Origin of the sequence: Vibrio fluvialis (assembly GCF_900460245.1) — a bacterium.
GTDB classification, from domain to species: Bacteria; Pseudomonadota; Gammaproteobacteria; order Enterobacterales; family Vibrionaceae; genus Vibrio; species Vibrio fluvialis.
Genome location: NZ_UHIP01000001.1, coordinates 288,357 through 403,699, shown reverse-complemented (window position 1 = coordinate 403,699; position 115,343 = coordinate 288,357). Strand labels below are relative to the sequence as shown.

At 50.7% G+C, this 115,343-nt stretch carries 99 protein-coding genes and 1 other RNA gene (2 of these 100 cut by a window edge); 39 read left to right on the top strand and 61 right to left on the bottom strand.

Annotated elements, in window-relative coordinates:
• The 10 genes from DYA43_RS01920 to hrpB form a co-directional block, all read right to left on the bottom strand.
• Nucleotides 1-971, bottom strand: the 5' portion of a protein-coding gene (locus DYA43_RS01920; RefSeq protein ID WP_020332013.1) for an ABC transporter ATP-binding protein. Its footprint begins 61 nt before the window's first position; the window shows 971 of its 1,032 coding nt (coding positions 1-971); it begins with the start codon at nt 969-971; the stop codon falls past the left edge of the window.
• Nucleotides 971-2,596 (bottom strand): ABC transporter permease, encoded by a 1,626-nt coding sequence (locus DYA43_RS01915; RefSeq protein ID WP_061056153.1) that lies wholly within the window; start codon nt 2,594-2,596, stop codon nt 971-973. The genes DYA43_RS01920 and DYA43_RS01915 overlap by 1 nt, the downstream gene beginning before the upstream one ends.
• Nucleotides 2,597-2,696: 100 nt before the next feature.
• Nucleotides 2,697-3,710, bottom strand: coding sequence for a Fe(3+) ABC transporter substrate-binding protein (locus DYA43_RS01910; protein WP_020430476.1), 1,014 nt, complete (start codon nt 3,708-3,710; stop codon nt 2,697-2,699).
• A 140-nt stretch (nt 3,711-3,850) separates the two neighbouring features.
• Nucleotides 3,851-5,080 (bottom strand): ammonium transporter, encoded by a 1,230-nt coding sequence (locus DYA43_RS01905; RefSeq protein WP_020332010.1) that lies wholly within the window; start codon nt 5,078-5,080, stop codon nt 3,851-3,853.
• Between the two features lie 26 nt (nt 5,081-5,106).
• On the bottom strand, nt 5,107-5,445 hold the full coding sequence (locus DYA43_RS01900) for a P-II family nitrogen regulator (RefSeq protein ID WP_004729026.1): 339 nt from the start codon (nt 5,443-5,445) through the stop codon (nt 5,107-5,109).
• 207 nt (nt 5,446-5,652) lie between these two features.
• Nucleotides 5,653-6,024: a YacL family protein gene (locus tag DYA43_RS01895; protein WP_061056152.1), complete on the bottom strand. Its 372-nt coding sequence runs from the start codon at nt 6,022-6,024 to the stop codon at nt 5,653-5,655.
• A 127-nt stretch (nt 6,025-6,151) separates the two neighbouring features.
• Nucleotides 6,152-8,749 carry a bifunctional aconitate hydratase 2/2-methylisocitrate dehydratase gene (gene acnB, locus DYA43_RS01890; protein ID WP_020332008.1) on the bottom strand — a complete coding sequence of 866 codons (2,598 nt, stop codon included), beginning with the start codon at nt 8,747-8,749 and terminating at the stop codon, nt 6,152-6,154.
• A 244-nt stretch (nt 8,750-8,993) separates the two neighbouring features.
• Nucleotides 8,994-11,321, bottom strand: coding sequence for a patatin-like phospholipase family protein (locus DYA43_RS01885; RefSeq protein WP_061056151.1), 2,328 nt, complete (start codon nt 11,319-11,321; stop codon nt 8,994-8,996).
• A 35-nt stretch (nt 11,322-11,356) separates the two neighbouring features.
• A complete protein-coding gene (mrcB, locus tag DYA43_RS01880; protein WP_061056150.1) occupies nt 11,357-13,705 on the bottom strand; it encodes a penicillin-binding protein 1B in 2,349 nt (782 codons plus the stop codon).
• Nucleotides 13,702-16,164 (bottom strand): ATP-dependent helicase HrpB, encoded by a 2,463-nt coding sequence (gene hrpB, locus DYA43_RS01875; protein ID WP_061056149.1) that lies wholly within the window; start codon nt 16,162-16,164, stop codon nt 13,702-13,704. Before hrpB ends, mrcB begins: the two co-directional genes overlap by 4 nt.
• A gap of 72 nt (nt 16,165-16,236) precedes the next feature.
• On the opposite strand from hrpB, the gene sfsA reads away from it, so the two are divergent.
• The 7 genes from sfsA (at nt 16,237) to panC (ending at nt 22,194) form a co-directional block, all read left to right on the top strand.
• On the top strand, nt 16,237-16,992 hold the full coding sequence (sfsA, locus tag DYA43_RS01870; RefSeq protein WP_047459077.1) for a DNA/RNA nuclease SfsA: 756 nt from the start codon (nt 16,237-16,239) through the stop codon (nt 16,990-16,992).
• Nucleotides 16,993-17,117: 125 nt separating this feature from the next.
• The gene (dksA, locus tag DYA43_RS01865) at nt 17,118-17,567 is read left to right on the top strand and encodes an RNA polymerase-binding protein DksA (RefSeq protein ID WP_020332003.1); all 450 of its coding nucleotides are present in this window, start codon (nt 17,118-17,120) and stop codon (nt 17,565-17,567) included.
• Nucleotides 17,568-17,661: 94 nt separating this feature from the next.
• A complete protein-coding gene (gene gluQRS / locus DYA43_RS01860; protein ID WP_061056148.1) occupies nt 17,662-18,552 on the top strand; it encodes a tRNA glutamyl-Q(34) synthetase GluQRS in 891 nt (296 codons plus the stop codon).
• Nucleotides 18,553-18,642: 90 nt separating this feature from the next.
• On the top strand, nt 18,643-20,004 hold the full coding sequence (gene pcnB / locus DYA43_RS01855; protein WP_100268295.1) for a polynucleotide adenylyltransferase PcnB: 1,362 nt from the start codon (nt 18,643-18,645) through the stop codon (nt 20,002-20,004).
• Nucleotides 20,001-20,510 carry a 2-amino-4-hydroxy-6-hydroxymethyldihydropteridine diphosphokinase gene (folK, locus tag DYA43_RS01850; protein WP_061056147.1) on the top strand — a complete coding sequence of 170 codons (510 nt, stop codon included), beginning with the start codon at nt 20,001-20,003 and terminating at the stop codon, nt 20,508-20,510. The genes pcnB and folK overlap by 4 nt, the downstream gene beginning before the upstream one ends.
• Nucleotides 20,507-21,301, top strand: coding sequence for a 3-methyl-2-oxobutanoate hydroxymethyltransferase (gene panB / locus DYA43_RS01845; RefSeq protein WP_020331997.1), 795 nt, complete (start codon nt 20,507-20,509; stop codon nt 21,299-21,301). The genes folK and panB overlap by 4 nt, the downstream gene beginning before the upstream one ends.
• An 11-nt stretch (nt 21,302-21,312) precedes the next feature.
• Nucleotides 21,313-22,194 carry a pantoate--beta-alanine ligase gene (gene panC, locus DYA43_RS01840; protein ID WP_020331996.1) on the top strand — a complete coding sequence of 294 codons (882 nt, stop codon included), beginning with the start codon at nt 21,313-21,315 and terminating at the stop codon, nt 22,192-22,194.
• Nucleotides 22,195-22,251: 57 nt separating this feature from the next.
• Here the strand turns inward: panC and DYA43_RS01835 are convergent, their stop codons facing one another.
• Entirely contained in the window at nt 22,252-23,022 is a 771-nt protein-coding gene (locus DYA43_RS01835; RefSeq protein WP_020331995.1) for an ABC transporter permease, read from the bottom strand.
• 4 nt (nt 23,023-23,026) lie between these two features.
• Nucleotides 23,027-23,944, bottom strand: a complete 918-nt coding sequence (locus DYA43_RS01830; protein WP_020331993.1) for an ABC transporter ATP-binding protein — start codon at nt 23,942-23,944, stop codon at nt 23,027-23,029.
• 343 nt (nt 23,945-24,287) lie between these two features.
• Between DYA43_RS01830 and can the strand changes: the two genes are divergently transcribed.
• Nucleotides 24,288-24,956, top strand: a complete 669-nt coding sequence (can, locus tag DYA43_RS01825; RefSeq protein WP_020331992.1) for a carbonate dehydratase — start codon at nt 24,288-24,290, stop codon at nt 24,954-24,956.
• A gap of 50 nt (nt 24,957-25,006) precedes the next feature.
• Here can and hpt read toward each other — a convergent pair whose 3' ends face one another.
• The gene (hpt, locus tag DYA43_RS01820) at nt 25,007-25,534 is read right to left on the bottom strand and encodes a hypoxanthine phosphoribosyltransferase (protein WP_020331991.1); all 528 of its coding nucleotides are present in this window, start codon (nt 25,532-25,534) and stop codon (nt 25,007-25,009) included.
• 320 nt (nt 25,535-25,854) lie between these two features.
• Between hpt and DYA43_RS01815 the strand changes: the two genes are divergently transcribed.
• Nucleotides 25,855-26,472 (top strand): LuxR/HapR/OpaR family quorum-sensing transcriptional regulator, encoded by a 618-nt coding sequence (locus DYA43_RS01815; RefSeq protein WP_024374317.1) that lies wholly within the window; start codon nt 25,855-25,857, stop codon nt 26,470-26,472.
• A gap of 121 nt (nt 26,473-26,593) precedes the next feature.
• Here the strand turns inward: DYA43_RS01815 and lpdA are convergent, their stop codons facing one another.
• The 7 genes from lpdA to xerD all read right to left on the bottom strand — a co-directional run bounded on the left by lpdA (nt 26,594) and on the right by xerD (nt 37,496).
• The gene (gene lpdA, locus DYA43_RS01810; protein WP_020331989.1) at nt 26,594-28,021 is read right to left on the bottom strand and encodes a dihydrolipoyl dehydrogenase; all 1,428 of its coding nucleotides are present in this window, start codon (nt 28,019-28,021) and stop codon (nt 26,594-26,596) included.
• 258 nt (nt 28,022-28,279) lie between these two features.
• Nucleotides 28,280-30,175: a pyruvate dehydrogenase complex dihydrolipoyllysine-residue acetyltransferase gene (aceF, locus tag DYA43_RS01805; protein WP_061056146.1), complete on the bottom strand. Its 1,896-nt coding sequence runs from the start codon at nt 30,173-30,175 to the stop codon at nt 28,280-28,282.
• A 17-nt stretch (nt 30,176-30,192) separates the two neighbouring features.
• On the bottom strand, nt 30,193-32,853 hold the full coding sequence (aceE, locus tag DYA43_RS01800) for a pyruvate dehydrogenase (acetyl-transferring), homodimeric type (protein WP_020331987.1): 2,661 nt from the start codon (nt 32,851-32,853) through the stop codon (nt 30,193-30,195).
• Nucleotides 32,854-32,904: 51 nt separating this feature from the next.
• The gene (gene pdhR / locus DYA43_RS01795; RefSeq protein WP_020331986.1) at nt 32,905-33,675 is read right to left on the bottom strand and encodes a pyruvate dehydrogenase complex transcriptional repressor PdhR; all 771 of its coding nucleotides are present in this window, start codon (nt 33,673-33,675) and stop codon (nt 32,905-32,907) included.
• Between the two features lie 342 nt (nt 33,676-34,017).
• Nucleotides 34,018-35,757, bottom strand: a complete 1,740-nt coding sequence (gene recJ / locus DYA43_RS01790; protein ID WP_020331985.1) for a single-stranded-DNA-specific exonuclease RecJ — start codon at nt 35,755-35,757, stop codon at nt 34,018-34,020.
• A gap of 49 nt (nt 35,758-35,806) precedes the next feature.
• Nucleotides 35,807-36,571 carry a bifunctional protein-disulfide isomerase/oxidoreductase DsbC gene (dsbC, locus tag DYA43_RS01785; RefSeq protein ID WP_061056145.1) on the bottom strand — a complete coding sequence of 255 codons (765 nt, stop codon included), beginning with the start codon at nt 36,569-36,571 and terminating at the stop codon, nt 35,807-35,809.
• Between the two features lie 16 nt (nt 36,572-36,587).
• A complete protein-coding gene (gene xerD / locus DYA43_RS01780; RefSeq protein ID WP_047459088.1) occupies nt 36,588-37,496 on the bottom strand; it encodes a site-specific tyrosine recombinase XerD in 909 nt (302 codons plus the stop codon).
• Between the two features lie 140 nt (nt 37,497-37,636).
• Between xerD and fldB the strand changes: the two genes are divergently transcribed.
• Nucleotides 37,637-38,158, top strand: coding sequence for a flavodoxin FldB (fldB, locus tag DYA43_RS01775; protein ID WP_020430452.1), 522 nt, complete (start codon nt 37,637-37,639; stop codon nt 38,156-38,158).
• Nucleotides 38,159-38,162: 4 nt separating this feature from the next.
• On the opposite strand, the gene ampD is transcribed toward fldB, so the two are convergent.
• A complete protein-coding gene (gene ampD, locus DYA43_RS01770; RefSeq protein WP_061056144.1) occupies nt 38,163-38,714 on the bottom strand; it encodes a 1,6-anhydro-N-acetylmuramyl-L-alanine amidase AmpD in 552 nt (183 codons plus the stop codon).
• Between the two features lie 152 nt (nt 38,715-38,866).
• On the opposite strand from ampD, the gene nadC reads away from it, so the two are divergent.
• The 8 genes from nadC to yacG all read left to right on the top strand — a co-directional run bounded on the left by nadC (nt 38,867) and on the right by yacG (nt 45,921).
• On the top strand, nt 38,867-39,754 hold the full coding sequence (nadC, locus tag DYA43_RS01765; protein WP_061056143.1) for a carboxylating nicotinate-nucleotide diphosphorylase: 888 nt from the start codon (nt 38,867-38,869) through the stop codon (nt 39,752-39,754).
• A 230-nt stretch (nt 39,755-39,984) separates the two neighbouring features.
• Nucleotides 39,985-40,404, top strand: coding sequence for a pilin (locus DYA43_RS01760; protein WP_047459095.1), 420 nt, complete (start codon nt 39,985-39,987; stop codon nt 40,402-40,404).
• Between the two features lie 9 nt (nt 40,405-40,413).
• Nucleotides 40,414-42,102: a type IV-A pilus assembly ATPase PilB gene (gene pilB / locus DYA43_RS01755; RefSeq protein WP_061056142.1), complete on the top strand. Its 1,689-nt coding sequence runs from the start codon at nt 40,414-40,416 to the stop codon at nt 42,100-42,102.
• A gap of 35 nt (nt 42,103-42,137) precedes the next feature.
• Entirely contained in the window at nt 42,138-43,364 is a 1,227-nt protein-coding gene (locus tag DYA43_RS01750) for a type II secretion system F family protein (protein ID WP_061056141.1), read from the top strand.
• 51 nt (nt 43,365-43,415) lie between these two features.
• Entirely contained in the window at nt 43,416-44,285 is an 870-nt protein-coding gene (locus tag DYA43_RS01745; protein ID WP_024374403.1) for a prepilin peptidase, read from the top strand.
• A gap of 2 nt (nt 44,286-44,287) precedes the next feature.
• Nucleotides 44,288-44,896 (top strand): dephospho-CoA kinase, encoded by a 609-nt coding sequence (coaE, locus tag DYA43_RS01740; RefSeq protein ID WP_061056140.1) that lies wholly within the window; start codon nt 44,288-44,290, stop codon nt 44,894-44,896.
• 32 nt (nt 44,897-44,928) lie between these two features.
• Nucleotides 44,929-45,669 (top strand): cell division protein ZapD, encoded by a 741-nt coding sequence (gene zapD / locus DYA43_RS01735; RefSeq protein ID WP_020332196.1) that lies wholly within the window; start codon nt 44,929-44,931, stop codon nt 45,667-45,669.
• Nucleotides 45,670-45,723: 54 nt separating this feature from the next.
• Entirely contained in the window at nt 45,724-45,921 is a 198-nt protein-coding gene (yacG, locus tag DYA43_RS01730; protein ID WP_020332195.1) for a DNA gyrase inhibitor YacG, read from the top strand.
• 50 nt (nt 45,922-45,971) lie between these two features.
• Here yacG and parC read toward each other — a convergent pair whose 3' ends face one another.
• The 6 genes from parC to nudF all read right to left on the bottom strand — a co-directional run bounded on the left by parC (nt 45,972) and on the right by nudF (nt 52,836).
• The gene (parC, locus tag DYA43_RS01725; RefSeq protein ID WP_047459105.1) at nt 45,972-48,245 is read right to left on the bottom strand and encodes a DNA topoisomerase IV subunit A; all 2,274 of its coding nucleotides are present in this window, start codon (nt 48,243-48,245) and stop codon (nt 45,972-45,974) included.
• 3 nt (nt 48,246-48,248) lie between these two features.
• Nucleotides 48,249-50,129, bottom strand: a complete 1,881-nt coding sequence (parE, locus tag DYA43_RS01720) for a DNA topoisomerase IV subunit B (protein WP_020332193.1) — start codon at nt 50,127-50,129, stop codon at nt 48,249-48,251.
• A 211-nt stretch (nt 50,130-50,340) separates the two neighbouring features.
• Entirely contained in the window at nt 50,341-50,928 is a 588-nt protein-coding gene (gene yqiA, locus DYA43_RS01715) for an esterase YqiA (RefSeq protein WP_020332192.1), read from the bottom strand.
• 2 nt (nt 50,929-50,930) lie between these two features.
• Nucleotides 50,931-51,752, bottom strand: coding sequence for a 3',5'-cyclic-AMP phosphodiesterase (gene cpdA, locus DYA43_RS01710; RefSeq protein ID WP_020432345.1), 822 nt, complete (start codon nt 51,750-51,752; stop codon nt 50,931-50,933).
• A 17-nt stretch (nt 51,753-51,769) separates the two neighbouring features.
• Nucleotides 51,770-52,219: a DUF1249 family protein gene (locus DYA43_RS01705; protein WP_024374517.1), complete on the bottom strand. Its 450-nt coding sequence runs from the start codon at nt 52,217-52,219 to the stop codon at nt 51,770-51,772.
• A complete protein-coding gene (nudF, locus tag DYA43_RS01700) occupies nt 52,207-52,836 on the bottom strand; it encodes an ADP-ribose diphosphatase (protein ID WP_024374518.1) in 630 nt (209 codons plus the stop codon). Before nudF ends, DYA43_RS01705 begins: the two co-directional genes overlap by 13 nt.
• 234 nt (nt 52,837-53,070) lie before the next feature.
• Here nudF and tolC point away from each other — a divergent pair, with 234 nt between their 5' ends.
• Nucleotides 53,071-54,387, top strand: a complete 1,317-nt coding sequence (tolC, locus tag DYA43_RS01695) for an outer membrane channel protein TolC (protein ID WP_020332188.1) — start codon at nt 53,071-53,073, stop codon at nt 54,385-54,387.
• A 91-nt stretch (nt 54,388-54,478) separates the two neighbouring features.
• Here the strand turns inward: tolC and hldE are convergent, their stop codons facing one another.
• From hldE to DYA43_RS01680, 3 genes are all read right to left on the bottom strand, one after another.
• On the bottom strand, nt 54,479-55,909 hold the full coding sequence (hldE, locus tag DYA43_RS01690; protein ID WP_038129831.1) for a bifunctional D-glycero-beta-D-manno-heptose-7-phosphate kinase/D-glycero-beta-D-manno-heptose 1-phosphate adenylyltransferase HldE: 1,431 nt from the start codon (nt 55,907-55,909) through the stop codon (nt 54,479-54,481).
• 63 nt (nt 55,910-55,972) lie between these two features.
• On the bottom strand, nt 55,973-58,819 hold the full coding sequence (gene glnE / locus DYA43_RS01685; RefSeq protein ID WP_061056139.1) for a bifunctional [glutamate--ammonia ligase]-adenylyl-L-tyrosine phosphorylase/[glutamate--ammonia-ligase] adenylyltransferase: 2,847 nt from the start codon (nt 58,817-58,819) through the stop codon (nt 55,973-55,975).
• A 109-nt stretch (nt 58,820-58,928) separates the two neighbouring features.
• Nucleotides 58,929-60,185, bottom strand: a complete 1,257-nt coding sequence (locus DYA43_RS01680) for a methyl-accepting chemotaxis protein (protein ID WP_024374521.1) — start codon at nt 60,183-60,185, stop codon at nt 58,929-58,931.
• A 94-nt stretch (nt 60,186-60,279) separates the two neighbouring features.
• On the opposite strand from DYA43_RS01680, the gene DYA43_RS01675 reads away from it, so the two are divergent.
• Nucleotides 60,280-61,065 carry a potassium channel family protein gene (locus DYA43_RS01675; RefSeq protein WP_061056138.1) on the top strand — a complete coding sequence of 262 codons (786 nt, stop codon included), beginning with the start codon at nt 60,280-60,282 and terminating at the stop codon, nt 61,063-61,065.
• 23 nt (nt 61,066-61,088) lie between these two features.
• Here DYA43_RS01675 and DYA43_RS01670 read toward each other — a convergent pair whose 3' ends face one another.
• On the bottom strand, nt 61,089-62,606 hold the full coding sequence (locus DYA43_RS01670; protein WP_020332184.1) for a CYTH and CHAD domain-containing protein: 1,518 nt from the start codon (nt 62,604-62,606) through the stop codon (nt 61,089-61,091).
• Between the two features lie 205 nt (nt 62,607-62,811).
• Here DYA43_RS01670 and DYA43_RS01665 point away from each other — a divergent pair, with 205 nt between their 5' ends.
• The 3 genes from DYA43_RS01665 (at nt 62,812) to DYA43_RS01655 (ending at nt 65,676) form a co-directional block, all read left to right on the top strand.
• A complete protein-coding gene (locus DYA43_RS01665; RefSeq protein WP_020332183.1) occupies nt 62,812-63,492 on the top strand; it encodes a TIGR00153 family protein in 681 nt (226 codons plus the stop codon).
• Between the two features lie 148 nt (nt 63,493-63,640).
• Nucleotides 63,641-64,900: an inorganic phosphate transporter gene (locus DYA43_RS01660; protein ID WP_020332182.1), complete on the top strand. Its 1,260-nt coding sequence runs from the start codon at nt 63,641-63,643 to the stop codon at nt 64,898-64,900.
• Nucleotides 64,901-65,067: 167 nt separating this feature from the next.
• Complete coding sequence (locus DYA43_RS01655; protein ID WP_020432350.1) at nt 65,068-65,676, top strand: TIGR04211 family SH3 domain-containing protein; 609 nt, start codon at nt 65,068-65,070, stop codon at nt 65,674-65,676.
• Nucleotides 65,677-65,719: 43 nt separating this feature from the next.
• Here DYA43_RS01655 and DYA43_RS01650 read toward each other — a convergent pair whose 3' ends face one another.
• On the bottom strand, nt 65,720-66,544 hold the full coding sequence (locus DYA43_RS01650; protein WP_061056137.1) for a general secretion pathway protein GspB: 825 nt from the start codon (nt 66,542-66,544) through the stop codon (nt 65,720-65,722).
• Entirely contained in the window at nt 66,544-68,136 is a 1,593-nt protein-coding gene (locus DYA43_RS01645) for an ExeA family protein (RefSeq protein ID WP_061056136.1), read from the bottom strand. The genes DYA43_RS01650 and DYA43_RS01645 overlap by 1 nt, the downstream gene beginning before the upstream one ends.
• 89 nt (nt 68,137-68,225) lie before the next feature.
• Between DYA43_RS01645 and DYA43_RS01640 the strand changes: the two genes are divergently transcribed.
• Nucleotides 68,226-69,440 carry a multifunctional CCA addition/repair protein gene (locus DYA43_RS01640; protein ID WP_061057180.1) on the top strand — a complete coding sequence of 405 codons (1,215 nt, stop codon included), beginning with the start codon at nt 68,226-68,228 and terminating at the stop codon, nt 69,438-69,440.
• Between the two features lie 100 nt (nt 69,441-69,540).
• Here the strand turns inward: DYA43_RS01640 and eno are convergent, their stop codons facing one another.
• The 5 genes from eno to rlmD form a co-directional block, all read right to left on the bottom strand.
• On the bottom strand, nt 69,541-70,842 hold the full coding sequence (gene eno, locus DYA43_RS01635) for a phosphopyruvate hydratase (protein ID WP_020332173.1): 1,302 nt from the start codon (nt 70,840-70,842) through the stop codon (nt 69,541-69,543).
• A 77-nt stretch (nt 70,843-70,919) separates the two neighbouring features.
• The gene (gene pyrG, locus DYA43_RS01630) at nt 70,920-72,557 is read right to left on the bottom strand and encodes a CTP synthase (protein ID WP_020332172.1); all 1,638 of its coding nucleotides are present in this window, start codon (nt 72,555-72,557) and stop codon (nt 70,920-70,922) included.
• A 205-nt stretch (nt 72,558-72,762) separates the two neighbouring features.
• Nucleotides 72,763-73,560, bottom strand: a complete 798-nt coding sequence (gene mazG, locus DYA43_RS01625; protein ID WP_055452846.1) for a nucleoside triphosphate pyrophosphohydrolase — start codon at nt 73,558-73,560, stop codon at nt 72,763-72,765.
• 79 nt (nt 73,561-73,639) lie between these two features.
• Nucleotides 73,640-75,865 (bottom strand): GTP diphosphokinase, encoded by a 2,226-nt coding sequence (gene relA / locus DYA43_RS01620; protein ID WP_024373468.1) that lies wholly within the window; start codon nt 75,863-75,865, stop codon nt 73,640-73,642.
• A 64-nt stretch (nt 75,866-75,929) separates the two neighbouring features.
• Nucleotides 75,930-77,252 (bottom strand): 23S rRNA (uracil(1939)-C(5))-methyltransferase RlmD, encoded by a 1,323-nt coding sequence (gene rlmD / locus DYA43_RS01615; protein WP_061056135.1) that lies wholly within the window; start codon nt 77,250-77,252, stop codon nt 75,930-75,932.
• 173 nt (nt 77,253-77,425) lie between these two features.
• Between rlmD and barA the strand changes: the two genes are divergently transcribed.
• Complete coding sequence (barA, locus tag DYA43_RS01610) at nt 77,426-80,227, top strand: two-component sensor histidine kinase BarA (RefSeq protein WP_061056134.1); 2,802 nt, start codon at nt 77,426-77,428, stop codon at nt 80,225-80,227.
• Nucleotides 80,228-80,295: 68 nt separating this feature from the next.
• Here barA and acpS read toward each other — a convergent pair whose 3' ends face one another.
• From acpS to rpoE, 11 genes are all read right to left on the bottom strand, one after another.
• On the bottom strand, nt 80,296-80,673 hold the full coding sequence (gene acpS, locus DYA43_RS01605; protein WP_024373471.1) for a holo-ACP synthase: 378 nt from the start codon (nt 80,671-80,673) through the stop codon (nt 80,296-80,298).
• Nucleotides 80,674-80,678: 5 nt separating this feature from the next.
• A complete protein-coding gene (pdxJ, locus tag DYA43_RS01600) occupies nt 80,679-81,410 on the bottom strand; it encodes a pyridoxine 5'-phosphate synthase (RefSeq protein WP_020332165.1) in 732 nt (243 codons plus the stop codon).
• Complete coding sequence (gene recO, locus DYA43_RS01595) at nt 81,407-82,132, bottom strand: DNA repair protein RecO (RefSeq protein ID WP_061056133.1); 726 nt, start codon at nt 82,130-82,132, stop codon at nt 81,407-81,409. The genes pdxJ and recO overlap by 4 nt, the downstream gene beginning before the upstream one ends.
• Nucleotides 82,133-82,209: 77 nt before the next feature.
• Entirely contained in the window at nt 82,210-83,175 is a 966-nt protein-coding gene (gene era, locus DYA43_RS01590; protein ID WP_061056132.1) for a GTPase Era, read from the bottom strand.
• Nucleotides 83,168-83,845, bottom strand: coding sequence for a ribonuclease III (rnc, locus tag DYA43_RS01585; protein ID WP_020332162.1), 678 nt, complete (start codon nt 83,843-83,845; stop codon nt 83,168-83,170). The genes era and rnc overlap by 8 nt, the downstream gene beginning before the upstream one ends.
• A gap of 35 nt (nt 83,846-83,880) precedes the next feature.
• Entirely contained in the window at nt 83,881-84,777 is an 897-nt protein-coding gene (gene lepB, locus DYA43_RS01580) for a signal peptidase I (protein ID WP_061056131.1), read from the bottom strand.
• Nucleotides 84,778-84,868: 91 nt separating this feature from the next.
• Nucleotides 84,869-86,662: a translation elongation factor 4 gene (lepA, locus tag DYA43_RS01575; RefSeq protein WP_020332160.1), complete on the bottom strand. Its 1,794-nt coding sequence runs from the start codon at nt 86,660-86,662 to the stop codon at nt 84,869-84,871.
• A gap of 114 nt (nt 86,663-86,776) precedes the next feature.
• The gene (locus DYA43_RS01570) at nt 86,777-87,247 is read right to left on the bottom strand and encodes a SoxR reducing system RseC family protein (protein ID WP_020332159.1); all 471 of its coding nucleotides are present in this window, start codon (nt 87,245-87,247) and stop codon (nt 86,777-86,779) included.
• A complete protein-coding gene (gene rseB, locus DYA43_RS01565) occupies nt 87,244-88,212 on the bottom strand; it encodes a sigma-E factor regulatory protein RseB (RefSeq protein ID WP_020332158.1) in 969 nt (322 codons plus the stop codon). The genes DYA43_RS01570 and rseB overlap by 4 nt, the downstream gene beginning before the upstream one ends.
• Nucleotides 88,209-88,838 (bottom strand): sigma-E factor negative regulatory protein, encoded by a 630-nt coding sequence (locus DYA43_RS01560; RefSeq protein WP_047459139.1) that lies wholly within the window; start codon nt 88,836-88,838, stop codon nt 88,209-88,211. Before DYA43_RS01560 ends, rseB begins: the two co-directional genes overlap by 4 nt.
• Nucleotides 88,839-88,868: 30 nt before the next feature.
• Nucleotides 88,869-89,441 (bottom strand): RNA polymerase sigma factor RpoE, encoded by a 573-nt coding sequence (gene rpoE / locus DYA43_RS01555; protein WP_020332156.1) that lies wholly within the window; start codon nt 89,439-89,441, stop codon nt 88,869-88,871.
• A gap of 469 nt (nt 89,442-89,910) precedes the next feature.
• Between rpoE and nadB the strand changes: the two genes are divergently transcribed.
• A complete protein-coding gene (gene nadB, locus DYA43_RS01550) occupies nt 89,911-91,521 on the top strand; it encodes an L-aspartate oxidase (protein WP_020332155.1) in 1,611 nt (536 codons plus the stop codon).
• A gap of 18 nt (nt 91,522-91,539) precedes the next feature.
• Here the strand turns inward: nadB and DYA43_RS01545 are convergent, their stop codons facing one another.
• The gene (locus tag DYA43_RS01545; protein WP_115241592.1) at nt 91,540-91,857 is read right to left on the bottom strand and encodes a protein YgfX; all 318 of its coding nucleotides are present in this window, start codon (nt 91,855-91,857) and stop codon (nt 91,540-91,542) included.
• Between the two features lie 43 nt (nt 91,858-91,900).
• Nucleotides 91,901-92,161 carry an FAD assembly factor SdhE gene (locus tag DYA43_RS01540; RefSeq protein ID WP_024373477.1) on the bottom strand — a complete coding sequence of 87 codons (261 nt, stop codon included), beginning with the start codon at nt 92,159-92,161 and terminating at the stop codon, nt 91,901-91,903.
• A 149-nt stretch (nt 92,162-92,310) separates the two neighbouring features.
• Here DYA43_RS01540 and ygfZ point away from each other — a divergent pair, with 149 nt between their 5' ends.
• From ygfZ to DYA43_RS01525, 3 genes are all read left to right on the top strand, one after another.
• A complete protein-coding gene (gene ygfZ / locus DYA43_RS01535) occupies nt 92,311-93,282 on the top strand; it encodes a tRNA-modifying protein YgfZ (protein ID WP_061056130.1) in 972 nt (323 codons plus the stop codon).
• Nucleotides 93,275-93,751 (top strand): aminoacyl-tRNA deacylase, encoded by a 477-nt coding sequence (locus DYA43_RS01530; protein ID WP_020332152.1) that lies wholly within the window; start codon nt 93,275-93,277, stop codon nt 93,749-93,751. Before ygfZ ends, DYA43_RS01530 begins: the two co-directional genes overlap by 8 nt.
• A 569-nt stretch (nt 93,752-94,320) precedes the next feature.
• A complete protein-coding gene (locus tag DYA43_RS01525) occupies nt 94,321-94,527 on the top strand; it encodes a DUF1107 domain-containing protein (protein WP_020332150.1) in 207 nt (68 codons plus the stop codon).
• Nucleotides 94,528-94,594: 67 nt separating this feature from the next.
• On the opposite strand, the gene DYA43_RS01520 is transcribed toward DYA43_RS01525, so the two are convergent.
• From DYA43_RS01520 to DYA43_RS01510, 3 genes are read right to left on the bottom strand one after another with little or no spacing between them, the layout of a single operon-like run.
• Nucleotides 94,595-95,824 carry an FAD-dependent 2-octaprenylphenol hydroxylase gene (locus DYA43_RS01520; protein ID WP_061056129.1) on the bottom strand — a complete coding sequence of 410 codons (1,230 nt, stop codon included), beginning with the start codon at nt 95,822-95,824 and terminating at the stop codon, nt 94,595-94,597.
• 13 nt (nt 95,825-95,837) lie between these two features.
• Nucleotides 95,838-97,022: a 2-octaprenyl-6-methoxyphenyl hydroxylase gene (ubiH, locus tag DYA43_RS01515; RefSeq protein WP_061056128.1), complete on the bottom strand. Its 1,185-nt coding sequence runs from the start codon at nt 97,020-97,022 to the stop codon at nt 95,838-95,840.
• An 11-nt stretch (nt 97,023-97,033) separates the two neighbouring features.
• Nucleotides 97,034-97,609 carry a YecA/YgfB family protein gene (locus DYA43_RS01510; RefSeq protein ID WP_061056127.1) on the bottom strand — a complete coding sequence of 192 codons (576 nt, stop codon included), beginning with the start codon at nt 97,607-97,609 and terminating at the stop codon, nt 97,034-97,036.
• 242 nt (nt 97,610-97,851) lie between these two features.
• On the opposite strand from DYA43_RS01510, the gene DYA43_RS01505 reads away from it, so the two are divergent.
• The 5 genes from DYA43_RS01505 to serA all read left to right on the top strand — a co-directional run bounded on the left by DYA43_RS01505 (nt 97,852) and on the right by serA (nt 101,213).
• Nucleotides 97,852-98,160 carry a cell division protein ZapA gene (locus DYA43_RS01505; RefSeq protein ID WP_024373483.1) on the top strand — a complete coding sequence of 103 codons (309 nt, stop codon included), beginning with the start codon at nt 97,852-97,854 and terminating at the stop codon, nt 98,158-98,160.
• Between the two features lie 17 nt (nt 98,161-98,177).
• A non-coding RNA gene (gene ssrS / locus DYA43_RS01500) (6S RNA) lies at nt 98,178-98,361 on the top strand.
• 2 nt (nt 98,362-98,363) lie between these two features.
• Complete coding sequence (locus DYA43_RS01495) at nt 98,364-98,954, top strand: 5-formyltetrahydrofolate cyclo-ligase (protein WP_061056126.1); 591 nt, start codon at nt 98,364-98,366, stop codon at nt 98,952-98,954.
• 119 nt (nt 98,955-99,073) lie between these two features.
• A complete protein-coding gene (gene rpiA / locus DYA43_RS01490; protein ID WP_020332144.1) occupies nt 99,074-99,730 on the top strand; it encodes a ribose-5-phosphate isomerase RpiA in 657 nt (218 codons plus the stop codon).
• 253 nt (nt 99,731-99,983) lie between these two features.
• The gene (gene serA / locus DYA43_RS01485; RefSeq protein ID WP_024373485.1) at nt 99,984-101,213 is read left to right on the top strand and encodes a phosphoglycerate dehydrogenase; all 1,230 of its coding nucleotides are present in this window, start codon (nt 99,984-99,986) and stop codon (nt 101,211-101,213) included.
• Between the two features lie 87 nt (nt 101,214-101,300).
• On the opposite strand, the gene ilvN is transcribed toward serA, so the two are convergent.
• The 7 genes from ilvN to DYA43_RS01450 form a co-directional block, all read right to left on the bottom strand.
• Nucleotides 101,301-101,795, bottom strand: a complete 495-nt coding sequence (gene ilvN, locus DYA43_RS01480) for an acetolactate synthase small subunit (protein ID WP_020332142.1) — start codon at nt 101,793-101,795, stop codon at nt 101,301-101,303.
• A gap of 1 nt (nt 101,796) precedes the next feature.
• Nucleotides 101,797-103,518 (bottom strand): acetolactate synthase 3 large subunit, encoded by a 1,722-nt coding sequence (locus DYA43_RS01475; RefSeq protein ID WP_061056125.1) that lies wholly within the window; start codon nt 103,516-103,518, stop codon nt 101,797-101,799.
• Between the two features lie 427 nt (nt 103,519-103,945).
• On the bottom strand, nt 103,946-105,760 hold the full coding sequence (locus DYA43_RS01470) for an AMP-dependent synthetase/ligase (RefSeq protein WP_020332140.1): 1,815 nt from the start codon (nt 105,758-105,760) through the stop codon (nt 103,946-103,948).
• A 176-nt stretch (nt 105,761-105,936) separates the two neighbouring features.
• Nucleotides 105,937-106,896: a transcriptional regulator LeuO gene (gene leuO, locus DYA43_RS01465; protein ID WP_020432370.1), complete on the bottom strand. Its 960-nt coding sequence runs from the start codon at nt 106,894-106,896 to the stop codon at nt 105,937-105,939.
• Between the two features lie 361 nt (nt 106,897-107,257).
• A complete protein-coding gene (locus tag DYA43_RS01460) occupies nt 107,258-108,304 on the bottom strand; it encodes an MJ1255/VC2487 family glycosyltransferase (RefSeq protein WP_020432372.1) in 1,047 nt (348 codons plus the stop codon).
• The gene (locus DYA43_RS01455; protein WP_032372252.1) at nt 108,301-108,834 is read right to left on the bottom strand and encodes a phosphatase PAP2 family protein; all 534 of its coding nucleotides are present in this window, start codon (nt 108,832-108,834) and stop codon (nt 108,301-108,303) included. Before DYA43_RS01455 ends, DYA43_RS01460 begins: the two co-directional genes overlap by 4 nt.
• A 107-nt stretch (nt 108,835-108,941) precedes the next feature.
• Nucleotides 108,942-109,574 (bottom strand): TetR/AcrR family transcriptional regulator, encoded by a 633-nt coding sequence (locus DYA43_RS01450; RefSeq protein WP_047457655.1) that lies wholly within the window; start codon nt 109,572-109,574, stop codon nt 108,942-108,944.
• 391 nt (nt 109,575-109,965) lie between these two features.
• Between DYA43_RS01450 and leuA the strand changes: the two genes are divergently transcribed.
• From leuA to DYA43_RS01425, 5 genes are all read left to right on the top strand, one after another.
• Nucleotides 109,966-111,516: a 2-isopropylmalate synthase gene (leuA, locus tag DYA43_RS01445; protein ID WP_061056124.1), complete on the top strand. Its 1,551-nt coding sequence runs from the start codon at nt 109,966-109,968 to the stop codon at nt 111,514-111,516.
• Nucleotides 111,517-111,577: 61 nt separating this feature from the next.
• Nucleotides 111,578-112,669 (top strand): 3-isopropylmalate dehydrogenase, encoded by a 1,092-nt coding sequence (leuB, locus tag DYA43_RS01440; RefSeq protein WP_044363851.1) that lies wholly within the window; start codon nt 111,578-111,580, stop codon nt 112,667-112,669.
• Between the two features lie 58 nt (nt 112,670-112,727).
• Entirely contained in the window at nt 112,728-114,134 is a 1,407-nt protein-coding gene (gene leuC, locus DYA43_RS01435; RefSeq protein WP_061056123.1) for a 3-isopropylmalate dehydratase large subunit, read from the top strand.
• 18 nt (nt 114,135-114,152) lie between these two features.
• Nucleotides 114,153-114,755 (top strand): 3-isopropylmalate dehydratase small subunit, encoded by a 603-nt coding sequence (gene leuD / locus DYA43_RS01430; protein WP_020332131.1) that lies wholly within the window; start codon nt 114,153-114,155, stop codon nt 114,753-114,755.
• 93 nt (nt 114,756-114,848) lie between these two features.
• A protein-coding gene (locus DYA43_RS01425; protein ID WP_061056122.1) for a DUF547 domain-containing protein crosses the window boundary here: on the top strand, nt 114,849-115,343 show its 5' portion. It continues 294 nt past the right edge of the window; 495 of the gene's 789 nt are visible here — the first part of the coding sequence; it begins with the start codon at nt 114,849-114,851; its stop codon lies beyond the right edge, outside the window.

Genomic DNA, 115,343 nt, shown 5'->3' with positions numbered 1-115,343 from the left:
AAGCCCTGTGAAGAGGTTGCCAGCAGCTTAGAGCCATGCGCATCGATCACGTAACGACAATGATCGCCCATAAACTGCTGCTCCAGCACCGTGACACTGCTCTCTTCATCCGCATAAATACTGATCTGCTGCGGACGCAGCAACAGCTCACATTGACTGCCCTGAGCAATACTTTGCTGCGCATACGCGTCCACAACGCCAAGCGGCGTTTGATACTGATGTTCTGCTAAACGCGTAGCTGGCAGGTAACTGCCACCGCCCAGAAAGTCAGCGACAAATTTGCTCGACGGACGATAGTAAAGCTCTGAGGCGGTGCCGTATTGCTCAATCACCCCGTGATTCATCACCGCCATTTTGTCGGCAAAGGCAAACGCTTCTTCACGTGAGTGGGTGACGAAAATCGCTGTCACCCCCTGCTTTTTGAAGATTTTACGAATTTCTCCAATCAGGTCATGACGCACCTGAGTATCAATATTGGAAAATGGCTCATCCAGCAATAGCAGATCCGGTTTGTAAGCCAGCGAGCGCGCGATAGCGACACGCTGTTGCTGACCACCCGACAACTGGTGCGGATAACGGTCACCGAAACCGCTCAAATGGACCAGTTCCAACATTTGCTGCACTTGCAGATGACGTTCCTCCGCCGCCATTTGACGCAGGCCAAAGGCGATATTTTCCGCGACCGTCAGATGAGGAAACAGCGCATAGTCCTGAAAGATCATGCCGATATTACGCTGCTCTGGCGCTAGCCAATGCTTGCCATCGTCGATGGTCATGCCGTTAAGGCTCATGATGCCGGATGAAAGCGGTAGCAAGCCGGCAATCGCTTTGAGTAACGTGGTTTTACCGCAACCGCTGGCACCAAGCAGACACACGATTTCGCCGTGTTCTACGTTCAGCGACAACGATTCCAGGACCGTTTGAGTATCATACTGACAAGTCAGATTTTGAATCGATAATGCACAGCTCATCAGTGGTTTTGCTCCAGAGAACGGTTTACAACAACAAGTGGGATCAAGCCAACCAACACCAACAGCACCGCAGGCAAGGCTGCCAGTTCCAAATGTTCGTCCGAGGCGTAGTTATACACGTAGGTCGCCAAGGTCTCGAAATTAAACGGGCGCAGTAACAATGCCGCATTCAACTCTTTCATCGATTCAATGAACACCAGCAGACCGGCAATCAGGGCGCCGCGACGCACCAGTGGCAGATGAATGCGCCACAACATCGCATTGGCCTGACACCCCATGGTACGCGCTGCCATATCCAGTGACGGCGAGATCTTATTCAGACTGCTTTCGATACTGCCGATTGCCACTGCGGAAAAGCGCACGATCAACGCAAAAATAATCGCAAACATGGTGCCGGAGAAAATCAGCCCCGGCCTGCCCCATTGCATCGCTTTTGCCACATCGTTGACCGCATGATCGAGCGTCAGCACGGGAACCATCACTCCAATCGCTAATACCGTACCCGGCACGGCATACCCCATTGAAGAGAGCCGCATCAGCGCCACACTGACGCGGTTGGATTTGAGACGGCTGTAAAAGTTCACGACCAACGCGACTGCCACGCCAATCACCGCAGCACTCAGAGAAACTTGCAGGCTGTTCAACGCGTATTCACGAAACTCTGCCGTCCAACTCTGCTCAAAGTAGGTATAAGCGTAGCTGAGCAGTTGCAGTAGCGGAAAGATAAAGGCCACGCACACCAGTCCCCAACACCACAGCAGTGCCAGCCATTTTTTCCAGCCACGCAAAGCGTAGCGAAAATCTTCATGGCTGTTGAACTGGCTCTGATATAACTTTTGCCGACGGCGACTGTAACGTTCGGCGCTCAGGAGCAGCAATACGATGACCAGCATCACAGCTGAAATTTTGGCTGCGGCGGTCAAATTAGAGTAGTTCATCCAGGTGTCATACACCGCGGTGGTCAGCGTGTTGACCGCAAAGTAGCTGACGGTGCCGAAATCACCGACGGTTTCCATCGCGACCAGCGACAAGGCTACCGCGATTGACGGACGGACCAACGGCAGCGAGATACGACGAAAACTTTCCCACGGCGAGCATTTCAACAAACGGGCCGACTGCAACAGCGAAACGTTCTGCTCCATAAACGCGGCGCGGCACATCAGATAGACATAGGGATAGAGCACCAAGGCCAGCACGATGCTGGCACCAGCCAATGAGCGAATATCCGGGAAATAATACTCCCCGGCCATCCAGCCAGTCTGTGCTCGCAGCCAGACCTGAATCGGCCCGGCATAATCAAACCAGCCCGTAAAGATGTAGCCGACAATATAACCGGGAATCGCCAGCGGCAGCACCAAAGCCCACTGCAGGACTTTCTCACCCGGCAGGCGGCACATGGCCATTAACCAGGCGCTCGGAATACCAAAGAGCAGCGCCAGCGCCATTACGCTCAGCGTCAGAACCACGGTATTGAAGGCATAGGTGGGCATCACGGTCGACATCAAATGCGCAAACACATCGTCCGTCTGACCAATGGCGGTAAAAAATATCGCTAAGATCGGCAAAACCAGCAGCGTCGCCAAAGCCACACTACTGGTTTTCCAAATAAGGTGTTTTTCTTTCATTGCCTAGAAACTGTCAGGCTGACTGAGCCATAAATGCATCTGCAAATACATCTCATATCCCTTTAATAAATCAGGGGTATAGTTATACCCCCAGACTCAATTAAAGGTCAAATTTGACTTCATCAAGTAGCTTGATGGCCGCCGCGTGGTTGTCGGCAATTTTTTCCAGTGGTAGAGAATCAGATTTGAATTCACCCCATGAAGCCACCAGTTTTGAACGCTCAACACCTGGTTTCACCGGGTATTCGTAGTTCACTTCTGCGTACATGTGCTGCGCGGTTTCACCAGTCAGGAACTCCATCAGCTTGACGGCATTGTCACGGTTTGGTGCGTATTTCGCCATTGCCATACCACTGACGTTGACGTGAGTGCCCTGAACATTCTGACCCGGGAAGTTGATATATACCGATTCCGCCCAGCTCTTTTGCTCTTTGTCTTCCAGCATTTTGCCTAGATAGTAGCTGTTGCCCAGAGACAGATCGCACAGGCCTTCTTTGATTGCACGAACCTGATCGCGATCGTTGCCTTGCGGTTTGCGCGCCAGGTTAGCTTTCAGACCTTCCAACCAGGTTTTGGTTTGAGCTTCGCCGTGGTTCGCGATCATCGCGGCAACCAGCGCAATGTTGTACGGGTGCTTACCGCTGCGTGTACAGATCTTACCTTTGTATTCTGGCTTGGCCAGATCGAGGTAATCGAAATCATCGCCCAGTTTGCCCACGCGATCGCGTGATGAGTAGACGCTACGAGTGCGCACGGTCAATGCAAACCACTCTTCGCTGCTGTCGCGGTACTGCGCCGGAATGTTCTCGTCAATGACACGACTGTTTACGGGTTGCGTTAAGCCTTTATCCGACAGTTCAAACAGACGGCTGAACTCTGAAGTCAGAATCACGTCGGCCGGGCTGTACTCGCCTTCTTGAGCCAATTTTTCTGCAATGCCCTCTTTGGCAAACTTCACGTTGACCTTGATTCCGGTCTCTTGAGTGAACTCTTTAAACATCGGTTCAATCAGGAAAGGTTGACGGTATGAGTAAACATTTACTTCTTCAGCCGCCATAACCGAAGGGGCCAATACGCTACATGCAATTGCCGATAGAGCCAGCAGTTTTTTCATGGTTCAAGTCCTTTATTATTGCTAATGATAACACTTATCAATTGCGCTAATTATATTGGCCACCCTTAATAAAACAATCAGTAAAAATGAAAAACCTGCCCCGAAGGGCAGGTTTTAGGCAAAGGTTTTGTAACCAATTATTACTTAACTGTCACGAACTCTGGGTAAGCGCCGACACCACAATCGTGCATGTCCATGCCTTCCATCTCTTCTTCTTCAGAAACACGGATACCCATGGTTGCTTTCAGAATGCCCCAAACCACCAGGCTAGCACCGAATACCCAAGCGAAGATGACTGCTGCACCCAGAAGCTGTGCACCGAAGGTGGCATCGCTGTTGCTTAGTGGCACAACCATCAGGCCGAAGAAACCACACACACCGTGTACAGAGATTGCACCCACTGGATCATCAATTTTCAGTTTATCCAGAGCAATGATGCTGAAGACAACAATCGCACCTGCAACGACACCGATTGCAACCGAGTACAGCGGTGATGGTGACAGCGGGTCAGCGGTGATAGCCACTAGGCCAGCCAGCGCGCCATTCAGAATCATGGTCAGGTCAGCTTTACCCCAGGTCGTTTTACAAACCAGTAGCGCTGCAATAGAACCCGCTGCCGCTGCTGCGTTAGTGTTGAGGAAGATTTGCCCCACCGCTGTCGCGTTTTCGAAATCAGACAGCATCAGTTGTGAGCCACCGTTGAAACCGAACCAACCGAACCACAGGATAAAGGTACCCAGTGTTGCCAGTGGCATATTTGAACCCGGAATCGGGAAGATTTCGCCGTTTTTACCGTATTTTCCTTTACGAGCACCCAGCAGTAAAACACCTGCCAGCGCTGCAGCTGCACCCGCCATGTGAACGATACCTGAACCCGCAAAGTCGCTGAAACCCGCTGCTGACAGGAAGCCGCCGCCCCAAGTCCAGTAACCTTCCATAGGATAGATAAAGGCAGTCAAAATGGCTGAGAAAATGAGGAATGCCCAAAGTTTCATACGTTCAGCAACTGCGCCTGAAACCACAGACATTGACGTTGCTACGAATACCACTTGGAAGAAGAAGTCGGATTCCAGAGAGTGATCAGCACCGTCAGCTTGTGAGCCAATCAGTGAACCAAACGATGGTAGCCAGCCTGCTTCTGCGTTATCAACATACATGATGTTGTAACCCACAATGAGGTACATGGTGCACGCAATTGCGTACAGCACAAAGTTTTTGGTCAGAATTTCGGTAGTGTTCTTAGAACGAACCAGACCAGCTTCCAGCATAGCGAAACCCGCCGCCATCCACATAACCAGTGCGCCCGAAATTAAGAAGAAGAATGTATCCAGTGCGTAACGTAACTCCGTTACTGTAGCTGACAGTTCCATAATAGTCGTCTCCAGTCCTTTGAATCTTAAAGTGCTTCCGCGTCCATTTCGCCGGTGCGAATTCGAACAGCGTGGCTCAAGTCATAAACAAAAATTTTGCCATCACCGATTTTGCCGGTATGTGCGGCTTTGATGATCGCTTCCAGAACGCGATCAACGTTATCCGCTTGTGTGGCAATTTCGATTTTTACCTTCGGCAGAAAATCCACCTGGTATTCCGCGCCACGGTAAAGTTCGGTATGACCTTTCTGACGGCCAAAGCCTTTGACTTCTGATACGGTCATCCCTTCGATGCCCACATCGGCCAAAGCTTCACGAACATCGTCAAGTTTGAATGGTTTGATGATTGCGTTAATGAGTTTCATCGCGTCCTCTCTGAAGCTGTAGTCCATTTACAGTTCTATTAATCCAAGGTACGTGCCAACTTTTTAACTCATTGATAAACAATAAAATAGTGAGATTTCGATTCAAAAACACAAAAGGGTTGCACGTTTTTTGTGCAACCCTTTCCCAAAAATAATGCGACTCTGGCTTTCTTCACCACATGAGTGCAGCCTGTTGATGAGACAAACTCAGTATCCGGTGAGGAAATCCTGCCATTGGATCAACAACGACTCGAAATCCTCCAAACCACACTGCGCCACACTCTCGCTTTCATAAAGTTCAAATTCACTTTCAAACTCAACATCATGGCCATAGTTCAGCGCATTGTCCTGCACCGTTACTTCGTCACCACAAATCATCACTGAGATTTCACGACCAGCGAATTGCCACTCTTGTGCAGGAAACTGGTGCGCTTTCTCCAGCAGAGCCAACACTTGCTCGATTTTTGTGCGATCCTGCGCCACCTCTTCCTGTAACCAGCGGGCCACAATATGATGCTCCATGCTGCAGGTAACGTAATACTCCCCCAGCAGGGTATTTTTGGTGAATTCAAATTCCATCGACGATGACCGGTTGATTAAGTTGGCGCGAGTATAGCGCCAGCGAAACCGAATGACGAGCCTGAATAAGACGCAAAAAGAAAGGCCGCTGCAAGCAGCGACCTTGAATCTTTGGGCTAATCCGCGATTATGCCGGTTCCTGGAAAATCACCGTATCCGCTTTCTTGGTGTAGTCACTCATGCGGTGGAAGTTCAGGTAACGGTAAGTATCGGCTGCGGTTGCGTCGATCTGTTTCGCGTATTCCAGATACTCTTGCAGAGTTGGAATGCGACCCAGAATAGCGCCTACCGCCGACAGCTCTGCTGAAGCCAGGTACACGTTCGCACCTGTACCCAGACGGTTCGGGAAGTTACGCGTCGAAGTTGACATCACGGTTGCTTTGTCCGCTACGCGAGCCTGGTTACCCATACACAGTGAACATCCCGGAGTTTCGATACGCACCCCAGCACGGCCAAAGATGCCGTAGTAACCTTCTTCAGTCAGTTGATCGCGGTCCATCTTGGTTGGCGGTGCCACCCACAGACGCGTTTCCAGTTGACCGTTGAATTTATCCAGCAGTTTACCTGCCGCACGGAAGTGGCCGATGTTGGTCATACAAGAACCGATGAACACTTCATCAATCGCTGTGCCTTGTACTTCAGACAGCGGACGCGCGTCATCCGGATCGTTTGGCGCACAAAGAATCGGTTCTTTGATGTCCGCCAGATCGATTTCAATCACGTGCGCGTATTCTGCGTCTTTATCTGCTTCCATCAGTTCTGGAGCAGCCAACCACTCTTCCATCGCTTTAATACGACGTTCGATGGTACGACGGTCACCGTAACCTTCTGCGATCATCCACTTCAGCATGGTGATGTTCGAGTTCAGGTATTCCGCGATAGACTCTTGCGACAGTTTGACGGTACAACCTGCTGCTGAACGCTCAGCAGAGGCGTCAGACAGTTCGAATGCCTGTTCAACCGTCAGGTGTTCAACACCTTCGATTTCCAGCACGCGGCCAGAGAATTCGTTAATCTTACCGGCTTTCTCAACCGTCAGCAGACCTTGTTTGATGCCGTAGTAAGGAATCGCATGAACCAGGTCGCGCAGCGTGATACCCGGCTGCATTTCACCTTTGAAACGCACCAGAATTGACTCAGGCATATCGAGAGGCATGACGCCAGTTGCTGCTGCGAAGGCTACCAGACCAGAACCTGCCGGGAATGAAATCCCCAGTGGGAAACGCGTATGCGAGTCACCACCGGTACCGACAGTATCCGGCAGCAGCATACGGTTTAGCCATGAGTGAATAACACCGTCGCCCGGGCGCAGTGACACACCGCCGCGGTTCATGATGAAATCCGGTAGCGTGTGGTGCGTTTGCACGTCAACGGGTTTTGGATACGCAGAGGTGTGGCAGAAAGACTGCATCACCAAATCTGCAGAGAAGCCAAGACACGCCAAATCTTTCAGTTCGTCACGAGTCATTGGACCGGTAGTGTCCTGAGAACCCACCGTGGTCATCTTCGGCTCACAGTAAGTGCCTGGGCGAATACCTTCTACGCCACACGCTTTACCGACCATTTTCTGTGCCAGAGTAAAGCCTTTGCCGCTGTCTGCCACAGGAACAGGGCGACGGAACACGGTCGATGCTTCCAGACCCAGTGCTTGACGCGCTTTGTCAGTCAGACCACGACCAACGATCAGAGGAATACGGCCACCCGCGCGGACTTCGTCGATCAGTACGTCGGTTTTCAGCTTGAATGTCGCCAGTACTTCGCCCGTTTCGTGGTTGCACACTTTGCCTTCGTATGGGTAAACGTCAATCACATCACCCATATTCAGTTTTGAAACGTCCACTTCGATTGGCAGTGCGCCCGCATCTTCCATGGTGTTGAAGAAGATCGGTGCAATCTTACCGCCCAGTACATAACCGCCAGCGCGTTTGTTCGGTACGTTTGGAATGTCATCGCCCATGAACCACAGTACGGAGTTGGTCGCCGACTTACGCGAAGAACCCGTACCGACAACGTCACCAACGTAAACCAGTTGATGACCTTTTTCTTTCAGTGCTTCAATTTGGTTGATTGGACCAATTTTTCCTGGTGCGTCCGGCACGATGCCATCACGTTCATTTTTCAGCATTGCCAGAGCATGCACAGGAATATCAGGGCGCGACCATGCATCCGGAGCTGGTGACAAATCGTCCGTGTTGGTTTCACCAGTTACTTTGAATACGGTCAGAGTGATTTTTTCAGCCAGAGCAGGTTTTGACAGGAACCATTCAGCTTCAGCCCAAGATTCCAGAACTTGTTTCGCCAGTGCGTTACCCGCTTTTGCTTTTTCTTCGACATCGTAAAACGCATCGAACATCAGCAGTGTGTGAGACAGAGCGGTCGCAGCGATTGGTGCCAAATCTGCGTCATCCAGCAGAGAAACCAGTGGTTCGATGTTGTAACCACCTTGCATGGTACCCAGCAGAGTGGCCGCTTTTTCACGGCTAACCAGTGGAGATGTCACTTCACCTTTGGTGATTGCAGTCAGAAAACCAGCTTTGACGTAGGCAGCTTCATCAACGCCCGGAGGAATACGGTTCTCAAGCAGATCGAGAATGAATTCTTCTTCTCCTTGAGGGGGATTTTTGAGTAGCTCAACAAGTCCAGCGACTTGCTCAGCGTCTAGGGGTTTAGGTACAACTCCTTCAGCAGCACGCTCTTCGACGTGTTTACGGTAGGCTTCAAGCACGACTTTTTCCTCTCATTGCGGTTCACCCAATTATTATAAAAATGTGAGTGAACATCCTTGGAAACTTGGCTCTCCGTTGCCCATGTTTTCATTCAAATTTGACTGAGAAACAGCGCCCTAGAGGCCAAACTGTGGGCGTCAGGATAGCAAAATTAACGATAAATTAAAATCTCATCATTTTGACCAACATAGCAACTTAAGACGAAAGTTATAGGAATTAACTTTTCAAATCTCGAATCTTGCGCTAGTTGAACGTGGTACCGATGATCAGATAAATCGAATCAAAATTCTGCTCTGTGCGTCCGTAACCGAACATTATGGGACCAATTGGGGAGTCCACGCCGGCAAATATCGATCCCGCGGCATACAGTGGTGCGGTATCAATAGATAGGTCTGGATCGGACCATACTCCACCATACTCGATGGATGCCCCAAGATAGACGGGCGATGTGAACAGGCCGAAATCATTGTCGAACCAACGATAGCGATAAATCATATTGGCATACGCTTTGTTTTGGCCAATCAGACTGTTGCGGGAAATCCCCGACAGATTGAGAAATCCGCCAATCGTTTTAGGATCGATAGGTTGAATTGAATTTTTACTCTTCACCACACCGTAATCAATATTGCCGACTAAAGTATGACGATTAAAGCTGTGTGCGGCGATGAATTTCGTTGACAACTCATACACCGTATCCGATGAATTTTCCGCCACGCCGCTTTCGGTCAGGTCAACATCATCATGCGACACCAGATACTCGAGATCGAGGTACACCCCCTCTCTTGGCATGCTGAAATCATCCAGCGAATCGATACGGTAGTTGAAGAAGATGCCCTGACGGGTAAAGTTCATGTCCGCGTAGTCCGGTAACGTGGAGTAGTTGGCAGAGCCATCCGAATAGCGCCCGCCAATTTTAAACTCTCGCCACAACGTTTCCTGATAACCAAGCGCCAGCTCAGCCCGCCAGGTTTTGTACGTGACCGGCAAGTAATTGCGGCTGGCCGCCAGCGAGGTGTCATCAAATCCGCTAACGGGCACGTTGCGGTTATCATCAGTAAAACGCAATGAAGCGGTATAGAAGGTTTTCTGTCCCGACATTACCGGCGAATAGAGCTCCACTTCGGCTAATTTATCGGTACCAATATTGAAGTTGGTTGCCAGCTCCGCACCGTGGGAGTTGATGTCGGTAAAATTGAATGATGCGCCAATGGAGTACTGGCTATCGGTATTAAAATCATCTTCAAGGAAAAAACGGAAGTTAAGATAATTCGGTCCCCAAGATTTCTCATCCACATCCACGACTAAGTTGTTCTCACCCTCTTTCTCTTCATACTGATAACGAACGAGTCTGAAACGATCGAGGGCATATAAATCCTGAATGCTCGATTCGATCTCTTCCGTGCTCAGTTTTTCGCCCGCATCGAGATTGAGTCGGTTTTGCAACAGCACATCGCTGTAATGGGAGTTATTCTGGATGATGACGTTGTCGATGGTGATGTCATCGCCATGCTTGAGCTGGCGGCGCAGATCTTCTTTGCGATCGACATACTGCTGATACTCAGCGCTGCTTAGCGCGAGCTTTTCCAGCTTCACTTGATTGTCCATCGCTGCCTCGTACCCTTTGGCAAAGGCATCTGGCATTTTATCGAATTCGGTGGTTTCCATCAGGCCGACCTGAGGACGCAGCAGTACATCATCGTCGGTCAGTGTCTCAGCCTGAAGTTCTGTACTGCGACGGACCAGATAATTGGACAGTTGATCCGCGACCGTCAGAAAGTTCGTAAACGCTTCCTGACTTTTGTAGTCGGTACTGATATCAACCGCGATGACGATATCGGCTCCCATCTGACGAGCCACGTCAACAGGCATATTGTTGGTCACGCCGCCATCCACCAGCCAGCGACCATCAATTTCATACGGAGGTAAAGCACCCGGCACCGACATACTCGCCATCATGGCATCGACCAAATAACCCTTATCAATCACCACAGGTTCCAGTTTGATGATGTCGGTAGCGACTGCGCGATACGGCACGACCAGATCATCAAAGGAGTTGAACGGCATCAGGTTACCGGAAGTTTCGCGCAGAATGCGCAGCATGTTCTGACCTTGCACCACACCGCGCGGCGCGTGCACCCCGTCAAGACGCACGCCTAAATCGGTGGTCAGTTGGTAGCGGTCTTCATACTCTTTATCACGCACTCGGCGCTGGCTGCGGTTCACGCGGTCGCGATAACCGGTATTCCAGTCGACGCTGTAAATAAAACTTTCGATCTCTTCCGCACTCATCCCGGTGGAATAGAGACCTGCGACGTACGCGCCCATGCTGGTACCGATGACAATATCCACCGGCACATGCATGTCTTCTAAGGCCTTAAGGACGCCCATGTGAGCGGCGCCTTTCGCACCACCGCCAGCCAGTACCAACGCAATTTTCGGGCGTGAATGTCCGAGTTCAGACGTTTGTGATGACGCCTGCGCCAGACTCAACGCAGGCCAAATCAAAGCCGGTAAACACACTATACTGAGCAGCCAACGGGTCACGGTCGTCCTCAAATCCTTGTTATCCATTTAGTTGAAAATCAAGCCACTATAAACGGGCTTAATCACCACTGAAAGAGTTTTTTCAACCACTCGGTGGGACGATTCTCACACTGTTTTTTCCAACTGCCGGAGGCATCCCAGACGGGCAGTTTGAAATCGTTGTTACAGTCTAGTTCAAGTCCGCCGGAGCGGGACTGAGAAAAACCGACCGTGCTGATCCCTTGCGGCCACGGCAGCACCAGTTTCTCAGGAATGCGATAACGCAGGTAATCGGCGTACACGCGCAGCGCACCACTCGAGCCAGTCAGTTTAGTTGGCTGGTTGTCATCTCGTCCCAGCCAGATAGTGGTGACTTCCCGGCCATCGACACCAACAAACCAGCTGTCGCGGCTGTCGCTGCTGGTTCCGGTTTTCCCAGCCAGCGCTGCCCAGCCAAACTGGCTATTAAGGTAACGTCCCGTGCCTTCCAGCACACCACGCTTCATCGCATACGTCGTCAACCAGGCCGCTTGCTGATCAACCGCCTGGGATACTTTAGGAATCGATTCGTACAGCACATTACCATCCAGATCGAGTACCGAACGCAGCGCGGAAAGCGGCGCTTTTTTGCCCGAGTTGGTGACCGTCTGGAACATCTGCGCGACCTGATACGGAGTCAGCGAAAACGAACCAAGGAACATCGACGGCACCGGACGAATTTCGTCGCGGCTCACACCCAGTTTTTCCAGCGTTTTGGTGACGTTTTCAATCCCCAACTGCATGCCCAGTTGCACCGTCGGTACGTTGAGCGATTTGGCCAGCGCCAGGTAGAGCGGGACTTCACCGCGGAACTGACGGTCAAAGTTGCGCGGCGTCCACACATTGCCTTCACTGCCTTGCAGTGTGATTGGCTTGTCCATCAAGGTCGTCGCCAGATTGTATTTCTCCGGCTGCGCCAGCGCCGTCAGATACACAGCGGGTTTCACCAGTGAACCAATCGGACGGCTGGCATTAAGCGCGCGGTTAAATCCGTCATAGCCCGTGCGTTTACCGCCCACCATGGCGCGAATCTCACCACTGTGGCGATCGACGGCAATCGCTGCCGCTTCAAGATCGTTACCCGCGGTACGAGCCAGAATCGGCACCTGATTTTCCACCGCTTCTTCCAGCTTGGCCTGCGACACCGGATCGAGTGACGTAAATACGCGCAGCCCGGTATCGGACTTAAACGCATCACCGAGTTTTTGTTTCAGTTCAATCGATAACTGCTGGAAATAAGCAGGCTGACGGCTGGCAATGCGGGCCTGTTTCTGTACATCCAGCGGACGGGTCACCGCCTGCTCATACTGCTTGGCTGTCAGAATATCCTGGTCCATCATCAGCTTAAGCACCAAATCACGACGCTCTTTGGCACGTTCAGGGAAACGCATCGGGTTGTAGTAGGATGGGCCTTTCACCATACCAACCAATAACGCGAGCTGGTCAATACGCAGCTCCTGCAGCGGCTGACCAAAGTAGAGGCGCGACGCCAAACCAAAACCGTGCACGGCTTCTTTGCCATTCTGACCCAGATACACTTCGTTCAGGTACGCTTCCAGAATGCGATCTTTGCTGTAACGGTAATCGATGATCAGCGCCATGTAGGCTTCACGTAATTTACGCCACAAGGTCCGATCGCTGGAAAGGAAAATGTTTTTCGCCAACTGCTGAGTCAGCGTACTGCCGCCCTGCACGGTACGGCCTGCTTTGAGGTTCGCGACCATCGCACGGGCAATCGCCATCGGCGACACGCCATCATGCTGGTAGAAGTTACGATCTTCAGTGGTCAACAGCGCATCAATCATCACTTCCGGGAACTGCTCACGGCGCAGGAACAGGCGCTGCTCCTGAGTATCTTTCTCCAGCATACCCAGCATTTTCGGCTCAATACGCAGATAACCGAGATCGCCACGTTTCTCCAGCGACTGAATGCGATTCAGTCCATTGTCATCAAAAATCAGCATGACATGGCGATCCGGCTCCGGACCATCGGCAAATTCAAACGGGCGACGGATCAGTTCAATGCGGGTCGACGACGCCGAATACTCACCCGCATAACGCGGCTGGCTCACTTTACGGTAGTTGAGCACGTCCAGCTCATTGCGCATCTGTTTAATGCTGATGTCGCTGCCGGGCTCTAGGGTCAGAATACGCGCGTACACCACCGTCGGCAGTTCAAACAGCTGCCCTTCAAAACGCTGCTTGATCATACTGTCGAGATAAATGCCGGTAAAAATCAGCACGGCAGCCAGCGCCAAACCGACTTTCCAGCCCAGACTCCACAGACGTTTCAGCCACGAACGGGAACCGTTCGGTTTGGAGGAGGAAGATTTACGCGGCACCGATTTCTTTGCCGGCGTGGTTTTCTTTGGGGATTCGCTTTTCTTGGTCATGAATTCAGTTGTCGCTTGGTTTTGGTCGTCGCACTGTGATTGGCGGGATCATCCGGCCACACATGTTTCGGGTAACGCCCTTTCATCTCTTTCTGTACTTCTTTATACGCACCGCTCCAGAAGCCCGCCAAGTCGCGGGTGACCTGCAGCGGACGCTGGGCTGGTGAAAGCAGCTCCATGACAATCGCCTTGGTGCCTTTGGCAATCAGCGGTGTGCTCTTTTCACCGAGCACTTCCTGCATCCGCACCGACAGCACAGGTTCCATGCCAAGCTGGTAACGGATCTTCTTGCAAGTACCGGTTGGCAACGCGTGATGGGTTGGCAGCCACTCATCCAGTTGCTGACTCAAAGACCAGCCTAAACGCGTATTAAGGGCGTCCATCAACGGTACTTTATTTAATTCTTTCACGGAGCTGATGCCGGCTAAATAAGGTTCCAACCACTCAGACAGATGGCTTCGCAGCGCGTCGTCATCCATGTCAGGCCAGTTTTCCTCCGGCAGCCACTCGGCTGCACAACGCACGCGCGTCAGCCAGTCCAGACTGGCTTCGGTCCAATTTAATACCGAAAGCCCTTTGCGCTCGACATAATTGAGCAAAGCTTGCGTCATTTTTTGTTTATTTGGCGCAGGCAGGGCTTGACGCCGAATAACCAGTTGCCCGCAACGAAGCTGCATTTCCGCCACCAGACGGCCCGCTTTGTCATCCCAGTCGACGCGTTCCAGCTCGTTAAATAACTGAGGACACTGCTGTTCCAGCTGCCCGATATCCAGCTCAAGAGCTGAAAAAACCTGGCTCGATTGCTGATGCCCCCGCATCAGGTCGAGCGCAATCAGATAATCACTGCCTGCCAGCGGCTGATCATCCGCAACAAACGCACCATGGCCATTGGCCAGTAAAAACTGACCATGCTGCCCGCGTTGCTGAGCAATACGATCGGGAAATGCCAGACACGCAACGACCGAAAGCAGAGTCGTGTCGACACGGCGCAGGTCGAAACTGTCATCCAGTTTATGTGCCAGCGCCGTGGCACGTTGATTCATCGTGCGCGCTTTATTGTGTTTGCCCTGCTGCCAGCGATGCAAACTGTGCTGCACATCCAGCACCTGACGTTCAGGCTCTTCCAGAAGAGCAGCCAGCGCCAGCGCACTCTGCATGTGTGCGGGGCTTTGCGCCTGCGCTGCCAGCAGCATCGCTGCGATGCGTGGTTCCACCCCCAGTTCGTGTGCCGCTTTGCCTTGCGCGGTCAGTTGCTGACGCTCATCCATCAGCCCCAGCGTACACAACAAACTACGTGCCTGAGCCATCGCGGCGGCGGGAGGCAAATCCAGCCACGGTAAATCCGTTGCTTCTTGCGCGCCCCACTGCGCCAACTCCAGCGCCAGCGGTGCCAAATCGCTCTGCATTATTTCAGCGACGGGTACCATCGGCTGCTGTTTGAGCTGAGCTTCACTGTAGAGACGCACACACACGCCCGGCTCAAGACGGCCGGCACGGCCAGCGCGCTGCTCGGCCGACGATTGGGCAATCCGCACCTGTTCCAAGCGCGTAATACCGGTTTTTAAATCAAACCGCGCGCGGCGCTCTAACCCGCTGTCGAGCACGATACGAATGCCTTCAATGGTTAACGAAGTTTCAGCAATGTTAGTCGCCAGCACGACTTTGCGTCGCCCGTCTGGCGTTGGCGCAATGGCTTTCTGCTGCTCAGCAAAACTCAGTTGCCCAAACAGAGGGCACACATCGATATCGTCCGCTACATCGCCTAAAGCCTGAGTCAACTGAGTAATGCTGGCCGCGCCCGGTAAGAAAGCCAACAGAGAACCATTTTCCTGTGCGAGTAGCTGACGAATCTGCTTTTCCATGCTCGCCACCAGCGGCTCACCCGGCTTCAGCGCCTGATAACGTGTGGCCACCGGATAGCTGCGGCCGTGAGATTCCACGTAACTCGCCATCGGCAGTAAAACCTGCAACGCCTCATGGTCTAAGGTCGCCGACATGACGATGATTTTGAGGTCATCCCGCAACGCCGACTGCACTTCCAGGCTGAACGCCAGCGCGGTATCAGCATGAATACTGCGCTCATGGAACTCATCAAAAATCAGCGCATCGATACCGTCGAGCTCCGGATCGCTTTGAATCATGCGGGTCATGATCCCTTCAGTCACAATCTCCAGCCGAGTACTCGCGCTGACGCGCGTTTCGCCGCGCACGCGATAACCAACCGTTTCACCAACGCTTTCACCAAGTTGCTGCGCCAGATAGCGGGCAATATTACGCGCCGCCAGACGACGCGGTTCCAGCATGACGATTTTACCCGTCACCAGATTGGCCTTGAGCAGAGCAAGCGGAAAGTGAGTCGACTTACCGGCACCGGGAGCGGCTTTGAGGATCACCTGAGGGAAACGCTGAACACCGGCAAGCAGCTCGGGAATCACAGCTTCGATGGGCAATTGTGACAAGACGATATCCTTGTGTTTAAATGGCGCCGGTATTGTACATAAAAACAGTAATCAAAGCGAAACGAGTCATTTATGCAGTTTTCCCCTCCCCTTCAATCCGCGACGCTGATTCAGCGCTACAAACGTTTTTTGGCCGATGTCACTCTGCCAAGCGGCGAGACCATCACCATGCACTGTGCCAACACTGGCGCGATGACGGGCTGCGCCGAACCGGGCAGCACCGTGTGGTATTCCACCTCAGACAACCCGAAGCGCAAATACGCCCACAGCTGGGAACTGACCGAGACGGCACGCGGCCATCGTATCTGCATTAATACCGCGCGGGCGAACCAGTTGGCCGTAGAAGCCATCCAAGATGGCACCATTACCGAGTTGCAAGGTTATGACCAGCTGCTCACTGAAGTGAAATACGGCAATGAAAATAGCCGCATTGATATCTTGCTCAACTCAGAATCCGGTCCAAACTGTTATATAGAAGTGAAAAGCGTCACTCTTTTGGATGAACGGAACTTAGCCACGGGCGAGGAAAATCAGATAGTTGGTCAGGGCTACTTTCCCGATGCGGTCACAACTCGGGGACAGAAGCATTTACGTGAGCTGGCAGAAATGGCAAAAAATGGAAGCAGAGCAGTACTTTTATTTGCTGTTTTGCATTCAGGGATTGAAAAAGTCGCCCCTGCTCACCATATAGACGCGAACTATTCACAATTGTTAAAGATGGCTCAAGAAGCCGGAGTGGAAGTACTGTGCTACAAAGCAGAACTTTCTGACTGCAGCATTCGATTAGTGTCCTCAATAGAATTTGCTCATCAACCTGCAAAAAATTGATGAAGCCTTCACATTGACGATAACTTTATAATTGAGTGTTTGCCTCTCCAACTTCTTTTTGCTATAGATACCCGCCTTAAATTGACTGCTCTCGCAGTTGACTAGGTGTTAGTAGGAGATGCTGTATGCCAGAAGAATCCAAAAAGAAAACGCTAGGCATCCTAGCCATTGCAGGTGTTGAGCCGTATCAGGAAAAACCAGGTGAAGAGTACATGTCACCTGATCAGATCGCTCATTTTACAAAGATTTTAGAAGCCTGGCGTAACCAGCTCAGAGAAGAAGTTGACCGTACCGTGCACCACATGCAGGACGAAGCAGCCAACTTCCCTGATCCTGTTGACCGCGCTTCTCAGGAAGAAGAGTTCAGCCTGGAACTGCGTAACCGCGACCGCGAGCGCCGTTTGATCAAGAAGATTGAAAAGACACTAGACAAAATCAAGGAAGATGATTTTGGATTCTGTGAATCTTGTGGCGTTGAAATCGGCATCCGTCGTCTGGAAGCTCGTCCTACAGCCGACCTGTGTATCGACTGTAAAACACTTGCAGAAATCAAAGAAAAACAGATGATGGGCTAAATACCCTTCAGATGAGAAAAAGGGAGCAAAAAGCTCCCTTTTTGTTTTGTCTGCAGGTTACACTTGAGAGTCACTGGTCACAAATCGCAATACTATGAGTTACATTGGTCGTTTCGCCCCATCCCCTTCCGGTCCCCTTCACTTCGGTTCATTGATTGCCGCACTCGGCAGCTACTTTCAGGCTAAGTCTCAACAGGGGCAATGGTTGGTTCGTGTCGAAGATTTGGACCCGCCAAGGGAAATGCCCGGTGCCGCCGACTGGATTTTACAGGCACTCGATGCTTATGGCCTGCACTGGGACGGCGAGGTTGTCTATCAGAGCCAGCGTCACGGCTTATATCAAGGGCAGATTGACGCCTGGTTGAGTTCGGGGCAAGCCTACTATTGCCAGTGTACCCGTAAACAAATCAAAGCCGCTGGCGGTTATTATCCCGGCACATGCCGTGACAAACAGTTGCCTTGCAGCCCAGACTGCGCCATTCGTCTGCGCATGGATAACCCGGTGTATTCCTTCATTGATTTGAAACACGGGGAAATCACTATACCTGCAGCACTGGCGGAAGAAGACTTCATCATCAAGCGGCGCGATGGACTGTTTGCCTACAATCTGGCGGTGGTACTTGATGACATCGACCAAGGCGTGACCGAAGTGGTGCGAGGTGCGGATTTAATTGAGCCAACCGGAAGACAAATCAGTTTGTATCACACTTTAAAACAAAACCCGGTCAGCTACTTACATTTGCCTTTGGCGATGGATGGCAACGGGAATAAACTCTCAAAACAAAATCACGCCACCGCCATTAATCCGGACGATCCGAAGCCAACGTTAATTCACGCCATGACGTTTTTAGGCTTTGATATTCCAGAAGATTTTATGGATGCGCGCATTGAGGAAATCATTGCGTGGGGATGCCAGAACTGGCAGATTGCACAGCTGCCAGTAGAGACCGAGATCACACCACGATTCTCAAATGGCGTTGTGTAAGCTATTATTAGCCGCAAATTCGGCCCATTTAAGCCACGATACGTGCAGAAACACGCTTGAATAGGCAACACCAATCAATGTCAGATGCACATGAATAACAACGATTTAGAACCAAGCAAACATCGCGTATATACAGATCTAGATTTGAATATCATCACGCGCCAAGAGCACAACGTGTCTCGTCAGCATATCAGCGAGAATGCGCTAAAAGTGTTGTACCGCCTTAATGGGGCGGGCTTCGAGGCGTATCTGGTCGGCGGCGGTGTACGTGATTTACTGCTGGGTGGAAAACCCAAAGATTTCGATGTGGCCACCAATGCCACACCTGAGCAGATTCGCCAGCTGTTTCGTAACTGCCGCCTGATCGGGCGCCGGTTCCGTCTGGCTCACATCATGTTCGGCCGCGATATTATTGAAGTGGCGACCTTCCGTGGTCACCACCAAGAAAACAACAAACAGATTGCGTCACAATCTGAAGCTGGCATGCTACTGCGTGATAACGTCTACGGCACCATTGATGAAGATGCCGAACGTCGTGATTTCACCATCAACGCCATGTACTACAACATCGCCGACTACAGCATTCACGATTATGCCGGCGGCATGGAAGACATGGATGATAAGCTGATCCGTCTGATTGGCGATCCGGAGACACGCTACCGCGAAGATCCGGTGCGCATGCTGCGCGCGATTCGTTTTGCTGTGAAACTCGACTTCGACATCGAAGAAGAGACCGCTGCGCCTATCGAACACTTAGCACCGCTGCTACGTGACATTCCGGCTGCGCGTCTGTACGAAGAATCGCTTAAGATGCTGCAATCCGGCTACGGCCTGGAAACGTACCACCTGATGCGTGAGTACAACCTGTTCCAACAGTTGTTCCCGACCATTGCCCGTCACTTCACCGACGATTATTCATCAAAAACGGAGCAGATGCTGGATCTGGCGCTGGACTCAACCGATCAGCGTATGGAAGAAGGCAAACGCATCAATCCGGCATTTATGTTCGCCGCGATGTTGTGGTATCCGATGATGGAACTGGCCGATGAGCTGACGCAACACCAGCACTTCAACGAATACGATGCCGTGATGGAAGCCAGCAACCGCATTCTCGACGAAGTGGTGAAAAGCATTGCTATTCCGCGCCGTCATACGGCGACCATTCGCGAAATCTGGCAATTGCAACTGCGTCTGCCACGTCGCACCGGAAAACGTGCATTCCGCCTGATGGAGCTGAACAAGTTCCGCGCCGGCTTCGATTTTCTGGAGATGCGTGGCGAAGTGGAAGACGGTGAAACCAAGCTGCTGGCAGACTGGTGGGAAACTTTCCAGAATGCAGGACGCAATATGCGTCAAGCGATGGTGTTAGATCTAGATGGTGGCGCCAAAACCACCACGCCGCGTCGTCGCAAGCCATCGTCGCGTAAGAAAAAGAGCAAAACCTCGTCATGATCACAGCATTTATCGCCGTAGGCAGTAACCTCAGCGACCCGGTGACTCAGGCGAAACACGCCATCGATGCACTGAAATCTGTACCGAAGTCGCGTTTTATCGCGGCTTCGTCGCTGTATAGCAGCACACCCATGGGGCCACAGGATCAACCGGATTACATCAATGCGGTCGTGGCCATTGAAACCGATTTAACGCCACTGGAATTGCTCGATTGCACACAAGCGATTGAACAGGAACATGGGCGTGTCCGTAAAGCCGAACGTTGGGGCCCAAGAACTCTCGACTTAGATATCGTGCTGTACGGCAATGAGGTGATGGATTCCGAGCGACTGATCATTCCCCACTACGGAATGAAAGTACGTGAATTCGTACTCTACCCGCTTGCGGAAATCGCACCAAATTTACAACTCCCTGATGGGACTGAGTTGCAGACACTGCTGAAAAGCGTTCCGCTTAATGGGCTCAGTATTTGGCAGACGCCAACTCCTAGTAAGGACAACGAATGAAAAAAATCACCATTAACGACCTGATGAAATGGAAACAGGAAGGTCGTAAATTTCCGACTGTGACTGCTTACGATGCCAGCTTTGCCCAGCTTTTTGAAAGTCAGGAGATGCCGGTACTGTTAGTGGGTGACTCACTGGGTATGGTTCTGCAAGGCCAGACCGATACACTGCCAGTGACGGTCGACGAGATTGCTTATCACACTCGCTGTGTGCGTGCGGGCAGCCCGAATTCGCTGCTGATGGCAGATATGCCGTTCATGAGCTACGCCACGCCTGAACAAGCGTGTGAGAACGCGGCTAAAATCATGCGCGCGGGTGCGAACATGGTTAAGATTGAAGGCGGTGACTGGCTGGTAGATACCGTAAAAATGCTGACTGAACGTGCGATCCCTGTGTGTGCACACCTGGGGTTAACGCCTCAGTCCGTTAATATTTTTGGTGGTTACAAAGTTCAGGGCCGCGAACAGGACAAAGCAGATCGTATGGTAAAAGACGCGCTGGCACTGCAAGAAGCTGGCGCTCAGATCGTTCTGCTGGAATGCGTACCTGCATCACTGGCCAACCGGATTACTCAGTTGCTGGATGTACCGGTGATCGGCATCGGCGCAGGTAATGGCACCGATGGCCAGATTCTGGTCATGCACGACATGTTTGGAATTTCGGCGAACTACATGCCAAAATTCTCGAAAAACTTTCTTGCGGAAACAGGTGATATGCGTACAGCCGTAGCTAAATACATGGAAGATGTGGCAAACGGTACGTTCCCTGATGACGCGCACACTATTGCCTAAAGGAGTATTTCATGCAGACTTTTGCTGACGTTTCAGCTCTTCGCGAGCAGATCAAACAGGTCAAGCGTGATGGCCGCCGTGTCGCTTTTGTACCGACCATGGGCAATTTACACGAAGGTCACCTGACACTGGTGCGTAAAGCCCGTGAACAGGCCGATGTGGTCGTGGTGAGCATCTTCGTGAACCCGATGCAGTTCGACCGCGCCGATGACCTCAACAACTATCCGCGTACACTGGATGAAGACCTGAGCAAACTGAACGGTGAAGGCGTGGATCTGGTGTTCACACCAACGCCTGAAATCATGTACCCGTATGGTCTCGACAAACAGACGTTTGTTGAAGTTCCGGGTCTGTCTCACATGCTGGAAGGCGCCTCGCGTCCGGGCCACTTCCGTGGTGTTGCCACAATCGTGACCAAGCTGTTCAACATTGTGCAGCCGAACGTTGCCTGCTTCGGTGAAAAAGATTATCAGCAATTGGCGGTGATTCGTCAGATGGTTGAAGATCTGTGCATGGACATCGAGATCATCGGCGTACCGACTGTACGTGAAATGGATGGTCTGGCGATGAGCTCACGCAACAATCTGCTGACGCTGGATGAGCGCCAACGTGCGCCAGTTCTGGCTCGCACCATGCGCTGGATCAACAGTGCGATTCGCGGTGGTCGTGATGACTACACCTCGATCATCGAAGATGCGGTGGATCAGCTGCGTGCTGCCGATTTAGAACCGGATGAGATTTTCATTCGCGACGCGCGTACCCTGCTGCCTATTTCAGCCGACAGCAAGCAAGCGGTGATTCTGATGTCTGCTTTCTTAGGAAAAGTCCGCCTGATTGATAATCAGGTGTTGGATCTCTCCAGCGACGGCAAAGACGATTCTGAAGAAGAGTAAGTTTTCTGATGGATGTAAAAAAGGTCAACCTCGGTTGACCTTTTTATTACCTGTCGCTCAGCTGCGTAAGCCTTTGCCTTTACTGACCAGATAATGGGCCACGGCGTACAGCACCACCACAAACACACCCAGCACGCTGAATGACGTCACGATACCCACATCCGAGACACCCAGGAAGCCGTAACGGAACGCGTTCACCATGTAGACGATGGGGTTGATTTTCGATACGCCCTGCCAGAACTCCGGCAGCAGACTGATGGAGTAAAATACCCCCCCCAGATAAGTCAGCGGCGTTAACACGAAAGTCGGAATAATCGAGATATCATCAAACGTACGCGCGTACACCGCGTTGATCAAACCACCCAATGAGAACACAACCGAGGTCAGAAAGACCGTCGCCGTGATGATGCCCCAGTGATCGACACTCAGATCCACAAAGAACAGCGACACAAACGTCACCATCGCGCCCACCAACAGGCCACGCGTCACACCGCCCATCACATAACCGGCAATGATCACGTAGTTCGGCACTGGCGCCACCAACAGCTCTTCAATGTTCTTCTGGAATTTGGCACTGAAAAACGATGAAGCCACGTTCGAGTATGAGTTAGTGATGACCGACATCATGATAAGCCCCGGCACGATGTACTCCATGTAGCTGAAGCCGTTCATCTGACCGATACGGGAACCAATCAAATTACCAAAGATGATGAAATACAAGCTCATGGTAATCGCTGGCGGTACTAAGGTCTGTACCCAGATGCGCGTGAAACGTTTGATCTCTTTGCGCAGCAGGCTGCGAAAAGCGGTCCAATAAATATGATACATGCCCTTACCCCTGACTCTGCTGGCGAACAATGCTGACAAACAGCTCTTCCAAACGGTTGGCTTTGTTGCGCATCGACATCACGTTCACGCCCTGCTCTGAAAGCTGGGTAAAGACGTGGTTCATGCCCTGCGTTTTTTCCAGCTCAATTTCCAGCGAACCGTCGACCACACGTTGCGAGACCACATCGGTGAGCGGCTGCAGCTTCTCTTCATTATCGATATCAAGAATAAAGGTTTCGACATGCAGCTTACCAAGCAAACCTTTCATCGTGGTGTTTTCAATCAGCTCTCCGCGATTGATGATACCGATGTGACGGCACAGCATCTCCGCTTCTTCCAGATAATGCGTGGTAAGGATGATAGTGATCCCTTGCGAATTGATCTGCTTGAGAAATTCCCACATTGAGCGGCGCAGCTCGATATCCACCCCGGCTGTCGGCTCATCGAGGATCAGCAGTTGTGGTTCGTGCATCAAAGCGCGGGCAATCATCAGGCGACGTTTCATGCCACCGGAGAGGTTACGCGCGCGCTCTTTGCGTTTTTCCCACAGATCCAGTTGGGTGAGATACTTCTCGGCCCGCTCTTTGGCCAGCGTGCGCGAAACGCCGTAATATCCCGCCTGCTGCATCACGATCTGCTCGACTGTCTCAAACGGGTTAAAGTTGAACTCTTGTGGCACTAAGCCTAAATGTTGTTTCGCTTGCTCTAAGTGAGTGTCAATGTTGTGACCAAACACTTTGACTGTACCGGAGGTCTTATTGACCAGTGAGGAGATGATACCAATCGTGGTCGATTTACCGGCACCATTGGGGCCAAGCAGAGCGTAAAAGTCGCCCTTATTGACCGTCAGGCTGACGCCTTTCAGTGCTTCAAAACCACCGGCGTAGGTTTTGCGCAGCTGATCAATTTCTAATGCATACATAGCAGTGTGAAAACTCTTTCTGTTCGAACAGACTAGATGTGCTGCTTAAGCGGTCACTTTTCAACCCTTGAACGCAAATAGATCGGAGAAAAATCCCCCCATTTTCAACATGGTGATAACCAGTCCATGTTTCAGTTATCACTTTTACAAACAAAATCTTGCAAAAATTTTACTTCCATTAACTGCTCAGATGAGTAGTCTGTTAAGCAATTTGTCAGAGAATGAATTTATGACATTGTGTATAGTTGGCAAGCATACCCAAGTGGTTTCAAGACGCCGTATTCTGTCATCGGACAGAACCGGGCACCTTGAGGGTACTTGGCTATAAACTAAGGGAAGTAAAATGCCAGAGATTAAACAACTATTCGAAAACAACTCGAAGTGGTCAGAGTCTATTAAAGCAGAACGACCTGAGTACTTTAGCAAGTTAGCCGAAGGACAAAATCCTGACTTTCTGTGGATTGGTTGTTCTGACAGCCGAGTCCCAGCAGAGCGCCTAACCGGCCTGTATTCCGGTGAACTGTTCGTACACCGAAACGTTGCCAACCAAGTGATTCATACAGACCTGAACTGCCTGTCTGTGGTGCAGTACGCAGTCGACGTTCTCAAAGTGAAACACATTATCGTGTGTGGCCACTACGGCTGTGGTGGTGTGACGGCGTCCATCGATAACCCACAACTGGGTCTGATCAATAACTGGATTCTGCACATCCGTGATTTGTACTTCAAACACCGCGGCTATCTGGAGCAAATGCCAGAAGAGGACCGCTCGGACAAACTTGCGGAAATCAACGTGGCAGAACAAGTGTACAATCTGGGTAACTCCACCATCCTGCAAAACGCTTGGGAGCGTGGCCAGGACGTTGAGATTCACGGTGTGGTTTACGGTATCGGTGACGGTCGTCTGGAGTATCTGGGCGTGCGTTGTAACTCTCGCGAAATGGTCGACGGTAGTTACAAGAAAGCGATGGAAAAGATTCTGAATCCACAGCACAGCCTGTTGTGTCGATAACAAAAACGCCCACATCATGTGGGCGTTTTTTTATCTCTGCGTCATCCGGTTTAAAGCGGAACCACTTTACCGATGAATGGCAGATGGCGGTATTTCTGTGCGTAGTCGATACCCACACCCACCACGAATTCGTCCGGAATCTCAAAACCGATCCATTTCACATCTACGTTCACTTCACGACGAGAAGGTTTGTCCAGCAAGGTACAGATCTGAATCGATTTCGGTTCACGCAGTGACAGAATCTCTTTCACTTTGCTCAGGGTGTTACCCGTGTCGATGATGTCTTCCACCAACAGCACATCTTTGCCTTTGATGTCGTCATCCAGATCTTTCAGGATGCGCACGTCACGCGAACTTTCCATGGTGTTGCCGTAGCTCGATGCCGTCATGAAATCGACCTGATGCGTCAGGCTGATTGCACGAGCCAAATCTGCCATAAACACAAAAGAGCCACGGAGCAGACCCACCAGAACCAAATCTTCACTGCCATTGTAGTGCTCAGTGATCTGCTGGCCGAGTGCGCGGACACGTTCCTGAACTTCTTGCTCAGAAATCATTACTTCAACTGTATGTTTCATACCAATCTCGTTTTGTTGGAGCGACACTTGGCACTGCAAAACCACACCGACAGCGCCGCTAAATCTTTCGGCGCGTATAGTACCACTGCTGAGGGTGGGTGTTAACCTTTCACTGATGTTACGTTTTAGTGAGAAATTGATTCAATAAAACACTTTGAAATTCAAAACATTTCAGAAACGTGAACATTTTATAAGCACAAAACATTGACCTTCATCATATGCACCATTACACTCATAGGGCTTTTAAAGCAATTAATAAAATAATCATTAGCGTTTACTAAAAAACGCAGATAACAACTCAAATGGCAAGGATTAATACTATGGACGCATCTATAGAGAAACGCCCTAGAACACGGCTATCTCCTCAAAAACGTAAACTCCAGTTGATGGAAATCGCGCTGGAAGTGTTTGCAAAACGAGGCATTGGCCGTGGTGGTCATGCGGATATCGCAGAAATTGCTCAAGTTTCTGTCGCTACCGTGTTCAACTACTTCCCTACTCGTGAAGATTTGGTCGACGACGTACTGACTTACGTGGTTCGCCAGTTTTCCAACTTTCTCACCGACAACATCGATCTCGATATTCACGCGAAAGAGAACCTCACCAACATCACCGATGAAATGGTTAAGCTGGCCAATGAAGATTGCCACTGGCTGAAAGTGTGGTTTGAATGGAGCGCCTCGACGCGTGACGAAGTATGGCCACTGTTTGTATCCAGTAACCGTACCAACCAGTTGCTGGTGAAGAACATGTTCTCGAAAGCCATCGAGCGCGGTGAAGTGTGTGAACAGCACGACCCTGAAGATCTGGCGACGCTGTTCCACGGTGTCTGCTACTCACTGTTTGTGCAAGCCAACCGCGTTCGCGATGAAGGCTACATGCGTAAACTGGTGAAAAGCTACCTGGACATGCTGTGCATCTATAAACGCGATCACTAATAAGCAAAGATTGACGAATTATAGCGCCGCAAGGCGCTATTTTTTTGCCTCAGAGGCCGAGTAACAGACATAAAAAAACCGCTGAACAATCAGCGGTTTATATCATTTGGCGCTCAGAAAATTATTTTTTCTTTTTCGCTTTTGCGTTTGGCAGGTCAGTGATCGTACCTTCAAACACTTCTGCAGCCAGACCCACAGACTCGTGTAGAGTCGGGTGAGCGTGGATAGTCAGAGCGATGTCTTCTGCATCACAACCCATCTCGATCGCCAGACCGATTTCGCCCAGTAGTTCGCCACCGTTTGTACCCACGATAGCACCACCGATAACGCGGTGAGTCTCTTTATCGAAGATCAGCTTAGTCATACCGTCAGCACAGTCAGACGCGATTGCACGGCCTGAAGCTGCCCATGGGAAAGTTGCCACTTCGTAGTTGATGCCTTCTGCTTTCGCTTCTTTCTCAGTCTTACCAACCCATGCCACTTCTGGCTCAGTGTAAGCGATTGAAGGAATAACTTTAGGATCGAAGTAGTGTTTCTTACCAGCGATAACTTCTGCAGCCACGTGGCCTTCGTGAACACCTTTGTGAGCCAGCATTGGTTGGCCAACGATGTCACCGATAGCGAAGATGTGAGGTACGTTAGTGCGCAGTTGCTTGTCGACGTTGATGAAGCCACGCTCATCCACTTCCAGACCTGCTTTTTCTGCATCCAGTAGTTTACCGTTTGGTACACGACCGATTGCCACAAGTACCGCATCGTAACGCTCAGCTTCCGCTGGCGCTTTCTTACCTTCCATCGATACGTAGATGCCGTCTTCTTTTGCTTCAACCGCAGTCACTTTGGTTTCCAGCATCAGGTTGAACTTCTTCGCAATACGCTTGGTGAAGACTTTAACGATGTCTTTATCCGCAGCTGGGATAACTTGGTCGAACATTTCAACCACGTCGATTTGAGAACCCAGTGCGTGGTACACAGTACCCATTTCCAGACCGATGATACCACCGCCCATGATCAGCAGTTTTCCAGGAACTTCTTTCAGTTCCAGAGCGTCTGTTGAATCCCAAATACGTGGGTCTTCATGAGGAATGAATGGCAGTTTGATTGGACGAGAACCCGCAGCAACGATCGCGTTGTCGAAGTTCACAACAGTTTTGCCGTCTTCGCCTTCCACTTCAATCGTGTTCGGGCCAGTGAACTTACCAAAACCGTTAACCACGTTCACTTTACGCATCTTAGCCATACCGCCAAGACCGCCAGTCAGTTGGTTAATTACTTTTTCTTTCCACAGACGGATCTTGTCGATGTCTGTTTGTGGCTCACCAAACACGATACCGTGCTCAGCCAGCGCTTTTGCTTCTTCGATAACTTTAGCTACGTGCAGTAGTGCTTTCGATGGGATACAACCCACGTTCAGACACACGCCACCTAGGGTGTTGTAACGTTCGATAAGTACTGTTTCCAGACCTAAGTCTGCACAGCGGAATGCAGCGGAGTAACCAGCAGGACCGGCACCAAGCACTACAACTTGGGCTTTAATTTCTTTGCTCATTTCGACCTCTTGTAGTCAATATCCCTAACAGGCTGAGTGGGTGTTCTATCTATTTGTTTTATGTTTAAAACGAATTACTTAAAACGATTATTTTTCAGACCGCAACAGTTTACAGAGATGTTAATGGTGTGAAAAGTAAATCCATGTAGCCTGTGAGCTAGACAACAATTCAATGCGGAAAAATTTTTTCATCATCAAATTGCAAGACAATGCTTGAATCAAGGCGGCTAAATAGCCGCCTTATTTTGTTTGAACCGATTACAGAACCAGACGACGAATGTCGCTCAGGCAACCGTTCAAGTAAGTGATAAAGCGTGCACCTTCTGCGCCATCGATCACACGGTGGTCGTATGACAGAGACAGAGGAAGTTGCAGACGTGGAGCAAACTCTTTGCCGTTCCACACTGGCTTAATCTCAGACTTAGATACACCCAGAATACCAACTTCTGGTGCGTTCACGATTGGCGTGAATGCCGTACCGCCGATACCACCCAGACTTGAGATGGTGAAACAGCCGCCTTGCATATCTGCCGCAGTCAGCTTACCTGCACGTGCTTTCTTCGATACTACAGCCAGCTCTTCAGACAGCTCGTAGATACCTTTCTTGTTCACGTCTTTGAATACAGGAACAACCAGACCGTTTGGTGTATCTACCGCGATACCGATGTTCACGTATTTCTTCAGGATCAGGCTCTCACCATCTTCAGACAGAGAAGAGTTGAACGCAGGGAACGCTTCCAGAGCTTTCGCCGCAGCTTTCATGATGAACACCAGTGGCGTGATCTTCATGCCTGAATCTTTCTTCGCTTCAATCGCGTTCTGTTCTTTACGGAAGTTTTCCAGCTCAGTGATGTCTGCGTTATCCCACTGTGTAACGTGTGGAATCATGACCCAGTTACGGTGCAGGTTCGCGCCAGAGATCTTCTTAATGCGAGACAGTGGCTGAATTTCAGTTTCACCGAACTTGCTGAAGTCCACTTTTGGCCAAGGTAGCAGACCCAGTGCCGCGCCGTCGCCTTTGCCAGATGCTGCTGATGCGGCACCTGATTCCAGACGTTTCAGCGCTTCTTTCACGTAGTTCTGAACGTCTTCTTTCAGAATACGGCTCTTACGGCCTGAACCTTTCACTTTAGACAGGTTAACGCCGAATTCACGCGCTAGGCGACGAACCACTGGAGACGCGTGTGCGTACTCGTTGTTTTCTTGGAAGTCACCCGTTGCCGCTGCAGGCGCTGCCGCCGCTGGAGCTTCAACTTTCGGTGCCGCTGCTGCTGGAACTGCTGCCTGAGCTGGTGCTGAGACTGCTGCCGGCGCTGCGCCAGCCACTTCAAACACCATGATCAGTGAGCCAGTTGACACTTTGTCGCCAGCCGCTACTTTAATCGCTTTCACTTTACCTGCGAATGGTGCAGGAACTTCCATCGACGCTTTGTCGCCTTCCACAGTGATCAGAGATTGCTCTTCGCTCACCATGTCGCCAACCGCGACCATGATTTCAGTCACTTCAACTTCGTCGCCGCCGATATCTGGAACGTTGACTTCTTTGTCGGCTGCCACCGCTGGCGCTGCTGCTGGAGCCGCTGCCTGAGCTGGAGCTGCTGCTACTGGAGCGCCAGAACCGGCCACTTCGAAGACCATGATCAGTGAGCCAGTGGTCACTTTGTCACCCGACGCGATCTTGATCTCTTTCACGGTACCCGCGAATGGCGCTGGAACTTCCATTGAAGCTTTGTCGCCTTCAACAGTGATCAGAGACTGCTCTTCAGACACTGTGTCACCCACAGCAACCATGATTTCAGTCACTTCAACTTCGTCGCCACCGATGTCCGGTACGTTGACTTCTTTCAGTTCAGTCGCTGCTGCTGGCGCTGCCGCAACTGGTGCTGCTTCGGCCGCAGGAGCTGGTGCAGCCGCTGCTGCACCTTCCGCTTCAAAAACCATAATCAGTGAGCCAGTCGTTACTTTGTCGCCAGCCACTACTTTGATTTCTTTAACAATACCTGCCTGAGACGCTGGAACTTCCATAGAAGCTTTGTCGCCTTCAACAGTAATCAGAGATTGTTCTTCTTCAACCTTGTCGCCTACGCTTACAAGAATCTCAGTAACTTCAACCTCGTCTGCACCGATATCTGGTACGTAAATTTCGATAGCCATGCTTTTCCTACCTTCAATTAAGCGTATAGCGGGTTTGTTTTTTCAGTGTCGATGTTGAATTTCTTGATAGCTTCCGCCACCACAGATTTCTCAACTTCACCACGTTTCGCTAGTTCGTTTAGAGCTGCAACAACAACGTAGCCTGCGTTCACTTCGAAGTGACGACGTAGGTTCTCACGGCTGTCTGAACGACCGAAACCGTCAGTACCCAGTACTTTGTAAGACTCAGCAGGAATGAACGCGCGAACTTGGTCAGCGTAGTTCTTCATGTAGTCGGTTGCAGCGATTGCTGGTTCAGTACCCATTACTGAAGCGATGTAAGGTACTTTCGCTTCTGCTTCTGGGTGAAGCATGTTGTAACGCTCTGCGTCCTGGCCATCACGAGCCAGTTCGTTGAACGAGGTTACAGAGTAAACATCAGAGGCGATGCCGTATTCTTCGCTCAGGATCACTGCCGCTTTACGTACTTCGTTCATGATAGTACCAGAGCTCATCAGCTGAACTTTACCTTTAGAACCAGACAGAGTTTCCAGTTTGTAGATACCTTTACGGATACCTTCTTCAGAACCTTCTGGCATTGCTGGATGCGCGTAGTTTTCGTTCATCAGCGTCAGGTAGTAGAACACGTTCTCTTGCTCACCGTACATGCGACGGATACCGTCTTGCATGATCACCGCTACTTCGTATGCGAAAGTCGGATCGTAAGAGATACAGTTCGGGATAGTGCCGGCCTGAATGTGTGAGTGACCATCTTCGTGCTGCAGACCTTCACCGTTCAGTGTAGTACGGCCAGCCGTTGCGCCCAGTAGGAAACCACGAGCTTGTTGGTCACCTGCCATCCATGCCATGTCGCCAACACGTTGGAAACCGAACATAGAGTAGTAGATGTAGAACGGGATCATTGGCAGGTTGTTGGTGCTGTAAGATGTCGCAGCCGCAACCCAAGATGACATTGCACCCAGTTCGTTGATACCTTCTTGCAGTACCTGACCTGCTGTGTCTTCTTTGTAGTAAGACACAACGCCACGGTCTTCAGGCGTGTAAGTCTGGCCGTGTGGGTTGTAGATACCGATTTGACGGAACAGACCTTCCATACCGAAAGTACGCGCTTCGTCAGCAATGATAGGAACAATGTTCTTACCAATGTTTTTGTCTTTCAACAGAATGTTCAGTGCACGCACGTAAGCCATCGTTGAAGAGATTTCACGTTTCTGTTCTTCCAGAAGCGGTTTGAACTCTTCCAGTTCTGGAATAACCAGTTCCTGAGTGAAGTTAGGCAGACGCTGTGGCGTGTAACCGTGCAGCGCTTTACGACGAGCGTGCAGGTATTCGTGTTCTTTCGAACCTTCTTCCAGTTTCAGGTAAGGCAGGTTGTTCACTTCTTCATCAGAAATGATGTCTTGCAGACCCAGACGGTTACGCATCGCGATCACGTGCGTCATGTCCATCTTCTTAACTTGGTGCGCAATGTTCTTACCTTGAGCCGCGTCACCCATGCCGTAACCTTTAACAGTCTTAGCCAGGATTACCGTTGGACGGCCTTTAGTTTCTTGTGCGTTCTTGAACGCTGCGTACAGTTTAGAAGACTCGTGACCACCACGTTTCAGTGCGAACACTTCGTCGTCAGTCATGTCAGCAACCAGGGCTGCAGTCTCTGGGTATTTACCGAAGAAATGCTCACGAACGTACGCGCCATCTTTCGCTTTGAAAGTCTGGTAGTCGCCGTCGATGGTTTCGTTCATCAGTTGCAGAAGTTTACCAGAGGTATCTTTCGCCAGCAGAGAATCCCAGTTGTTACCCCAGATAACTTTAACCACGTTCCAGCCAGCGCCTTTGAACAGGCCTTCCAGCTCTTGAATGATCTTGCCGTTACCCATTACCGGGCCGTCCAGACGCTGTAGGTTACAGTTGATCAGGAAGCACAGGTTGTCCAGTTTCTCACGCGCAGCGAAAGAAATAGCACCACGTGATTCTGGCTCATCCATCTCACCGTCACCCAGGAACGCGTATACGCGCTGGTCAGACGTATCTTTCATGCCACGGCCTTCCAGGTACTTCAGGAAGCGAGCTTGGTAGATAGATGCGATTGGACCCAGACCCATAGATACGGTCGGGAATTGCCAGAATTCAGGCATCAGTTTAGGGTGTGGGTACGAAGGAATGCCTTTGCCATCCACTTCTTGACGGAAGTTGTCCAGTTGTTCTTCTGTCAGGCGGCCTTCAACGAAAGCACGCGCGTAAATCCCTGGAGAAATATGACCTTGGTAGTAAACCAGGTCACCACCGTCCTTCTCGTTTGGAGCACGGAAGAAGTGGTTGAAACATGTTTCATAGAACGCAGCTGAAGACTGGAATGATGCCATGTGGCCGCCTAGATCCAGATCTTTCTTCGATGCACGAAGAACGATCATGATCGCGTTCCAGCGAATGATTGAGCGGATACGACGTTCGATAGTCGTGTCGCCTGGGTATGCTGGTTCTTGGGCCGCAGGAATCGTGTTGATGTAGTTCGTTGTAATACCAGTTGGCATATCAACGCCGTCTAGACGTGCTTTTTCCAGTACTTCTTCTAGCAGGTACTGGGCACGCTCTACGCCTTCTTCACGTACAACTGACTCAAGCGCGGCTAACCACTCCTGAGTTTCCAGTGCATCTACGTCATGCTTCATGTCAGACATGGCGATCTATCCTTCTGTTGGTTGGATTTATTTAGAATCGCAATGGACCGCTTATTGCGGCTCATTACCCTGTTGGATACGACGCAGAGAACGCTCACGACGAGACTCTTCCCGGGTCAAATCCAACAATGTTTCTTCGATATAAGCTAAGTGAGAATGAGACATTTCGCGCGCCTTCTCAGGCTGACCGGATACGATCGCATCCACGATATTAGCTCGGTGCTTGCTTACTTTCTCCACCGCTTCAGGGCGGCGGCGTAATAATTTAAAATTCTGCAGAATATTTTGCTCAAGCAGGGGAGCGAGACTTCGAACGATGTGCAGCAGAACCACGTTATGGGCAGCTTCCGTAATAGCAATCAGAAACTCCATGACAGTTGCGGATTCTGTTTCTACGTCCTTCGCATCCTGAAGCTCACCAATTCGCGCCACGCAGGCTTGAATACGGGCAAAATCTTCTTCGGTACCACGCAGTGCTGCAAAATAAGCCGAAATACCTTCCAGCGCATGACGCGCTTCCAATAGATCAAGCTGGGTTTCCGAGTGGCTAGACAATAAATTTAGCAGAGGATCAGAGAAACTCTTCCACATGTGCTCGCTTACGAAGGTGCCGCCGCCCTGACGACGAGTCAGCAGGCGTTTGGCTTCTAATCGCTGGATGGCTTCACGGACGGACGGACGGGAAACATCGAACTGTTTGGCCAGCTCTCGCTCCGGTGGCAGTTGTTGCCCTGGGGCTAATGTTCCTTCCACGATCAACCGTTCTAACTCTTGCTCGATGACATCGGATAGCTTCGGCTGACGAATCCTTTGATAAGCCATAATTTATTATTCTTCTACTCTTTATGTTCTTGCAGGCAATTGGTAATACCAATTTCAAGTTGGTGCAGAAATTAACATAATTAAAACGCCAATGTCCAGTCAAAAATTGACCCAAATCATAGAACAGGCCTTACCAAAACACTTTACTAACAATAGCGCACTAAAACGGCAATATTATTGGTCAGACCAATTACAAAAATCATACAGACGGGGAATTAACGGGCTATGACAGTTATTCACATTGTCGATATCACAAGCAGAATTTAGAACCAAATCACAAAATTTGCATAAAAAAAGAGCACCTCGCGCTAAGGTGCTCTTTTTATGTTCACAGCATCTGATTTATTTGGCTTCGATGTGATCAACCATCAGCTGCAAGGATTGATTACCACGAAACTCATTGATATCGAGTTTATAAGCGAGGCGTACGATTTTCACCGATGCGTCCGGCCAACGGCGCAGGTCAACGTTGAACGCGATGCCATCGATCATGATGTTGGTCGGGTGGCCTTTATACAGCGGCTCCAGCATCAATTTGAGATGCTTCTCCCCGACCAGTTTCTGATGCAGCACTTTAAACTCACCATCAAATACCGGTTCAGGAAACGCCTGTCCCCATGGACCACCAGCGCGCAGCATTTCCGCCACGTGCATAGAGAACTCCTCCGGCGTCAGTTCGCCGTCGGTCAGAATCACACCTTTAAGCAGCGCTTCATCGAGATCCTGACGCACCACTTCATCAAACAGTCGGCTGAAACGCTCAAAGTTCTTCTCTTCAATCGTCAATCCGGCCGCCATGGCGTGGCCACCAAACTTAAGAATAATGCCTGGATTCTGCGTATCAATTTTATCCAGCGCATCACGCATGTGCAGACCAGCAACCGAACGGCAGGAACCTTTAATCAGACCATCGCCGCCATCAGCAAACGCAATCACCGGACGATGGAACTGCTCTTTAATACGCGAAGCGAGAATGCCAATCACGCCCTGATGCCAGTCACGCTGAAACATCACCAGGCCGTGCGGCAGTTCGGTGTCTTTACCAAACTGCAGACGTTCACAAAACGCCATCGCTTCTTGCTTCATGCCCTCTTCAATCTCTTTACGCGTCTGATTGAGACCATCCAATTCACTGGCCATACGGCGCGCAGCGTGAATGTTGTTACACAGCAGCAGCTCGACGCCAAACGACATATCGTCAAGACGCCCTGCAGCGTTAATCCGCGGCCCCAGCGCAAAACCAAAATCTGACGCGACCAGTTTACGCGCATCGCGTTTGGCCACTTCAATCAGCGCCTGAATCCCCGGGCGAGCTTTACCAGCGCGAATACGCTGCAAGCCTTGGTGCACCAGAATGCGGTTGTTTTCATCCAGCGGTACCACATCGGCAACCGTGCCTAAGGCCACCAAATCAATCAGTTCCATCAGCTTGGGTTCCGCCATGCCCTGTTCAGCAAACCAGCCGCACTTACGCATGTGAACGCACAGCGCCATCATCAGGTAGAACGCCACACCCACCCCGGCTAAAGCTTTTGAGGGAAACGCACACTGCTGCAGATTGGGGTTAACCATGGCATCGACATCCGGCAACTGAGAGCCTGGTAAGTGGTGATCGGTCACCAGCACCTGTAGCCCGTGTTGCTTGGCAAAGCGTACCCCTTCAATCGAGGAGACGCCGTTATCGACTGTCATGATCATTTCGGCATTCATCGCCAATGCCTGTTCCACAACTTCCGGGCTCAGGCCATAACCGTCTTCAAAACGATTGGGCACCAGATAATCGACGTTGTGGCTGCCGAGCATACGCAGTGCCAGAACTGACAACGCAGAACTGGTCGCGCCGTCGGCGTCAAAATCGCCAACAACGATGATGCGCTTCTGCTGCTTAATCGCTTCAAACAGGAGTTCAACAGCTGCATCGATGCCGTGCAGTTGGGTATAAGAGTGCAGCGCTTTCGCGGCCTTCTCCAGTTGTTCGACGCTCTCAACACCACGGTTGAGGTAGATGCGTCTTAACAAAGCAGGAATGGTCTCGGGAAGTTGAGCCAGATCCGGCTCAGGTCGTCGTTGAATTTCAATCATGTGTTATCAGGCCTGAGACTGGCTCAGGCCCGTATCCTTTAAGCTTCAATTACATTTGTTGTAGGCGTTGCAACAGTTGTGCTGCCGGCAGGTAACCACCCACCATTTCGCCGTTTGGCAGGAAAATCGCTGGTGTACCGCTGATACCCAGCTCACGGCCCAATTGATAATGCTGAGCGATGGTTTGCTTGCACTGCGCCAAGTCGCCTTTAGTTTCCAGCGTCTGACGATTCATCTTGGCGTTGTGAATCGCCGTTTTTGGATCGTCTGAACACCAGATAGCCGCCATCTGTTCTGCCACCTGACCGGTGGGTCCTTGGCGTGGGTACGCCAGATAACGCACAGTGATACCCGCGTCGTTGTACTCTTTCATCTGGCTGTGCAGACGCACACAGTATCCGCAAGTAATGTCAGTAAACACCGTCACCACATATTTCTCGTTGTCCGCCTTGTACTCAATCATGCTTTTCTGGAACTGCGCGATTTTCTTGGCGTTGATTGGCGCCTGACGCTTGGCCAATACATCGGTGTAACCGCCATTGGCGTCCATCTCATACAGTGTGCCGGCAATAAAATGCTTGCCATCAGGCGACGCAAACAGCACGCCACCCGCGGTTTGCACTTCGACCAGCCCATCAATATCCGATGGCACAACGTCCATGACATCCAAGCCCAGTTTGGCAAAGCGTTGCTCAAATACGCTCTTGTCGATCTGCACCTGTGCGGCTGGTTTGTCGGCTGGCACAGTCTCTGCGTTACACGCCACCGCAACAAACGGCAGCAGCAGAAGTGATAATCGGCGTAAAATCTTCATAAAAAAGTCCTTTCCATCAAGCCCTTGGGTGGTGCTCGCTATGTAATTGTTTCAATCTCTCAGTCGCGACATGAGTATAAATTTGCGTTGTCGATAAGTCACTATGACCGAGCAGCATTTGTACCACGCGTAAATCCGCCCCGTAGTTCAACAGGTGGGTCGCAAACGCATGGCGTAAAACGTGTGGTGATAGCTTATCGACATCAATGCCGGCAATCACCGCGTAATGTTTGATCCGGTGCCAGAAAGTTTGGCGTGTCATCTGCTGCGCACGCTTACTCGGAAACACCACATCAGATGTCTGTTCACCTAACAGGTGAGACCGCCCCTGAGAAAGAAAAGTTTCAATCCACTCAATCGCATTCTCCCCCATTGGCACCAAGCGCTCTTTGCCGCCTTTACCAATCACGCGCACCACACCCTGACGCAGACTGATGTTTTCCATCGTCAGCGATACCAGTTCGGTGACACGCAAACCAGTGGCATACAAGAGTTCCAGCATCGCTTTGTCGCGCAACTCAATCGGATCGTCCGGGTTCGGCGCGCTGAGCAATGCATCCACCTGCTGCTCGCTTAAATCTTTGGGTAAACGCTTAGGCAGTTTGGGGCTTACCAGTAGTGCGCTCGGATCATCCGCACGCATTTTTTCACGGTGCAGATATTGAAACAGGCGACGAATCGCCGACAGCATTCTCGCCCGCGACGTCTGTTTGTAATCCTGATCCGTCAGCCAGGTTTGGTATTGCTGAAGGCCCGACAGGCTGATGAAATCCAATCGATAATTGTTGTGCTGCATCCAGTCGAGCAGCTTGATCAGATCATTGCGGTATGACATCAGGGTGTTTTCCGACAACCCGCGTTCCATCCACATCGCATCAAGGAACTGTTCCACCAGCCCGTGATCAGGAGAAAAATGCTCTGACACCTGTACTTCTCATCTCTTTATCGTTCGTGATTCCCTAAGCTTAATACCATAAAAGTATTCTGACAGCAGGATATTCACTGCACTCTGGGTTATTTTATGGTTAGAATTCACCATTCCAGATAAAAAACGAACATGAAACTATGAAGATCGGTCTTTTTTACGGCTCAACAACCTGTTACACCGAAATGGCGGCGGAAAAAATGCGTGCCATCCTCGGTGATGATCTGCTCGACATTCACAATGTGAAAGAAACGCCGCTCAGTTTTATGAGCGACTATGATCTGTTAATACTGGGAATCTCCACATGGGATTTCGGCGAAATCCAAGAAGACTGGAGCGCAATATGGGATCACATCGGTGGCGTGTCGCTAAAAGGCAAGTACGTCGCGTTATACGGCTTAGGCGATCAAGAAGGCTATGGCGAATGGTTCCTCGATGCGATGGGGATGCTCCACGACGAGATCAAGAAGACGGGAGCGAACCTGATCGGCTACTGGCCAAAAGATGACAGCTACCAGTTTGAAGCCTCAAAAGCGCTGACCGAAGATGGGACCCAGTTTGTCGGCCTTGCTCTGGATGAAGACTCGCAATACGAACTGAGTGATGAGCGCATCGCCACCTGGATTGAGCAAGTTCTAGTCGAATACCACGACGCCATCTGACACATCAATCAGACCGCTTTAATAACGCGCGGTATTTCTGCCAGTCAAACACCAGCCCCGGGTCGGTTTTACGCATCGGGGCAATGTACTGATGCCCGGTAATACGCGGCAACGTAATCGCCGGATAGTGCGTCATCAACGCGTCGCTGAGTGCTGCCAATGCCTGATATTGCGCATCGGTATAGGCGACAAAATCGGTCCCTTCCAACTCAATGCCAATCGAATAATCGTTGCATCGCGCGCGCCCGGCAAACGACGATTGCCCGGCATGCCAGGCTCTGGCCGAAAATGGCACAAACTGCACCACCTCTCCATCCCGGCGAATCAGACAGTGCGCCGACACACCCATGGTGTGTATCACACGGAAAAATGGATGCTGATTCGGATCAAGCTGGCCAGTAAAAAACTGTTCGATATATGGCCCACCAAACTGCCCTGGCGGCAAACTGATGTTGTGCACCACCAGCAAAGAGATATCCTGTTCGTCGCTGCGCTGATCGCAGAATGGCGATGGTACGCGACGGGCAAATTGATACCAGCCCTGATTATCGATCATAAACACTATCCATTTGATTGATGGGTAAACCCCGACATTAGCCTATGGCTGATTTTAACTTTCTTGCTATGAAATGCGAGATCAAGGGCTGAATTTCAACCGCACTCAGCGTATTATCCCTCCCCCAGTTCAACTTATATTAACGATTTGCGATGAAAGAGTCCCACAACAGTCAAGAACGCCTCGAATATCTGAAACAGCAACTGCCACTGGAAATCACCCGCTCGGTCACCGACACGCTTAAAGAAGATTTAGGCGGCACGCTCGATCCCGCAGCCGATATCACCGCAAGTCTGATCCCAGCCGACGTGCAAGGACGCGCCACCATCATTACCCGTGAGCACGGTGTGTTTTGTGGTCAAGCCTGGGCTGACGAAGTATTCACGCAACTGGGCGGCGAAGTGACCATTGAGTGGTTGGTCAAAGACGGTGATACCGTTGAGCCAAACCAAACGTTGTGTACGCTGAGCGGTCCGGCGCGCATTCTGCTCACGGGCGAGCGCAACGCGATGAACTTTATTCAAACCTTGTCTGGTTGCGCGACGACCACAGCGCAATACGTAAAAGCGCTGGAAGGCACCGGTTGTCGTCTGCTCGACACTCGCAAAACCATTCCGGGCCTGCGCAGCGCGCTGAAATATGCCGTTGCCTGCGGCGGTGGTTTTAACCATCGTATTGGTGTGTTTGACGCTTACCTGATCAAAGAGAATCACATCATCGCTTGTGGCGGCATTACACAAGCGATCAGCACCGCGAAGAAACTCAACCCGGGCAAACCCGTTGAAGTCGAAACCGAGAATCTGGACGAACTGCGTCTGGCGATTGAAGCCGGTGCCGACATCATTATGCTCGACAATTTTACGCTGGACATGATGCGCGAAGCGGTAGCGATCAACGCAGGTCGAGCAGCGCTGGAAAATTCCGGCAACGTCACGATGGAAACACTGCGTGAATACGCCGAAACGGGTGTTGATTACATCTCTGTCGGCGCACTGACCAAACATGTGCGCGCCATGGATTTATCGATGCGCTTCAAATAAAAATAGAATTTTCAATGTATTAAAAGGAGGCCTCGCCTCCTTTTTTATGCCTGCCGTACCTCATATCACCGCAACGCTTTTAACTGAGTCGAAATATTTTGCCCGATGGATGTAAATCCAAGCATAAAAATCCCGAATGCCTCGCGCCCTCTCATTCCCCCAATTCTCCTAATATCAACAACTTCTTATGCTCTGCTCATCATACAAACACACGCATAACGGAGAGTGTCATGAACGCGAATCAACGCAAACAACAGCAGGGCTTTACCCTGATCGAACTGATGATCGTGGTCGCCATCATCGGAGTTCTGTCGGCGATTGCCGTACCCGCTTATAAGGATTACGTAACCAAGAGTGAGTTAGCTTCTGGCTTTGCCACAATTAAATCCGTGCTAACACCAGCAGAGTTATATGTCCAAGAAAATGGAAAGATTAGTAGTGGAGTAAGTACCATCACATCGCTGGGTGTTTCCTCTGCCGCTAATAGCTTAGGCACACTAAGTATCTCAGCAGACAATGAAATCACCTTTTCTCACACTGATGGTTCAGCAAAGGGCGCGAAGTTCGTATACACAAGAACAACTGGTGGCTGGTCATGTGCGTACACCGGCCCAGCAGCCGTGAGCGCAGCAGCACCGAAAGGTTGTTAATTCTTTACAATGCTCACCAACCTACTCGCCATCCTGCGTCAGGCCGATTTGCTTAGCCCTACGCAGGAACAGGCCGTAATGGATCATATTCACGCTTCCGGAACCAATGTTCCGGAAGCGTTGATCGATTTGGCGATCTTCCATCACCATGAACTGACCGAGCATCTAAGCCAGATCTTTGGTCTGCCGAATACGGATCTGACCCGTTTTGACTTCGCGCCGCTTTGCCAGCAGTTGGGGCTGCGAGAGCTCATCACCCGTTGTCAGGCTCTGCCCCTCAATAGCAACGGCCAGATACTGACTCTTGCGGTATCCGATCCTACTCACCTGCAAGTTGAAGACGAGTTTCGTTTTGCGACCGGGTTACAAATAGAACTGGTATTGGCTGATCATAAGGCACTGCAAGCCGCTATTCGCCGCTTGTATGGCCGAGCCATCGCATCACATGGCACGCTGGGCAAGGAGATCAGCCAGGACGAACTGGCCAGTCTGGTGCAAGTTTCCGATGACGAAAAAACATCAATCGAAGATCTGAGTCAGGATGACTCCCCGGTCAGTCGTTTCATCAACCAGATCCTGCTGGATGCGGTGCGTAAAGGCGCTTCTGATATCCACTTTGAGCCCTATGAATCCTTTTATCGCATTCGCCTGCGCTGCGACGGTATTTTGGTGGAAATCCAGCAACCAGCTAGCCATTTAAGCCGTCGATTGGCCGCGCGGATTAAGATTTTGTCGAAACTCGATATCGCTGAGCGACGTTTACCCCAGGACGGCCGCATCAAATTACGCCTCAATGCGGACACGGCCATTGATATGCGGGTCTCCACTCTGCCAACCTTGTGGGGGGAGAAAATCGTCCTGCGTCTGCTCGACAGCAGTGCGTCCAGCCTCGATATCGACAAGTTGGGTTATAACGATGCGCAAAAGCAGCTTTATCTGGCGGCCCTCACCAAGCCGCAAGGCATGATTCTGATGACTGGCCCGACGGGCAGCGGTAAGACAGTCTCACTCTATACCGGCCTTCGCATTCTCAACACCGACGAAGTGAATATTTCTACCGCCGAAGACCCGGTGGAAATTAACCTGCCCGGCATTAACCAGGTTCAGGTGCAGCCCAAAATTGGTTTTGGCTTTGCGCAGGCTCTGCGCTCCTTTCTGCGTCAGGATCCCGATGTGGTGATGGTGGGCGAAATCCGCGATTTGGAAACGGCAGAGATTGCCGTCAAAGCCGCCCAAACCGGCCACTTGGTGCTATCCACACTGCACACCAACTCCGCCGCCGAAAGCGTGATTCGGCTGGCGAACATGGGCATTGAACCGTTTAACCTCGCTTCATCGCTGAGCCTCATCATCGCTCAACGACTTGCCCGGCGCCTTTGCCCTCACTGCAAAGTCGCCACATCGCCCTCTCCGACACTGCAACAACAATTTCACTTGAGTTCTCAGCAGCCTATCTATGCCGCCAACCCATCAGGCTGCAACGAGTGCACCAACGGTTACAGCGGGCGGGTGGGGATTTATGAAGTGATGGCATTTAACTCCGCGCTGGCTGAAGCGATTATGCAACGAGCCAGCATTCATCAGATCGAATCCATTGCCCAGCAACATGGCATGCAAACGCTGTTGCAATCGGGGATCGAAAAACTTCGCGCCGGGATTACCAGTTTCAGTGAGTTGCAGCGTGTTCTCTATTTCTAATTCTGGTTAAGACCTTATTCTGAGACTCTTCCATCATGAAACCGACCAAAGGCCCTGAGTTAAAAAACTATCGCTGGAAAGGCGTCAACAGCACTGGAAAGAAAGTCGCGGGACAGACACTGGCTATCAGTGAAATAGAAGTCCGCGACAAACTGAAAGAACAGCACATTCAGGTTAAGAAGATCAAAAAAGGCAGCGTGTCATTTCTGACTCGTCTCACCAATCGGGTCAAAACTAAAGACATCACCATCCTAACCCGCCAGCTTGCCACCATGCTGACCACCGGAGTGCCAATTGTGCAGGCACTTAAATTGGTCGGCGATAATCATCGTAAAGCCGAGATGAAATCGATTCTGGCGCAAATTACCAAAGGCGTCGAAGCCGGTACGCCGATTTCCAAAGCGATGCGCACTGCCAGCACTCACTTTGACGCGTTGTACGTCGACTTAATTCAGACTGGCGAGCAGTCCGGCAATCTTGCCGAAGTCTTTGAACGCCTTGCCACCTATCGGGAAAAAAGTGAGCAACTGCGCGCGAAAGTAATCAAAGCGCTGATCTATCCCAGCATGGTCATTCTGGTGGCACTCGGCGTCTCCTATTTGATGCTGACGATGGTCATTCCAGAGTTCGAAAGTATGTTCAAGGGTTTTGGGGCTGAACTGCCTTGGTTTACTCAGCAGATCCTCAAGTTATCGCATGGGGTACAAGCCTACAGTGCGGGGGCGTTCATCGCGTCATTGAGCTTGGTGTTTGGCATCAAAGCGGCGCGGAAAAAATCCTTCGTCGTCCGTCTTAAAACCAGCCAGCTCAGCCTGCGTTTTCCCATCATTGGGGGTGTGCTTGCCAAAGCCGCAATTGCCAAATTCAGCCGCACTCTGGCGACCAGCTTCAGTGCGGGAATTCCGATACTCGCCAGCCTCAAAACCACCGCTAAAACGGCAGGTAACGTGCATTTTGAAACCGCCATTCAGGATGTTCACCGCCATACGGCAGCAGGGATGCCGATGTATATTGCAATGCGCAACACACAAGCCTTTCCGGAAATGGTGTTGCAAATGGTGATGATCGGCGAGGAGTCCGGCAAGCTCGACGACATGCTCAATAAAGTCGCCACCATCTATGAGTTTGAAGTCGACAACACCGTCGACAATCTGGGCAAAATTCTTGAACCGCTGATTATCGTATTTTTGGGCATTGTGGTCGGTGGATTGGTGGTGGCGATGTACCTGCCAATCTTTAACTTAATGAGTGTATTAGGTTAGTATGACCCTCATTAAGACCAACATGATGGCGACGCGCCGCGAGCACATAAAATGGACATTTTTAATTTTTACCCCTGGCTGTTTCCTACGCTGGCGACAGTGCTGGGGTTAATTATCGGCAGTTTCCTCAATGTGGTGATTTATCGCCTGCCGAAAATCATGGAGCGCGAGTGGCGTCAGGAGTGTGCGGAATCCTTTCCCGAGTATCATATTGAACCGCCTCAGGGCATTTTAACGCTGAGCACGCCACGTTCCACCTGCCCGCATTGCGATACGCCGATCCGGGTTATCGACAACATTCCGGTACTGAGCTGGCTTTTGCTGCGTGGTAAATGCTCGAATTGTCAGGGCTCTATTAGCGCGCGTTATCCACTGATTGAACTGCTGACGGCTTCATGCAGCCTCTTGATTGCGCTGCAATTTGGTTTTAGCTGGTTTGCCGTTGCCATGCTGTTCTTTACCTATACGCTGATTGCAGCAACCTTCATTGATTTCGATACGATGCTGCTGCCGGATCAGCTTACTCTGCCCCTACTCTGGGCTGGTATTGCACTGGCATTGGCGGGCATCAGCCCGATTTCGCTACAAGATGCGGTGATTGGTGCGATAGCGGGTTATCTGTCGTTATGGTCGGTGTACTGGCTGTTTAAGCTACTGACAGGCAAAGAAGGCATGGGCTATGGCGACTTTAAGCTGTTAGCGGCTCTCGGTGCTTGGCTGGGATGGCAGCAACTACCGATCATCATTCTGATGTCATCTCTGGTTGGACTGGTGTTCGGCCTCATTCAACTGCGTCTGCAAAAGCGCGGCATTGATAAAGCATTTCCCTTCGGGCCTTATCTGGCGATTGCAGGCTGGCTGTCTCTGTTGTTTGGTCATGACATTGCGGGTTGGTATTTTCATTCGGTATTAGGATTCTGATTATGGCACTCATCATTGGCTTAACGGGTGGCATCGCCAGCGGAAAAACCACCGTCGCAAATCTGTTTCAGCAACATTTCGCCATCGATATCGTCGATGCCGATGTGGTGGCTCGTGAAGTGGTGGACGTCGGCACTCCGGGACTGAACGCGATTGCCGAGCATTTTGGCAATGACATCTTACAGGCCGATGGTCGCCTCGACCGTGCAGCGCTGCGCGAGCGTATTTTTGCCGATATCGAAGAAAAATCCTGGCTCAATCATTTGTTGCATCCATTGATTCGCCAAAAAATGACACAAGATTTACAACAAGTACGCTCTCCTTATGCGTTACTAGTGGTGCCACTGTTAGTGGAAAACCAGTTACAGTCTATGGCGGACCGCATTTTGGTGGTCGATGTCGATGAAACCACGCAGATCCAACGCACTCTGGCGCGCGACAATGTCTCCGAGCAGCAGGTGAAGGCGATTCTCGCGTCGCAGGCCAGCCGTGAACAACGATTAGCCATCGCCGACGATGTGATTAAAAATGATGCAGAAAACCAGAAACTTTTGCCTCAAATCACAGAATTGCACCAAAAGTATCTAGCCATGAGCCGTACAAATCTGTGAGAATAAGTCCCAAATAACCCAAGGCTAGTTTGATGACCACACATAAGTTTGAACATCCGCTCAACGAAAAAACGCGTATTTACCTTCGTGTCGAAGCGCTGCTCAATCAGATGGAGCAAGCGTCGCAGTTTCGTGACGATATTCAGCATCAGCTATTCTTCCGTTCTCTGTTCGATCTGCTGGAAATTTTTGAGCAGATCCAACTCAAAAGCGAACTCGCCAAAGATATCGAAAAACAACGTCTGGCTTACCGCAACTGGCTCAACGTCGAAGGGGTGGATCAAGAGATGTTGTTGGGCCTGCTGAGAGAAATTGACGACATTCACCGCAACCTGATGGGTGGTGAGCGATTTGGCCAGTCTCTCAAAGAAGACCGTTTCCTCAGTGCGATTCGCCAGCGCTTCAATCTGCCCGGTGGCTCTTGCTGTTTTGATTTGCCGGCACTGCACTATTGGTTGCATCTGGCCTTGGAACAAAAAATCCAAGATGCCCGCCAGTGGATGGATACCTTGCAACCGTTAGCCGACGCGCTGAAACTGTGGCTGAAACTGACACGGGAAACCGGCAACTTTCGCGCCCGTGAAGCCAAGTCAGGTTTTTATCAGAGCGATGCGGAAGAGGCGAACATTCTGCGCCTGTCCATTCCGTTGGATTACGGCGTCTACCCGATGATTTCGGGGCACAAGAACCGCTTCGCCATCAAATTTATCGAATTCAGTTCCGGTCAGGCCAGTACGCAGGATATTGAATTTGATCTCGCCGTTTGCAGTTAACCAACTTTAATTAACCAAAAAGCAATGTGCTTTCTCAACGCACAGGATATGACCATGTCAAAAAAACCAACTGTGGTGAAATGCCCACAATGTGGCCAGGATGTGGAATGGGGAGAGCAAAGCCCTCATCGCCCGTTCTGCAGTAAAAAATGTCAGATGATCGACTTCGGTGAATGGGCAGATGAAGAGAAATCCATTCCCGGTGCACCAGACATGTCCGACAGTGACGGTTGGTCGGAAGATAATTACTGACTGGCATAAAAAAGCCCCGCATTGCGGGGCTTTTGCTTGTTCAGACTACATTATTCTTCTTCAGAACTTTCTTGCGCGTCCGATTCCAGCTCGATGCGGGTCACGCGTTGCAGACCACGTGGCAACAGAGCACCACGACGACCACGCTCACCACGGAAATTATCCAGATCCGATGGTTTCAGCCCCAGCTTACGTTTGCCGGCATACAGCGTTACAGACACATCTTTTGGTAGTGCCAACAGATGGGACACCACTTCTTCCCGCGACTTGGCTTTCGCCGCCGGGATATTGATGATCTTGTTGCCTTTGCCTTTGCCTAACTGCGGCAGATCTTTGATCGGGAACAGCAACATGCGGCCCTGATTGGTAATCGCCAGGATCTCATCGCTTTGCAGATCGTTCACCGCCTGTGGCGTCATCACTTCCGCATTGTCCGGCAGATTGACCAGCGCCTTACCGCTGCGGTTTTTCGACAACAGATCGGTGCCTTTACACACGAAGCCATAACCGGCATCAGATCCCACCAGCCACAGCTGATCTTCTTCGCCCATGACGACCTGACGAATCGACGTGCCTTCCGCCACGTTGAGACGACCAGTAATCGGTTCCCCCTGCCCACGTGCAGACGGCAGAGTGTGTGACTCCAACGAGTAACTGCGGCCATCACTACCGAGGAAGACGGCTTGCTGATTGCTCTTACCACACGCGTGCGCCAGATAGTTATCACCCGCTTTGTAGTTCAATCCTTCACAATCAACGTCATGACCTTTCGCATGGCGAATCCAGCCTTTCTCAGACAACACGACCGTGATCATTTCACTTGGCATCAGATCACGTTCCGTCAGCGCTTTGGCTTCTTCACGTTCAACCAGCGGCGAACGACGATCATCACCGTAGGTCTCGGCATCCGCTTTGATCTCTTTTTTCAGCAATGTATTCAGGCGACGCTCAGAACCCAGCAGCTCTTCCAGCTTCTGACGCTCTTTTTCCAGCTCGCTCTGTTCACCGCGGATCTTCATCTCTTCCAGTTTGGCTAAGTGACGAAGTTTGGTATCCAGAATCGCATCCGCCTGAATATCAGTAATCCCGAAGCGTGCCATCAGCACAGCTTTAGGATCGTCTTCGGTACGAATGATTTCGATCACTTCATCGATGTTCAGATACGCGATCAACAAACCTTCCAAAATGTGCAGACGAGCCAGCACTTTATCCAGACGGTGTTGCAGACGAGAACGCACCGTCTCACGGCGGAACTGAATCCATTCGCTCAGAATACTGACCAGACCTTTCACCTGCGGGCGATTGTCGAGGCCAATCATGTTGAGGTTGACGCGGTAGCTGCGTTCCAGATCGGTCGAGGCAAACAGGTGATTCATCAGCAGGTCGCAATCAACGCGGTTAGAGCGTGGCACGATCACGATACGAGTCGGGTTTTCGTGATCCGATTCATCACGCAAATCTTCCACCATCGGCAGTTTCTTCGCGCGCATCTGGTTGGCAATCTGCTCCAGCAGTTTGGCGCCCGATACCTGATGCGGCAGCGCCGAGATCACGATGTCCGAACCTTCTTTGTGCCACACTGCGCGCATTCTTACGCTGCCACGGCCGGTACGGTAGACTTTCTCCAGCTCAATCTGCGGCGAGATGATCTCTGCTTCGGTCGGATAATCCGGACCTTTCACGTATTGCATCAGATCCGGCAGGCTGGCCTGCGGATTGTCAATCAGGTGAATCGTTGCGGCCGCCACTTCACGCACGTTGTGCGGTGGAATGTCAGTCGCCATACCGACTGCAATACCCGTCACGCCGTTGAGCAGAATGTGCGGCAGACGTGCTGGCAGCATCTTCGGTTCTTTCATTGTGCCGTCGAAGTTCGGTTGCCAGTCCACGGTGCCCTGGCCCAGTTCGCTCAGCAGCACTTCCGCGAACTTAGACAGTTTTGCTTCGGTATAACGCATCGCGGCGAACGATTTCGGATCGTCCGGCGCACCCCAGTTGCCCTGACCGTCAACCAGCGGATAACGGTAAGAGAACGGCTGCGCCATCAGCACCATCGCTTCGTAACATGCTGAATCGCCGTGCGGGTGATATTTACCCAGCACGTCACCAACGGTACGCGCCGATTTTTTGTATTTGGCTGAGGCAGAAAGACCCAGCTCAGACATTGCATAGATGATACGTCGCTGAACCGGCTTCAGACCGTCGCCAATGTATGGCAACGCGCGGTCCATGATGACGTACATGGAATAATTCAGATAAGCGTCTTCAGTAAACTTGCGCAGTGGCAGCTGTTCAACGCCATCGTAGGTGATTTCAGTCGACATTCATTACACCTCAGCCAGATCGCCGTTGCTTTGCAGCCAGTTGCGGCGGTCATCCGCACGCTTTTTCCCCAGCAGCATATCCATCATCTCTTCGGTCGCTTTATCATCGTCAATGGTCAGTTGAACCAGACGACGAGTATTCGGATCCATGGTGGTTTCGCGCAGCTGAAGCGGGTTCATTTCACCCAGACCTTTAAATCGCTGCACGTTCACTTTGGCTTTCTTCTTACTCAGGCGTTCAAGAATTGCGTCTTTCTCGCTGTCATCCAGCGCGTAGAACACTTCTTTACCGCAGTCGATACGATAGAGCGGCGGCATCGCCACATACACGTGTCCCGCGCGCACCAGCGCCGGGAAATGACGGGTAAACAGAGCGCACAGCAGTGTCGCGATATGCAGACCGTCCGAGTCCGCATCGGCAAGGATACAGACTTTGCCGTAACGCAGCGCTTCAAGGTTGTCGTTGTCCGGGTCAATGCCCAGCGCAACTGAAATATCGTGCACTTCCTGCGAAGCCAGTACCTGGTCTGCCGAAACTTCCCACGTGTTCAGAATCTTACCGCGCAGCGGCATGATGGCCTGAAACTCACGATCGCGTGCCTGTTTGGCACTGCCGCCCGCCGAGTCACCTTCCACCAAAAACAGTTCGGTTCGGCTGAGATCCTGCTGAGAACAGTCGGTCAATTTACCCGGCAGCGCCGGGCCTGAAGCCACTTTCTTACGCACAACTTTCTTCGCCGCACGCATACGGCGGTGGGCGTTAGCAATACACACTTCCGCCAGTTGCTCGGCCAGTTGCGGCTTTTCGTTCAGCCACAGACTGAACGCATCTTTCACGACACCGGAAACAAACGCCGCGGTCTGACGCGAGGAGAGACGCTCTTTAGTCTGACCCGCAAATTGCGGATCCTGCATTTTTACCGACAGCACGTAAGCACAACGGTCAAACACATCTTCGCCCGTCAGTTTGACGCCGCGCGGCAGCAAATTACGAAATTCACAGAACTCACGCATCGCATCCAACAGGCCCTGACGCAAGCCATTGACATGCGTGCCGCCCTGCGCGGTCGGGATCAGGTTGACGTAGCTTTCGGTGATCAGTTCGCCGCCTTCCGGCAGCCAGATCACGGCCCAGGTAGCGGCTTCCGTTTCGGCAGAAAATTCGCCGGTAAACGGTTCTTCCGGCAATAAGGTGTACCCTTTGACGCCTTCAGCCAGATAGTCTTTCAGGCCATCTTCGTAGAACCAACGGTATTCGTTATTGTTCACCTTATCGGTGAAGGTAATTTCCAGTCCCGGGCACAGTACGGCTTTCGCGCGCAGGTTGTTGACCAAACGGGTAACGGAGAAATTCGGCGAATCAAAATACTTGGTGTCTGGCCAGAAATGGACGCTGGTGCCGCGGTTGCGACGACCACAGGTGCCGGTAACGGTTAAATCTGAGACTTTTTCGCCGTGTTCAAACGCGATGTCGTACACCTGACCATCACGACGCACTGTAACTTCGACGCGCTTGGAGAGCGCGTTCACGACTGAGATCCCTACCCCGTGCAAACCACCGGAGAACTGGTAGTTCTTATTGGAGAACTTACCGCCCGCGTGAAGCTTACATAAGATCAATTCAACCCCGGAGACTTTCTCTTCCGGGTGAATGTCTACAGGCATACCACGACCGTCATCAATCACTTCCAGCGATTGATCGGCATGTAGGATCACTTGAACCTTAGTGGCGTATCCGGCCAGCGCTTCATCGACACTGTTGTCGATGACTTCCTGCCCAAGGTGGTTAGGGCGCGTGGTATCCGTATACATCCCAGGTCTGCGACGCACTGGTTCTAAGCCATTAAGAACTTCAATGGCTCCAGCATTATATTGTTCAGTCATAATACGGAATGCTTTTATCGATAAATGATTCGTAACTTTACGACTCGTTTATGAACGCTTGATTTTTGATGAAATGACAGGCGCTTTGCCGCTTTATCGGCCAACTAAACGAGGAAAGTCCAAGAGAAACATAGTCTGGAAGAGGCTCGCTGATGTCAAGCGACATCAGTAAGTAACAAGTAAAATTATGACTCTTCCCTCAATGAAAAGATCAGAGATTTAAGAATTGAATGATTTGCGCCGGATAACGTTCAAAATCGACAAAACTGTGGTCACCGCCCTCTTCAACGGTTTGACGGGCGTGCTGGTATTTGTCCACCGCCTGACGGTAATCCAGCACTTCATCTTCGGTTTGTTGCAGAAGCCAGAAGTCCTGCGGCGCACGCAGCGTCTCCGTATCCAACGCCTTCAGTTCATCAATGTGTTCGGCGGTTAATACGTAACGTTCTTGGGTATAAGGATTTTGCTGCTCACCCAAAAAATCAGCCAACAACTCGTAGGGTTTCACGGCAGGATTAATCAGCACAGCGCGAAAGCCGAACTGGTGATTGAGCCAGGTAGACAAATAGCCACCCAATGAGCTGCCGACCAGACCTATCTGATAATCGTTTTTGTACTGATTGACGACATTCAGCAGATGCTCTGCCGCCTGCTGAGGAAATGAAGGCAGCTTTGGCACGACAACCTCGATGTCCGGGCGATGCTGCGCGCAATACTGCTGCATCACCTGTGCTTTATGCGACAAAGGGGAGCTGTTGAAGCCGTGAATGTACAAAAGTAACGATGGTTTGTCCGACATATTCAGTATCCGTTGGAGTTAAAGTCCGGTTGAAACAGCCCCTTCGCCAAGCGCTTGACCGCCGTCGTCACACGCCCATCAGCATGCAACTCAAGCTCACGCCAGCCTGGAGAACATTTATCCAGCGCGAAGTCATCGGAATTGGGTTTGAACTGGACACACGTGGATGGTGTTGCCATGACGCGCACACCGTGGTGTAAACGGTCCATGTCCTGATGGACATGCCCGCACAACACCGCTTTCACGTTCTGATGGCGCTCAACGATGGTCCAGAATGCCTCGCTGTCTTTCAGCGTGTGCTGATCAAGCCAGGCACTGCCGACCAGCAGCGGATGATGGTGCAGCAGCACCAAGGTAAACCGCTCCGGGTGCGCGGACAGTTTCTCCTCAAGCAGCGTCAATTGCTGATCGCTCAAACGGCCGTGAGGCACGCCCACAACTTGCGAATCCAACAGGATCATTTGCCAGTGCTCGCCAAGCAGTACATGCTCAGGTGCATGAATCTGTTTTGATGGCAGCACACTGCTCATATTGGGTTTGTAATCGTGATTGCCCGGCAGCCAGAAACAAATTTTCTCGAGCGGTAAAATACCTTGGGTAAAACGGTGATAAGACTCAGCCGTATGATCCTGAGAAATATCGCCGGTCGCCAAAATGGCGTCGAATTCCAACTGCTGGGCACGAATAGCCTCTACCACCGCGAGAAAGCTGTCTGCGGTATTAACACTCAACAGGCTACCGTCATCGGGCGCAAAGAGGTGCGTATCCGTAATCTGAACCAGCTTGATGCTGTCGGAATTGTCTATACTGGACGACACGTTCAAAATCTATAAACCTAATGCTATTGATTGATGTTAATGGGCGCTCGGCTAATGCCTCTTTTCAGGCAAAATGTCAGCCAGTCCCCTAAGAAACGATTGATCTGTGCCTTTTCGTCCTTTTGCACCATCTTCTCATTCGGATAGTCGTAGCGAGCTTTTACCCGGTTAAGCTGATCGGTGGTCAGTACTTCTGCTACACGAGCGTCGTGGTACAGCCTGACAGACATGGTTGGTAATGGAAATATCGAAATGTCGTCACTTTGACAAATCTCCACCAAAGTTGTGTACTTTGTGACTTCCAGCACTTGCAGCTGATAAGCCAGATGTGCCGCTTGATAACAGCGCACGTCACCGACGCTCGGTTGCGCAGGCAACAAAGCGTTCAACTTGGCGTAGTTCGTTTCATAAGTCCGCATCAGTTCTGGTAAATCAACATGATACGGCTTTTTTAGTGCTGTCATTTCTGCCATTGCGATTGTAATTGCCCGTAGTTTAACTCCAACCATTGTAGTGCGATTATTGAGGCTCCATTCTCAATTCGCCCCTCTTTCACTAACTGATACGCGTCGCGGCGGCTCATTACGTGAACTTTGATATCTTCACCTTCATAGTCTAAACCATGAACGCCGTGAGCCAGGGATGCATCCACTTCTCCCACATAGACATCAAGTTTTTCAGAACATCCCCCAGCAGAGGGATAATAAGAGGTAATTTTCTCCGTTCTGTTGACGGAGATCCCAGCTTCCTCTTCCGCTTCACGGCGCACCACTTCTTCTGCGCTCTCCGCGCGATCAATGATGCCCGCGACAATTTCTAACTGCCAGGGATTGGCATGTTCCAGCGCACCAACGCGTATCTGTTCTATCATTACGACCTGATCACGTTGCGGATCATAAGGCAGCAACGCTGCGGCATGACCGCGCTCAAACATTTCCCGTTCAATAGTCTGACTCCACCCGCCTTGAAATAATCGATGCTTGAACCGATACTTCACCATTCGGAAAAATCCTTGAAACAGTGTCTCGGTTGAGACAATTTCTACATCTTCAGGAGTAAACACTCCTGGCGGCTGATCAGACTGTTGCATTAGAAACCTCTCTCAGTGAATCTTATAGTTTACTCATGAATTTTTGTGACTTCCAAGGACATTGCTCAACTTTTTATACAAAAGTTGTACTTATATTTAAGTCGTCACACAATTTTTATTGCACAATTGGATAGCTAAGTGTAAAAAAGTGCAAAGTTTCGAGTGAAATGCCATCAATTTGCGTTACACTCTCGTGAGCGTAACTCCTTTCATATTCAGGCAGGAATAGGACTAATGAAAAAACTGCTTCCTTTATTGATTAGTGCAACTCTGGGCGGCCTTAGCACAACAGCTTCCGCGGATGACCTTGCACAAATTTACGACCAAGCAAAACAGAACGATCCTCAACTGCTGAGTGCAGCGGCACAACGTGACGCAGCGTTTGAAGCGATCAACTCAAGCCGCAGCTCTCTTTTGCCTCAAATCAATTTGACTGCGGGTTACAACATTAACCGCAGTGACGTCGATCTACGCGACAGTGACAAACTGAGCGCAGGCATCAACTTCTCGCAAGAACTGTACGACCGCTCAAGCTGGGTTTCTCTGGATACCGCTGAGAAGCAAGCTCGTCAGGCTGATGCCCAATACGCCAACTCTCAGCAAAGCCTGATGCTACGCGTAGCACAAGCGTACTTTGATGTACTGAGCGCACAGGACAACCTGGAATTTGTTCGTGCTGAAAAAGCCGCGGTTGGCCGTCAGTTGGAACAAACCAAACAACGTTTTGAAGTGGGCCTGTCGGCGATTACTGACGTCCATGACGCACAAGCGCAATACGATACTGTTCTGGCAGACGAAGTTCTGGCAGAAAACTCGCTAATCAACAGCTACGAGTCGCTGCGTGAAATTACAGGTCAGGAACACACTAACCTGAGCATTCTGGATACCAACCGTTTCTCAACCAGCCGCACCACCGAATCGATGGAAGCACTGATTGAACAAGCGCAAGAAAAGAACCTGTCACTGTTGTCAGCTCGTATCTCTCAAGACGTGGCGAAAGACAACATTTCGCTGGCAAGCTCTGGTCACCTGCCTTCGTTGACTCTGGACGGTGGTTACAACTACGGTCGTGAGTACAACGATAACTACAGCAGTTACGACACTTACCACGAAAACAACGACTTCAACATTGGTCTGAACCTGACTGTTCCGCTATACAGTGGTGGTAACGTGTCTTCCCAAACCAAACAAGCGGAATACGCATACGTTGCAGCCAGCCAGGATCTGGAAGCTTCGTACCGCAGCGTGGTGAAAAACGTGCGTGCTTACAACAACAACATCAATGCGTCGATCGGTTCGGTGCGTGCTTATGAACAGTCTGTGATTTCCGCGCAATCAGCGTTGGATGCAACGGAAGCCGGCTTTGATGTGGGTACCCGTACTATCGTTGACGTACTGGATGCGACCCGTACTCTGTACAGCGTGAAGAAAAACCTGTCTGATGCGCGTTACAGCTACATCATCAACGTACTGCAACTGCGTCAGGCAGTAGGTACACTGAGCGAGCAGGACATCATTGATGTCAATGCGGGTCTCAAAGCGATCAAGTAATAAAGTGCCTGTTCGTCACCGTTGCTGTGGCGGTCAGTTCTGACAAAAAGGGCTCACACTGTGAGCCCTTTTTCTATCGGTAAGCTTGTGATTAGCCGCGGCCGCCTTTAATGGCCTCAATGATTTCAGTGGTTGAGCAGCCGTCTTCAAAGTTGAGGACTTTAACTTCGCCACCCGCCGCAATCACCTCTTTACCACCCGCAATCTCTTCCGGTTTGTAATCTCCACCTTTGACCAGCAGGTCAGGCAGGACTTCTGAGATCAGTCGCTGAGGCGTGTCTTCTGCAAATGGTACTACCCAGTCAACGGCGCCCAACCCCGCCAGTACCGCCATACGGCGATCGGTTGGATTCACCGGACGACCCGGACCTTTGAGACGCTTAACGGACTCATCGGTGTTCACCGCGACGATTAAGCGATCGCCGAGCTCAGCTGCGTGGTTGAGGTAAGAGACGTGGCCGGCATGCAGAATGTCGAAACAACCGTTGGTCATCACCACTTTCTCGCCGCGAGCCTGCGCTTTTTTCACCGCTGCAATCAGCGATACTTCATCAATCACACCAAAGTCGGTGTCTCTGCTACCATGAATCGCTTCCGCCAGTTCGATGGTCGACACGGTCGAGGTGCCCAGTTTACCGACCACAACACCGGCTGCCGCGTTAGCCAGAGCACACGCTTCATCCAACGGCTTACCCGCGGACACTGACGCAGCCAAGACTGAAATCACGGTATCGCCTGCGCCAGTTACGTCGTACACTTCTTTCGCCTGCGTTGGCAGATGGAATGGGTCCATACCGCGACGCAGCAGCGTCATACCGTGTTCACTGCGGGTCACCAACAGCGCGTCCAGATCGAACTGTTCAATCAGACCAAAGCCTTTTTCCACCAAATCTTCATTCGATTTGACTTTACCAACCACCTGCTCGAACTCAGACATGTTTGGAGTCAGCAGCGTTGCGCCACGATAGCGTTCAAAATCGGAACCTTTAGGGTCGATGAATACCGGAACGCCAGCCTTGCGCGCAGCCTGAATAAACTGCTGCACATGCTCTAGCGCACCTTTCGCGTAATCCGACAAGATCACTGCTTTCACCGCTGGCAACGCTTTTTCCATGCGAGACAGGATCTGCGCTGGATCGGTGTTTTCAAATTTATCTTCAAAATCCAGACGAATCAGTTGCTGACCGCGACTCAGGACGCGCAGCTTAGTAATGGTCGGATAATCCGGCAGCGCCACAAAATCACACTTCACGCTCAGCGACGTCAGTTTGTCCGCCAGTACCTGAGCGGGTTCATCCATCCCTGTTAAACCAATGATATGCGCCTGACCGCCGAGTGAAGCAATGTTCATCGCAACGTTCGCTGCACCTCCCGGACGCTCTTCGTTATGCTCTACTTTTACCACAGGCACCGGAGCTTCTGGCGAGATGCGACCCGTTGGACCGTACCAATAACGATCAAGCATCACATCGCCAATAATCAAAACCCCAGCATTGCTGTAGTCAGGTAGGATTGGTTTCATTATGGATCTCCAATATTTATGACTGGGCGGAGTGTATCACAGCCCTTTTAGCGGCTAAAGATATCAACCCAGCCACTGTTGCCAAACTCGTTTTACCTGTTCACGTTCAGCGACAAATTTACTCTCGCTGACATCGGCCTCTTGATTGAGCAGATTACGATGATGGATTTGGTCACGCATGCTGGTGTAAGCATGAGTCAATGCCATCGCCTGCTCTTCTTCCATGACACCTTGGGTGAGCAAAGATTCAAAAATTCTCACGTTATCTGACCAACGAGTCAGCTTAGGTTTGTCATGACTGTAGCGCAGCACCAGGTACTGAGCCAAAAATTCAATGTCGGTAATCCCGCCGACATCCTGCTTGAGCATAAAACGTCCGGCTTTTTTGCCTCCGAGGTGCTCACGCATTTTCAAGCGCATATCGACCACCTCTTTTTTGAGTTTTTCCTCTTCACGCGGTAGAGACAAAATCGCGTGGCGCGTGGCAAGGAATGCCTGTTGCAACGGCTCATCACCATAGATAACGCGAGCGCGCACCAATGCCTGATGTTCCCACGTCCAGGCATCCTGACGCTGATACTCTTCAAACGCATCAATCGGGCTGACCAACAAACCGGACGCGCCGGACGGACGCAAGCGAGTGTCCACTTCATACAAAATGCCGGATGCGGTGCGGGTAGAGAAAATATGGATTACGCGCTGTGCGAGACGCAGATAGAACTGGCGGCCATCAATTTCTTTTGCCCCATCGGTATAGGCGTCCAACGGGCAGTCGTGAATAAACACGATATCGAGATCTGAGTTATAGCCCAGCTCCCAGCCACCGACTTTACCGTAACCCACGACGGCAAAACCTTTACCGTCACGATCTTTGAGGTGAGTTGGTTCGCCATATTTCGCGCTGACTTGCAGCCAGGCCTGATGCACCACTGCTTCAACAATCGCTTCAGCGAGATAGGTTAAGTGGTCACTCACTTTCATCACCGGCAGCACGCCCGCAATGTCGGCTGCGGCAATTTTCAGAATACAAATCTGTTTGAACTGACGCAGCCCTTCCATCTGCTGCTCCATGTCATCTTCCGGAATACGGGCAAGAAAATCGCGCAGTTCGGTTTTATACGCATCAAGCGCAATTGGGTTGTAGAGATGCTGCGGATCAATCAGTTCATCAAGTAGAATCGGGTAGCGGGCCAGTTGCTCAGAAATCATCGGGCTGGCGGTACACAATCGCACCAGTTGTGTCAGCGCCGCCGGATGTTCATCAAGCAGCTCCATGTAAGTGGTACGGGTGGCGATGCTGTGCAGCAGCGATAACACACGCGACAAACCAAACTCGGCGTCAGGATGCGAGAAAATGGCCTGATACACTTTCGGCATCAGGCGATTGAGCACCTCACGCCCACGCGGACCGATGGTGCGTTTTGCCAGATCGTCCTTAAAGCGGATAATCGTATTCGCCATCGCTTCCGTCTGCTGTTGAGAAAGATCGTGCTGGACAATATGCTCAATCACATCGCGTTTATGGGCCATATCCCACAACTCATGGAAATGAGCGGCAATGGTGTCCTCTTCATCTTCCTCTTCATCACCAATCAGGTTGGCAAACACGGCGTGCACGCGCCCCATCTGAAGCTGCACTTCATCCAACAACGCCTGCCAGGACGAGAAGTTGAGCGCAACAGCCAGACGCAATTGATCATCCGCTTTATCCGGCAGAGTCTGAGTTTGTTTGTCGGCCAGTGCCTGTAGTAAGTTTTCCAGACGGCGCAGGAAACGGTACGCTGCGGTCAACTCGGCAACTTCTTGCGCGCTAAGCAGATCCAGCTCACCAATCGCCTGTAAGGTTTCCAGCAGCCCACGATGGCGCAGTGATGGCTCACGCCCCCCACGAATTAACTGGAACACCTGCGCGATAAATTCAATTTCACGGATGCCGCCTGCGCCCAGCTTAATGTTGTTGCTCAGACCGCGGCGGCGTACTTCGCTGGTGATCATCGACTTCATGCGGCGCAGCGACTGAATGGCGCTGAAATCGATATAGCGGCGGAACACAAACGGGCGCAGCATTTGGCGCAGCTCTTGGTACTGCGAATACATCTCCCGCCCCATTACGCGTGCTTTTATCATCGCGTAACGCTCCCAGTCCCGTCCCTGCTCTTGGTAATAATCTTCCAGAGCGGCATAACTCATTACCAGCGGGCCGCTTTCACCAAATGGACGCAGGCGCATGTCAACCCGGTAGCAGAAGCCGTCAAAGGTTTGCTGATCGAGCATCTTGATGATGCGCTGACCTAAGCGGGTAAAGAACTGCGCGTTAGCAATCGAGCGGCGAGCACCTTGTGTCTCTCCGTTTTCCGGATAGGTAAAAATCAGATCGATATCGGATGAAAAGTTGAGTTCACCGCCACCAAGTTTGCCCATACCGATAATCAGCATCGGCTGCGCTTCGCCCTGTGCGTTGCACGGAGTGCCCCACTCCTGACAGCAAATCTGATACTGCCACTGATAGGTTTCAAAAATCAGCGCTTCCGCGAGTTGCGAGAGATGCTCCAGGCTCTCATCCAGACTCCAGTCGGCGAGAAAATCACGCCACGCAATGTACACCATTTCACGGTTACGGAACTGGCGCAGAACGCGCTGACCACTGGTTTCATCCTGACATTCACTCAACAGCGCACTCAGGGGCTGGCGATAGCTTTCACTGCGCTGCGATGTGGCCAGCATAGCTGGCAGATCGCGACACAGAATGCCATCACGTTGCAGAGTGTCCGCAACAAACTGACTGAAACCGAGCACAGTTTTGAGCTGCTGTTGATGTTCGCTGTCCCAGTCGGCGATCACCGGCTGTTGCTGAAGAAGAAGTTGATACTGATGATCGGCGTGAGCCTCGAGTTTTGGCGGCAATGACATGATGCATCCTTGTCTTTACGAATAGAGTAGTTATAACAGACTTGGACCAATAAAAAACGCCCACAAATCAATTGTGGGCGCTCTTTCATAGTGTGGATTCAACCGGGAATCAGACTTTGAATACGGTAATTTTACGATCCAGCTCTTCCGCGTTGCTTTGCATGATTTCGGAGGTTTCCAGCAGCTCGCTGACCACCGTGACCGATGCTTCTACCAGCTCACGCACGTTGGTCAAATTCTGGTTCATCTCTTCAGCAACGCTGCTCTGCTGACCTGCCGCTGTTGCGATCTGGAAGTTCATGTCATTGATCTGCTGCACTTGCTGGACAATGCCATCCAGTTCACGCCCGGCGTTGGTGACCAGCTCAACCCCATCCGCGGCTTCCACCACGCTTTTTTCCATCAGATTCACGGCAGAATTCGCACTCGCCTGCAGATGTGAAATCATGTCCTGAATTTCCACTGTTGCGTTTTGGGTGCGCTGCGCAAGGTTACGTACTTCGTCAGCCACCACGGCAAAGCCGCGACCCGCTTCGCCGGCACGCGCTGCTTCAATCGCCGCATTCAGTGCCAGCAGGTTGGTCTGCTCAGAAATACCTTGAATGGTGCCCACCACGCTGCCGATAGCGACGACGCGCTCTTCAACCTGATTGACCGCTTCCGCCGAGGCCGCGATATCTTTCGACAGCTCGCTCATTTTACCAATCGTCTGTTTGACAAACTGCTGGCCGGTACCGGCCTGGTGCGAGGCGTTTTCTGTCAGGGAAGAGGCGTTCTGTGCATGTTCGGCAACCGTCTGAACGGTCGAAGACATTTCGCTCATCGCCGTGGCCAGTTGGTCGATCTCGTTGAATTCTTCCTGCGCCGACTCTTTGGTTTCAGACATACTCATGGTCATGACTTCGGTCAACGCGGTCAGCTCCTGCGACGCATTCACCTGAGTTTTAATCAGCTCTTGCAGTTGCAGGCGGGTCTTTTCCAGCTCGCGCGCTACATCACCATATTCATCTTTACAGTCCATGGAAATCGGTTCAGACAAGTCACGTCGCGCCATCTGATTAATCGCTTCACTGAGATACTGAGTCTGACGAAGCATGATTCGCGCAGCAAACAGCAGCAGGACCACAAATACCACGATCATCAGGCCTGTTTGCCACACCACCTGCACCAGATAATCATCGTAATGCTTTTGTGCGACTTCAGCATTTTGCGTTGCAGCCAGCAGAGAATCGTAAAAAGTACCGGCATCCCACAGTTGCTTACCGATGATCAAGACGGTACTGAACACCATCAGCATGATCATTTTCGGCACGAGTCGGATATCCGTGATCACGCGCTCCCATGGTTTAAAAGCCATCCTCGCCATTGTCAGTTCTCCACTAAGTCTTTTATATTGAAAACACTCATTATTTTTTGCCGCTTACTGGCTAAGCCGCAAACTTATTTATTTCGAGCTTCGTATGAAAAACGATGATATCAAAGATGAAACCAAGCCAATGAGCTTATTGTCGCTAATCCTGTCTTTCATGGCGCTATTTGTGATCTCAGGCTTGTTGTTTGTTCCTGTAGAACACGAAACTCGACAGGTACTTATCGGCCTCGATTTCGTCATCTGTAGTATTTTTATTCTGCAACTCTGCATAGATTTGATCCGAGCCGCAGATCGCATGCAATTTCTGAAACGCCACTGGATCGATATTCTCGCCAGCATTCCGATGATCGAACCGCTGCGCTTTGCACGCATCTTTCATATTCTGCGCGTCATTTTAGTGATCCGCTCTGGCCGCACTATTTTGCGCCAGTTGCTCGCCAATCGCCGCGAAACCACGCTGGCGACCATTCTGCTGCTCTTGGTGGTGTTGCTGACGCTCGGATCAAGCATGATGCTGTTCTTTGAAGTGCAAGATCCTAACGCCAATATCACTGATGGTGGTGATGCACTGTGGTGGGCGTTGGTGACGATCTCAACCGTCGGTTACGGCGATCATTATCCGGTGACCACAGCAGGTAAAATCGTTGCTTCGATCATGATCGTCTGTGGTGTGGGAATGTTCGGTATGATTTCTGGTCTGATCGCGTCGTTTCTGTCCTCCCCCGATCATAGCCAGACTGCCAGAGCGGAACACCAAGAGAGGTTGATGAAACAAGTGGCGACGCAGCAGCAGGAGCTGATTCTGCGCATCAAAGAGTTGGAAGAGCGCATCGATTTAGAGCGTGAAGGCCGAGAAAAAGAAAGGGATGCCTGAGCATCCCTTAATGTTTAGACAGATTATTCTCGCCAGTAAGGCGGCGTTTCAATCCCGATGATACGGGTCTGTTCCATCGCGTGCAGAATTGAGTTTTCCTGACGAATCAGCCAGCGCTTTAACTGCTCCTGCTCTTCGCCTTGCAAACACTCGACCATCGCTTCAACGGGTTTTAGCGTCAGCAAATCATCAATACCATGCAACAGATCGGCCCACGGCATACGGAATGCCTGACGCTCTTCCGCATCGTACAGGCTCGCAAAGCTGATACCAGTATAAAGGCTGCGCATCAGGCGGTACTGTTGGTCAATGTATTCCTGACTGGTGAGCTGACGCTCCGGTGGAAACACTTCCAATAGCTCCGTCCACGTGCGTTCAAGTTGCTTAACGGAGAAATGATGGATATTCAGCGCCATCTTCTCACGCGCTTTTTCATCCAGGAACGGCTGCCAGCCTCGGGTCAGAATCCAGCGGCTCAAATCGAGCAACAGGCCGGTATAACGAGCCGAGTTGAGTAGCTTCAGGATTTCATCACGTTGTGGCAAATCATCCTGCAGCTGTTTCAGTTCGCTGATCAGAAACTTGCGCGCATCCAGCTTACGCAGTGCATAACCTTTGTCTTCCAGCAACTCGCTTAAGTAATCATACTGCTTGAGCCAGGTCAGTTCACCTTCAAGCCATTTCAGCTCCTGGCGCAGAATCGCACTGGCACGGCGTGGCACCACACCACCATACACTGCCAGCACCTGACGAATAAAGCTGATGGCATGACTGATTTCATGCAGCGCAGGGATGGAATCGCGTTCGGTGTAAATTTGCTCGTGGTAATGCCAATGTGACAAGGCATGTTCCAGCGAGTTAATAAAGCAGGATTCAACGCTGTCGTGTTTTTGGGTGTTAACCAGCGCCAAAGGCTTCACTTCATCGCCTAGATAGTCCGCGGCGAGGCGATAACCGCGCGCCGCTTTGCTCAGGTTACCCAGTCGCATTCCGCCCTGCTCACACAGTTGACGGGCAAGGGTAAACAGCGCGTCGGTCTGACCGGATTTCAGTTCCAGTTCCACTTCACAGATCGGGTCTTCACGGTCGCCCGCGATGACAAGTCCCTGGTCGAACGCCACTTCAACCTGGCTACCATCTGGCATGCCAATCAGCCATTGCTCACGGTTAAAATTGGTAGAGAACAGAGCAACCAGCTCAGATTGCAGCGTCGCGATATCACGCTCTGCAGGCCAGATGTCTGCCGGATGGAGAGATAAATCCGGATCATTGCAATTGTGTTCTGCATTGTACTCTGGCCTTTGGTGTAGCCCTGCGACTACCCGGCCTGCTGTTTTCACAGTCTGTACATAAACGTCATCAAAACGGCGGATACGAAGTCCAATATCATGTTGTCGTAACCAGTTATCGGGAGAGTCAAAATATGTGTTCCCTAACTCACGACAACTATGCTGAAGTACTTTGGTTTCAGAAATTTTTTTCAGTAAAACCTCTGAAAATTCAGGAGAAACAAAAAACTTCAGTTCTATCTCGGTTTCCATAGTTATACCTTTCGAAGCAGATAGCGACAGGATATTGCCTAATAGGCACCGGGGCAAGAAAGAAATATCGCCCGATTGATGATCTAAAACAGTTTAAATGCGCCAATGAATGGGTTAACATGCGCGCCTTTATAGCCAACGCTCAACATTTCGCCATACAATGGTGTATGTTCTTTTTAGGTTATAGCTATTAGGTTGAATGACCATGCCAGTAAATACAATCATGGGGTTATTTGCAAAGTCCCCTATTAAGCCTTTGCAACGACACGTTGTGTGTGTGAATGAATGTTGTTCCCACCTGGTTAACTTCTTTGAAGTGTGTGCCAAAGGTGATTGGGAAAAAGCAGCAGAAATTCGCGCGCAGATCTCTCATCTTGAGAAAGAAGCGGATGTATTAAAGCGTGAAATTCGTCTTAAACTTCCTCGCGGTCTGTTTTTGCCAGTTGATCGTACCGACATGCTGGAGCTTCTCACTCAACAAGATAAACTTGCCAACCTTGCGAAAGACATCGCAGGCCGTGTTTACGGTCGTCAACTCGTTATTCCTGAGCCTCTTCAAGAAAACTTCCTTGCTTACGTAAAGCGTTGCCTAGATGCAGCCAACCAAGCACAGAAAGTCATCAATGAGCTCGATGAGTTATTGGAAACTGGATTTAAAGGCCGTGAAGTAACACTTGTGGCTGAAATGATCCATCAACTGGATGTGATTGAAGATGACACCGATGCCATGCAGATTCGCCTGCGCCAACAACTGATGGCGATTGAATCTACCATGAACCCTATCGATGTGATGTTCTTGTACAAAATTTTTGAGTGGATTGGTGGCATTGCCGACCAGGCTCAGCGCGTTGGCGCTCGTCTGGAAGTCATGTTGTCTCGTTCATAAATCATAAAGTTAACCAAATAACTAAGAGCACAATTTCGAAAGACCACAGTTTAGGCGTTGAATATGTTACCTCGCTGATGGTCTTTACTCGTGTCAAAAAACCACGATTCGAATGCGCTCCGCTTGTTATAAACAACTAGGTATTACGATGGATATCCTTGCGAACTACGGCACTATCCTGATTATTGTTGCTGCGCTCTTCGGTTTTCTAATGGCAATTGGTATTGGCGCGAACGACGTGGCCAATGCAATGGGCACCTCCGTAGGGTCAAAAGCACTAACCGTGAAACAAGCGATCATCATCGCGATGATTTTTGAATTTGCGGGCGCCTATCTGGCGGGCGGTGAAGTAACCGAAACAATCCGTAACGGTGTTATCGAAACATCTCTTTTTGCCAATCAACCAGATGTTCTGGTTTACGGCATGATGTCAGCACTGCTGGCAGCCGGCACCTGGCTTCTACTGGCCTCCTACATGGGCTGGCCTGTCTCAACAACCCACTCTATTATCGGTGCTATCATCGGTTTTGCCTGTGTTTCCGTGGGTACCGAAGCGGTGGACTGGAGCTCAGTTCAGGGTATCGTAGGCAGTTGGATCGTCACTCCAGTGATTTCCGGCGTCTTCGCCTACATCATCTTCGTCAGCGCGCAGCGCCTGATTTTTGATACCGAAGATCCTCTTATTAACGCCAAGCGATTTGTTCCGGTGTACATGTTCATCACCACCATGGTGATCGCTCTGGTAACCATCAAAAAAGGTCTGAAACACGTAGGCCTGCACCTGACCAGCTCAGAAGCTTGGATCTGTGCAGCAATTGTTTCTGCAATCGTGATGGTAGGTGGTTACATCTACATTCAGAAGAAATTCGCGAACCGCGATGAAGACCACAGCTTTGCCGGTGTGGAAAGCATCTTCAGCATTCTGATGGTTATCACAGCGTGTGCAATGGCATTTGCCCACGGCTCAAACGACGTCGCAAACGCGATCGGCCCTCTGTCTGCCGTGGTATCAACCGTTGAAAACCTGGGTGAAATTGCAGCGAAGAGCTCTATCGCTTGGTGGATTCTGCCACTGGGTGGTTTCGGTATCGTCGTGGGTCTGGCAACGATGGGCCACAAAGTTATGGCAACGGTCGGTACCGGTATCACCGAACTGACTCCGAGCCGTGGTTTTGCCGCGCAGCTGGCAACAGCATCAACAGTAGTACTGGCATCAGGTACTGGTCTGCCAATCTCGACCACTCAGACTCTGGTCGGTGCGGTACTGGGCGTAGGTTTTGCTCGTGGTATTGCAGCACTGAACCTTGGCGTAGTACGTAACATCGTGGCTTCATGGATTGTTACCCTGCCTGCAGGTGCGCTTCTGGCCGTGGTATTCTATTATGCAATTCAAGGCATTTTCGCCTAAGTAGCCACGTCAGTACTGTGTAAGCGCTTTGTCATTATTGACTCAAACGCACAGAAAGGGAGGCTTTGCCTCCCTTCTTTGTTGCACCGCATGTGGAAAGTTCTTACTATTTGGCAATCAAACACTATGGCTTTTCATGCCAAACTCGTCATAACAAGGGATTAACCGTGAAAAAACTGATCTGCATGGTGCTTTTCTCCATGTTGGCTGCACCAACGTTTGCACAAGACCGCTATATCGCGGACAAATTGTTTACTTACATGCACTCAGGTCCAAGCAATCAATATCGCATTATCGGCAGTATTGATGCGGGTGAGAAAGTGAAACTTATCAACACGAATAAAGACACGGACTACACCCAAATCGTCGACGAACGTGGCCGTACCGGCTGGGTAGAAAGTCGATTTGTGACTCGCGATGTGAGCATGGCCGTGCGCCTGCCTCAACTGGAAAAAGAGCTGGCGGATGTGAAAAGCAAGCTGGCCAATGCACGTCAAAGCGCGGACAGCGAAAAAGCAGGCTTAGTGGACTCTCTGGAAGTACGCAACAAACAGATTGCCGAACTGGAAAAGAATTACAGCGACATCAGCAAGCAGCTGACTGCTTCACAAAGCGAAGTACGTGAACTGCGTGCCAAGCTGGACACACAAAAAGAAGATCTGCTGCTGAAGTACTTCATGTACGGCGGCGGTGTTGCCGGTGGTGGCCTGCTGTTAGGCTTAGTACTGCCGCACATTATCCCTCGCCGTAAACGCAACCCTGCTGGCTGGGCATAATCCTGATTGAAGAAAAACGGTCACTCAATAGTGACCGTTTTTTTTATCCCCGCCAATCATACAGTGCCGGTATTTCTATCTGCTTATTGCGAAAACGCACAATCGTACTTTGTGGCTTAATCGCCACCAGCTGCACATTATCAAAAATGTTGTCGCCTTCATGATATTCCACGCCGTTGACTTTAATCCAGCGCTTGACCGCATTACTGGCGTAGACATGCGTCTGAAAGTTCATCGCCGGCAGCGCGCCACTAAACTCATCACTGTGTTGTAACAGCGGCACGGCCTGAGATGCCTGCGAATCTGTCTGATTGCGTTGTTCGCTATCATCCGCTTTGAGAATCGATTCGACTCTGGCGGCCATTTCTGGAGACAACTGACTGAGATCCAGCTCGCTCAGTGCCATCTGGCTCTGTTTATCCACCTGAGTTTGCGGTTTCGATGGAGACGTTGCCGTCACGACAGTAGCAGCAGACCTCACAGGTTGAGCCGATGCTGCAACAGGCTCCTCTTCCGGCTCTGCAACCGACACCTCGGCGAACTCATTGAACACGGGGACATCCACATCCGTGCGGATCAGCGGGCCGAAGTTGGGGTAATCCAATTGTTCAAACGGCGCCGCCACCTGATTGACCGCAGGCGACGCAGTGACCTGCTCAGCAATCGCGAGCTGCTGACGCTGGAATCCCTGATAACCGATGACTGCCGCTGTGGCCAAGCCCGGCAGCGTGAGCCATAACGCGTGATACCAGCGAAAACCTGCTGACTGAGCACTAGCCTGCGCGCTGTGTGGGGTAGGCATCACATGCCCGGTGTATTGCTGATGACTGAGTTCAGAACGTTGCAACGCTTTCATCACCTGCGACATCACTGCACCTCCGTCAGGCGTGGTCCGCTCTGCTGAGTCAGCAAATCTAACTGGCGCAGTGTCTGGCGTCCGGCAATGCCGTCCACCTGCATATTCTGCCAACGTTGGAATACTTCCACCTTACGTTTAACCTCTTTGTCATACACCGTGACATGGCGTTCAGGTTCGCCCAACAAGCGAGACAGTTTGTTATCCAGCAGCGTGATATCTTCACCGCGCATGCCAGCACGCAGGGTCTGATAGAACGATGGTTGCCATACTACCCGATACTCCCCCTGCCACAGAGGTTCAATCCACTCGCGACCGATACGTACCCGTTTATCGTTGATCAGCAGTTCTACCTCATCACCTTGCAAATGATAGAGCACCGCATAGGTTCTCAGCCCTCGCAGGTTGAGGGTTAACATCACCGGCAGATTCAGCTTTTTCAGATCCTGCCAGCTCCCCATATTTTGCTCGCACTCCAATTGTGATGACGCAGAGCGCTGACAGAAGCTTTCAATCACCGAGGCATCATAACCCCACACCGCATACAGCGCCTTCATTGCCAGCTCACGGTCGGTCGCACCTTTGAGCTGGTCTTCCACTGTCGTCGGGAACACCGTCTGCTCCGCGGCTTCCACAGGCGCAGGCAATGGCCACTGTTGCTGAATTTGTTGATTGAGATAAGGTGGCAACCAATATGCGATGGCCGCAGCCGAACCAATCCCGATGAGCGCAGACATCACTCCGACAAGCGGAAAACGTCGAGGCCTTTCCTGCACCTGAGGCTGATAAACCGTCGACTGAAAACTCATGATTTGTGTGCATGCCTGCTTCACTCGTTCAAGGCTGATGGCTCGTTCTCCGGCCTGATACGCCCCTTTCAGCGCGGCATCACACGCCAGATTGATCAAACGTGGAATTCCATGCGTCTGCTGCGCAATCCATTTGGCACTGCGAGCCGAAAACAGATTACCGTCGCCCCCGGCCTGTTGCAGACGAAAACGAATGTAGTGCGCGGTTTCGCTGACATCGAGCGGTAGCAAGTGGTAACGTCCGGTGATTCGCTGTGCCAGCTGTCGCAATTGCGGCAATTGCAGTTTGTACTGCAGCTCGGGCTGGCCAATCAAGAGCACTTTAAGCAGCTTGCGGCTTTCTGTTTCCAGATTGGTTAATAAACGCAGTTGCTCCAGTACATCCGGCGCCAGATGCTGGGCTTCATCAATCACCAGCAACACCTGAATTCCGTTGGCGTACTCATTGAGCAGAAACTGGTACAACACCTGACTCAGCTGCTTGAGCGTCGCCTGCTGCGGGTATTTGATGGCGAACTCATCACAGATCGCTTCCAGCAGCTCACGCTCTGAAAAGGTCGGGTTGAGAATGAAACCCGCACGGGTATGTGGCGGAAGTCCGGACAGAATCGCCTTGGCGACCGTGGTTTTTCCGGTGCCCACTTCGCCAGTCAGCATCGCAAAACCACCGCCATCGCCCAGTCCGGCCTGAAGATGAGCCATCGCTTCTTTATGTCGTTGACTTAAATATAAATACCGAGAATTGGGCACAATCGAGAACGGATGTTCTATCAGGCCGAAAAATTCTGGATACATGCTCTCGTCTCTTTGAATGTTGTTAGGCGCAAAGTATCATTGTGACTATGATTATCCAACGCCATAAACGTAAATATTGAGGTTCGGTGGTGCAAATTTATCTCGTTGGCGGCGCAGTTCGCGATCAATTGCTTCAGCTTCCAGTATATGACAAAGATTGGGTGGTCGTTGGCAGCAGTCCGGAAGAGATGCTCAACGCTGGCTTTCAGGCTGTGGGCAAAGACTTTCCGGTGTTTCTGCATCCTAAGACCCGTGAAGAGCACGCTTTAGCTCGTACCGAGCGTAAAACAGGTTCCGGCTATACCGGCTTTGCCTGCCACTTCGCGCCGGATGTCACGCTGGAAGAGGATCTGCTGCGCCGCGATCTCACCATCAACGCCATGGCACAAACCAAAGACGGAACGCTGATCGACCCCTACGGCGGTCAGCGCGATTTGCAAGATCGCGTGCTGCGTCATGTCTCGGAAGCGTTTGTCGAAGACCCGCTGCGCGTACTGCGCGTCGCGCGCTTTGCCGCCAAACTCGCGCATCTCGGCTTTTCTGTCGCCGAAGAGACGCTGGCGCTGATGCAACACATCAGCGCATCGGGTGAACTGCAACATCTGACGCCGGAGCGCGTCTGGCAGGAGTGGCAAAAATCGCTGTCGACGCGAAGCCCACATATTTTTCTGCAAGTCCTGCGTGACTGCGGTGCATTGAAGATAGTACTGCCGGAACTCGACCGCTTGTTTGGCGTACCTCAGCCTGAGAAATGGCATCCGGAAATCGATACGGGCGTACACACGCTGATGGTGGCCGAACAAGCAGCGCTGCTGTCGGAATCACTCACTGTACGCTTTGCCGCGCAGGTGCACGATCTCGGCAAGGGCGTAACGCCTGAATCAGAGTGGCCGAGCCACAAGCTGCATTGTCATACCGGATTGAAGCTCATTGAGGCGCTGTGCGCACGTGTCAAAGTACCGAATGAGTTTCGCGATCTGGCGTTAGCGGTGTGCGCGCAACATTCCAATGTCCATCGCGCCGCCGAGCTCAAACCGGCAACCAAGCTGAAAGTGCTCAATCTACTGGATGTATGGCGTAAACCGCAGCGACTCGATGAAGTACTGCTGTGCTGCGAAGCGGACCATCGTGGACGTTTAGGCTTAGAACAGAACCCCTATCCACAACGGGATATTTTTCTGCGCGCCTACCGTGCCGCGCTCAAAGTGGATGTGCAGCAGGTGATCGCCGCAGGTTTTAGTGGCAAACAGATTCGCGACGAGCTGGATAAACGCCGGGTCCATGCCATTGAGAATGCGGGATGAAGCATTTGCGCTGGATGAATAATCAATATTGATAAACGTTTGAAAACAAAAAGCCCTGCAATGCAGGGCTTCTTTTTAAGCGTCAACGCTAAGCTTTAAATTAAGCTTGGCCTTTCACTTCTTTCAGACCGTTGAAAGGTGCACGTTCGCCCAGTGCTTCTTCGATACGGATCAGTTGGTTATACTTAGCAACACGGTCAGAACGGCTCATAGAACCAGTTTTGATTTGGCCTGCTGCAGTACCTACCGCTAGGTCAGCGATAGTTGCGTCTTCAGTTTCGCCTGAACGGTGAGAGATTACTGCAGTGTAACCTGCATCTTTAGCCATCTTGATTGCAGCTAGAGTCTCAGTCAGAGAACCGATTTGGTTGAACTTGATCAGGATAGAGTTAGCGATGCCTTTCTCGATACCTTCAGCAAGGATCTTAGTGTTAGTTACGAACAGATCGTCACCAACAAGTTGGATCTTGTTGCCAAGAAGTTGAGTTTGGTGTGCGAAACCAGTCCAGTCAGATTCGTCCAGACCGTCTTCGATAGAAACGATTGGGAATTTCTCAACTAGCTCTGCCAGGTAGTGGTTGAACTCTTCAGAAGTGAAAGTTTTACCTTCGCCTTTCATGTTGTAGATGCCAGCGTCTTTGTCGAAGAACTCAGATGCAGCACAGTCCATAGCAAGAGTTACGTCTTTACCCAGAACGTAACCAGCAGCCGCTACCGCTTCTGCGATTACTTCTAGTGCTTCTGCGTTAGATTTCAGGTTAGGAGCGAAACCACCTTCGTCACCAACTGCAGTGTTGTAACCTTTCGCTTTCAGAACTTTAGCCAGGTTGTGGAACACTTCAGAACCGATACGTACCGCTTCTTTCAGAGTTTTCGCGCCAACTGGTTGAATCATGAATTCTTGGATATCAACGTTGTTGTCTGCGTGCTCACCGCCGTTGATGATGTTCATCATAGGCAGAGGCATAGAGAATTGACCAGCAGTGCCGTTCAGTTCAGCGATGTGCTCGTACAGAGGCATGCCTTTAGAAGCTGCTGCTGCTTTAGCGTTCGCTAGAGAAACCGCTAGGATTGCGTTCGCACCGAAGTTAGATTTGTTTTCAGTGCCATCTAGGTCGATCATGATCTGGTCAACAGTTGCTTGATCTTTCGCGTCTTTGCCAGCTAGAGCGTCAGCGATTGGACCGTTAACAGCTGCGATAGCTTTCAGAACGCCTTTACCTAGGAAACGAGATTTGTCGCCATCACGCAGCTCAAGAGCTTCACGAGAACCCGTTGATGCACCCGATGGTGCAGCAGCCATACCTACGAAACCGCCTTCTAGGTGAACTTCAGCTTCAACAGTTGGGTTACCACGTGAGTCGATGATTTCACGACCTAGAACTTTAACGATCTTAGACATTAATGTTTCCTCTCATTGAATTTAAATGTCAAAACTAAAAGGGTAGCCGCACAACACAAGCCGCTACCCATATCCTTTTACTTCAATTCGCCGCGCTGGAACTGACCCGCAGCTTTCACAAAGCCTGCAAACAATGGGTGACCATCGCGAGGCGTTGATGTGAATTCTGGGTGGAACTGAGCTGCTACAAACCATGGGTGAGCAGGGTTCTCAATCACTTCTACCAGTTTCTTATCAGCAGACAAACCAGACACTTTCAGACCCGCTTTTTCAATTTGCGGACGCAGGTTGTTGTTCACTTCGTAACGGTGACGGTGACGCTCATGAATCGTTGCGCTACCGTACATATCGTAAGCTTTAGAACCTTTCGCCAGGTGGCACAGTTGTGAACCCAGACGCATCGTACCACCCAGGTCTGACGTTTCAGTACGTTCTTCAACGTTACCTTCGCTGTCTACCCATTCTGTGATTAAGCCTACCACAGGGTATTTGGTGTCTTTGTTAAATTCTGTTGAATGCGCACCTTCCATACCCGCCACATTGCGCGCGTATTCGATCAGTGCTACCTGCATACCCAGACAGATACCCAGGTAAGGAATGTTGTTTTCACGTGCGTATTGCGCCGCACGAATCTTACCTTCGATACCACGATCGCCGAAGCCACCCGGTACCAGAATAGCGTCAAGACCTTCAAGGATTTCAACACCTTTAGTCTCAACATCTTGTGAATCAACGTACTTGATAGTCACGCTCAGACGATTTTTCAGCCCCGCGTGTTTCAGCGCTTCGTTCACTGATTTGTAAGCATCTGGCAGTTCAATGTACTTACCAACCATACCGATAGTCACTTCACCGGTTGGGTTCGCTTCTTCATAGATAACCTGTTCCCATTCAGACAGATCAGCTTCAGGCGCATTGATGCCAAAACGTGCACAGACAAGATCATCCAGACCCTGAGAACGGATCAGTTGTGGAATCTTGTAGATAGAGTCTACGTCTTTCATTGAGATAACGGCTTTTTCAGGCACGTTACAGAACAGCGCAATCTTCTTACGCTCGTTGGCCGGAATCATACGATCGCTACGACAAACCAGGATGTCTGGCTGAATACCGATAGACAGCAGTTCTTTAACCGAGTGCTGAGTTGGCTTCGTTTTCACTTCGCCTGCCGCTGCCAGGTAAGGAACCAGCGTCAGGTGCATGAACATCGCGTTTTCGCGGCCAACTTCGATCGCCAGCTGGCGAATTGCTTCCATGAAAGGTAGTGACTCGATGTCACCCACAGTACCGCCCACTTCTACGATAGCGATATCGTGGCCTTCAGAGCCAGCAATCACACGATCTTTGATCGCATTAGTAATATGAGGAATAACCTGAATGGTTGCACCCAGGTAGTCGCCACGGCGTTCTTTACGTAGAACGTCAGCGTAAACACGACCTGCGGTAAAGTTGTTGCGCTTGGTCATTTTGGTACGAATGAAACGCTCGTAGTGACCAAGGTCTAGGTCAGTTTCCGCGCCATCTTCCGTAACGAACACTTCACCGTGTTGAGTTGGGCTCATTGTGCCTGGGTCAACGTTGATGTAAGGGTCAAGCTTCATCATAGTCACTTTAAGACCACGAGCTTCTAGAATCGCTGCAAGGGATGCCGCTGCAATACCTTTACCTAGAGAGGATACAACCCCGCCAGTAACAAAAATATAATTTGTCGTCATGTTTAACCTGAAATTGGTTGAATGAGGGAAATGGATTTCTTCTGGACGGGACGAAACTATACCAGAACCCATTTATCGCCACAACGTGAAATCTATCACACTCAGTTTTTTATTTTTTGCTTCAAATCAAAGAGCATTAACGTGAAAAAGATCCGTCGTTATTATCTGAGTCAATTTTGACTCAACATAATTTGTCACATGTTGGTCATGCTTTTTCTTGCTGTTTGACCTTGTCCCACATCGCATCCAGCTCTTCAAGTGTGAATAAATTTAAGGACTTACCCTGATTTCGCACCTGAGCTTCGACCCCGTGAAAACGGCGGGTAAACTTCTGATTGGCTTTCATCAGCGCCACTTCCGGATCCTTGCCAAGATGACGAACCAAATTCACGGTAGCAAACAGCAGATCACCCAGTTCTTCTTCCACTTTCTGTTGATCGACGTCGACGTGCAGCACTTCCGCCATCACTTCATCGATTTCTTCGTGCACTTTATCGACCACCGGCCCGAGCGTTTTCCAGTCGAAGCCATATTTAGCGCACTTCTTCTGAATCTTGTTGGCGCGAGATAATGCCGGAAGCGATTGTGGTATAGAGTCTAGGATACTTTGTTCGCTTTTGCCTGCCTCGGCTTTTTCTTTGGCTTTCTCCGCTTCCCAGTTGGCATTCAACGCCGCTTCGTCCTCGAAACTGGCCTCGCCAAACACATGCGGATGACGGCGGGTCAGCTTATCATTCACCGACTCCACCACATCACGAAACTCAAACAGCCCCTGCTCTTTCGCCAGCTGGCTGTAGAAAATCACCTGAAACAGCAAATCGCCCAGCTCTTCCTGCAGATTCGGCCAGTCTTGATTGTGAATCGCATCCACCACTTCATAAGTTTCTTCAATTGTGTGCGGCACAATGGTGTCGAAGGTTTGCTGTTTATCCCAAGGGCAGCCCGTTTGCGGATCTCGCAGGCTGGCCATGATGTTTTCAAGCTGTTCGATTGGATGACTCATATGACTTACTTCCTTAAAACAAAAAGGCGAGCAGCATCACCACTCGCCTTAGATTATTTGGCGCTGAACCTCGCAGAGGTTAGCCGAGACGTTTCACCAGCATGACATCTTTGATCTGTTCAATACGTTTAGATACGCGCTCCAACACTTCAACGCTGTTCACTTCCAGCTCGAAGTCCATGATGATGATCTGGCGCTTGTAGTCGCTGCGACTCTTCATGGTGCTGACTTTTACTTTCTCGTTACTCAGCAGCGTCGTGATGTCTTTCAGCAGACCAACACGCTCCATCGCTTCAACGCGCAGGGTCAGATGATAACTGCCGACAAAACCACTGCCCCACACGGTATCAATGATACGCTCTGGCGCGTGATGGCTCAGCTCTTCAAGCTGTTCACAGTCGCTGCGATGGACAGAAATCCCACGCCCCTGCGTGATGTAACCTTTGATTTCATCGCCCGGTATCGGCTGACAGCAGCGTGCCAGATGAGTCATCAGGTTATCGACACCTTCCACCACCACCGCATCTTTATGCGGACGATGGTGCGCGCTTGCGGATTTGTTCTCTCCGACCTGAAGTTTTTCAAGCACCAGCTTGTCTTCTTCTTCGGCGGTCGGCTTGTTCACCAATGCATTGATATGGTTAACAATTTGGTTGATACGCAGGTCACCGCTGCCGACACCGACATACAGCTCATCTGCGGTATTGACGTTAAACCGCTTCAGCGCGTACGCTTCGGCATCTTTCAGCGTGGCACCAATTTTCACCAATTCGGCTTCAAGGATCTCACGCCCTGCTTCGAGGTTCTTCTCGCGGCTCTGCTTGCGGAACCAAGCGTTGATCTTGGCACGCGCACGACCCGAGTGCACAAAGCCAAGCGACGGGTTCAGCCAGTCACGCGATGGGTTGGGCTCTTTGGCGGTGATGATTTCCACCTGATCGCCCATGTGCAGTTTGTGCGTAAACGGCACGATACGTCCCGCCACTTTCGCACCGATACAACGATGGCCGACTTCAGAGTGAATGTGGTAAGCAAAATCCAGTGGTGTCGCGCCCATCGGCAGATCGACCACATCACCGCGCGGCGTAAATGCGTATACGCGATCATCAAACACCTGACTGCGCAGTTCATCCAGCATTTCGCCAGAATCGGACATCTCTTCCTGCCAATCGAGCAGTTTACGCAGCCAAGTGATCTTTTCATCGTAACCACTGCGGCCGCTGCTGGCGCCTTCTTTGTACTTCCAGTGCGCCGCTACGCCAAGTTCCGATTCTTCATGCATCTGCTTGGTACGAATCTGGATTTCGATCGTTTTGCCTTCCGGACCCAGAATCACCGTATGAATCGACTGGTAGCCGTTCGGTTTCGGGTTGGCGACGTAATCATCAAACTCGCTGGGCAGATGTTTGTATTTGGTGTGCACCACGCCCAGCGCGGCATAACAATCTTGCAGTTTGTCGGCAATGATACGTACCGCGCGCACGTCGAACAGCTCGTCAAACGCGAGGTTTTTCTTCTGCATCTTGCGCCAGATGCTGTAGATATGTTTCGGACGACCGCTCACTTCGGCGTTGATACTGCAGATTTTCATCTCGTTACGCAGATCATTGACGAAGTCGCGAATGTATTGCTCGCGCACGATACGGCGCTCAGACAGCTGTTTGGCGATCTGCTTGTAAGTGTCTGGCTGCTGATAGCGGAAGGCGTAATCTTCGATTTCCCACTTCAGCTGACCAATACCAAGACGGTTGGCCAGCGGCGCGTAGATATTGGCACACTCTTTCGCAGCCGAGCGACGGACGTCATCCGGCTGATCTTTCACTTCACGCAGATTACAGATACGTTCTGCCAGCTTGATGACCACGCAGCGGAAATCATCGACCATCGCGAGCAACATGCGGCGCACGTTATCGACCTGCGCCGAGGCTTCGCTGCCCTGCACGGTCACGTTGAGCTGACCAATCGCCGCCATCTCTTCGACGCCATGGATCAGCTTGATGATTTCTTTGCCGTAATCTTCTTCCAGCTCTTCGCGATCGACTAAGCCGCTGGTCGCGATCGGGAACAGCAACGCCGCCACCAGCGTCGGGCGGTCCATCGACAGCGTGATCAGGATTTCGATCATTTCACGACCGCGCCACAATAGTAGTGGCCCCTGAGCATTACCTTCCAGCAGATGTTCGCACTGGCGATACACCTCGGTCAGCCTCGCTGAGGTTTTCTGCTCCTGTTGCAAACTAGAAATCCATTTTTCTAGCTCAAACTGTTCGTCTGGATTTAAGTGTGCGCTACGTACCGCAACCATGGGATTATCCTAATTCTTATATTTTGTGGTATTCGACTCCCTTCCGCTCCCGGAAGTTCGACGCTTACCGATTTTTTACAAACAAAGCCATTGATTCCAGATGGCTGGTATGAGGGAACATATCAAGCATTCCCAATTTCACCAACTGGTATCCCTGACTCAGCAAGCTTTGACTGTCACGAGCAAGCGTAGCAGGATTACACGAGACGTAAACCACGCGTTTGGCACCCAATTCGGCCAACTGGTCAACGATACCTGCCGCTCCGGCTCGGGCCGGGTCGAGCAATACTTTATCAAATTTTTCGGCTGCCCACGCCTCACCTGTCATATCTTGTTCCAAATTAGCCTGATAAAACGAGACGTTATTGAGATTATTTAGTGCGGTGTTCGCTTTGGCACGCTCAACCATGTCGTCAATGCCTTCCACGCCGACGACTTGTTTCGCGATTTTCGCCAGCGGCAGACTGAAGTTACCCAAACCACAGAACAAATCTAACACACGCTCGTCAGGTGAAACCTCCAACCACTCCAGAGCCTGGGCGACCATCGCCTGATTGACCTGCTGATTCACCTGAATAAAGTTGCTCGGCAGAAACGGAATCGTCACGCCCGCTTCACCATAGACGGCGCCTTCACCGCGTATTAGCTCCAGCTTATCGCTGCTTGGCATCAGATACAGAGTGAGGTCATGCAGAGCGACAAATGCCTCCAAGGCGCTTTGGTCTTTGGCGGTCAGCGGCGCCAGATGACGCAGCACCAGCACGCGCGTGTTGTCGGCTTTGACCAACTCGACATGCCCCAACTGCTCCGGGTGAGCAAAGCCGCCCAGCAGCGTGTTCAGCTCCGGCAACAATTCATTTAACTTGGGTTCCAGCACCGCACAGTCGGTGACAGTGACAATGCTTTTGCTTTGCTTGCGGCGAAAACCGAACTGCAGTTGCTGCGTTTTTCTATCCCACATCAGGCTCAGACGTGCGCGGCGGCGATAACCTTTATCGCTCGCGATAACCGGCTCAGACAGCGCCAGTTGCTGACCGGCGAATTTCGTCATCAGTTGGCTGAGCGCCTGCTGCTTGTGTTCGATTTGTGCCGCGTGCTCTAGGTGCTGTAAGTCGCAGCCACCACACTCAGCATAATACGGACAAAAAGGCGTCACACGTTGCGCGCTCGGTTTCAGTACTTTAATCAGCTTGGCACGGGCAAACTTACTTTTGCTTTCGGTCAGTTGCATCAGTACATCTTCGCCGGGTAAGGCACCGTCAATGAACACCGGCTTACCTTCGTGGTAGGCGATACCCGCGCCCTGATGGTCGAGTTTCGTCACCGTGACGGACTGATGTTTCTGATTGATGGTGGTTTTCTTTTTCGGTTGGAAAAAACGTGCCATGCTCTGTGCCTAAATGTGATTTATATGATGGTTTTCGCCCCCGAATCACTATTCTGTCCGGGGAAGATTGTCGAAGTAACTGTACTTGAATTAAGCTAACCGCTTATTCGATACTCCGGCGAATCATTTTGTCGGTTATTTTCCCATATCCACACCACGATGTTTAGACAATAATGACCCGATATGGCTTACGTGCGCGCGTAATTACTCTGACTCTGGCTCCGACCCTGATTATCGGGCTGTTGCTCAGCGCCCTGTTTTCCTTCAACCGCTACCATGATCTGGAGACGCAAGTCCTCAATGCCGGCGCCAGTATCATTGAACCACTGGCGATTGCCAGTGAAGATGCGCTGAAAAATCAGAGCCGCGAATCGGTGCGCCGCATCATCAGTTACGCACACCGCAAGAATTCTAAATTTGTCCGCAGTATCGCGGTATTTGACGCGCGCCATGAGCTGTTCGTCACCTCCAACTTCCATCCCAATTTCGAAGCGCTGATGTATCCGAAGGACAAACCAATCCCGGTCCTCAGCAGCTCACAACTGGATGACAACACCCTGATCCTGCGCACACCAATCCTGGCTGAAAGCCGTTTGATCGAAGATAACCTTAATGCGCAATCCACCCCAGTGCTGGGTTACATCGCCATTGAACTGGATCTCTCGTCACTACGCCTGCAGCAATATCAGGAAATTTTCTCCGCCTGTCTGGTGCTGATCATGGGACTGCTGCTGTCCGGCGTATTTGCCTTCCGTCTGATGCACGACGTGACCCGCCCGATTACGCACATGAAAAATATGGTCGACCGCATTCGCCGCGGCCATCTTGATGTGCGTATCGAAGGCAAAATGCACGGCGAGCTCGATTCGCTGAAAAAAGGCATCAACGCAATGGCGGTCTCGCTGTCGGAATACCACGTAGAGATGCAGCACAGCATCGATCAGGCGACTTCGGATTTGCGCGAAACGCTGGAACAGTTGGAGATCCAGAACGTCGAGCTGGATATCGCGAAAAAACGCGCGCAGGAAGCAGCGCGGGTCAAATCGGAATTCCTCGCCAACATGTCGCACGAGCTGCGCACTCCGCTGAATGGTGTGATTGGCTTTACCCGTCAGATGCTGAAAACCCAGCTGACTAACAGTCAGGCCGATTACCTGCAAACAATTGAAAAGTCGGCCAACAACCTGCTAACCATCATCAATGACATTCTCGACTTCTCGAAACTGGAAGCGGGCAAACTGGCACTGGAAAACATTCCGTTTGAGTTCCAGGAAACGCTGGAAGAAGTGGTTAATCTGCAAGCCACCAGCGCGCATGAAAAAGGGCTGGAAATCACGCTCAAAGTGGATCCGAAGATCCCGGCTGGTCTGGTCGGCGACCCACTGCGTATTCAACAGGTACTGACCAACCTGGTCGGTAACTCCATCAAGTTTACCGAGCGTGGCAACATCGACATCAGTGTCGAAATGCGCTCGCAGCGCGATGATGTGGTGGAGCTGCAATTTATGGTGCGTGATACCGGGATTGGTATTTCCGAGCGTCAGCAAGCGCAGTTGTTCCAGGCCTTCAGTCAGGCCGACGCCAGCATTTCACGTCGCTACGGCGGCACCGGTTTGGGCTTGGTTATTACCCAGAAACTGGTCAGCCAGATGGGCGGCGAAATCAGCCTCACCAGCCGCCTGCACCAGGGTTCCACCTTCTGGTTCACTCTGCGTCTGCACATTACCGAAATGCCAATGAGCGACTGGCTGGATCCGCAAGTACTGAGCAACAAACAATTGCTGCTGGTTGAGCCGAACATGCAGGCGGCGTCGATAGTGCAGCAACTGCTGGTGCAAGCGGGCCTGACCGTGACCTATCGTTCAGCGATGCCGGAAGAATCGGATCATTTCGATTATGTGTTGCTGAATCTGGCGCCGAGCAAAGAAACCGATGTTGAACTGGTTGAGCAGTGGGTGCAGCGTGCGATTAGTATCACCTCGAATGTGATTGTCGGTACCCCGAGTACTGAACTGGCACTGGCCGACCTGCTGATGAAGCAGTATCCGGTGCAGTGTATTACCAAGCCGCTGTCGCGTAAGAAACTGCTGCAGACGCTGATCGCGCATCAACCCGCAGTGGTGGAAGCGCCGCCGCAGGAACTGCCCGTCAAGCAAGACAAGATGCCACTCACCGTAATGGCAGTCGATGACAACCCGGCTAACCTGAAGCTGATCACTGCACTACTGCAAGAACGCGTGGATGCCGTAGTCTCCTGCACCAACGGTCAGGATGCGATTGAGCAAGCTCGCCAGCGTCACTTCGACATCGTTCTGATGGACATTCAGATGCCACACATGGACGGCGTGACGGCGTGTAAAGAGATTAAGCAACTGGAACTCAATCAGAATACGCCCGTGATTGCCGTCACCGCGCATGCGATGTCCGGCGAACGCGATCGCCTGCTTAAGGCAGGCATGGACGACTACCTGACCAAACCGATTGAAGAGCATATTCTGCAACAGGTACTGGTGCACTGGAGTCCGGAATCACTGCAGCATGACGTAAACAAGATAGAGTTGCCCGAGCCGATTGAGTTCGATGCCAACGCCATTAGCAGCGATGAGCCGGAACACAGCAACATCATCGTCGACTGGCAGGCAGCGCTCAAACAAGCGGCCAATAAGGAAGACTTGGCGCGTGAAATGCTCAGGATGCTGGTCGAGTCGATTCCGGAAGTGAATCAGGTAGTCGAAATGGCTCTGGAAGATGATGAATACTTGATTGCCGATCTGCTCCATCACGTACACAAACTGCACGGTAGTTGCTCCTACAGCGGCGTACCACGCTTGAAGAAAGTGTGTGCCACGCTGGAGCAAACGCTGCGTTCGGGCGCCAGCATCAGCGATGTCGAGCCAGAACTGTTTGAACTGCAGGATGAGATGGAAAAGGTCATTGCCACCGCGCAACCGTACTTAACCGAACAGCCCGAGTAGAGGGCTGCTACCGCCAACAAAAAAAGAGGTGTTGAGCACCTCTTTTTTTATTGAGATATCGTTCTGCTTCACGCTTCGAGTATCACTGTCGCCACCGCATAGTGGCGCTCATCGGAAATGGTCAGATGCACCGACGCCACTTGGCTGCGCTGCGCCAATTCCGCCGCTTTGCCACTCAGGCTCAGCAAAGGTTTACCATTGTCATCGTTGCTGATGGCAAAGTCCTGAAAACTCACGCCATGCGCAATGCCTGTACCCAGCGCCTTGGACGCCGCTTCTTTGGCAGCAAAACGCTTAGCCAGATAACGGCCTTGTTGTTTCAGGCCATCAAACTGCGTGAGTTCTTGCGGCGTCAGAATGCGCTCGGCAAAAGCACGGCCACTGCGGGCCAGGGCTTTTTCAATGCGCTCAATTTCCGCGATGTCTGTACCGAGTCCGACAATCATGCTGATTAACGACGCGCGTCTTCCATCACGGCTTTCATGTCCGCGACTGCTTTTGACAGACCATCAAATACCGCGCGACCAATAATCGAGTGGCCGATATTCAGTTCGTAGATTTCCGGAATCGCTGCAATCGCCGCGACGTTGTGGTACGTCAGGCCGTGACCAGCGTTGACAGTGATGCCTTGATCGGCCGCGTAGCTTGCGGCGGCGGCGATTTTCTTCAGTTCGTTCTGCTGTTCCACTTCGCACTCAGCATCCGCGTAGTGACCAGTGTGCAGCTCGATAAACGGTGCGCCACACGCTTTTGCCGCGTCAATCTGTTCACGGTCTGCATCGATGAACAGTGACACTTTGATACCTGCTGCGGTCAGTTTTTGCGTTGCCGCTTTGACTTTTTCCAGCTGGCCAATCACGTCCAGGCCACCTTCAGTGGTCAGCTCTTCACGTTTTTCCGGAACCAGACACACAAATTCCGGTTGCGTTTGCAGCGCGATCTCCACCATTTCATCCGTCACCGCCATTTCCAGGTTCATACGGGTCTGAATCGTTTCACGCAGAATGCGCACATCACGGTCCAGGATATGGCGACGGTCTTCTCGCAGGTGAATGGTGATACCATCCGCACCCGCACGCTCTGCGATTTCCGCCGCATGCACTGGATCCGGATATTTGGTGCCGCGTGCATTACGCAAAGTGGCGACATGGTCGATATTCACACCTAAAAGAATTGAGCTCATTTTCCTATACTCCGTGCTCTGGGTTGCGTTACTTGCCGGAACAATTCCCGGCTTTTTAAAGGTTTACCGCCAAGATACGGCTTTAAGGCAATACGTGTAAAGCGTTTTGCCGCCTGCAGCTGCTCTTTGGAGGTGAAGCGGCGTTCACTGATAGCGATCAGTTCATTGCCAAGAAATGTCAGGTTATCGCGCCGCACCGACGCAATAAAGCCTTTTTGTTCGCGATAACGGTAAGTCATGTCCGGATCGATCGGCTCCCCCGTTCCCGCGCAGTGAAGAAAATCAACGCCGTACCCCATAGAAGAGAGCAGAGCCAGTTCAAAACGGCGCAGCGGCGGCTCCGGATTATCGCACTGAGCCAGTTCGGTCAGCGCAAACAGATAGTCATGAAACAGCCCCGGCGATGGTACTTCTGGTGCCAGCACGCGTCCAACCAGTTCGTTGACGTACATCGCCGAATAGAGATGGATACCCGACAGCGGCAGCCCGAGACTGATCGCTTCTGCCTGACGCAGCGTTTTCATCGAACTGTTACCCGACCATTTGAGCAACAGAGGCGTGAACGGCTGCAATGCACCTTTGAGATTGGAGCGCTTACTGCGCGCACCTTTGGCAAGCAACGTCAGTCGTCCGTACTCTTCGCTGAACACATCCAGAATCAGGCTGGTTTCGCTGTACGGACGCCGATGGAGCACAAAGCAGCGTTGTAGGCCGTCTGACATATAGAGGAAATCCGTTCTCGCAGTGGGTAAGGCGTCAATAAAACACTGGCCCCGTAACGGAGCCAGTGCAGGATAAATTACAGGTCGTCGATATAACCCAGTGAGCGCAGCGCACGTTCGTCGTCCGCCCAGCCCGATTTCACTTTCACCCAGGTTTCCAGATACACCTTGCGGCCAAACAGCTCTTCCATATCGAGACGAGCTTGGGTGCCGATGGTTTTGATCTTCTCACCTTTGTTACCAATCACCATTTTCTTCTGACCGATACGCTCAACCAGAATCAGGGCGTTGATATGGAAACCGTCGGTTTCCGGGTTGTAGTCAAAGCGTTCAATCTCAACGGTCACCGAGTATGGCAGTTCTTCACCAGTGAAGCGCATCAGCTTTTCACGAATGATTTCTGATGCCATAAAGCGTTGAGAGCGGTCAGTGACGTACTCTTCCGGAAAATGGTGCACCGCTTTTGGCAGATGATCACGCACATGCTTGCGCAGCACGTCAACGTTCTTGCCGAGCTTGGCGGAAATTGGCACCACATCGACAAAGCCCATCTTGTTCGACAGATCCATCATGTGCAGCATGACTTCGTTGCGGTCTTTTACGTTGTCGACTTTATTGACACACAGCACCACGGGGAAGTTGGCATTCTTCAGCTTGTTCAGCACCATCTCATCATCGGCAGTCCAGTGCGTGCCTTCCACCACAAAAAACACCAGATTCACGTCGCTGAGCGAGCTGCTCGCCGCCCGGTTCATCAGGCGGTTGATGGCGCGTTTTTCTTCAATGTGCAGTCCCGGTGTATCGACGTAAATCGCCTGATAATCACCATCGGTGTCCACGCCCATGATGCGGTGACGCGTGGTTTGTGGTTTGCGCGACGTGATCGAAATCTTCTGGCCGAGAATGTTATTCAGCAGCGTCGATTTACCTACGTTCGGACGACCGACGATCGCCACGAAACCACAGTGTTGATTGTCTGGTGAAGATGAACTTTCACCACTGGATGCAAAATATGCATCGATATCGAATTCTTGATCAGACATTTGTCAATTGCTCTAGTGCCGTTTCTGCAGCCGCTTGTTCTGCCTTGCGGCGGCTCGTACCTTTACCAATTACAGGCTCTCCGATGCCTGCAATTTCACACGCTACAGTGAATTCCTGATTGTGTGCCTCACCTTTAATATTAGTCACAGTGTAGACAGGCAGCGGTTTTCTTCTGCCCTGAAGGAATTCCTGCAGACGAGTTTTCGGGTCTTTTTGCGAAACGCCCGGCTTAATCGCTTCCAGACGAGACTGATACCAGCTCAGCACAATAGTGCGCACCATTTCGATATCGCTATCGAGATAGATGGCACCGATAATCGCTTCTACTGCATCGGCCAGAATTGAATCACGACGGAAACCGCCACTCTTCAACTCGCCTGGACCTAATTTTAAGTAATCTCCTAGGTCGAATTCACGGCCCAGTTCTGCAAGCGTATTACCACGCACCAAAGTTGCACGCATGCGACTCATGTCGCCTTCGTTTACCTTCGGGAAACGACGATAAAGATCATCTGCAATGACAAAACTTAAAATTGAATCGCCCAGAAACTCAAGACGTTCATTGTGTTTACCATTGGCGCTGCGGTGTGTCAGCGCCAAAGAGATAAGCTCAGCATTATTGAATTGATAGCCGAGCTTAGTTTCTAGTCTACTAATTGGAGAATTCATACTCTCTCGATGTGTTGCGATCAGCTGCCGCTGACCTAGTTAATGCCACCGATGCGGTTGAAACGCACACCAGTTGGAATCCAAGCCGGCAGCACGCTGTCTGGCGTACGATCAAACTCAAAGCTGATCCAAATCGCCACGGCTTTACCGACTAAGTTAGCTTCTGGAACAAAGCCCCAAAAACGGCTGTCAGCACTGTTGTCACGGTTATCACCCATCACAAAATAGTGCCCTTGTGGAACCACCCATTCGTTCACACCACGGCGCGGCTGATATTCAGCGACATCGTCAATGCGCAGCGGGTTAATAAGAATGTTGTGTTTCACTTGTCCCAGCTGCTCATCAAGTTGAATCAGCGGGATATTATTCTGAATGAACGGACTCTCCACCACGTTGGAAAGCTTCACTTGTTTGCATTGCGATTCGCCTTTTGGCTGAATACACACTTCTTTGGTACTGCTGTAGCGTACCGTGTCGCCCGGCATGCCGACCACACGTTTGATGTAATCCACATTAGGGTTTTTCGGGTATTTGAATACCACGATATCGCCGCGTTGTGGTTTGCCCGTTTCGAGCAGTTGCGTGCGCCACACCGGATCTTTCAGACCGTATGCGTATTTTTCGACCAGAATAAAATCGCCCACCAGCAGAGTTGGCATCATCGAACCGGACGGGATCTGGAACGGTTCAAACACAAACGAACGCAGCACCAGAACAAACGCAATCACAGGGAAAATCGACACCGAGTTTTCCACCCACCACGGTTGTGGATGGATTTTCGCCGTCAAAGAGGCATCAATAACGTGGTTTTCACTTTGTAGTTGCGCCATTTTTGCCTGACGCTTCTTCGCCCACACCCATTTTTCCAGTGCCCAAATGACACCAGTCACGAGTGTGATGATGACCAGAATGAGTGAAAATGTATTAGCCATTGACTTCCCTTATCTAAAAATACGAAAGTGAAAGAGCCGAGACCCTTTCACTTGAGAGTTAATGCAAGCAACCTAACGTAGACAACAGAGTTTAGTCTTTGCCTACGTGAAGAATGGCTAAGAACGCTTCTTGTGGAAGCTCAACGTTACCGATTTGCTTCATGCGTTTCTTACCTTCTTTCTGTTTCTTCAACAGTTTCTTCTTACGACTCACGTCACCACCGTAACATTTCGCCAGTACGTTTTTACGTAGCTGTTTCACGGTTGAACGCGCGATGATGTGGTTACCGATCGCCGCCTGAATCGCGATATCAAACATCTGACGAGGAATGAACTCTTTCATCTTCTCAACCAGTTGACGACCGCGCGTCTGAGACTGATCTTTGTGCGTGATGATCGCCAGAGCATCCACTTTGTCGCCGTTCAGCAGTACGTCTACACGTACCATGTTCGACGCTTCAAAACGCTGGAAGCCGTAATCCAGAGAAGCGTAGCCACGAGAGGTCGATTTCAGACGGTCGAAGAAATCCAGAACCACTTCGGCCATAGGAATATCGTACGTCAGCGCAACCTGATTACCGTGGTAAACCATGTCAACCTGAATACCGCGTTTTTCAATACACAGTGTAATCACGTTACCCAGGTAATCCGCTGGAACCAGAATGTTACAGCGCGCAATCGGCTCGCGAATTTCTTCTACATCGTTAATAGCAGGCAGTTTGGCCGGGCTATCAACATGCATGATTTCTTTGTCAGTCTTCAGAACTTCGTACACTACGGTTGGTGCCGTGGTGATCAGGTCCAGATCGTATTCACGCTCCAGACGTTCCTGAATGATTTCCATGTGCAGCATGCCAAGGAAACCACAACGGAAACCAAAGCCCAGAGCCGCAGACGTTTCTGGTTCGTAGAACAGCGACGCATCGTTCAGGCTCAGTTTACCCAGCGCATCACGGAAAGCTTCGTAGTCGTCAGACGACACCGGGAACAGACCCGCATAAACCTGAGGTTTGACTTTCTTAAAGCCTGGCAATGGTTTGTCACAGCCGTTCTTCGCCAGCGTCAGGGTATCACCGACTGGCGCGCCAAGAATGTCTTTAATACCACACACAACCCAGCCCACTTCACCCGTTTCGAGATCGTTAGTGTCGACTTGTTTTGGTGTGAAAATACCTAAGCGATCCACACCCCAAACCTGGCCAGTGCTCATCACTTTGATCTTATCGTTTTTCTTCAGCTTACCGTTTTTGATTCGAACCAGAGACACTACGCCCAGGTAGTTATCGAACCAAGAGTCGATGATCAGCGCTTGCAGCGGTGCATCAGGATCGCCTTCTGGTGCTGGAATCGCAGACACGATTTTTTCCAGTACATCATCAACACCAACGCCGGTTTTCGCTGAACAACGTACAGCGTCAATCGCATCGATACCGACGATGTCTTCAATCTCTTCAGCCACACGCTCCGGCTCTGCCGCTGGCAGGTCGATCTTGTTCAGGATTGGCACGACTTCCAGATCCATTTCGATCGCGGTGTAACAGTTGGCCAATGTTTGCGCTTCTACGCCTTGACCCGCGTCCACCACCAGCAGTGCACCTTCACACGCAGCCAGAGAACGAGACACTTCATACGAGAAGTCCACGTGTCCCGGAGTATCGATGAAGTTAAGTTGGTAGGTTTCGCCATCTTTTGCATGGTAATCGAGAGTCACACTCTGCGCTTTGATGGTGATACCACGCTCACGTTCAAGGTCCATGGAATCAAGAACTTGTTCGGCCATTTCACGGTCGCTTAAGCCTCCACAGACTTGGATTAAGCGGTCAGACAGGGTCGATTTACCATGGTCAATGTGGGCGATAATCGAAAAGTTACGAATGTGCTTCATAGGTTTGGGATGACTAAACTCTTTACTAATTAGGACATAAGAAAGGCCGCAGCTGGCGGCATTTCATTCAAGTTGGCCGATTCTACCCAATTTCGTTGGGGTTCGCACCATAATTTAGGCGATGGGTTGTCCAAGGACACGCAGCAGAACCACCTCTTGTGCAGAGCGCTTCTCCAGTCGCGTCGACCAGCGTTTCGCCATCGCGATGCCTAATCCGATAAACAGCAGAGACGTGAGGATAATCACGCCTTCGCCCATGCCGAGCAGCGGTGCCAGCCAGGCATCCGCCAGCCAGGCGCCGAGAATCATCATCAGTAGCGGAACCAGATAAACCAGCGCCGCTGACTGCAGCAGGCTTTTCTCAGGAAAACCGATTTCAACCACCTGGCCCTGCTCGACTTTTTTGTCGGTATCCAGTTGCCAGAACAGTGATTTATTGCCGATCGCTTTCGAGACAATCCCTGTGCCACAGCTTTTTGAAGACGCACAGCTGTTGCAGCTGGTCTGCTGCTCACAACTGAGTTCAACATGATAGCCGTGTTTTTGGCTTGCTACGGCAGTCACTGTGGCTAATGCGGTCATCATGGTTTCGGTGCTCCGTCAGTATGGAACACCACTGATTGTGCGATGCGTTTGGCGGTATCCGGCGGAATATCACCCACCACAGAAATTTCACTGTCGCCTTTCACAAAACTGTGCAACGTGCGGCGGCCCTGACGAACCAACTGACCTTTAAGGGAGAAGTTGTCACTGGCAGACACATAGACAGAAAAACTGAACAGCCCATCAGAGAACATCTGACTCTCCACCAGACGTTCCGTAATCGCCATGCGGTAACGGTTCAGCTCCAATGGTTTAAAGCCTTCCGGTGTCCAACCCACCGACCAGAATGTGTCAGTGATATTGCCTTTAGGCAGTGACAGCACTTCCGGCAGCTGTACTTTATTCAGCCCGGCCATCAGTTCAGCCAGTTTGTCGCTGACTGAGTATGAAATGGTGCGGTATTGCTCCAACACTTCACCATCGCGGTCAACCAGATCGGCGCGTAACGGCAGATTGCTGTGTTCATCAACCCACAACACATACGAATAACGCAGACCATCTTTCGGGACGATACGCAGCACCTGACAAGCGGCGCCAGCTTCACGAGCGCGCCCTACTTTGACAAAGTCGTAGTACTGGCTGAGTTCATCAACATCGCTGTTGAGCATCGGAATGGTCGGTGCCACCATGTTGCCCGATTCGATCGTGAAAGGTTCAACACCCGGCTCGACGTAGCTGACTTCGTTGCCACGACGAATCACTTCGCGCACAGGCCCACTGAGGTACACCAGATGAGCCAGCTGTTGATCGTTGGCTTCACGCGCATGACGATACAACAAAGGTTCAATGCTGTTTTTCTTAATCAGGATATAAGACAGTTCATAATTGAGATGCTGACTGGCTTCGTTCATTTGATGCAACAACGCCTCTGCAGATTCTTCCTCTGCAAAGGCGGTACTGGTGCCCAAACTGAACAGTGTCAGCACACTGATCAGAAGTTTCTTCATTCAACTACCGGTTCGACTGGATCGGACTGAGAACCCAGGTTCTCACTGTTCAATCTTAATTGCAGTTCATAGTCTTGCAGCAAGGCGTTTACACGACGACGCTGCTCTTGAACATTCGCTTCATTACTGTGTCTTTCGACAGATTCACGAGTCAGGCTAACAGGTTCTGCACTGCCTGAAAACGGAACCGTTTGCAGCACAGGTAACTGATCCTGCTGTGGCGTTGTGCCGTCACCGCCGCCGTATTGCTGCACACCAATGATTACCGCTAAAGATACGCAAGCTGCAACGGCAACTTGTCCAAACTGGGATAACCAAGCTGGTAACTGACGGCGAGCCTGCTCAGGTTTTGGCTGAGCTTCGACGCGGGCTTGGTTGAGGTCGGTAACATTTGTGCTGGCAGTGCTAAACGAGGTATGCGCAGGTTCATTTTCCAACGCTAATGCCACACTTTCAGCGATATCCCATTCTGGTCGTACAGGCGCATCGCCACGCATCACATCACCAATCAGATGGTAATTTTTCCACGTGTCGAGACTGTCACTGTCGCTGGCCAATTCTTGAATCAGCAGCTTGTCGACCAGTTCTCCATCCATGAGAGCTGAAAGTTTCTCTTTGTCAGCCATTATTTTCACCATTGTTTTTGCCGGTTTGCGCTATAAAAGAGGTTTGATTCTCTTTTCTACCGCTTCACGAGCACGGAAGATACGAGAACGCACCGTACCTACGGGGCAATCCATGACTTCTGCGATATCTTCGTAACTCAAGCCATCAAGCTCGCGCAACGTCATCGCGGTTTTTAAATCTTCAGGCAACGCTTCTATCGCACTAAACACCGCCTGCTTTAACTCTTTGGACAGCGTAATGTTTTCTGGGTTCGATATTTCTTTTAACGCGTTGCCGCTTTCGTAAAATTCAGCTTCTTCAGCATCAACATCATTTGCCGGCGGACGACGGCTTTGCGCCACGATGTGATTTTTTGCGGTATTAACAGCAATACGGTAAAGCCAAGTGTAAAACGCACTTTCGCCGCGAAAGGTCGGAATAGCGCGATAAGCCTTAATAAAGGCTTCCTGGGCAACATCCGCCACATCTCCTGAATTGCTCACATACCTGGAGATAAGATTGCAGACCTTGTTTTGATATCTCAGTACCAAAAGATTAAACGCTTGCTTATCTCCGTTCTGAACTCGCTCAATCAACACTTGATCGGTCAGCTGCTCGTTCATTCGAGCGGTTACTCCTATTGTTATATCCCGTACCTTCTCAGATATGGGCTCTAATTATGCAGAATGTTATCTTGACACCACTGCCTACATGAGCACTATTGTGACTCAGCCGCGCAGGGAAAGTTCAATTCTGTGTGAATTTTTTTACCATTCACCAATCGCATTGTGATGTAATCTAGGTTCCTGGAAAACTCCCTGAATATTGGGGACAGGAATCGGAAAAGACAATAGCATTTACAAAGTATTGCTTTTAGCGCGAAGATAAAGCCCTCAAAGAATTTCGGGTCATGCCTATGACCACCCGACACTTTGAAGCAAAACGGACTCACGTTGTATTGTTCCCTGACAATTAGGCCATTCAGATGACACGGTTGCTCAATCTCGCTAGCGGGCAACGGGAACACAGCGTGCTGTATTTTAAACTTAGAGTAGGACCACTCTAACTTTAGTTCGGGAATATAAACATTTTATGAACGCCAACCGAGAACATCAGTGTGATGTATTAGTCGTGGGAAGTGGTGCCGCAGGCTTGTCGTTAGCCCTGCGTGTGGCCAAGCATAGCAAAGTCATCGTTCTGAGTAAGGGCCCTCGCAGCGAAGGGTCAACCTATTATGCTCAGGGCGGAATTGCCGCCGTGTTTGATGAATCGGACAGCATTGATTCTCACGTTCAGGATACTCTCATTGCCGGCGCAGGGATTTGCGAAGAAGGCACGGTTCGCTTTATTGCCGAACACGCCAAAGAGTGTGTGCAGTGGCTGATCGATGGCGGTGTACCGTTTGATAAAGAAGAAGACAGTGACGAAGACGAGCCGCGTTATCACCTGACTCGTGAAGGCGGCCACAGTCATCGCCGCATTCTGCATGCCGCCGATGCCACTGGCATGGCCGTGCAAACGTCTCTGCAGGACAACGTTCATAATCACCCGAACATTACGTTGCTTGAGCGCTACAACGCGCTGGACTTAATCACTGAAGATAAAGTTGGCGGCCGCGCCGACAAAGTCGTCGGTGCCTATGTCTGGAACCGTAACGAAGAACACGTCGAAGTCATTCGCGCCAAGTTTGTGGTTCTCGCCACTGGCGGCGCATCAAAAGTGTACCAGTACACCTCAAACCCGGATGTCTCTTCCGGTGACGGGATCGCGATTGCGTGGCGTGCCGGTTGCCGAGTGGCCAACCTGGAATTTAACCAGTTCCATCCGACTTGTTTATATCACCCGGATGCCCGTAACTTCCTGCTCACCGAAGCGCTGCGCGGCGAAGGCGCCTATCTGCGCCGTCCGGATGGTTCGCGTTTTATGCCGGACTTTGATGAACGCGCCGAGCTTGCGCCACGTGACGTGGTCGCCCGCGCGATAGACTTTGAAATGAAGCGCCTTGGCGCAGACTGCATGTATCTCGACATCAGCCACAAACCCGCCGATTTCATCGAAAAGCATTTCCCGATGATCTACAGCCGATTGATGGATCTCGGTATCGATATGACCCAAGAGCCGATCCCGATTGTTCCGGCCGCGCACTACACCTGTGGCGGCGTGATGGTCAATCAGAACGGTCAGACCGACCTTGATCAGCTTTATGCAATTGGCGAAGTGAGCTACACCGGCCTGCACGGCGCCAACCGCATGGCATCGAACTCCTTGTTGGAGTGTGTGGTTTACGCTTGGTCAGCAGCGAAAGATATCCTGAGTAAACTGAAAGACGCTCAACTGCCGCCTAGCCTGCCAGGCTGGGATGAAAGTCAGGTGACCTGCTCAGACGAAGAAGTGGTCATTCAGCACAACTGGCACGAGCTGCGCCTGTTTATGTGGGACTACATGGGTATCGTGCGCACCGACAAACGCTTGGAACGCGCATTACGCCGCATCCAACTGTTGCAGCAGGAAACTCACGAGTACTACAGCAACTTCCGCGTATCGAACAACCTGCTGGAACTGCGTAACCTGCTGCAAGTTGCAGAGCTGATGGTACGTTGTGCGATGCAGCGCAAAGAGAGCCGAGGCCTGCACTACACGCTCGATTACCCAGAACTTCAGGAAGACAGCGGTCCGACAATTCTGACGCCGGAGCAGGAATAAATCCTAAAAACGGGAGCGCTACAGCTCCCGTTTTAGTCTCACCAATAATTGACGGTATTCCCGTTCGGAGCAGCTGTCGCGCCACAACAGCCAGCGCCGCCCTTGCCCCTCCATTACGATAAACGCAAAAGCAAACAGGTACTGCACGCGAGAAATTGCATACCGCTCGTCACCGATCTGAACGCTACCGGAAAAATCGATTTCAACATCGCCGCAGAGCGCAGGAGTCAACCATTGCTGCATAGGCAGAGCCATGCCCATACCGATAATGAGTAATGTAACAACAAGGGGAGTTGGAGAGAGAAGTAACGCCCACAGCACACAACCAAAGACCATGGTGGCGACAACGCGGGCGTTATAAGAAGGAGTTAGGTGGAGCTTAACGCACTTTGCTGAGGTTATGAGCGACAATCTTGTCTACCATAGCGGCGTGACCAAGATTCTCTGAACGACCATGACCCATGACCCAAGTAAACAAATCCGGATCATCACACTCAAGCAAAGAAACAAAGTCTTGTTGTTCTGATTCAGTCAGCGTATCAAAACACTCTTCGAAAAATGGCATGATGACAACATCAAGCTCTAACATTCCACGACGACAGGCCCATTTAATACGCGCTTTTTCTTCCGCGGTGTACATCGGTTATCCTCACCTTATGATTATTTGCGGCCAAGTTTATCAAACACCGGGCTTGCTCAACTAGTAGCTCAGTCACAGTCCCTGTTCAAGCTGACAAAAAAGTTGATCCAGATTAACATAGTGGAAATTATTTCACTTAGGTGAAGGACATGGACTGGAAAAACACATTCTCTCCGCTCAGCGTCAACGCAAGCGATACTCTGCCTGAGCTGATGCTCACTTATCTTGATTCTTGGGGCGCAATCACTATGGTCGGCGCAGACAAGAAAAGCTATCTGCAAGGTCAGGTCACCTGTAACGTTGTGACTCTGGCCAGCGATCAATCCACATTCGGTGCCCACTGCGATGCCAAAGGCAAAGTATGGTCGGTATTTCGACTGTTTCATCATCACGATGGCTACGCTATGTTTCAGCCACAATCCGCGATTGAAGCAGAGCTGCGTGAACTGAAAAAGTACGCCATTTTCTCCAAAGTCGAGATTACTGAAAGCCAGGATATCGCGCTCGGCGTGATGGGCGTGCAAGCACAGGCTTATATTGATCGTCTCAGCGACTCACAAGGCGACGTGCGTGCAATCCAAGGCGGAACAGCGGTTCGTATCAGCGACCTACGCTGGTTACTGTTCGTCACCCCAGAGGCCGCAGAACAATTGGCGACCAGCACCGATGCCACTAAAGTCGACGCCACACTCTGGACACGCTTTGACATTGAAGAAGCAATTCCAGTGATCGAGCGCGCTGACCAAAACGAACACATTCCTCAAGCAGTCAACGTTCAGGCGGTCGGCGGCATCAGCTTTACCAAAGGCTGTTACACCGGTCAGGAAACCGTCGCGCGCGCAAAATACCGCGGCATTAATAAACGTGCGATGTACATCGTAGCGGGCGACGTCACTCAGCCACTGACCAACAGTGATGCACAGGAAATGGAACGTTCTGTCGGTGAAAACTGGCGCAGCGCAGGCCGCTTAATAGCGCACTACACCTTTGCCGATAACACCGCTATTGGTTTGATTGTGTTACCTAACAATCTGGAAGAAGGCACGGAACTGCGTCTGACGGCTCAACCGGGAACCCGTTGGACAATTCAGCCACTGCCGTATTCACTGGATGATGAATAACACCATCAGCACACCAATCACCCAATATCTGGATGCGCAGCAGGTACCCTATCGCCTGCTGCCGCACCTTACACCCGCGACCACGATCGAAGATGCTGCGCGCCAACGCGGCATTAAGCCCAACCAAATGGTCAAATGTATTTTATTGCGTGATATGGGGGATAATCTCGCTCTGGCTTGCGCTCCGGGCGATCGCAATGTGGATCCCAAAAAAGTGCGCGCCTTACTTAATTGGCGACGAATGACGTGCGTGGATCTCTCGCAAGTGGAAACGATCACGGGCTATGCGCTCGGCACCGTCACACCACTGTTACTCAAAACCCCCATGCCGATCATTTTTGATCACGCTATTTTGCAACAACCGCTGGTCACTATCAGCAGCGGTTCGACGTTGGCAGGTATCGCGCTCGACGTAAACGATCTCGTACAACTTTGTCAGCCTCAGTTTGCACACATTCAACGTGAATAAGTGATGCAAACCATGCAATCCATTACATGTGATCGTGATCAACTTCTAATTTAAGATTATTTTGTTGTGAATTTTTATCCAATTTAAAAACATAAATAGTCACGCCATTTTTTTTAGTTTACTCTCTGTTTCGTTGGTTAAAGTTCACACAGAGGTACGACTCTGTTGATATCCTTCTCCAACAAAAAAGTGAATCCACTGATTGTTTCAGGACATCCACTTTTTGTGTAATGCATCTGTGACTATTTCGCCCGCATCTGATTGCGGGCTTTTTTTATGCAGAAATATGACATCTTTTTTACCCGTTTTTCTTAAAGCCAACTATTCTTAAAACTGTCATATTCCTCTGGCTTAATGAGCGCCGTCTCGGTTAGAGAGGAAGTTTCGTCAACCCTATCTATTTGAGGTAAAAGTCACACAATTGTGGATATTTATCCATGGATTTGCTTACAGCAGCACAAATATCTAAATTGGTCAGCTAATACTGCATGTATCCCTAGCTCAATCACACTATTTTCTCAGGGGTTTCCATATACTTTGCAGTGCGAAAACAAACAAAGGATCGAAGTATGAGACTGTTTAAGCGCTATACACCAGGTATGATTGCTAAACACGTAAGTCGTCTTTTTAAGGGAAGAATATATATCTACGGCGTAGGTAAATTTGAATTCGACAACGGCAAACTGATGTTGCCGGACCGCGCAGAACAGCGGCACTTCCAGACCGTCAAAGAAGTGAATCTGGAGATAAGAAGATTACGCTGTGCGTACGCGTAACGCTCTCGAAACGAATTAAAAAGGGTTGGCGATTGCCAACCCTTTTGCCATTTTGTCGCACATCATGTTACGCGATATGAGAAGCGCGATTTATTTTCGCCAGTTCAGGCAAGTTGCCTTTTAAGCCCAGCGCATGTTTCATGATTTCATCTTTCGCCCCAGGCAGTTGCCCCGCCAAACGCATACCGATACCACGAATCAATTTTTTGGCTGGATTGTTACCAGCAAACAAATCTTTAAAGCCTTGCATTGCGGCAATCATTTTCGCCGCTTCCGCTTTACGCCAACGCTCATATCCACGCAGGTTACGCTTACTGCCGATGTCCTGCCCCTGATGCCATAACGCCATCACTTCCTGCGCCAGACTCGCGGCGTCCAGCAGACCAAGGTTGACCCCCTGCCCAGCCAGCGGATGAATGGTGTGCGCCGCATCACCAACGAGGGCGACGCGCTCGACGACAAAGTCTCGGGCGTAACGCATTTTGAGCGGAAACGCATGGCGTTCACCAACGACTTCACACACGCCCAGTTTGACGTCAAATTCAGCCGTCAGGGCTTTATTGAACTCACTCGCATCCATAGCGACCAAGCGTTCAGCGCGGTTCGGGTCTGTCGACCAGACAATGGAACTCATGTGCGAATTGCCCATAGGCAGAAATGCCAGCGGACCTTGCGGCGTAAAGATCTGACGCGCCACCGATTCATGCGGTTCAGTCGTTCGCACGTTTGCCACCACCGCGCTGTGACCATAATCCCAGTGCGTCAGCGGAATGTCTTGTTGTTTGCGTACCCAGGAGTTCGCCCCATCTGCGCCCACAACCAGTTTCGCTGTCAGCGACTGACCGTTACTCAGTGTCAGCCACGCTTCGCTTTCACCAATCGCCAGGCTCTGACAACTTGCCGGCATGTACAAAGAGACGTTGGATTGCTGTTTAACCTGCTCCAGCAGCGCCAGTTGAATCACGCGATTTTCGACAATGTGCCCCAGATTAGGCTGAGTGAGACTATTTGCGCTGAATTCAATGCGGGCAAAACTGTCTTGTTCCCACACTTCCATCGCAGTGTAAGGTGCCGCTCGGCGGGCCTTGATTCCCTGCCAGGCGTTCAGGTTCTGCAAAATAATTTCACTGGAACGGCTAAGCGCCGAAACACGCACATCTGGCAGCTCGCTCAACCCTTCTTGCGGCAATTTGCCTTCTATCACGGCAATTCGCAAATCGGTGTTTTTGAATGCAGCCGCTAAAGCCAGTCCGACCATTCCGCCGCCGACAATCGCAATATCCACGCTTTGCATCATAATTTTGTACCTTTTATCGATTTACCACACCCAGCGTGCGGCGCAGCAACGGAGTTTTCAGCACTGGCAGATTATCCATCGCAGCCAGGCCCAGATTTCGTCCGATTCTTAATGTCAGCCAGTCATTCGAGAACAAGTGCACTAGAGTTGAAGTAAGCGCAATGGTCGCCTCTCGATCGGCTTCTCGGCGCTTTCTGAAACGGTTCAGCTGCGCGTAGCCGCCAATTTCATCGCCATGGGTCAGTTCTTCTGCCAACGTCGCGACATCGCGAATACCAAGGTTGAATCCCTGACCGGCGATAGGATGCAGGGTTTGCGCGGCATTACCGACAATCGCAAAGCGGTGAGAAACATTCTGCTCGCGATAACGCAGCAGCAACGGATACGCGCTGCGCTCACCCGCTTTCGTCAAACGACCTAAACGCCAGCCAAATGCCTGCTGCAATTCAGCCAGAAACTCGCTCTCACTGTATTGCATCACGTTTGCCGCCTCTTCGGGAGGCAAACACCACACAAGCGACAAACGGTTGTCGCTCATCGGCAGCAGCGCCACCGGCCCCGTCGACGTAAAACGTTCAAAGGCGCGGCCCTTGTGTGGTTGGCTGGCAACAACATTGGCAATGATGGCCACTTGCTCGAAATCGTGTTCTTTAAGCTCTAAACCGATCTGCTGGCAACAGGTAGATACCGCGCCATCAGCCGCCACCAACAATTTACCGTTGAGGCATTCACCGTTACTCAGTGTCACTGTGACCGATGCATCACTGCGTTCTACCGTCGATACACTGGCCGGACAAAATTGATGAATCGCAGCGTACTGCGCCATTTTTTCCGCGTAAATACGGCCGACATCAGCCAGTTCAACGACGTAACCCAGCGCATCAACGCCAGCAGATTCGCGAGTAATATCCGTCATCCCCGCATGAAAGCGGTCAGATACATGAATGTGAGTGATCGGTGTAGCCACGGGTTGAATCGCAGACCACAGTTTCAGTTTTTGCAGAATCCCAACCGTACCATATGAGAGAGCAATCGAGCGGGCATCAAATCCCGGGTGGGCGTGGTGATTCGTCTGATACGCTTCGATCACCGCGATGTTCAGCCCCCCCTGACTGAGGGAGTCCAACGCCAGTGCCAAAGTGGCACCAGCCATCGCGCCACCAGCAATAATCACATCAAAAGACTTTGCCTCGCTCACTGCCGCCTCACTTAATGAATGGTTGGTTCAGAATCTTGTTGTGGTTTGACGCCGAATTCTGCGTGTAGCGTCAGAACGCAGGCCTTCACGTGCTCAATGACTTGCTCCAGTAACTGAGCCTGCTCTTCAAAATCATCTTCTTCATCGATACCCAGCTTGGCGATCTCTTCCAGATCTTCCAGCGCTTCTTTCGCGACGTCTGACGCACTCTGTAATTTCGCGTCGACCAACCCCAGGCCGGAAATGAAATGATTAACCCATTCCGCCACGCTATCAGCAAATTGGAACAGTGCTTCTTCACCTTCTGTGACTGGCAACATCAGAGTCAATTCTAAATCGGTACTGGTCAGTTCTGCGTTAGTCGCTTTGAGCGTCTGCTCAGCCAGTGCCAGCACCTGCATCGGCCAGCCCATACCATCATTGGTGTAATCAAAAATCAGCGGCTGCCAACTTTTATCGCTCAAACTCAACCCGCCAGCCAGCATACCGGTGAGCAAACCGTGCAACTCTGCCGGCGTGACACCCAGTGATGCCGATTGCAGTTCGGAGGCTAAGTTTGCATAATTTGGAAAAGTGTTGTCGCTCATAATGGGCTCGTCATTAAAAAAATATGTCCAATCGTACCACTTCAACGATCCGGCGAAAACGCTCGCGTCGCCAATTGTGACCAGCTTTTATGCAAATTGCCCAAGAACTGTGTTTTTGCCCAACCAAATCTAGCTTCCGTGTGTGAAAAGCTTGAATCTTAGGAACGCTTTACCTATAGTTTGACCCTCGATGGTCACGTAAGCGATATCATCTTTAGTTACGCCAATAGAGTTCATTTATCATGAGTAATCAAGCGGTTGACGTTGAAATTTTAGGCAAAGTAACACGGGTCAATTGTCCGCCAGGGCAAGAAGAACCATTGTTGCGTGCCGCACAGGACCTCGACCGACGATTGAAAGAAATGGCTGATCGTACTAAGGTATCGAATGAGGTAAAGTTACTGACAATCGCCGCACTGAACATCTGTTATGAGCTGCAAACCAAGCAGCAAGAAAAAGATGGCCAGCAGTCGGAAATGAGCGAGCGAATGGAAAAGCTCACGGCTTCGCTTGAAGAAGCACTCAGTAAAGTCAAGCCAGGAGAGCTGTAGCCTTTACCATCCAAAGATTTTCCCTGGAGTGTTCGTCAGCGGATTTATGTCCCTGAGCCGATAAGCAACACGTAAGGGTTAGTACTTGGTAGCTATTGAGCATGCTCGGCTTGTACCGAGAAGCCTACGGTTATCATTGCTGATCCGCCTTGAACCAGCTGGTTCAAGGGCTACAATCCTCAACGGCACTCTGGGGTCCCTCTATGCAATACTCTCGTCATGAGCTGCGTAAGCTCGTTCGACAACAACGCAATCAGCTGTCCAGCGACATTCAATATCAAGCGAGCCAGGATTTGATCTGCCGTTTTGCCGCTCTGCCTGAAATGCAAACCTGTCATCATATTGCTCTTTACCTGTCGACCGACGGCGAGCTCGACACTCAACCGCTGATCGAATGGTTATGGTCGCAAGGCAAAGCCATCTACCTGCCCGTATTACATCCCTTTTCTGCGGGTCACCTGCTATTTCTTCACTATCAAAGCTCCACGCCGATGACGTATAACAAATTCGGTATTCTGGAGCCCAAACTCGACCAAACACTGGTGAAACCGGTTAAAGAGCTCGATCTTATCTGCACACCTTTAGTTGCATTCGACTCTCACGGCCATCGCCTTGGCATGGGTGGCGGCTATTACGATCGTACGTTGGCGCATTGGTTTAAAACCGGGGAAGGTGCCCAGCCGATGGGACTGGCACATGATTGTCAGCATGTTGAACAGCTGCCCACCGAAGCCTGGGATATACCGTTACCGAAGATCGTCACCCCCAGCCAAATTTGGCAGTGGAAAGCGTGATCTCTGCATAATTAAGTGAGGTGATTATGCCGCTATCAGAGTACATCTCCCGTTGGTTTGAGGGTATAATCGCGCCGCGCAAACGCGTTCCCCCACAGAATCGAAATCAGGAGATAGGCATGACTCAAGATGAAATGAAAAAAGCCGCCGGTTGGGCTGCACTGAAATATGTAGAGAAAGGCAGCATTGTCGGTGTCGGCACCGGTTCAACGGTGAATCACTTCATCGACGCTCTGGGTTCGATCAAAGATGACATTAAAGGGGCTGTATCAAGCTCGATTGCTTCAACGGAAAAACTGAAAGGTTTAGGTATTGAAGTGTTCGACTGCAACGACGTCGCTGGTCTGGATGTGTATGTGGATGGCGCAGACGAAATTAACGCACACCGTGAAATGATCAAAGGTGGTGGCGCGGCGCTGACCCGCGAAAAAATCGTGGCAGCGATTGCGGACAAATTCATTTGTATCGTTGATGGCACCAAAGCGGTTGACGTATTGGGGGCTTTCCCACTGCCAGTGGAAGTGATTCCGATGGCGCGCTCTTATGTCGCACGCGAACTGGTCAAACTGGGCGGCGATCCGGTTTACCGTGAAGGCGTAGTCACAGACAACGGCAACATCATCCTGGATGTGCACAACATGCGCATTACAGATGCAAAAGATCTGGAAAGCAAAATCAACGCGATTGCAGGCGTGGTAACGAACGGTCTGTTCGCCCACCGTGGTGCTGACGTTGTTATCACCGGCACCCCTGAAGGGGCGAAAATCGAAGAATAAGATTGGAAAAAGCGTCTTTTTTCCGTCATTAGATTACAAACGGCACTCAGGGTGCCGTTTTTTGTTTCTTTTCTCTAAGAAAATTATGCCTTATTCCGTAATTTTCTTACCCAAAACAAAAAAAGTTTGTTAATTTATTGCGTAGAAGATACACAATGCAAACGTTTGCTTTCTTATAAAAGGCTCAGTTATTGCACGTTTCGCTTTATGTTCGCTTCATTAGCCCACCTTCCCATATTTAAGGACGAGAATAATGGCCAAAGTTTCACTGGAAAAAGACAAAATTAAAATCCTACTCCTTGAAGGACTTCATCCATCTTCAGTAGAAGTTCTGCAAGCTGCCGGCTATAGCAACATTGAATACCACAAGGGCTCCCTGGAAGAATCAGAACTGATCGAAGCCATTAAAGATGTTCACTTCATTGGTATCCGCTCGCGCACTAACCTGACCGAAAACGTCATCAACGCTGCAGATAAACTGGTTGCGATCGGCTGTTTCTGTATCGGTACGAACCAAGTTAACCTGAGCGCTGCAGCTAAACGTGGTATTCCGGTGTTTAACGCACCGTTCTCAAACACTCGCAGTGTGGCCGAGCTGGTTCTGGGCGAAATCCTGCTTCTGCTGCGCGGCATTCCGGAGAAAAACGCTCTGGCTCACCGCGGTATCTGGAAAAAGAGTGCCGACAACTCTTACGAAGCACGTGGCAAACGCCTGGGCATCATCGGTTACGGTCACATTGGTACTCAGTTGGGTATCATTGCTGAAAACCTGGGTATGCACGTTTACTACTACGACATTGAAAACAAACTGTCGCTGGGCAACGCCACTCAAGTTCACACCATGAGCGAACTGCTGAATAAATGTGACGTGATTTCTCTGCACGTGCCTGAAACTCCAGAAACTAAAAACATGATGGGCAAAGAAGAATTTGCACGCATGAAACCAGGCTCAATCTTCATCAACGCAGCGCGCGGCACCGTGGTCGATATCCCAGCTCTTTGCGATGCAATGGAATCGGGTCATCTGTCTGGTGCAGCCATCGACGTATTCCCGACTGAGCCAGCGTCAAACAAAGAAGCGTTTGAATCACCACTGATGAAGTTCGACAACGTGATTCTGACTCCGCACGTGGGCGGCTCAACTCAGGAAGCGCAAGAGAACATCGGTATTGAAGTCGCGGGCAAACTGGCGAAATACTCAGACAACGGTTCAACGCTGTCGAGCGTCAACTTCCCGGAAGTTTCTCTGCCAGAGCACCGCAACACTTCTCGTCTGTTGCATATTCACGAGAACCGTCCAGGTATTCTGACCCAAATCAACACCATCTTTGCTCAAGACGGTATCAACATTGCGGCGCAGTACCTGCAAACGTCTGCTGATATTGGCTACGTGGTTGTCGATGTTGAAGCGGAACGTTCAGAAGAAGCATTGGCGAAACTGAAAGAGATCGACGGCACGATTCGTGCGCGTATTCTGCACTAATGCAGCAAAATGGAGTCTCAGCTCCGTTTGATTGAGAAATAAAAAAACCAGCCAAACGGCTGGTTTTTTTATTTCATTGAATACTGATTAACCACGTAGCGCGCGTTCTCCACGCGCAATCCCAACAACACCACTGCGGGCCACTTCAATCACTTCGGTGACTTCAGCAATCGCATCAATAAAAGCATCGAGTTTTTCACTGGCACCTGCAAGCTGCACGGTGTATTGCGAGGCTGTCACATCCACAATCTGACCACGGAAAATATCAGCGGTACGTTTTACTTCAGCACGGGCAAAACCACTGGCTTTGACTTTCACCAACATCAACTCACGCTCAATGTGCTCAAACTCAGACACTTCCTGAACTTTCAGGACGTCGATCAGCTTATGCAGCTGCTTCTGGATTTGCTCCAGCTGCATTTCATCCGAGGTAGTTGTGATGTTCAGGCGTGATAACGTCTCATCATCAGTTGGCGATACGTTCAGACTCTCGATGTTGTAACCACGCTGCGAGAACAAACCGACAACACGAGACAGAGCACCTGGCTGGTTTTCTAGTAATAGCGAAATAATGTGTCTCATCTTAAGTTCTCTCCGTTTTGCTCAACCACATTTTGTCCATCCCCTCGCCTTTTATCTGCATTGGGTAGACGTGCTCCGTTTCATCAACGTTAATATCCACAAACACCAGTCGATCTTTCATCTCCAGCGCTTTCTTCAAGCCAGATTCCAATTCATCCGGTGTTGAAATTCGAATACCCACGTGACCGTAAGCTTCTGCGATAGCTGCAAAATCCGGCACAGAACTCATGTACGAGTTAGAGTGACGGCCCTGATAAATAATATCCTGCCACTGTTTCACCATCCCCAGAAAGCGGTTGTTCAGGTTGATGATTTTGACTGGAATATCGTACTGCAGTGCAGTCGACAGCTCCTGAATGTTCATCTGGATACTGCCATCCCCTGTTACCACCACCACTTCTTCATCCGGCATCGCAAACTTCACGCCCATACCAGCTGGCAGGCCAAAGCCCATCGTGCCAAGGCCACCCGAGTTGATCCAGCGACGCGGCTTGTTAAATGGGTAGTACAGCGCGGCAAACATTTGGTGCTGGCCCACATCTGACGCCACATACGCATCACCATTGGTGAGCTTATGTAAGGTTTCAATAACTTGCTGCGGTTTAATACGCTCAGCAGAGGTTTCGTAAGCCAGGCACTGACGCTCGCGCCAGCTCTGAATCTCACTCCACCAGTTGTCCATCGCCTGCTCGTCATTACTGCCTTCCTGTTCCGCCAGCAGCTTGAGCATGGTTTCCAGCACCTGTTCTGCCGAACCTACGATCGGTAAATCAACTTTGACGTTTTTCGAAATCGAAGACGGATCGATATCGATGTGCATCACTTTGGCGTTCGGACAGTATTTTTCGAGGTTGTTGGTGGTACGGTCGTCAAAACGGACGCCCACACCAAAAATCAGATCCGAGTTATGCATCGCCATGTTGGCTTCATACATTCCATGCATACCCAACATACCGAGGAAGTTTTTATGCGTACCAGGAAACGCGCCCAATCCCATCAGAGTGCTGACGACTGGCAAGTTTAACGATTCAGCCAGCTTGAACACTTGTTGGTGCGCTTCAGAGATGATTGCCCCACCACCGATGTACAACACTGGCTTCTTCGCTTCCAGCAACGCTTTCAGTGCTTTTTTGATCTGTCCTTTGTGACCCGATGTGGTCGGATTGTAAGAACGCATCTTGATCGATTCAGGGTATTGGTACAGCAGTTTGATCTGCGGATTCATCACGTCCTTAGGAAGATCGATCACCACCGGGCCGGGGCGGCCAGTTGAGGCGATATAAAAGGCTTTTTTGATCGTTTCAGGAATATCTTCCGCTTTCTTCACCAAAAAGCTGTGTTTTACGATCGGACGCGATACGCCGACAATGTCACACTCCTGGAATGCATCGTTACCAATCAGATTGGTCGCAACGTTACCAGAGATAACGATCATCGGAATGGAATCCATATAAGCAGTGGCAATACCAGTAACGGTATTGGTCGCACCCGGGCCTGAACAGACTAACACCACTCCCGGCTTACCAGTTGCGCGAGCGTAACCATCGGCCATATGAGTTGCGGCTTGTTCATGACGAACGAGAACGTGTTTGATTTTGTCGGTTTTTTCGTGGAGGGCGTCGTAGATATCAAGAACGGAACCGCCAGGGTATCCAAAAATTTGTTCTACGCCTTCTTCGATCAGAGACTGAACCACCATCTCTGCGCCGGATAACATTGCCATATTTTCTCCTTACCAGTGCCAATCACAAGGTCAGTAAAAGGATCTGGTTATACATAGTTAGGGCTTATTCGTAGCCTAATTCGAAAACTCTCCGCTTTCGGCTATGTCCCGTACTTGTCATAACAAGCACTAAGGTAACGCAACAACTGTAACGCTTTCTTTTCATCAGGTCTAACGGTGAAAATGGCGCATTTTTAACAAGATATGGCAAAAAAACGGATATTAAGTATTCAATTCCAAATCTGACGCGAGATTCAGACCAGAGAGCAATTTAGTGGATTAAAAAAAGTGGAATATTTTGTTAGAGCCAAATAAAAACCACAGAAAATAGGTAAGAGCGATGGATTTTCTCACTGCGTAAAAATAAACATCCCCGCAAGGAAAACCTGGCGGGGATATAAAGGCTCGGTATAAAGCGGAAACAAACCTAAGAACGTTTGTCTTTTGGCTTATCTTGGTACATTTCTTCGATTTCATCCTGATAACGGTCATTAATGACTTTTCTACGCAGTTTTTGCGTTGGTGTCAGTTCACCATCATCCATCGAAAAGGCTTTTGGTAGCAACTTGAAGCGTTTGACTTGCTCAAACTTAGCTAAGCCATGTTGTAACTCGTTCACCCGCTTTTCAAACATCTCAATGATTTGGCTGTGTTTGATCAGCTCCAGACGATCATGATATTTGATGTTCAGCTCTTTGGCGTACTCTTCCAAAGTATCAAAACATGGCACGATCAACGCGGACACAAACTTGCGCGTGTCAGCAATGACAGCGATCTGCTCGATAAAATGATCCTTGCCAATCGCGCCTTCGATCACTTGCGGTGCAATGTATTTACCACCTGACGTTTTCATCAGCTCTTTGATACGGTCAGTAATAAAAAGGTTACCCTGCTCGTCAATATGTCCGGCGTCGCCCGTTTTCAGGAAGCCATGTTCATCAAACGACTGTGCCGTTTCTTCCGGCATCTTGTAGTAGCCACGCATCACCATCGGGCCACGAACCAAAATTTCATTGTTCTCACCAATTTTCACCTGAGCACCCGGCATAGCCATGCCGATTGAGTCCGGGTCAAAACATTGGTCATCCCAACAGGAGACAGTCGCGGTGGTTTCGGTCATGCCGTAGCCCAGTTTGACATTAATACCGATGGCGTGGAAAAAGCGGCCAATGGTTTCGTCCAGCTTCGCACCGCCACAAGGCATAAAGTTAATACGTCCACCTAATAACGCACGCAGTTTACTCAGCACCAGTTTGTCTGCCAACTGATGGCTCTTTTTCAGTAGCCAGGATGGCGAGCGTTTTTCCTGATGACACAACGCCATCTTCGCGCCCATGTTGACCGACCAGGTGAACATGACTTTACGATGCAGCGGCGCGCGGGCGACTTTTTCATGAATCGCCGAGAAGATTTTTTCATAGAATCGCGGAACTGCACACATCACAGTCGGACGGACCTGACTCAGAGCATCACGCACCTGCCCCACGTCCTGCAAATAGCAGTTGGTTGCACCTTTATACAGCACGTAGCAGGTCCAAGCGCGCTCAAACACATGTGACAGCGGCAGGAAACACAGCGACACGTCATCACGGCTCAGGTTCAGGCGCAGATCATGACCTTCAAGCTGCGCGCCGACATTGCGGTAATCGAGCATCACGCCTTTAGGTTTACCTGTAGTCCCCGAGGTATAAATCAGTGTAAACAGATCATCATCGCTGGCCTGATCCAGACGTTCATCAAGCAACCCTCGCGATGTATTCTCGCCCAAAGCAACAAACGCTTTCCAGCTCATGGCAAATTCAAAGTCGCCAAGCTCAATCGCATCACTCATCGCCACGATCAGCTGGAGTTGACCACATTGTTCAAACATGGCGACGGCAGCATCAAACTGCGGCTGTTCGCCAACAAACAACACTTTGACATCCGCATCCTGCAGAATGTAAGCAGCCTGTTCGGCAGTATTGGTCGGGTAAATCGGCACGGTTACCGCCCGGATCTGCAACGCTGCAAAGTCGGCGATCGTCCATTGAGGCATATTGTTGGAAAAAATCCCGATCTTGTCCTGAACATCCATTCCGAATGTCAGTAACGCCATCGACATTGCATCCATCTCATCGCCAAACTGAGTCCAGCTGATGCCCTGCCATTCGTTGTCCATTTTATGTTTCAACGCGATACGACTACCGCCAGAAGCAACCTGCTCCCGAATGCGTTTTACGATATGAAAATCTAAATTGGCCATCTTATTTACCTATAGCTTACACCTGTAAGCTCTTTTGAGCGCACAAGTGTACATTCAGTCTTAAAAAAGGCAACTGACGGATGTCAAAGTTATCAACTAAACCTTGGCTTGCAGCCAATAAAAAAGCCTTAGATCAGGGCTTCCTAATCTAAGGCTAAATAAAGAGGCGTTTGGCGTTATTTCAACGCAACCACTTCTCCGCAAATCATCATCAATTGATCTCGTAACCAAATGTGTCCTTTGTCTTTTTCGCTTGATTCGTGCCAGCTCAGATAACCACTGATGCTGCCATTATCAAACGGGAATTCCAGAACTTGGAGCTGATCTTTATTGGCGGCATTTTCTACCATCCAACGCGGCGCAATCGTCACCAGTTCAGACTGACCGACCACGTAGAGTACGTTGCTCAGGCTGGTGCCTTCATAGCTTGGCTGGCAATCCAAATCACGGTACGCCTGTTCAGAGAAGCTGCGTTGACCATGAATTTTTGACAATTTAGCGTGTTGCTCGTTGGCCAGCGCTTCACGAGTGACTGCTCCCTGCATGCGAGGGTGAGATTTTGCAGCCACTACCACCAGCTCATCCTGGAAGATTTCGGTGCTGGAAAAACCCTGCTCGTCAAAGCGAGCATAATCAATCACAAAGTCAATTTCCTGGTAGCGCATGCGCTCAGCCAGTTTGCGATCGAATTCCGCATCCAGATGGAGCTGCACACTTGGCGCCTGCTCATAGATGCTGGACATGATTTTAGGTGCAAAACGGATATCACATGGGCTGCAAATTGCCAGTTTAAACAGGCGGGTCGATGTCTCCGGAGAGAACACGGAACTTGGCAGTTCATTACGGATCAGTTGCAGTGCCTGACGAATCGGACCGAAAAGCTGACGAGCTCGTTGGGTTGGCTGAATACCACGTCCCTGGCGCATAAAGAGTTCATCATTGAACATCACTTTCAGACGAGCAACCGCGTTACTGACTGCAGGTTGTGACATTCCGAGATTGTGCGCGGCACGAGTAATATTCTGCTCTTGCATTACGGCATCGAAAACCGTCAACAGGTTGAGGTCCACACCACGTAGAGTGCTTTCCATTCGATAGCTCGCAATCGCGCTCATCGGATCTTTTTTGTCTAACATTAGGCACGCCTCTTATTGTTATTCTGATCTATGTCGCTGGATGATCAGTGACACAATGAATTTGGGTTGGCGAATAGATAACCGCTATTTGTAGTATTTATTCCCCAGATGTTTCCGGGCTGGCCGTTACTATCAACCATTCATTTATCGAATAGCAATAAGATTGATAAAATCTCAGTTTATTTTACCCAATTAGAAAAAAAACCAATATTTTTCAAAATATTAGCTTTTTATAAAAAAACATAAAAATCGATATCAATGGCTTTTTATAAAACATTGACGAGATTAATGATTGAATTTATGCGCAACAACTAATATTCACGCTCGCTATAAGTTAGCGTTTTTGCAATCTACAGCGTCATTAATTAATGGAAACGTAACTCGGGAAGTCGACTTGCTGCCACAGTGAATGACAAAGTTCAGAATGATCATGCCAGCGTCCCTGCAATACCCAGTCGGCAATCGCATTGGCGACATTCGGATAGACCACGCGTTCAGCCTGCTTTTCATCCAACCACTTACTCACCGCAGAAGCGTCAAGAAAATCCATCACCGAAGCGAGCCCCAAAATATCTAAGGTCGCGACATTACTTTGTTGTTCAAACTGGCCATTCAGCGGTTTCAGTAGCAGCTTTTTGCCCAGCGACAGCGCCTCAGAAGGCAATTCGAATCCGCCATTGGCAATCACACCAGCACAATGCTGCAGATGCTGGTGAAATTTGCTGTGGCATAGTGGACGTAATTCAACATTCTCAATCACCTCTTCTTCCATCACATTCGGGTGATAGAAAACAAAATGTTGATTCACAAAACGAAACAGTAACTCACACACATGGTCAATCTGCTCAAACGGCAAATAGACCAGAATGTAATCCTGACTGATGGTGGAAAGCCCGGCCGTATGCACAATCGGTGGCAGGATTGGCTGGTCAAAGTGATACCAATGCAACCCCAGATGATAATCGGCAGGCGCAAAGCGTTGCATGATCAGCTTGTCCAGCCAATTCGCTCCTTTGAGCGGTACCGGATAGCGGAATGCGTTCTGGTGACTGATGCCAATACAAGGAATGCCCTGACGCTTGGCAGCCCAGGCTGAGACGGGTTCAAAGTCGTTAATAATCAAATCGTAAGCAGACAAATCAAGCTGCTTAATTTCTCGCATTAACTGCATCGGGCTGTTGTTAAAAGCCGTTTTGACGTAATTAACTTGCCCCTGATGAGTCGAGAACGTCAATCCGCGGCGAGTTTGGTAACGGCCAAAACATTCCATCGAAAAATACTTGTTCTGCTCACGACCTGAAAAAAGAAAATCAACGTTTGCATCGCGCTGTGAAAATGCTTCACACATCGCGCGCGCGCGCGTGATGTGGCCATTGCCTGTACCTTGTACGCCATACAGTATTTTCAAGCCATATACTCCAGCAGTGTTAATGAGAGCGTGGCACATCCCGTTCCCAGCATGGCACCAATAATCACATCAGTAAGAAAATGAACCCCAAGCAGAATACGCGCACTGCCAATTAACACCGCCCACATCAGTGCAAGGCCGTAAATTTCCGGGTAAAACTGTCCGATGAGTGTTGCCATTACAAAAGCCGCAGCGGTGTGCCCTGAAGGTAAACTGTAGCGATCAGACGGTGTAATAAAAGCCGTCAGCAGTGGCGAGAGTTCTTGTGGGCGGCGGCGCTGAAAACTGTTTTTCAGCCCCCAATATATTGGCAGTTCGATCGCAAAGGCGAGCAAGCCAGCCAACAGAAAATACTGGCCGTGTTGACCATCCAGCCACCATGCCAGTGCGCCAAACAAAGCATAAAGATGACCATCGCCGGTGTGCGAGACCGCTTTGCTTACACGGGCAATAGGTTGATTGAATTTGTGCTGTAAGCAGAAAATTGAAAAGGCTAAGTCCAGCTTAGCGATAGGCTCGATGGCACGCATAAGCACCTCCTCTCCCTGTTGAGTCTCCTATCTAGGCACAAGATAAGAGGAGGAGATGACAAATCCGTGATGCTTTGTTTGTAAATGGATGACAATCAATGCGGATGCTAATCCACGATTAGAAAGCCCTGCTCCATTAAGCGAATGTTGTGTTCAATCAAACGATCCAGAAACTCCTCATTGAGTTCAATACCATGCACGGCCAGCAAAGCCCGCGGGGCGATAAACGGAAACACCATCAAGCTGATATAAGAGACCCTGCAAAGCTGAGGATCTACATCGGGACGAACCACGCCACGCTGAATCAATTTCTGGAACATCATATCCTGAACAGGTTTAGTCACATCCAGAATCACTTTTTCGATCAACTGGCGCTGCAGTTCCGATGGCGGCATCTGCATCACCTGCATGATCAAGCGCGGGAAATGTGGCACCTTAATCATCTCGCGATAGTAGGTCCGCATCACTTCAGTCAAATTCTGGTGATTGCTGTCTGCCAGCAGATGATCGATCTGCTCTTTCATAGGAGCCAACGTTTCACGCAACATGGTTTCAAACAGCCCTCCTTTGCTGCCAAAGTAGTAGCGAATCATGCCAATATCGACTTGCGCTTTTTGGGCAATCAACCGGGTCGACACTTTGTCGTAATCCATCACGGTGAACAGCTCTTTGGCGTGCTGCAACAGCAATTCACGCACATCCGTGGGTTGTTGAGGACGCCCCGCTTTCCTTGTACTCATTTTCGATTCCGCCTATTCATCAATCGATGAATTATAGAAGTATCTTTTATGACTGAATAGCATCAGGATAAAAACCCGCCGACTTAGCAGAAAATGCTAATTTTCAGAGCCTTGAAACCAAAAGCTCTTGAGCATGAATAAAAAATCAACTTTGGGGTTGACGTCACTCAGCGAGTGCGGTACTAATTTGTTAACTTAAATTGTGGATTGTTACTAATGACAACTCGTTTTTCTCTACTCCTGAGCCTGCTCCTTATCGTGAACCAATCGCGCGGGTAGGCTGTGGAAGAAAAACACCACAACAGAAACACAAAAACCCGCACATGATGCGGGTTTTTTTATAACTAAATCCAGGAAGTAAACGATTAACTCTCGGAATGAGGAAGCAAACATGAACGATCAGGTCATTATATTCGACACCACCTTACGCGATGGTGAACAAGCATTGTCAGCCAGCTTAACCGTTAAGGAGAAGCTGCAAATTGCTTTCGCACTCGAGCGTCTGGGTGTCGACGTGATCGAGGCAGGCTTCCCTGTATCATCACCTGGCGATTTCGAATCCGTACAAACCATCGCCAAACATATTAAGAACAGCCGCATCTGTGCACTTTCGCGAGCCGTAGCGAAAGACATTGACGCCGCTGCTGAAGCGTTAAAAGTCGCTGAAGCCTTCCGTATTCACACCTTCCTTGCTACTTCCACCATTCACGTTCAAGACAAATTACGCCGCACTTACGACGATGTGGTCGAGATGGCCGTCAAAGCCGTGAAACATGCACGCCAGTACACTGACGATGTGGAATTCTCCTGTGAAGATGCGGGGCGTACCCCCATCGACAATCTATGCCGTATGGTGGAAGCCGCAATTAATGCGGGTGCCAGCACCATCAACATTCCAGATACCGTGGGTTACACCCTGCCAAGCGAATTTGGTAGCATCATTGAGCAACTGTTCAATCGCGTACCTAACATCGATAAAGCCGTGATTTCCGTACACTGCCACGATGACTTAGGCTTGTCCGTTGCCAACTCCATCGCCGCTGTGCAAGCCGGCGCCCGTCAGATTGAAGGTACCATTAACGGTATTGGTGAGCGTGCGGGTAACTGTGCGCTGGAAGAAATCGCGATGATCATCAAAACGCGTCAGGATTTACTTGGCGTGACCACCAACTTCAAACACGATGAAATCAGCCGCACCAGCAAACTGGTTAGCCAATTGTGCAATATGCCGATTCAAAGCAACAAAGCTATCGTCGGTGCCAACGCCTTCAGCCACTCTTCAGGTATCCACCAGGACGGCATGCTGAAGAACAAAAACACCTACGAAATCATGACTCCAGAGTCGATTGGCCTGAAAAACCAAGCGTTGAACCTAACCAGCCGCAGCGGCCGCGCAGCGGTGAAGAGCCACATGGAATCCATGGGTTACAACGAAAACGAATATAACCTGGATGCACTGTACGAAGACTTCTTGAAATTAGCCGACCGTAAAGGCCAGGTATTTGACTACGATTTGGAAGCGTTGATGCACTTCTCTAATCTGCGTGAAGAAGATGATTTCTATAAATTGAACTACTTGAGCGTGCAATCTGGTAGTGTAATGGCGACCACCTCAATTAAGCTGCAATGCGGCGATGATGAGAAGTGTGAAGCGGCCGTCGGTAATGGCCCGGTCGATGCTCTATATCAGTGTATTTACCGCATCACTGGTTACGACATCGTACTGGATAAATTCGACCTGACTGCGAAAGGGGAAGGCGAAGATGGATTGGGCCAGGCTGACATTATTGCTAACTACAAAGGCCGTAAATATCACGGTACCGGTGTATCTACCGATATCGTTGAAGCCTCAGGTCAGGCGCTGCTGCATGTCATCAACAGCATTCATCGCGCAGATCAAATCGCCGAAATCAAACAGAAAAAGAAAGTAGCGTCGGTGTAATGCCGCCGCTATCACAAACACAACTTTGAACGAATAACGATTAAATAAGTAAAGGATTCGCATGACAGACAAAACTTACAAGATTGCCGTACTTCCGGGTGATGGCATCGGTCCAGAAGTAATGCAGCAGGCACACAAAGTGCTGGACGCTATCGAACAGAAATTTCAGTTAGCTTTCGTGCGTGAAGAACATGATGTCGGCGGTATCGCGATTGACAATCACGGTTGCCCACTCCCAGAAAGCACGCTGCAAGCTTGTGAAGATTCTGACGCGGTTCTGTTCGGTTCAGTTGGCGGTCCGAAATGGGAACATCTGCCACCCAATGATCAGCCTGAACGTGGTGCACTGTTGCCTCTGCGTAAGCATTTCCAACTGTTCTGCAACTTGCGTCCGGCGCAAATCCACAAAGGCTTGGAAGCATTTTCACCATTGCGAGCTGACATCTCTGACCGCGGCTTTGACATTGTTGTGGTTCGCGAGTTAACCGGTGGCATCTACTTCGGCCAACCAAAAGGTCGTGAAGGCGAAGGCGCCAATGAGAAAGCGTTCGACACCGAGGTGTACCACCGCTTTGAGATTGAGCGTATTGCCAAGATTGCGTTTGAATCTGCACGTCTGCGTCGTAAAAAAGTTTGCTCTATCGATAAAGCCAACGTGCTGCAAAGCTCTATTCTGTGGCGTGAAGTGGTCAGCGAGATTGCCAAAGATTACCCGGATGTCGAGCTATCACACATGTACATCGACAACGCGACCATGCAGCTGATTAAAGATCCTGCGCAGTTTGATGTGATGCTGTGCTCCAACATCTTTGGTGACATTATTTCTGATGAATGCGCCATGATCACAGGCTCGATGGGCATGCTGCCTTCGGCAAGTATGAACGAAAGCAAATTCGGCCTGTATGAACCAGCAGGCGGCAGCGCACCGGATATCGCGGGTAAGAACATCGCTAACCCGGTTGCGCAGATCCTGTCAGCCGCGCTGATGCTACGTTACAGTCTGGGTGAAGAAGAAGCGGCTCAAGCGATTGAAACCGCAGTAGGCAAAGCGTTGTCAGCCGGTCAGCTAACGGCGGACCTGGCGGGCAACAAGCCAGCACTGTCGACCAGTGAAATGGGCGATATCATCGCCGCCTACATTCAGAACGCATAATTCGCAGAGCCGGCGACGCTCCGGCTCCATTTAGCTCTTTGAGCTCAAGGAAGAAGCAATGTCACAAGCAAAAACCTTATACGAAAAAATCTATGATGCGCACGTTGTCGTTGCGGCGCAGGGCGAGAACCCAATTTTGTACATCGATCGTCACTTAGTGCACGAAGTGACTTCTCCGCAAGCATTTGATGGCCTGCGTGAAAAAGGGCGTCAAGTGCGTCAGGTCGGTAAAACATTCGCCACCATGGACCATAACGTGTCAACCACCACCAAAGACATCAATGCCTCTGGTGAAATGGCTCGCATCCAGATGGAAACGCTGTCGAAAAACTGTGAAGAGTTCGGTGTAACTCTGTATGACATCAACCACAAATATCAGGGCATCGTCCATGTCATGGGACCAGAGTTAGGCATTACTCTGCCAGCAATGACCATCGTATGTGGTGACTCACACACCGCGACACACGGCGCGTTTGGCTCATTGGCGTTTGGTATCGGTACATCAGAAGTAGAACACGTACTGGCGACACAAACATTGAAGCAAGCCCGCGCCAAAACCATGAAAATCGACGTTCAGGGTAAAGTGGTACCGGGCATTACCGCGAAAGACATCGTGCTTGCGATCATTGGCAAGACCACTGCAGCAGGCGGTACAGGTTACGTCGTTGAATTCTGCGGCGAAGCGATTCGCGACCTGTCCATGGAAGGCCGCATGACCGTGTGTAACATGGCGATCGAACTCGGCGCCAAAGCGGGCTTAATTGCGCCGGATGACACCACTTTCAACTACATCAAAGGTCGCAAGTTCGCGCCGACTGGCGCAGATTGGGATGCGGCAGTGGAATACTGGCAAACCTTTAAGACTGATGAAGATGCACAGTTTGATGCTGTGGTAACACTCAATGCTGCCGACATCAAACCGCAAATCACTTGGGGCACGAACCCTGGTCAGGTTATCGCGGTCGATCAACCGATTCCATCTCCAGCCTCATTCAGTGATCCGGTTGAGCGCGCTTCGGCTGAAAAAGCGCTGGCCTACATGGGCTTAGAGGCGGGTAAAATGCTGGCTGACTACAAGGTAGACAAGGTGTTTGTCGGTTCTTGTACCAACTCGCGTATTGAAGACATGCGTGCCGCAGCTGCCGTAGCGAAAGGCAAGAAAGTGGCAGGTCACGTTCAGGCTCTGATCGTCCCAGGTTCAGAGCAAGTTAAAGCTCAGGCGGAAGCGGAAGGCCTGGATAAGATCTTTATCGAAGCAGGTTTTGAATGGCGTCTGCCGGGTTGTTCGATGTGTCTGGCGATGAATAATGACCGCTTAGGTCCAGGAGAACGCTGCGCATCAACGTCAAACCGTAACTTCGAAGGTCGTCAAGGTCGCGATGGTCGTACTCACCTGGTCAGCCCGGCGATGGCCGCGGCCGCCGCGATTGCAGGCCACTTCGTCGATATTCGTGAAATTAACTAAGGACAGAGGAAATATTCAATGGCAGGTTTTCAACAACATACAGGCTTAGTGGTTCCTCTGGATGCGGCAAACGTCGATACGGATGCGATCATTCCAAAGCAATTTCTGCAAAAAGTAAACCGTATTGGTTTTGGTAAGCACCTATTCCACGACTGGCGCTTCCTTGATGATGCGGGTCAACAGCCAAATCCGGATTTCGTGATGAATAAACCGCGTTATCAAGGGGCTAGCATTCTGCTGGCGCGTGAAAACTTCGGTTGTGGTTCGTCGCGTGAACATGCTCCTTGGGCGCTGGCTGATTACGGCATTCGTGTCATGATCGCGCCAAGCTTTGCGGACATCTTCTATGGTAACTCCATTAACAACCAAATGGTGCCTGTTCGTCTGACCGAACAAGAGGTAGATGAACTGTTTACTTATGTTGAGGCCAACGAAGGTGCAGAAATTACTGTCGACTTAGAGTCAATGACAGTATCCGCAAATGGAAAAAGTTATTCATTTGAGATTGACGAGTTTCGTCGTCACTGCTTACTGAATGGCTTGGACAACATCGGCCTAACTCTACAACATGAGAGCAAAATTGCCGAATATGAAGCGAAAATCCCAAGCTTTCTGAAATAACCATAAGGGCTGCTTCGCAGCCCTTTTTTATCCGTGAAAGAAAGTTCAACATCATCGGGTCTTATCAGAACGATACTAAACCGGTCCCATGTTATGAAACCTCTTATCGCCATTCTATTATCAACCTTATCTGCCACAAGTTGGGCTGCACCTAAAGCTGAACTTTGGCCTCTTTGGAACAGCAGCGCAGTAACTCAATCGGTATCCATTTCACATCAAGCCTGGCAGCAAATACTTGACCGCTACTTAGTCACACAAGGTGAATACAGCTTGTTCCGTTATTCTGCCGTGAGCAATGAGGATCAGCAGTCTCTCAATCACTACATCGAATATCTTAGCAATATTGACCCTCGCACGTTAACGAAGCCTCAGCAGTATGCCTATTGGGTCAATCTGTATAATGCAACAACGGTGCAGTTGATCATGACGAATTACCCTGTGTCTTCCATCACCAAATTAGGCAGCTGGCTAAGCTTTGGCCCTTGGGATGAAGAGCTGCTTACGATTCAAGGTCAGGCGATAACATTAAATGATATCGAGCATCGTATTTTGCGCCCGATTTGGCGTGACCCTCGGACCCATTATGCG

What these genes read in the sequence shown, in the direction of transcription:
- DYA43_RS01835 (WP_020331995.1), bottom strand. Translation starts at nt 23,022, where the DNA reads ATGTATCATATTTATTGGACCGCTTTTCGCAGCCTGCTGCGCAAAGAG.
- dksA (WP_020332003.1), top strand. Translation starts at nt 17,118, where the DNA reads ATGCCAGAAGAATCCAAAAAGAAAACGCTAGGCATCCTAGCCATTGCA.
- rpiA (WP_020332144.1), top strand. Translation starts at nt 99,074, where the DNA reads ATGACTCAAGATGAAATGAAAAAAGCCGCCGGTTGGGCTGCACTGAAA.
- pdxJ (WP_020332165.1), bottom strand. Translation starts at nt 81,410, where the DNA reads ATGAGCTCAATTCTTTTAGGTGTGAATATCGACCATGTCGCCACTTTG.
- DYA43_RS01450 (WP_047457655.1), bottom strand. Translation starts at nt 109,574, where the DNA reads ATGAGTACAAGGAAAGCGGGGCGTCCTCAACAACCCACGGATGTGCGT.
- DYA43_RS01745 (WP_024374403.1), top strand. Translation starts at nt 43,416, where the DNA reads ATGGACATTTTTAATTTTTACCCCTGGCTGTTTCCTACGCTGGCGACA.
- rnc (WP_020332162.1), bottom strand. Translation starts at nt 83,845, where the DNA reads ATGAATTCTCCAATTAGTAGACTAGAAACTAAGCTCGGCTATCAATTC.
- recO (WP_061056133.1), bottom strand. Translation starts at nt 82,132, where the DNA reads ATGTCAGACGGCCTACAACGCTGCTTTGTGCTCCATCGGCGTCCGTAC.
- era (WP_061056132.1), bottom strand. Translation starts at nt 83,175, where the DNA reads ATGTCTGATCAAGAATTCGATATCGATGCATATTTTGCATCCAGTGGT.
- leuB (WP_044363851.1), top strand. Translation starts at nt 111,578, where the DNA reads ATGACAGACAAAACTTACAAGATTGCCGTACTTCCGGGTGATGGCATC.
- hpt (WP_020331991.1), bottom strand. Translation starts at nt 25,534, where the DNA reads ATGAAACATACAGTTGAAGTAATGATTTCTGAGCAAGAAGTTCAGGAA.
- DYA43_RS01495 (WP_061056126.1), top strand. Translation starts at nt 98,364, where the DNA reads ATGCAATACTCTCGTCATGAGCTGCGTAAGCTCGTTCGACAACAACGC.
- mrcB (WP_061056150.1), bottom strand. Translation starts at nt 13,705, where the DNA reads ATGACCAAGAAAAGCGAATCCCCAAAGAAAACCACGCCGGCAAAGAAA.
- can (WP_020331992.1), top strand. Translation starts at nt 24,288, where the DNA reads ATGCCAGAGATTAAACAACTATTCGAAAACAACTCGAAGTGGTCAGAG.
- DYA43_RS01525 (WP_020332150.1), top strand. Translation starts at nt 94,321, where the DNA reads ATGAGACTGTTTAAGCGCTATACACCAGGTATGATTGCTAAACACGTA.
- lepA (WP_020332160.1), bottom strand. Translation starts at nt 86,662, where the DNA reads ATGAAGCACATTCGTAACTTTTCGATTATCGCCCACATTGACCATGGT.
- rseB (WP_020332158.1), bottom strand. Translation starts at nt 88,212, where the DNA reads ATGAAGAAACTTCTGATCAGTGTGCTGACACTGTTCAGTTTGGGCACC.
- DYA43_RS01475 (WP_061056125.1), bottom strand. Translation starts at nt 103,518, where the DNA reads ATGGCAATGTTATCCGGCGCAGAGATGGTGGTTCAGTCTCTGATCGAA.
- glnE (WP_061056139.1), bottom strand. Translation starts at nt 58,819, where the DNA reads ATGTCATTGCCGCCAAAACTCGAGGCTCACGCCGATCATCAGTATCAA.
- gluQRS (WP_061056148.1), top strand. Translation starts at nt 17,662, where the DNA reads ATGAGTTACATTGGTCGTTTCGCCCCATCCCCTTCCGGTCCCCTTCAC.
- DYA43_RS01665 (WP_020332183.1), top strand. Translation starts at nt 62,812, where the DNA reads ATGCCAGTAAATACAATCATGGGGTTATTTGCAAAGTCCCCTATTAAG.
- DYA43_RS01680 (WP_024374521.1), bottom strand. Translation starts at nt 60,185, where the DNA reads ATGGCGAGGATGGCTTTTAAACCATGGGAGCGCGTGATCACGGATATC.
- leuO (WP_020432370.1), bottom strand. Translation starts at nt 106,896, where the DNA reads ATGTTAGACAAAAAAGATCCGATGAGCGCGATTGCGAGCTATCGAATG.
- DYA43_RS01455 (WP_032372252.1), bottom strand. Translation starts at nt 108,834, where the DNA reads ATGCGTGCCATCGAGCCTATCGCTAAGCTGGACTTAGCCTTTTCAATT.
- folK (WP_061056147.1), top strand. Translation starts at nt 20,001, where the DNA reads ATGATCACAGCATTTATCGCCGTAGGCAGTAACCTCAGCGACCCGGTG.
- rpoE (WP_020332156.1), bottom strand. Translation starts at nt 89,441, where the DNA reads ATGAACGAGCAGCTGACCGATCAAGTGTTGATTGAGCGAGTTCAGAAC.
- DYA43_RS01705 (WP_024374517.1), bottom strand. Translation starts at nt 52,219, where the DNA reads ATGGCAGAAATGACAGCACTAAAAAAGCCGTATCATGTTGATTTACCA.
- recJ (WP_020331985.1), bottom strand. Translation starts at nt 35,757, where the DNA reads ATGATTGAAATTCAACGACGACCTGAGCCGGATCTGGCTCAACTTCCC.
- DYA43_RS01650 (WP_061056137.1), bottom strand. Translation starts at nt 66,544, where the DNA reads ATGTCGCAGGTGATGAAAGCGTTGCAACGTTCTGAACTCAGTCATCAG.
- nadB (WP_020332155.1), top strand. Translation starts at nt 89,911, where the DNA reads ATGAACGCCAACCGAGAACATCAGTGTGATGTATTAGTCGTGGGAAGT.
- DYA43_RS01570 (WP_020332159.1), bottom strand. Translation starts at nt 87,247, where the DNA reads ATGATGACCGCATTAGCCACAGTGACTGCCGTAGCAAGCCAAAAACAC.
- sfsA (WP_047459077.1), top strand. Translation starts at nt 16,237, where the DNA reads ATGCAGTTTTCCCCTCCCCTTCAATCCGCGACGCTGATTCAGCGCTAC.
- relA (WP_024373468.1), bottom strand. Translation starts at nt 75,865, where the DNA reads ATGGTTGCGGTACGTAGCGCACACTTAAATCCAGACGAACAGTTTGAG.
- yqiA (WP_020332192.1), bottom strand. Translation starts at nt 50,928, where the DNA reads ATGTCGGACAAACCATCGTTACTTTTGTACATTCACGGCTTCAACAGC.
- fldB (WP_020430452.1), top strand. Translation starts at nt 37,637, where the DNA reads ATGAAGATCGGTCTTTTTTACGGCTCAACAACCTGTTACACCGAAATG.
- DYA43_RS01645 (WP_061056136.1), bottom strand. Translation starts at nt 68,136, where the DNA reads ATGTATCCAGAATTTTTCGGCCTGATAGAACATCCGTTCTCGATTGTG.
- leuD (WP_020332131.1), top strand. Translation starts at nt 114,153, where the DNA reads ATGGCAGGTTTTCAACAACATACAGGCTTAGTGGTTCCTCTGGATGCG.
- DYA43_RS01885 (WP_061056151.1), bottom strand. Translation starts at nt 11,321, where the DNA reads ATGGATAACAAGGATTTGAGGACGACCGTGACCCGTTGGCTGCTCAGT.
- lepB (WP_061056131.1), bottom strand. Translation starts at nt 84,777, where the DNA reads ATGGCTAATACATTTTCACTCATTCTGGTCATCATCACACTCGTGACT.
- nadC (WP_061056143.1), top strand. Translation starts at nt 38,867, where the DNA reads ATGAAAGAGTCCCACAACAGTCAAGAACGCCTCGAATATCTGAAACAG.
- barA (WP_061056134.1), top strand. Translation starts at nt 77,426, where the DNA reads ATGACCCGATATGGCTTACGTGCGCGCGTAATTACTCTGACTCTGGCT.
- pyrG (WP_020332172.1), bottom strand. Translation starts at nt 72,557, where the DNA reads ATGACGACAAATTATATTTTTGTTACTGGCGGGGTTGTATCCTCTCTA.
- hldE (WP_038129831.1), bottom strand. Translation starts at nt 55,909, where the DNA reads ATGAAACCAATCCTACCTGACTACAGCAATGCTGGGGTTTTGATTATT.
- rlmD (WP_061056135.1), bottom strand. Translation starts at nt 77,252, where the DNA reads ATGGCACGTTTTTTCCAACCGAAAAAGAAAACCACCATCAATCAGAAA.
- leuC (WP_061056123.1), top strand. Translation starts at nt 112,728, where the DNA reads ATGTCACAAGCAAAAACCTTATACGAAAAAATCTATGATGCGCACGTT.
- DYA43_RS01915 (WP_061056153.1), bottom strand. Translation starts at nt 2,596, where the DNA reads ATGAAAGAAAAACACCTTATTTGGAAAACCAGTAGTGTGGCTTTGGCG.
- DYA43_RS01815 (WP_024374317.1), top strand. Translation starts at nt 25,855, where the DNA reads ATGGACGCATCTATAGAGAAACGCCCTAGAACACGGCTATCTCCTCAA.
- DYA43_RS01895 (WP_061056152.1), bottom strand. Translation starts at nt 6,024, where the DNA reads ATGGAATTTGAATTCACCAAAAATACCCTGCTGGGGGAGTATTACGTT.
- yacG (WP_020332195.1), top strand. Translation starts at nt 45,724, where the DNA reads ATGTCAAAAAAACCAACTGTGGTGAAATGCCCACAATGTGGCCAGGAT.
- nudF (WP_024374518.1), bottom strand. Translation starts at nt 52,836, where the DNA reads ATGCAACAGTCTGATCAGCCGCCAGGAGTGTTTACTCCTGAAGATGTA.
- coaE (WP_061056140.1), top strand. Translation starts at nt 44,288, where the DNA reads ATGGCACTCATCATTGGCTTAACGGGTGGCATCGCCAGCGGAAAAACC.
- DYA43_RS01560 (WP_047459139.1), bottom strand. Translation starts at nt 88,838, where the DNA reads ATGGCTGACAAAGAGAAACTTTCAGCTCTCATGGATGGAGAACTGGTC.
- mazG (WP_055452846.1), bottom strand. Translation starts at nt 73,560, where the DNA reads ATGAGTCATCCAATCGAACAGCTTGAAAACATCATGGCCAGCCTGCGA.
- parC (WP_047459105.1), bottom strand. Translation starts at nt 48,245, where the DNA reads ATGTCGACTGAAATCACCTACGATGGCGTTGAACAGCTGCCACTGCGC.
- DYA43_RS01505 (WP_024373483.1), top strand. Translation starts at nt 97,852, where the DNA reads ATGAGTAATCAAGCGGTTGACGTTGAAATTTTAGGCAAAGTAACACGG.
- DYA43_RS01830 (WP_020331993.1), bottom strand. Translation starts at nt 23,944, where the DNA reads ATGTATGCATTAGAAATTGATCAGCTGCGCAAAACCTACGCCGGTGGT.
- DYA43_RS01670 (WP_020332184.1), bottom strand. Translation starts at nt 62,606, where the DNA reads ATGGAAACCGAGATAGAACTGAAGTTTTTTGTTTCTCCTGAATTTTCA.
- DYA43_RS01905 (WP_020332010.1), bottom strand. Translation starts at nt 5,080, where the DNA reads ATGGAACTGTCAGCTACAGTAACGGAGTTACGTTACGCACTGGATACA.
- lpdA (WP_020331989.1), bottom strand. Translation starts at nt 28,021, where the DNA reads ATGAGCAAAGAAATTAAAGCCCAAGTTGTAGTGCTTGGTGCCGGTCCT.
- DYA43_RS01520 (WP_061056129.1), bottom strand. Translation starts at nt 95,824, where the DNA reads ATGATGCAAAGCGTGGATATTGCGATTGTCGGCGGCGGAATGGTCGGA.
- aceF (WP_061056146.1), bottom strand. Translation starts at nt 30,175, where the DNA reads ATGGCTATCGAAATTTACGTACCAGATATCGGTGCAGACGAGGTTGAA.
- DYA43_RS01510 (WP_061056127.1), bottom strand. Translation starts at nt 97,609, where the DNA reads ATGAGCGACAACACTTTTCCAAATTATGCAAACTTAGCCTCCGAACTG.
- DYA43_RS01530 (WP_020332152.1), top strand. Translation starts at nt 93,275, where the DNA reads ATGAATAACACCATCAGCACACCAATCACCCAATATCTGGATGCGCAG.
- serA (WP_024373485.1), top strand. Translation starts at nt 99,984, where the DNA reads ATGGCCAAAGTTTCACTGGAAAAAGACAAAATTAAAATCCTACTCCTT.
- DYA43_RS01900 (WP_004729026.1), bottom strand. Translation starts at nt 5,445, where the DNA reads ATGAAACTCATTAACGCAATCATCAAACCATTCAAACTTGACGATGTT.
- dsbC (WP_061056145.1), bottom strand. Translation starts at nt 36,571, where the DNA reads ATGAAGATTTTACGCCGATTATCACTTCTGCTGCTGCCGTTTGTTGCG.
- ilvN (WP_020332142.1), bottom strand. Translation starts at nt 101,795, where the DNA reads ATGAGACACATTATTTCGCTATTACTAGAAAACCAGCCAGGTGCTCTG.
- DYA43_RS01760 (WP_047459095.1), top strand. Translation starts at nt 39,985, where the DNA reads ATGAACGCGAATCAACGCAAACAACAGCAGGGCTTTACCCTGATCGAA.
- parE (WP_020332193.1), bottom strand. Translation starts at nt 50,129, where the DNA reads ATGACTGAACAATATAATGCTGGAGCCATTGAAGTTCTTAATGGCTTA.
- DYA43_RS01470 (WP_020332140.1), bottom strand. Translation starts at nt 105,760, where the DNA reads ATGGCCAATTTAGATTTTCATATCGTAAAACGCATTCGGGAGCAGGTT.
- eno (WP_020332173.1), bottom strand. Translation starts at nt 70,842, where the DNA reads ATGTCTAAGATCGTTAAAGTTCTAGGTCGTGAAATCATCGACTCACGT.
- DYA43_RS01545 (WP_115241592.1), bottom strand. Translation starts at nt 91,857, where the DNA reads ATGGTCTTTGGTTGTGTGCTGTGGGCGTTACTTCTCTCTCCAACTCCC.
- tolC (WP_020332188.1), top strand. Translation starts at nt 53,071, where the DNA reads ATGAAAAAACTGCTTCCTTTATTGATTAGTGCAACTCTGGGCGGCCTT.
- leuA (WP_061056124.1), top strand. Translation starts at nt 109,966, where the DNA reads ATGAACGATCAGGTCATTATATTCGACACCACCTTACGCGATGGTGAA.
- ampD (WP_061056144.1), bottom strand. Translation starts at nt 38,714, where the DNA reads ATGATCGATAATCAGGGCTGGTATCAATTTGCCCGTCGCGTACCATCG.
- zapD (WP_020332196.1), top strand. Translation starts at nt 44,929, where the DNA reads ATGACCACACATAAGTTTGAACATCCGCTCAACGAAAAAACGCGTATT.
- panC (WP_020331996.1), top strand. Translation starts at nt 21,313, where the DNA reads ATGCAGACTTTTGCTGACGTTTCAGCTCTTCGCGAGCAGATCAAACAG.
- acpS (WP_024373471.1), bottom strand. Translation starts at nt 80,673, where the DNA reads ATGATTGTCGGACTCGGTACAGACATCGCGGAAATTGAGCGCATTGAA.
- DYA43_RS01910 (WP_020430476.1), bottom strand. Translation starts at nt 3,710, where the DNA reads ATGAAAAAACTGCTGGCTCTATCGGCAATTGCATGTAGCGTATTGGCC.
- DYA43_RS01540 (WP_024373477.1), bottom strand. Translation starts at nt 92,161, where the DNA reads ATGTACACCGCGGAAGAAAAAGCGCGTATTAAATGGGCCTGTCGTCGT.
- DYA43_RS01675 (WP_061056138.1), top strand. Translation starts at nt 60,280, where the DNA reads ATGAAAAACGATGATATCAAAGATGAAACCAAGCCAATGAGCTTATTG.
- pdhR (WP_020331986.1), bottom strand. Translation starts at nt 33,675, where the DNA reads ATGGCTTATCAAAGGATTCGTCAGCCGAAGCTATCCGATGTCATCGAG.
- pilB (WP_061056142.1), top strand. Translation starts at nt 40,414, where the DNA reads ATGCTCACCAACCTACTCGCCATCCTGCGTCAGGCCGATTTGCTTAGC.
- DYA43_RS01660 (WP_020332182.1), top strand. Translation starts at nt 63,641, where the DNA reads ATGGATATCCTTGCGAACTACGGCACTATCCTGATTATTGTTGCTGCG.
- ygfZ (WP_061056130.1), top strand. Translation starts at nt 92,311, where the DNA reads ATGGACTGGAAAAACACATTCTCTCCGCTCAGCGTCAACGCAAGCGAT.
- DYA43_RS01750 (WP_061056141.1), top strand. Translation starts at nt 42,138, where the DNA reads ATGAAACCGACCAAAGGCCCTGAGTTAAAAAACTATCGCTGGAAAGGC.
- pcnB (WP_100268295.1), top strand. Translation starts at nt 18,643, where the DNA reads ATGAATAACAACGATTTAGAACCAAGCAAACATCGCGTATATACAGAT.
- aceE (WP_020331987.1), bottom strand. Translation starts at nt 32,853, where the DNA reads ATGTCTGACATGAAGCATGACGTAGATGCACTGGAAACTCAGGAGTGG.
- panB (WP_020331997.1), top strand. Translation starts at nt 20,507, where the DNA reads ATGAAAAAAATCACCATTAACGACCTGATGAAATGGAAACAGGAAGGT.